The organism is Streptomyces sp. NPDC005551 (assembly GCF_042871785.1).
Classification (GTDB): domain Bacteria; phylum Actinomycetota; class Actinomycetes; order Streptomycetales; family Streptomycetaceae; genus Streptomyces.
Genome location: NZ_JBIAJE010000016.1, coordinates 1 through 96,550 on the forward strand (window position 1 = coordinate 1; position 96,550 = coordinate 96,550).

General features: G+C 72.3%; 96 protein-coding genes and 1 pseudogene. 49 read left to right on the top strand and 48 right to left on the bottom strand.

Annotated features, from left to right (window positions below):
• Positions 1–144: 144 nt before the first annotated feature.
• Positions 145–690: a GNAT family N-acetyltransferase gene (locus ACFYP4_RS32650; RefSeq protein ID WP_388790395.1), complete on the top strand. Its 546-nt coding sequence runs from the start codon at positions 145–147 to the stop codon at positions 688–690.
• Positions 691–727: 37 nt separating this feature from the next.
• Here the strand turns inward: ACFYP4_RS32650 and ACFYP4_RS32655 are convergent, their stop codons facing one another.
• The 9 genes from ACFYP4_RS32655 to ACFYP4_RS32695 form a co-directional block, all read right to left on the bottom strand.
• Complete coding sequence (locus tag ACFYP4_RS32655) at positions 728–2,233, bottom strand: type IV secretory system conjugative DNA transfer family protein (protein ID WP_388790398.1); 1,506 nt, start codon at positions 2,231–2,233, stop codon at positions 728–730.
• 1 nt (position 2,234) lies between these two features.
• Entirely contained in the window at positions 2,235–3,659 is a 1,425-nt protein-coding gene (locus tag ACFYP4_RS32660) for an ATP-binding protein (RefSeq protein WP_358854572.1), read from the bottom strand.
• A 14-nt stretch (positions 3,660–3,673) separates the two neighbouring features.
• Entirely contained in the window at positions 3,674–5,215 is a 1,542-nt protein-coding gene (locus ACFYP4_RS32665; RefSeq protein WP_358854578.1) for an SCO6880 family protein, read from the bottom strand.
• A 14-nt stretch (positions 5,216–5,229) separates the two neighbouring features.
• Positions 5,230–6,555, bottom strand: coding sequence for a hypothetical protein (locus ACFYP4_RS32670; protein ID WP_388790401.1), 1,326 nt, complete (start codon positions 6,553–6,555; stop codon positions 5,230–5,232).
• Positions 6,545–7,393, bottom strand: a complete 849-nt coding sequence (locus tag ACFYP4_RS32675) for a hypothetical protein (RefSeq protein ID WP_388790404.1) — start codon at positions 7,391–7,393, stop codon at positions 6,545–6,547. Before ACFYP4_RS32675 ends, ACFYP4_RS32670 begins: the two co-directional genes overlap by 11 nt.
• A gap of 184 nt (positions 7,394–7,577) precedes the next feature.
• Complete coding sequence (locus ACFYP4_RS32680) at positions 7,578–7,886, bottom strand: hypothetical protein (RefSeq protein WP_099503752.1); 309 nt, start codon at positions 7,884–7,886, stop codon at positions 7,578–7,580.
• A gap of 418 nt (positions 7,887–8,304) precedes the next feature.
• Complete coding sequence (gene bla / locus ACFYP4_RS32685) at positions 8,305–9,207, bottom strand: class A beta-lactamase (RefSeq protein ID WP_388790538.1); 903 nt, start codon at positions 9,205–9,207, stop codon at positions 8,305–8,307.
• Positions 9,201–9,572 (bottom strand): DUF397 domain-containing protein, encoded by a 372-nt coding sequence (locus tag ACFYP4_RS32690; protein ID WP_388790407.1) that lies wholly within the window; start codon positions 9,570–9,572, stop codon positions 9,201–9,203. The genes bla and ACFYP4_RS32690 overlap by 7 nt, the downstream gene beginning before the upstream one ends.
• 10 nt (positions 9,573–9,582) lie before the next feature.
• The gene (locus ACFYP4_RS32695; protein WP_388790410.1) at positions 9,583–10,434 is read right to left on the bottom strand and encodes a helix-turn-helix domain-containing protein; all 852 of its coding nucleotides are present in this window, start codon (positions 10,432–10,434) and stop codon (positions 9,583–9,585) included.
• A gap of 200 nt (positions 10,435–10,634) precedes the next feature.
• Between ACFYP4_RS32695 and ACFYP4_RS32700 the strand changes: the two genes are divergently transcribed.
• The 4 genes from ACFYP4_RS32700 (at position 10,635) to ACFYP4_RS32715 (ending at position 14,090) form a co-directional block, all read left to right on the top strand.
• Complete coding sequence (locus ACFYP4_RS32700; protein WP_388790413.1) at positions 10,635–11,081, top strand: ATP-binding protein; 447 nt, start codon at positions 10,635–10,637, stop codon at positions 11,079–11,081.
• A gap of 90 nt (positions 11,082–11,171) precedes the next feature.
• Positions 11,172–11,936, top strand: a complete 765-nt coding sequence (locus ACFYP4_RS32705; RefSeq protein ID WP_358854566.1) for a trypsin-like peptidase domain-containing protein — start codon at positions 11,172–11,174, stop codon at positions 11,934–11,936.
• Positions 11,937–12,153: 217 nt separating this feature from the next.
• Positions 12,154–13,161 carry a bifunctional lytic transglycosylase/C40 family peptidase gene (locus tag ACFYP4_RS32710; RefSeq protein ID WP_358854565.1) on the top strand — a complete coding sequence of 336 codons (1,008 nt, stop codon included), beginning with the start codon at positions 12,154–12,156 and terminating at the stop codon, positions 13,159–13,161.
• A 224-nt stretch (positions 13,162–13,385) separates the two neighbouring features.
• Entirely contained in the window at positions 13,386–14,090 is a 705-nt protein-coding gene (locus tag ACFYP4_RS32715; RefSeq protein ID WP_358854564.1) for a phosphatase PAP2 family protein, read from the top strand.
• Positions 14,091–14,139: 49 nt separating this feature from the next.
• On the opposite strand, the gene ACFYP4_RS32720 is transcribed toward ACFYP4_RS32715, so the two are convergent.
• Positions 14,140–15,711, bottom strand: coding sequence for an FAD-binding oxidoreductase (locus ACFYP4_RS32720; protein ID WP_388790418.1), 1,572 nt, complete (start codon positions 15,709–15,711; stop codon positions 14,140–14,142).
• Between the two features lie 132 nt (positions 15,712–15,843).
• Complete coding sequence (locus tag ACFYP4_RS32725; protein WP_358854562.1) at positions 15,844–16,011, bottom strand: hypothetical protein; 168 nt, start codon at positions 16,009–16,011, stop codon at positions 15,844–15,846.
• Positions 16,012–16,130: 119 nt separating this feature from the next.
• Here ACFYP4_RS32725 and ACFYP4_RS32730 point away from each other — a divergent pair, with 119 nt between their 5' ends.
• Together ACFYP4_RS32730 and ACFYP4_RS32735 are read left to right on the top strand one after the other, a co-directional pair.
• Entirely contained in the window at positions 16,131–16,973 is an 843-nt protein-coding gene (locus tag ACFYP4_RS32730; RefSeq protein ID WP_358854561.1) for a hypothetical protein, read from the top strand.
• Between the two features lie 118 nt (positions 16,974–17,091).
• Positions 17,092–17,280 (top strand): hypothetical protein, encoded by a 189-nt coding sequence (locus ACFYP4_RS32735; RefSeq protein ID WP_358854560.1) that lies wholly within the window; start codon positions 17,092–17,094, stop codon positions 17,278–17,280.
• A gap of 60 nt (positions 17,281–17,340) precedes the next feature.
• Here the strand turns inward: ACFYP4_RS32735 and ACFYP4_RS32740 are convergent, their stop codons facing one another.
• Complete coding sequence (locus ACFYP4_RS32740) at positions 17,341–17,697, bottom strand: metal-sensitive transcriptional regulator (protein WP_358854559.1); 357 nt, start codon at positions 17,695–17,697, stop codon at positions 17,341–17,343.
• Between the two features lie 237 nt (positions 17,698–17,934).
• On the opposite strand from ACFYP4_RS32740, the gene ACFYP4_RS32745 reads away from it, so the two are divergent.
• Positions 17,935–18,555, top strand: coding sequence for a DUF47 family protein (locus tag ACFYP4_RS32745; protein WP_358854558.1), 621 nt, complete (start codon positions 17,935–17,937; stop codon positions 18,553–18,555).
• A 7-nt stretch (positions 18,556–18,562) separates the two neighbouring features.
• The gene (locus ACFYP4_RS32750) at positions 18,563–19,561 is read left to right on the top strand and encodes an anion permease (RefSeq protein WP_388790423.1); all 999 of its coding nucleotides are present in this window, start codon (positions 18,563–18,565) and stop codon (positions 19,559–19,561) included.
• A 120-nt stretch (positions 19,562–19,681) separates the two neighbouring features.
• On the opposite strand, the gene pstB is transcribed toward ACFYP4_RS32750, so the two are convergent.
• From pstB to ACFYP4_RS32805, 11 genes are all read right to left on the bottom strand, one after another.
• On the bottom strand, positions 19,682–20,458 hold the full coding sequence (gene pstB, locus ACFYP4_RS32755) for a phosphate ABC transporter ATP-binding protein PstB (RefSeq protein WP_358854556.1): 777 nt from the start codon (positions 20,456–20,458) through the stop codon (positions 19,682–19,684).
• 45 nt (positions 20,459–20,503) lie between these two features.
• Entirely contained in the window at positions 20,504–21,568 is a 1,065-nt protein-coding gene (gene pstA / locus ACFYP4_RS32760; protein WP_358854555.1) for a phosphate ABC transporter permease PstA, read from the bottom strand.
• On the bottom strand, positions 21,565–22,572 hold the full coding sequence (pstC, locus tag ACFYP4_RS32765) for a phosphate ABC transporter permease subunit PstC (protein ID WP_358854554.1): 1,008 nt from the start codon (positions 22,570–22,572) through the stop codon (positions 21,565–21,567). Before pstC ends, pstA begins: the two co-directional genes overlap by 4 nt.
• Positions 22,573–22,673: 101 nt before the next feature.
• A complete protein-coding gene (gene pstS, locus ACFYP4_RS32770; protein ID WP_358854553.1) occupies positions 22,674–23,804 on the bottom strand; it encodes a phosphate ABC transporter substrate-binding protein PstS in 1,131 nt (376 codons plus the stop codon).
• Between the two features lie 356 nt (positions 23,805–24,160).
• A complete protein-coding gene (locus tag ACFYP4_RS32775; protein WP_358854552.1) occupies positions 24,161–24,574 on the bottom strand; it encodes an NUDIX hydrolase in 414 nt (137 codons plus the stop codon).
• 62 nt (positions 24,575–24,636) lie between these two features.
• A complete protein-coding gene (locus tag ACFYP4_RS32780; RefSeq protein WP_388790429.1) occupies positions 24,637–25,824 on the bottom strand; it encodes a CHAD domain-containing protein in 1,188 nt (395 codons plus the stop codon).
• The gene (locus ACFYP4_RS32785) at positions 25,805–28,171 is read right to left on the bottom strand and encodes an RNA degradosome polyphosphate kinase (protein ID WP_388790432.1); all 2,367 of its coding nucleotides are present in this window, start codon (positions 28,169–28,171) and stop codon (positions 25,805–25,807) included. The genes ACFYP4_RS32780 and ACFYP4_RS32785 overlap by 20 nt, the downstream gene beginning before the upstream one ends.
• Before the next feature lie 168 nt (positions 28,172–28,339).
• Complete coding sequence (locus ACFYP4_RS32790) at positions 28,340–29,317, bottom strand: hypothetical protein (RefSeq protein WP_358854550.1); 978 nt, start codon at positions 29,315–29,317, stop codon at positions 28,340–28,342.
• Positions 29,314–30,339: an ABC transporter permease gene (locus tag ACFYP4_RS32795; protein WP_388790435.1), complete on the bottom strand. Its 1,026-nt coding sequence runs from the start codon at positions 30,337–30,339 to the stop codon at positions 29,314–29,316. Before ACFYP4_RS32795 ends, ACFYP4_RS32790 begins: the two co-directional genes overlap by 4 nt.
• Complete coding sequence (locus ACFYP4_RS32800; RefSeq protein ID WP_388790438.1) at positions 30,336–31,235, bottom strand: ABC transporter ATP-binding protein; 900 nt, start codon at positions 31,233–31,235, stop codon at positions 30,336–30,338. The genes ACFYP4_RS32795 and ACFYP4_RS32800 overlap by 4 nt, the downstream gene beginning before the upstream one ends.
• Entirely contained in the window at positions 31,232–31,648 is a 417-nt protein-coding gene (locus tag ACFYP4_RS32805) for a GntR family transcriptional regulator (RefSeq protein ID WP_358854547.1), read from the bottom strand. The genes ACFYP4_RS32800 and ACFYP4_RS32805 overlap by 4 nt, the downstream gene beginning before the upstream one ends.
• 335 nt (positions 31,649–31,983) lie before the next feature.
• Between ACFYP4_RS32805 and ACFYP4_RS32810 the strand changes: the two genes are divergently transcribed.
• The 5 genes from ACFYP4_RS32810 to ACFYP4_RS32830 are packed head-to-tail and all read left to right on the top strand — an operon-like array spanning position 31,984 to position 36,452.
• Positions 31,984–32,526 carry an RNA polymerase sigma factor gene (locus ACFYP4_RS32810; RefSeq protein ID WP_388790441.1) on the top strand — a complete coding sequence of 181 codons (543 nt, stop codon included), beginning with the start codon at positions 31,984–31,986 and terminating at the stop codon, positions 32,524–32,526.
• Complete coding sequence (locus ACFYP4_RS32815) at positions 32,523–33,383, top strand: zf-HC2 domain-containing protein (protein WP_388790444.1); 861 nt, start codon at positions 32,523–32,525, stop codon at positions 33,381–33,383. The genes ACFYP4_RS32810 and ACFYP4_RS32815 overlap by 4 nt, the downstream gene beginning before the upstream one ends.
• Positions 33,380–34,261, top strand: a complete 882-nt coding sequence (locus ACFYP4_RS32820) for an ABC transporter ATP-binding protein (protein WP_388790447.1) — start codon at positions 33,380–33,382, stop codon at positions 34,259–34,261. The genes ACFYP4_RS32815 and ACFYP4_RS32820 overlap by 4 nt, the downstream gene beginning before the upstream one ends.
• A complete protein-coding gene (locus ACFYP4_RS32825) occupies positions 34,258–35,802 on the top strand; it encodes an ABC transporter permease (RefSeq protein ID WP_388790450.1) in 1,545 nt (514 codons plus the stop codon). Before ACFYP4_RS32820 ends, ACFYP4_RS32825 begins: the two co-directional genes overlap by 4 nt.
• On the top strand, positions 35,799–36,452 hold the full coding sequence (locus ACFYP4_RS32830; protein ID WP_358854575.1) for an ABC transporter: 654 nt from the start codon (positions 35,799–35,801) through the stop codon (positions 36,450–36,452). Before ACFYP4_RS32825 ends, ACFYP4_RS32830 begins: the two co-directional genes overlap by 4 nt.
• A gap of 43 nt (positions 36,453–36,495) precedes the next feature.
• Here the strand turns inward: ACFYP4_RS32830 and mshD are convergent, their stop codons facing one another.
• Positions 36,496–37,422: a mycothiol synthase gene (mshD, locus tag ACFYP4_RS32835; RefSeq protein ID WP_388790453.1), complete on the bottom strand. Its 927-nt coding sequence runs from the start codon at positions 37,420–37,422 to the stop codon at positions 36,496–36,498.
• Positions 37,423–37,656: 234 nt separating this feature from the next.
• Here mshD and ACFYP4_RS32840 point away from each other — a divergent pair, with 234 nt between their 5' ends.
• Positions 37,657–39,456: a bifunctional metallophosphatase/5'-nucleotidase gene (locus ACFYP4_RS32840; RefSeq protein ID WP_388790456.1), complete on the top strand. Its 1,800-nt coding sequence runs from the start codon at positions 37,657–37,659 to the stop codon at positions 39,454–39,456.
• 459 nt (positions 39,457–39,915) lie between these two features.
• Here the strand turns inward: ACFYP4_RS32840 and ACFYP4_RS32845 are convergent, their stop codons facing one another.
• The 7 genes from ACFYP4_RS32845 to ACFYP4_RS32875 all read right to left on the bottom strand — a co-directional run bounded on the left by ACFYP4_RS32845 (position 39,916) and on the right by ACFYP4_RS32875 (position 47,599).
• Positions 39,916–40,716 carry an immunity 49 family protein gene (locus ACFYP4_RS32845; protein WP_388790460.1) on the bottom strand — a complete coding sequence of 267 codons (801 nt, stop codon included), beginning with the start codon at positions 40,714–40,716 and terminating at the stop codon, positions 39,916–39,918.
• 59 nt (positions 40,717–40,775) lie between these two features.
• The gene (locus tag ACFYP4_RS32850) at positions 40,776–43,373 is read right to left on the bottom strand and encodes a hypothetical protein (RefSeq protein ID WP_388790463.1); all 2,598 of its coding nucleotides are present in this window, start codon (positions 43,371–43,373) and stop codon (positions 40,776–40,778) included.
• Complete coding sequence (locus ACFYP4_RS32855) at positions 43,370–43,792, bottom strand: DUF6507 family protein (RefSeq protein WP_358854186.1); 423 nt, start codon at positions 43,790–43,792, stop codon at positions 43,370–43,372. The genes ACFYP4_RS32850 and ACFYP4_RS32855 overlap by 4 nt, the downstream gene beginning before the upstream one ends.
• A gap of 115 nt (positions 43,793–43,907) precedes the next feature.
• Positions 43,908–45,350 carry a HAMP domain-containing sensor histidine kinase gene (locus ACFYP4_RS32860; RefSeq protein WP_358854185.1) on the bottom strand — a complete coding sequence of 481 codons (1,443 nt, stop codon included), beginning with the start codon at positions 45,348–45,350 and terminating at the stop codon, positions 43,908–43,910.
• The gene (locus tag ACFYP4_RS32865) at positions 45,347–46,078 is read right to left on the bottom strand and encodes a response regulator transcription factor (protein WP_358854184.1); all 732 of its coding nucleotides are present in this window, start codon (positions 46,076–46,078) and stop codon (positions 45,347–45,349) included. Before ACFYP4_RS32865 ends, ACFYP4_RS32860 begins: the two co-directional genes overlap by 4 nt.
• Before the next feature lie 114 nt (positions 46,079–46,192).
• Positions 46,193–46,384 carry a hypothetical protein gene (locus tag ACFYP4_RS32870; RefSeq protein WP_388790468.1) on the bottom strand — a complete coding sequence of 64 codons (192 nt, stop codon included), beginning with the start codon at positions 46,382–46,384 and terminating at the stop codon, positions 46,193–46,195.
• Positions 46,385–46,423: 39 nt separating this feature from the next.
• Complete coding sequence (locus ACFYP4_RS32875; protein WP_358854182.1) at positions 46,424–47,599, bottom strand: trypsin-like peptidase domain-containing protein; 1,176 nt, start codon at positions 47,597–47,599, stop codon at positions 46,424–46,426.
• Positions 47,600–47,972: 373 nt separating this feature from the next.
• Between ACFYP4_RS32875 and ACFYP4_RS32880 the strand changes: the two genes are divergently transcribed.
• On the top strand, positions 47,973–49,730 hold the full coding sequence (locus tag ACFYP4_RS32880) for a trypsin-like serine protease (protein WP_388790471.1): 1,758 nt from the start codon (positions 47,973–47,975) through the stop codon (positions 49,728–49,730).
• A 50-nt stretch (positions 49,731–49,780) separates the two neighbouring features.
• Here ACFYP4_RS32880 and ACFYP4_RS32885 read toward each other — a convergent pair whose 3' ends face one another.
• Positions 49,781–50,803 (bottom strand): LacI family DNA-binding transcriptional regulator, encoded by a 1,023-nt coding sequence (locus tag ACFYP4_RS32885; RefSeq protein ID WP_358854180.1) that lies wholly within the window; start codon positions 50,801–50,803, stop codon positions 49,781–49,783.
• 23 nt (positions 50,804–50,826) lie between these two features.
• Complete coding sequence (locus ACFYP4_RS32890; RefSeq protein WP_358854179.1) at positions 50,827–51,633, bottom strand: response regulator transcription factor; 807 nt, start codon at positions 51,631–51,633, stop codon at positions 50,827–50,829.
• 282 nt (positions 51,634–51,915) lie between these two features.
• Here ACFYP4_RS32890 and ACFYP4_RS32895 point away from each other — a divergent pair, with 282 nt between their 5' ends.
• The 8 genes from ACFYP4_RS32895 (at position 51,916) to ACFYP4_RS32930 (ending at position 57,621) form a co-directional block, all read left to right on the top strand.
• Positions 51,916–52,776: an alpha/beta hydrolase gene (locus tag ACFYP4_RS32895; RefSeq protein ID WP_388790476.1), complete on the top strand. Its 861-nt coding sequence runs from the start codon at positions 51,916–51,918 to the stop codon at positions 52,774–52,776.
• 98 nt (positions 52,777–52,874) lie between these two features.
• On the top strand, positions 52,875–53,129 hold the full coding sequence (locus ACFYP4_RS32900) for a MoaD/ThiS family protein (protein ID WP_358854177.1): 255 nt from the start codon (positions 52,875–52,877) through the stop codon (positions 53,127–53,129).
• Between the two features lie 8 nt (positions 53,130–53,137).
• Positions 53,138–54,748, top strand: coding sequence for a hypothetical protein (locus ACFYP4_RS32905; protein ID WP_388790479.1), 1,611 nt, complete (start codon positions 53,138–53,140; stop codon positions 54,746–54,748).
• Between the two features lie 127 nt (positions 54,749–54,875).
• A complete protein-coding gene (locus ACFYP4_RS32910; RefSeq protein ID WP_358854175.1) occupies positions 54,876–55,619 on the top strand; it encodes a DUF2993 domain-containing protein in 744 nt (247 codons plus the stop codon).
• Between the two features lie 245 nt (positions 55,620–55,864).
• The gene (locus ACFYP4_RS32915; RefSeq protein ID WP_350310325.1) at positions 55,865–55,945 is read left to right on the top strand and encodes a putative leader peptide; all 81 of its coding nucleotides are present in this window, start codon (positions 55,865–55,867) and stop codon (positions 55,943–55,945) included.
• A 152-nt stretch (positions 55,946–56,097) separates the two neighbouring features.
• Complete coding sequence (locus ACFYP4_RS32920; RefSeq protein ID WP_358854174.1) at positions 56,098–56,937, top strand: sulfurtransferase; 840 nt, start codon at positions 56,098–56,100, stop codon at positions 56,935–56,937.
• Positions 56,938–56,980: 43 nt separating this feature from the next.
• Positions 56,981–57,268, top strand: coding sequence for a DUF1416 domain-containing protein (locus ACFYP4_RS32925; protein ID WP_127832476.1), 288 nt, complete (start codon positions 56,981–56,983; stop codon positions 57,266–57,268).
• Positions 57,269–57,357: 89 nt separating this feature from the next.
• Positions 57,358–57,621 carry a DUF3099 domain-containing protein gene (locus ACFYP4_RS32930; RefSeq protein ID WP_358854173.1) on the top strand — a complete coding sequence of 88 codons (264 nt, stop codon included), beginning with the start codon at positions 57,358–57,360 and terminating at the stop codon, positions 57,619–57,621.
• A 14-nt stretch (positions 57,622–57,635) separates the two neighbouring features.
• On the opposite strand, the gene ACFYP4_RS32935 is transcribed toward ACFYP4_RS32930, so the two are convergent.
• On the bottom strand, positions 57,636–57,998 hold the full coding sequence (locus ACFYP4_RS32935) for a DsrE family protein (RefSeq protein WP_358854172.1): 363 nt from the start codon (positions 57,996–57,998) through the stop codon (positions 57,636–57,638).
• A 310-nt stretch (positions 57,999–58,308) separates the two neighbouring features.
• On the opposite strand from ACFYP4_RS32935, the gene ACFYP4_RS32940 reads away from it, so the two are divergent.
• The 3 genes from ACFYP4_RS32940 to ACFYP4_RS32950 are packed head-to-tail and all read left to right on the top strand — an operon-like array spanning position 58,309 to position 60,355.
• Positions 58,309–58,884: an FABP family protein gene (locus ACFYP4_RS32940; protein ID WP_358854171.1), complete on the top strand. Its 576-nt coding sequence runs from the start codon at positions 58,309–58,311 to the stop codon at positions 58,882–58,884.
• 49 nt (positions 58,885–58,933) lie between these two features.
• A complete protein-coding gene (locus tag ACFYP4_RS32945) occupies positions 58,934–59,371 on the top strand; it encodes a transcriptional repressor (RefSeq protein ID WP_358854170.1) in 438 nt (145 codons plus the stop codon).
• A gap of 9 nt (positions 59,372–59,380) precedes the next feature.
• Positions 59,381–60,355 (top strand): YgfZ/GcvT domain-containing protein, encoded by a 975-nt coding sequence (locus ACFYP4_RS32950; RefSeq protein WP_388790484.1) that lies wholly within the window; start codon positions 59,381–59,383, stop codon positions 60,353–60,355.
• A 25-nt stretch (positions 60,356–60,380) separates the two neighbouring features.
• Here ACFYP4_RS32950 and dtd read toward each other — a convergent pair whose 3' ends face one another.
• The gene (gene dtd / locus ACFYP4_RS32955) at positions 60,381–60,818 is read right to left on the bottom strand and encodes a D-aminoacyl-tRNA deacylase (RefSeq protein ID WP_388790487.1); all 438 of its coding nucleotides are present in this window, start codon (positions 60,816–60,818) and stop codon (positions 60,381–60,383) included.
• A gap of 174 nt (positions 60,819–60,992) precedes the next feature.
• On the opposite strand from dtd, the gene ACFYP4_RS32960 reads away from it, so the two are divergent.
• From ACFYP4_RS32960 to ACFYP4_RS32970, 3 genes are all read left to right on the top strand, one after another.
• Complete coding sequence (locus ACFYP4_RS32960; RefSeq protein ID WP_358854167.1) at positions 60,993–61,637, top strand: AmfC protein; 645 nt, start codon at positions 60,993–60,995, stop codon at positions 61,635–61,637.
• Positions 61,638–61,754: 117 nt separating this feature from the next.
• Entirely contained in the window at positions 61,755–62,708 is a 954-nt protein-coding gene (locus ACFYP4_RS32965; RefSeq protein WP_358854166.1) for an asparaginase, read from the top strand.
• Positions 62,709–62,840: 132 nt separating this feature from the next.
• Complete coding sequence (locus ACFYP4_RS32970; protein WP_358854165.1) at positions 62,841–64,097, top strand: GNAT family N-acetyltransferase; 1,257 nt, start codon at positions 62,841–62,843, stop codon at positions 64,095–64,097.
• 76 nt (positions 64,098–64,173) lie between these two features.
• On the opposite strand, the gene ACFYP4_RS32975 is transcribed toward ACFYP4_RS32970, so the two are convergent.
• Positions 64,174–65,145, bottom strand: a complete 972-nt coding sequence (locus ACFYP4_RS32975; protein WP_388790491.1) for a zinc-binding dehydrogenase — start codon at positions 65,143–65,145, stop codon at positions 64,174–64,176.
• Between the two features lie 117 nt (positions 65,146–65,262).
• Between ACFYP4_RS32975 and ACFYP4_RS32980 the strand changes: the two genes are divergently transcribed.
• Together ACFYP4_RS32980 and ACFYP4_RS32985 are read left to right on the top strand one after the other, a co-directional pair.
• Entirely contained in the window at positions 65,263–65,886 is a 624-nt protein-coding gene (locus ACFYP4_RS32980) for a TetR family transcriptional regulator (RefSeq protein WP_388790494.1), read from the top strand.
• A 31-nt stretch (positions 65,887–65,917) separates the two neighbouring features.
• The gene (locus ACFYP4_RS32985) at positions 65,918–67,984 is read left to right on the top strand and encodes a HelD family protein (RefSeq protein ID WP_388790497.1); all 2,067 of its coding nucleotides are present in this window, start codon (positions 65,918–65,920) and stop codon (positions 67,982–67,984) included.
• A gap of 50 nt (positions 67,985–68,034) precedes the next feature.
• Here the strand turns inward: ACFYP4_RS32985 and ACFYP4_RS32990 are convergent, their stop codons facing one another.
• Both ACFYP4_RS32990 and ACFYP4_RS32995 read right to left on the bottom strand, forming a co-directional pair.
• Positions 68,035–68,889 carry a nitroreductase/quinone reductase family protein gene (locus tag ACFYP4_RS32990; RefSeq protein ID WP_388790500.1) on the bottom strand — a complete coding sequence of 285 codons (855 nt, stop codon included), beginning with the start codon at positions 68,887–68,889 and terminating at the stop codon, positions 68,035–68,037.
• Between the two features lie 335 nt (positions 68,890–69,224).
• Positions 69,225–69,917: a TetR/AcrR family transcriptional regulator C-terminal domain-containing protein gene (locus ACFYP4_RS32995; protein ID WP_358854160.1), complete on the bottom strand. Its 693-nt coding sequence runs from the start codon at positions 69,915–69,917 to the stop codon at positions 69,225–69,227.
• Positions 69,918–69,970: 53 nt separating this feature from the next.
• On the opposite strand from ACFYP4_RS32995, the gene ACFYP4_RS33000 reads away from it, so the two are divergent.
• The 4 genes from ACFYP4_RS33000 to ACFYP4_RS33015 all read left to right on the top strand — a co-directional run bounded on the left by ACFYP4_RS33000 (position 69,971) and on the right by ACFYP4_RS33015 (position 72,899).
• The gene (locus ACFYP4_RS33000) at positions 69,971–71,107 is read left to right on the top strand and encodes an FAD-dependent oxidoreductase (RefSeq protein WP_388790504.1); all 1,137 of its coding nucleotides are present in this window, start codon (positions 69,971–69,973) and stop codon (positions 71,105–71,107) included.
• Positions 71,108–71,240: 133 nt separating this feature from the next.
• Complete coding sequence (locus ACFYP4_RS33005; protein ID WP_358854158.1) at positions 71,241–71,765, top strand: helix-turn-helix transcriptional regulator; 525 nt, start codon at positions 71,241–71,243, stop codon at positions 71,763–71,765.
• Positions 71,766–71,839: 74 nt separating this feature from the next.
• Positions 71,840–72,427, top strand: coding sequence for a hypothetical protein (locus ACFYP4_RS33010; protein WP_388790508.1), 588 nt, complete (start codon positions 71,840–71,842; stop codon positions 72,425–72,427).
• A gap of 127 nt (positions 72,428–72,554) precedes the next feature.
• Positions 72,555–72,899 (top strand): DUF2516 family protein, encoded by a 345-nt coding sequence (locus ACFYP4_RS33015; RefSeq protein ID WP_356169599.1) that lies wholly within the window; start codon positions 72,555–72,557, stop codon positions 72,897–72,899.
• A gap of 222 nt (positions 72,900–73,121) precedes the next feature.
• Here ACFYP4_RS33015 and ACFYP4_RS33020 read toward each other — a convergent pair whose 3' ends face one another.
• The 3 genes from ACFYP4_RS33020 to ACFYP4_RS33030 all read right to left on the bottom strand — a co-directional run bounded on the left by ACFYP4_RS33020 (position 73,122) and on the right by ACFYP4_RS33030 (position 76,959).
• Complete coding sequence (locus tag ACFYP4_RS33020; RefSeq protein ID WP_358854156.1) at positions 73,122–74,426, bottom strand: SpoIIE family protein phosphatase; 1,305 nt, start codon at positions 74,424–74,426, stop codon at positions 73,122–73,124.
• A 429-nt stretch (positions 74,427–74,855) separates the two neighbouring features.
• Positions 74,856–75,944, bottom strand: coding sequence for an NlpC/P60 family protein (locus ACFYP4_RS33025; protein WP_358854155.1), 1,089 nt, complete (start codon positions 75,942–75,944; stop codon positions 74,856–74,858).
• Between the two features lie 223 nt (positions 75,945–76,167).
• Positions 76,168–76,959, bottom strand: a complete 792-nt coding sequence (locus tag ACFYP4_RS33030; RefSeq protein ID WP_358854189.1) for a class I SAM-dependent methyltransferase — start codon at positions 76,957–76,959, stop codon at positions 76,168–76,170.
• A 265-nt stretch (positions 76,960–77,224) separates the two neighbouring features.
• On the opposite strand from ACFYP4_RS33030, the gene mshA reads away from it, so the two are divergent.
• Together mshA and ACFYP4_RS33040 are read left to right on the top strand one after the other, a co-directional pair.
• Positions 77,225–78,562 carry a D-inositol-3-phosphate glycosyltransferase gene (gene mshA / locus ACFYP4_RS33035; RefSeq protein ID WP_358854154.1) on the top strand — a complete coding sequence of 446 codons (1,338 nt, stop codon included), beginning with the start codon at positions 77,225–77,227 and terminating at the stop codon, positions 78,560–78,562.
• A gap of 157 nt (positions 78,563–78,719) precedes the next feature.
• Positions 78,720–79,211, top strand: coding sequence for a YbjN domain-containing protein (locus ACFYP4_RS33040; RefSeq protein WP_358854153.1), 492 nt, complete (start codon positions 78,720–78,722; stop codon positions 79,209–79,211).
• 63 nt (positions 79,212–79,274) lie between these two features.
• Here the strand turns inward: ACFYP4_RS33040 and ACFYP4_RS33045 are convergent, their stop codons facing one another.
• A complete protein-coding gene (locus tag ACFYP4_RS33045; protein WP_358854152.1) occupies positions 79,275–80,072 on the bottom strand; it encodes an AraC family transcriptional regulator in 798 nt (265 codons plus the stop codon).
• 49 nt (positions 80,073–80,121) lie between these two features.
• On the opposite strand from ACFYP4_RS33045, the gene ACFYP4_RS33050 reads away from it, so the two are divergent.
• Positions 80,122–80,610, top strand: a complete 489-nt coding sequence (locus tag ACFYP4_RS33050) for a DUF2000 family protein (protein WP_388790513.1) — start codon at positions 80,122–80,124, stop codon at positions 80,608–80,610.
• Positions 80,611–81,004: 394 nt separating this feature from the next.
• On the opposite strand, the pseudogene ACFYP4_RS33055 reads toward ACFYP4_RS33050, so the two are convergent.
• Positions 81,005–82,237 (bottom strand): annotated as a pseudogene (locus tag ACFYP4_RS33055) (MDR family MFS transporter); the annotation flags it as partial.
• 149 nt (positions 82,238–82,386) lie between these two features.
• Between ACFYP4_RS33055 and ACFYP4_RS33060 the strand changes: the two are divergent.
• A complete protein-coding gene (locus ACFYP4_RS33060; RefSeq protein WP_358854149.1) occupies positions 82,387–83,148 on the top strand; it encodes a phosphoglyceromutase in 762 nt (253 codons plus the stop codon).
• A gap of 94 nt (positions 83,149–83,242) precedes the next feature.
• Here the strand turns inward: ACFYP4_RS33060 and ACFYP4_RS33065 are convergent, their stop codons facing one another.
• Positions 83,243–83,959 carry a DUF2637 domain-containing protein gene (locus ACFYP4_RS33065; RefSeq protein WP_358854148.1) on the bottom strand — a complete coding sequence of 239 codons (717 nt, stop codon included), beginning with the start codon at positions 83,957–83,959 and terminating at the stop codon, positions 83,243–83,245.
• Between the two features lie 153 nt (positions 83,960–84,112).
• Positions 84,113–84,301 (bottom strand): hypothetical protein, encoded by a 189-nt coding sequence (locus ACFYP4_RS33070; RefSeq protein ID WP_358854147.1) that lies wholly within the window; start codon positions 84,299–84,301, stop codon positions 84,113–84,115.
• 442 nt (positions 84,302–84,743) lie between these two features.
• On the opposite strand from ACFYP4_RS33070, the gene ACFYP4_RS33075 reads away from it, so the two are divergent.
• Entirely contained in the window at positions 84,744–85,073 is a 330-nt protein-coding gene (locus ACFYP4_RS33075) for a hypothetical protein (RefSeq protein ID WP_358854146.1), read from the top strand.
• 62 nt (positions 85,074–85,135) lie between these two features.
• On the opposite strand, the gene ACFYP4_RS33080 is transcribed toward ACFYP4_RS33075, so the two are convergent.
• Together ACFYP4_RS33080 and phoU are read right to left on the bottom strand one after the other, a co-directional pair.
• Positions 85,136–85,288, bottom strand: coding sequence for a hypothetical protein (locus ACFYP4_RS33080; RefSeq protein ID WP_358855865.1), 153 nt, complete (start codon positions 85,286–85,288; stop codon positions 85,136–85,138).
• 178 nt (positions 85,289–85,466) lie between these two features.
• Positions 85,467–86,156 carry a phosphate signaling complex protein PhoU gene (phoU, locus tag ACFYP4_RS33085; protein ID WP_358855866.1) on the bottom strand — a complete coding sequence of 230 codons (690 nt, stop codon included), beginning with the start codon at positions 86,154–86,156 and terminating at the stop codon, positions 85,467–85,469.
• 224 nt (positions 86,157–86,380) lie between these two features.
• On the opposite strand from phoU, the gene ACFYP4_RS33090 reads away from it, so the two are divergent.
• Together ACFYP4_RS33090 and ACFYP4_RS33095 are read left to right on the top strand one after the other, a co-directional pair.
• On the top strand, positions 86,381–87,661 hold the full coding sequence (locus ACFYP4_RS33090) for an ATP-binding protein (RefSeq protein ID WP_358855867.1): 1,281 nt from the start codon (positions 86,381–86,383) through the stop codon (positions 87,659–87,661).
• Positions 87,658–88,338: a response regulator transcription factor gene (locus ACFYP4_RS33095; RefSeq protein WP_358855868.1), complete on the top strand. Its 681-nt coding sequence runs from the start codon at positions 87,658–87,660 to the stop codon at positions 88,336–88,338. Before ACFYP4_RS33090 ends, ACFYP4_RS33095 begins: the two co-directional genes overlap by 4 nt.
• A 106-nt stretch (positions 88,339–88,444) precedes the next feature.
• Here ACFYP4_RS33095 and ACFYP4_RS33100 read toward each other — a convergent pair whose 3' ends face one another.
• Positions 88,445–89,104 (bottom strand): DUF461 domain-containing protein, encoded by a 660-nt coding sequence (locus ACFYP4_RS33100; protein ID WP_358855869.1) that lies wholly within the window; start codon positions 89,102–89,104, stop codon positions 88,445–88,447.
• A 709-nt stretch (positions 89,105–89,813) separates the two neighbouring features.
• Between ACFYP4_RS33100 and ACFYP4_RS33105 the strand changes: the two genes are divergently transcribed.
• The 6 genes from ACFYP4_RS33105 to ACFYP4_RS33130 all read left to right on the top strand — a co-directional run bounded on the left by ACFYP4_RS33105 (position 89,814) and on the right by ACFYP4_RS33130 (position 96,434).
• The gene (locus ACFYP4_RS33105; protein ID WP_003953493.1) at positions 89,814–90,296 is read left to right on the top strand and encodes a CarD family transcriptional regulator; all 483 of its coding nucleotides are present in this window, start codon (positions 89,814–89,816) and stop codon (positions 90,294–90,296) included.
• Between the two features lie 435 nt (positions 90,297–90,731).
• Positions 90,732–91,481 (top strand): 2-C-methyl-D-erythritol 4-phosphate cytidylyltransferase, encoded by a 750-nt coding sequence (gene ispD, locus ACFYP4_RS33110; RefSeq protein ID WP_358855870.1) that lies wholly within the window; start codon positions 90,732–90,734, stop codon positions 91,479–91,481.
• Positions 91,471–91,989, top strand: a complete 519-nt coding sequence (gene ispF, locus ACFYP4_RS33115) for a 2-C-methyl-D-erythritol 2,4-cyclodiphosphate synthase (RefSeq protein ID WP_358855871.1) — start codon at positions 91,471–91,473, stop codon at positions 91,987–91,989. Before ispD ends, ispF begins: the two co-directional genes overlap by 11 nt.
• A gap of 195 nt (positions 91,990–92,184) precedes the next feature.
• The gene (gene cysS, locus ACFYP4_RS33120) at positions 92,185–93,585 is read left to right on the top strand and encodes a cysteine--tRNA ligase (protein ID WP_358855872.1); all 1,401 of its coding nucleotides are present in this window, start codon (positions 92,185–92,187) and stop codon (positions 93,583–93,585) included.
• A 96-nt stretch (positions 93,586–93,681) separates the two neighbouring features.
• Positions 93,682–94,623, top strand: a complete 942-nt coding sequence (gene rlmB / locus ACFYP4_RS33125) for a 23S rRNA (guanosine(2251)-2'-O)-methyltransferase RlmB (RefSeq protein ID WP_358855873.1) — start codon at positions 93,682–93,684, stop codon at positions 94,621–94,623.
• 116 nt (positions 94,624–94,739) lie between these two features.
• The gene (locus ACFYP4_RS33130) at positions 94,740–96,434 is read left to right on the top strand and encodes a DoxX family membrane protein (protein ID WP_358855874.1); all 1,695 of its coding nucleotides are present in this window, start codon (positions 94,740–94,742) and stop codon (positions 96,432–96,434) included.
• Positions 96,435–96,550 lie beyond the last annotated feature (116 nt).

Consider the following 96,550-nt stretch of genomic DNA (forward strand, 5'->3'; position numbering starts at 1 on the left):
CTGCAGGGGGGACCCTGTGGGAGAGTAGGACGCCGCCGAACAATCTTTGGAGAAAACCCCCGTACCGGGATACCGGTACGGGGGTTTTCTGCGTTGTGCGGAAATCGTTTCCCGTTCCGGGGCGCCAGCATTACGGTGGCCCGCATGAACCACGTGATCCGGCCCATCCGCGCGGACGAGTGGCGTGCCGTGAAGGCTCTCCGGCTGGCCGCCCTCCAGGACCCCGCCGCCCCCATCGCGTTCCTGGAGACGTACGAGGACGCCGTGGCGCGGCCCGACGCGTACTGGCAGGAGCGGACGGCCGGCGCCGCCGAGGGGACGAAGGAACGGCAGCAGTTCGTCGCGGAAGGACCGGTCGGTCAGTGGGCCGGCTCTGTCACCGTGCTCGTCGAACAGGCCGGGACGCGTGATCCCTTCGGGGGGCCGGTCGAGCGGGCCCAGGGGCACGTGGTCGGGGTGTTCGTGCGGACCGGGCAGCGCGGGTACGGGCTGATCGGCGCGCTGCTCGACGCGGCCCTGGAATGGTCCTGGCGACTCGGCCTGGAGCGCGTGCGGCTCTTCGTCCACGAGCGGAACTCCCGTGCCGAGGCCGCCTACCGCAAGGCCGGGTTCGCGCCGACCGGAGTGACCGCGACCATGCCCGGGAGCACCGGTGAGCTGGAGCTGGAGTTCGTCGTCGAGCGTCCCTGACGGCGCGGGCGGCCTCGCCGCTGTCCGGAGGATGCCCTCAGACCGGCAGGTCGTACTGCGGCCAGTGGGCGCGGCTCTGTTCCTGGGAGCGCAGAAGCGCCAGGGTGGGCAGGCCCCGGTCCGCTCCGCCGGTCAGCAGCTCCGGGAGCTGGGGGAGCGGGGCGACCGCGGCCACGTCGTCCAGGACGAGCGAGAATGGTGGGTCGAGGCGACCGGAGGATGACCGTTCGGCCATGCGCCGGCCGCGCTCGACCACGCTCGAGGCGAGGGCCGTCAGGAGCGGCATCGCGCCGGGATTCGCCTTGGGGTCCTCGATGGGTTCACCGACCACATAAAGCGTGCCCCCTTCGTTGACGAAGGAATCCAAGGTGAGCGCATCGGTTCGGTTGGGAGTGCAGGACTCGCGGACGTTGACCGTGAAGAGCGAGGACAGGGCGCGTGCGGTCAACTCCTGCGCGATGTCGCGGCGTTCGGGGTGCGAGGTGAGCGCCGCCTCCAGCTCGCCCGCGGAGCCTCCGGCGGCCTTCGGGTTCGTACGGAGAGTCCGTACGGCGTCCTGGACCTGGCTGCCCTGTGCCCAGCGGTGGACGTGGCGCAGGGCCCTGCCCTCGACCGCGGCGGCGTGCAGATAGCTCCGCAGGAGGATTTCCGCGACGTCCGCCATCGCCTGGTCCACCATCGCGCCCGGGCGTACCGGGGCGAGGAGGGCGGCGGCTCTCGCCGTGGCCGTGGCCCGGTCCTCGCAGCCGGCGACGGGGGACCAGTGGAGACGGGCTGGGGTGTCGCACAGGTGCGCGGGGTCGTAGAGGAGGACGGGGCCGAGTTTGGCGCGGGCGTCCTTGGTCTCCGACCAGACGGCCGGGTTGGAGGTGACGACCAGGGCCGGGCCCTCCGCGTCTCGGACCGCCTGGACGGCGAGGGGGTGGCGGGTGGCCGGGGGGCCCAGGATCACGGGGGCGCGCTGGAGCGGAACCAGCGGGGTCTGGGGGGCCCAGGCCATGGGCTCCGCTGTCTCTTGTGGCTGCGGCTCCGCCCGGGGGACTGCCCGCCCTCCCGCCCGTTCGGTCTGTTCAAGCGGCTGCGCCGCCACCGTTGTGGGGTTCTCCCGCCCGCCCGCCCGTTCGGTCTGTTCAAGCGGCTGCGCCGCTGCCGTCACAGCGGCGTGCTCTGCCCTTCGGGTTGCTCTGCCCGCCCTCCAGCGGGCCACCGTGCTTATGACGAAGACGGTCAGCACCAGCAGGATCATCAGCTGGCCGATGAACAGGCCCCAGACGAGGCCGTAGCCGGAGAGGCCGTCGGCGGGGGTGTCGGGCCAGGCGCCCGGGATGTCGTGGGGCCGCGCGACCAGGCGGCGCATGGCCAGCGGCGTACGGCCGAAGGTGACGCCCTCCGGCCAGCTGCCGTGGGCGAACAGACCTGCGAGGCCCGTGGCCGTCCACACCATCAGCGTCATGCCGAGGAGGAACGCGAGCAGCCCGACCAGCAAACCGTCCGGAATGCCTCCGTCGGGCTCCGGGCGGCGGGCGTTCTGGTCCCGTGCCATGTCAGGCCACCGTGGACTCGGACGAGTCGTCGAGGTCGTTCAGGTGCTGCTCCATGAAGGCCGCCGCCCGTTCCTCCGCCTCCAGTTCCGCGGCGCGCAACGCGTCGTGGGCGAGGTGGTCCTCGGACGACTCGGTCATCGCGCGGTCCGTGAAGACGAGCGGTCGTTCGGTCTCCGTGATCAGGTGCTTGACCACCTGGACGTTGCCGTTCACGTCCCAGACGGCGATGCCGGGTGTCAGGCTCGGGATGATCTCGACCGCCCACCGGGGCAGCCCGAGGACCCGGCCCGTCATCCGTGCCTCGTCCGCCTTCTGGGCGTAGATGGTCCGGGTCGAGGCCATCTTCAGGATCGCCGCGGCCTCCTTGGCCGCCGCACCGTCCACCACGTCGGACAGGTGGTGGACCACCGCCACGAAGGACAGACCCAGCCGGCGGCCGAACTTCAGCAGGCGCTGGAAGAGCTGCGCGACGAACGGGCTGTTGATGATGTGCCACGCCTCCTCCACCAGGAAGATGCGCTTCTTGCGGTCCGGCCGGATCCACGTGTGCTCCAGCCACACACCCACGATGGCCATCAGGATCGGCATCGCGATGGAGTTCCGGTCGATGTGGGACAGGTCGAAGACGATGAGGGGGGCGTCCAGGTCGATGCCGACCGTGGTCGGACCGTCGAACATGCCCCGCAGGTCACCGTCGACCAGCCGGTCCAGGACCAGGGCGACGTCGAGGCCCCAGGCGCGTACGTCGTCTATGGCGACGTTCATCGCCTCGGCCGACTCCGGCTCGGGGTGGCGCAGTTGTTCGACGATGTCGGTGAGCACCGGCTGGCGCTCGACGATCGTCTCGTTCACATAGGCGTGCGCCACCTTCAGCGCGAAGCCGGACCGTTCGTCGAGGCTGTGGCCCATCGCGACTTCGATGATCGTCCGGAGCAGCGCTAGCTGTCCGGTCGTCGTGATCGCCGGGTCGAGCGGGTTGAGCCGGATGCCCATGTCCAGGGCGGCCGTCGGGTCGAGCCGGATGGGGGTTATACCCAGCTCCTCGGCGATGAGATTCCACTCGCCGACGCCGTCCTCACCCTGGGCGTCGAGGACGACGACCTGCCGGTCGCGGAACCGCAACTGGCGCATGACGTACGTCTTCTCGAGCGCCGACTTGCCGTTGCCGGACTCGCCGAGCACCAGCCAGTGCGGGGCCGGGAGCTGCTGGCCGTACAGCTGGAAGGGGTCGTAGATGTAGCCCTTGCCGGAGTACACCTCGCGGCCGATGATCACACCGGAGTCGCCGAGTCCGGGTGCGGCGGTCGGCAGGTAGACCGCCTGGGCCTGGCCCGTCGACGTACGTACCGGGAGGCGGGTCGTCTCGACCTTGCCGAAGAGGAAGGACGTGAAGGCGTCCGTGAGGACGGAGAGCGGATCCCGCATCAGTGCATCAGCCCCTACCTGCGGATTCCGGTGGCGAACGGCAGTGTGTTCACGAAGGCGCGGTGGTGCTCGCGGTCGCACCATTCCAGCTTGAGGTACGACTTGCCGGCCGAGGCGCGGATCGTCCGCTTGTCGCGGGCGAGCGCCTCGGGGTTGCGCGAGGAGACGGTGATGTAGCCGACGAGGTTCACGCCGGCGGCACCGCTCGCGAGGTCCTCGCCGCGCTGGTCGAGCCGGTTGTGGGAGGCGATGTCGCGCGGGTCCACGGTCCGGTTCATCTTGGCGGCGCGGCTGGCGTCGGCCTGGTCGTTCGTCTTCTCGGTCAGCATGCGCTCGATGGCGACCTCGGTGGGTTCGAGGTCCATCGTGACGGCCACGGTCCGGATGACGTCCGGGGTGTGGACCAGCAGCGGGGCGAGGAAGTTGACGCCGACCGGGGTCATCGGCCACTCCTTCACCCAGGCCGTGGCATGGCACCAGGGGGCCCGGGTGGAGGACTCGCGGGTCTTCGCCTGGAGGTACGTCGGCTCCATCGCGTCCAACTCGGCCGGCCAGGCGTTGCGCTTCGTCATCGCCTGGATGTGGTCGATCGGGTGGTCCGGGTCGTACATGGAGTGCAGGAGCGAGGCGAGGCGGCCCTGTCCGAGCGGCTGCCGCACGCGGATGTCGGCCTCCTGGAGCCGGGAGCAGATGTCGGTCAGCTCACGGGCCATGACGACGGCGAGCCCCGCGTCCCGGTCGAGCTTGCGGCCGCCCTGCGGCCGGGCGGCCCGCGCCATGGCCTGGGCCTCGGCGGCGAGCTCGCGGGAGTAGTGCATGCAGGCGACGAGGTACGCGCGGTGCTGCTCGCTGCTGGTGGACACCATCGACTGGAGCTGGTCGTACGACTGCTGGAGCCAGCCGGGGGCCCGGTCGTCACCGCGGGTGGCGACGTCCTTGGCGTGGGCGTCGGGGTCGGCGGGGAGGGTGCGGGCGAGCATCTGGATCCTGGTGACGAAGCCGTCGCCGTTCGCGACGTGCTTGAGCAGGGTCCCGAAGCGGTCGACGAGGGCTTCCTGGTCCTCGCTGTCCCGCAGGCCGACGCCCGGGCCCTCGATCTCGATCGCGGCCGTGACCGTACGGCGGTCGGCGTGCAGGAGTACGGCGATCTCGTCCGGTCCGAAGGGGGCGGCGAGCCAGTTGATCCGGCCGATGCCGGGCGGGGGGCCGACCTCGACCTCGCGCCCGTCGATGTGGGTGCCGGCCTCCATCACGTGGGACCGGTAGGCGGTCCCGCGGCGCAGCGACCGCTTGTAGCTCCGGTTGATCTCGAACCACTTGTAGAACGTCCGCCGCTTGTACGGGACGTACACCGCGGCGAGCGCCAGCAGCGGGAAGCCCATCAGGAGCACGATGCGCAGGGAGAGGACGGGGACGAGGAGCCCGCACATCATGCCCAGGAACGCGCCCACGATGATGAGCGCGATCTCGCCTGACTCGCGGTTCCGGCCGACGATCGCGTTCGGCCGGGCGCGGCCGATCAGATATGTACGGCGGGGCGTGACCGGATGGGACATGTGGGACTCGGTCGTCAACGCCCTTCACCTCCCGTGCGGTTGGTACTGCTGTTGCGGGTGTTGCCGGCGTGCGGGGTGTTGACCGGGCTGGTGCGCGGCGGGGGTGCGGCGGAGGGGACGGATCCGCCGCCGCCCGACGGCGTACGGCTGCTGTGCGCGGCCATACCGCCGCTCGCCTGGTTGGCGGGCCGGGCGGCGGACGACTGGCCGCCGCCTCCGCCGCCGTTGTCGGCGCGTGTGCTGTGGGTCTTGATGCCCTGGGCGACGAGCGTGGCCGGGGAGCTCATCACGGCCGCGGCCTTGCCTTCGGCGCCCTGCATGATGCGGTTGTTGCGGGAGTTCGCGATCTCGTCGCCGAACCCGGGGACGAAGCGGTAGATCATGCCGCTGGCGAAGATGGCGAGCAGGATGATGGCGAGACCGGAGACGATCGCGGCGACCGAGTCGGGGCCGTTGTCGGAGGCGAGGGCGCCGGCGAGGCCGAGGACGATCACGATCACCGGCTTGACGAGGATGACCGCGATCATCACTCCCGCCCAGCGGCGGACGTGTCCCCAGAGGTTCTTGTCGACGAGGCCCGCGTAGACGACGACGCCGAGCAGGGCGCCGACGTACAGCAGGACCGCCCGGAGGTACAGCTCCAGGTAGAGGACTCCGGCGGCGACGATGGAGACCAGGGACACCAGCATCAGCATGATGGGGCCGCCGCCGACGTCGTCGCCCTTGTCCAGGGCCTCGGAGAACGTGCCGAAGAACGCGTCGGTCTGATTACCCGTCGCCTTCGCCAGCACCTCGCTGACGCCGTCCGTCGCCGAGACGACGGTGTAGAGGATCAGCGGGGTGAACGCCGACGCCAGCACCGTCAGCCAGAGGAAGCCGACCGCTTCCGACAGGGCGGTGGTGAGCGGGACACCCCGCACCGCCCGCTTCGCGACCGCGAGCAGCCACAGCAGGAGGGTGAGGATCGTCGACGCCGCGAACACGACGGCGTACTGCTGGAGGAACTTGGGGTTCGTGTAGTCGACGTTCGCCGTTTCCTTCACGGCGTCCGACAGCTTGTCGACGGTCCAGGAAGCGGCGTCGGCGCAGCCCTTGGCCAGGGAGGAGAGGGGGTCGAGGGGCGAGGTGATCCCGGGGGAGTCCCCTACGCTGGGCGCCTGTTTGTTGCTGCCTCGCTCGCAGTAGTCCTTGGCGGGGCCGTGGATCAGGTCACAGGGATCGTTGCTCGGTGACGGTGTTGGCGTGGGAGCAGCCACGGCTCGTGTGGCAAGAAGCAGCACGGCGCCCTGAACTGCGCCGACCGCTGCGGTCAGTTTGAGTACGCGATGGCTAGCGGGCATACGTGAACCCTCCGTACTCCTCGACAGCCTTTGCCATGTCGTCGGCGCTGGAGGCCTTTTCGTCGCCTGGGACAGGCGCGGGACCTTCCTTCTGGGAGTGCGTGATGATCTTCCAGTCGCCACCGGTCCACGTCAGCTTCATGATGATGGTGAACCAGCTGCTGGTGACCGGGTTCGTGGAGTTCTCGCCTGCGAGCCCGAGCAGGCCACCGCACCAGACCTCGACAGTCGCCGTGTCTCTCGAGTGCTCGGTGACCTTGGTGCCGATCGGGTTCGTACGCGAGACGAACGTGTAGCCCGTCGGGGTGGACCCGTCCTCGTTCAGACCGACGTTCTTGTTGAACTGCGGGGTGTACGCCTTGTCCAGCGTGCCCTCGAAATCGCTCACCCGGGACGGAGTGATGATGGTCGTCAGGATCACGTCCCGCCTGGCTTTCTGGAACATGTCCGCTGACCCCAGCGCAACCGCGTAGTTCGCCGCCGCGCTTTGGGCGCCCAGAGCGCTGTGGCTGTACCCCGACGGGATCGCGCCCGTTTTCGACTGGACCGGGCGTTCTCCCGACGGTGCCGTCGGCGCGGACTCCGCCTTGTCGCCGCCGTCCGCCCCCGCAGAGGCATCGTCCTCGCCGCGGTTCGCGAAGGCGATCGCCGCGATCAGCAGGACGACGACACCGACGACGGTGATCAGACTGCGGGACGAGGACCGGCCCCGCCGAGCACCGCCGTAGACGTCACCGCCCCGGTCCGGCAGCCGCGTGCGGGTCTGCCCCGACCCGCCGTACCCGCCGTCGTCACCGCGCGAAGTGTCACCGTAACCATGATCGTCACCGAGACTCATGCCGCGCACGCCCCCTCGACCTCGTACCGAAACGCCTCGTACCGAAACGCGTGACAGTACGACGGTAGCCGTGCTGGTTCCCGCGCGGGCGCGGTGTGGTGACTCGACATCAGGGAAACGCAACCTCAGCCGGTGGGCACGACGGACGGGTGGGTCGGAGGGCACCGGGCGTGCCCGGCCGGGCCTACACAGCCATGCCGTACACGATGGTGAAGAGCGTGCCGAGGGAGCCGATGATGAAGACCCCGGTCAGGCCCGCGATGATGAGGCCCTTGCCCTGTTCGGCGCTGAAGGTGTCGCGCAGCGCCGTCGCGCCGATGCGCTGCTTCGCGGCGCCCCAGATGGCGATGCCGAGGCACAGCAGGATGGCGACCGCCATCACGACCTCGATCATCACCTTCGCCTCGTTGCCCAGGCTGCCGAAGGGCCCCCAGTCCGGAGCGATCCCGCCGATGATCGTGGTGATGTCGCCCTTTTCGGCTGCGAAAAGCATGTAAGTCACCGCCCCTTGTGGGTAGTTCTCCACCCCCTGCCACTGCGCGCAGGGGTCAGCTCATTCTCGCCGACAAAGACGCTGTCGTATGTCGACTTGACGTCATTGGTTGGCGGGTTTCGTGCGAATCCCCTGCCGCCGCCCCGCGGGGCACCCTCTCGGGAGCGCGGGACGGGCAGGCGAGGAGACGTATGGTCACTCTGTGTATCACGGCAGGTCACGCCGGGCAATGAAGGCGAACCGGAACCTGTCGTGTGGTTCTGTCGTTAACCCCTTTTATGCCTCGGTGGCCCTCCCGGGCGGTCCTGGGTGCGGACAGAACCGGTCCGTCCCGTTCCGGGCGGTGTCTGTCCGATACAGAGGTTATCTCCGTACCCGGGTCCGGACGACCCGGGTACGGAACCCGCTTGACGCCGGCTCAGGTGACGGCGTCCGCCAGGACCGACGCCGTCCTCGCGACCAGGGCGTCGTCGGGGACGGCGTCCCGGCCTGGTTTCGTGGTGAGGACGGCGAGGACGACCGGGTCGCCGTCCTCGGTCCAGGCGATGCCCACGTCGTTCGCGGTGCCGTACGAGCCGGTGCCGGTCTTGTCCGCGATCCTCCAGGTGTCGGGCAGGCCCTCGTGGAAGCGCTTGGTGCTGGTGGTGTTGCCGAGCAGCCAGGCCGTCAGCCGCGCGCGGTCCCCGGCGTCCAGGGCTGTGCCCAGCGTGAGACGGGCGTACGTACGGGCGACGGCCGCCGGCGTCGTCGTGTCCTGCCGCTGCCACGGCTCCGCCGAGTTCAGCTCCGGTTCCCAGCGGTCCAGGCGGGTCCGCGGGTCCCCGACCGAGCGGCAGAAGCGGGTGACGGCCGTGGGGCCGCCGAGTTCCCGCAGGAGCAGGTTGGCGGCCAGGTTGTCGCTGTAGCGGATCGCCGCGTCGGACAGCTCGGCGATCGTCATGCCGGCGGCCACGTTCTCCGGCTTGACGGTGATCGCTCCGCCCCCGGCGGCTTTCACGTCCGCCGCCGTGTAGTGCAGGCGCCTGGCCAGCGTCTCGCCGTCGCGGTCCAGGTCCCGCAGCACGGCGGCGACCGCCAGGGTCTTGAACACCGAGCACATGGGGAAGCGCTCCCCGGCCCGGTGGCTCACCGTCCTCCCGGTGCCCAGGTGGTGCGCGTACGCGCCCACTCTCGCGCCGTGCCCGTCCTCCAGCTCCCGCAGGCGGGCACGGGCGTCCCGCGTACGGGTGTCCGCGTGCGCGGGGCCCGCGGTCAGTGCGAGGGCGGCCGTGGACGCGGCCGTGGTGAGCAGTGTGCGGCGGGTCGTCGTCGAACCTAAGATCGCTCTTCCTCCTGTATCTGCGCGAAGTGGTCGAACTCGCCGGCCCGTACGCCCCGTACGAACGCGTCCCACTTCTCCTGAGTGGTGGTGACGACGGTCCCGGGGTCACCGGTTTCACACAGGTGTACGAGGCCGGTGTCCCCGGTGGTCAGGCGGATCCCGGAGTCGGTGCGCACGGCCGGGCCGGGGGACTTGAGGGCCCGGAGGAAGGTGCGGAAGGCGTCGGGGGCGGCGGTGAGTATCGCGCCGGTGGGGTCACCGCTCTCGGTGAGACGGATCGTTCCGGCGGCGGTATCTCGGGCTACGTGGACGCAGGAGTTGCCTTCGGGGCAATAGGACGACTTCTGCCAGGTGAGTGCGGGCATCGGGGCCTCCTCAAAGGTCCTTGGCGATGGCGTGGATGAAGGTCTGCGACTTCTCGGTACTGAGGGCCGCGGACTGCATGCGGTCCAGCAGCACGCGGTACTTGCGCAGCTGGGCCTCGGCGTCCAGGAACACCGGGCCGTGCGACTGATCGAGGTTCACCGTGTCCAGCTGCGGCACGGGTCCCTCCACGTAGTAGATCGACTGGCCGGAGCCCGGAAGGACACCGGTCTCGAACGGGATCACCTGGATCTCCACGTGCTCCCGCTCGTTCATGTCCAACAGGTACTTCAGCTGCGCGCGCGTGACGTCCGCACCGCCGAACCTCATCCGCAGGGCGGCCTCGTGGACGAAGATCTGATGCGGTGTCGGAGGGTCACGGAAGAGGATGGCCTGTCGCTTGAGCCGGAACGAGACCCGGTGCTCGATGTCGGGCTGCGGCAGTTCGGGTACGGCCTGGCGGAAGATCTCGCGGGCGTACTCCGTGGTCTGGACGAGGCCGGGGATGTGGATCGTGACGGCACTGCGCAGTCGGGTGGCGTGGTGCTCCAGCTCGGCGAGGTCCAGCAGCCCGGCGGGCAGGATCTCGCGGTACTCCTCCCACCAGCCCCGCTTCCGCTCGCCCGTCATGCCTGCGATGGCCTCGATGAGGGCCTTGTCCGAGCAGTCGTAGTGACAGGCCAGGGTGCGTACGCGCTCGGCGCTGACCCCGAGGCGACCGGTCTCCATGTTGCTGACCTGCGCCTGCTTCATGCCGAGCAGTTGAGCGGCGCCGGTCGAGGTCAGGCCCGCCTGCTCGCGGAGTTTGCGCAGTTCCGCGCCGAAGCGGAGTTGCCGCCCCGTCGGGTTGGTTCTCACGGGCATCCCTGCCGCTCCTCCGCAGCTTTGTCACCCACACGGGTGATTGCTTTAAGTATCGCCCTGAAACGGGTCAAGAATATATCCAGCACCGCTACTGTGAAGCGCAGGCGCCTCGCCCCAGAAGCACCCCGCTCGACGGAGCGGCATGGTCACTGGGCAACGTAACCAAACCACCCAACTCCCCTCCGAACCGGGAGACTTCCATGGCAACCGTATCCCCGTGCTGGGACTACACCCTGCACCTTCCGCACGATCCCCGTGCCCCCGGCATCGCCCGCGCCACCCTGCGCACCGTGCTGGCCGCCCACGAGTTCACGGAGCTGACGCCCACGGCCGAACTGCTCGCCGCCGAGCTGTTCACCAACGCGCATCTGCACACGCGCGGCCCGTACGCGCTCCGGGTGCGGCCGGCCGGGCCGGACCGGCTGGTGGTGGCGGTCTGGGACACCGACCCGCGGGTCCCGGCCGGGTTCCGGGCGGACGTCCCCGCCGACGTGCCCCCGCAGGACGCGGAGAGCGGCCGGGGCCTGCATCTCGTGCGGGCCTGCGCGGACGCGTGGGGCGTTTCCGTGCTGCGGGAGCTCGGCGCGTCGAAGGGCGGGAAGCTGCTGTGGGCGGAGTGCGCGCGGACGGGCCTGTCAGGGGTGTGAGGGGCCTCAGGGGATTACCCGGGCCGCGCAGGCCTTTGCCTGCCGGGTCCCGGAGATTTTTCCGGGGCCGTGGGCCACAGTGGACGGGTGATGCGGCGTACCACTCGTCCCGGGAGACCACGGCGGCACACGCTGTCCGCCGTGGTCCTGCTGCTGGCCGCTACGACCTCCTCGGTGGCGGCGGCCGACGACGGGACCGGACCGCTCGGAGTCACCGCGGAGGCCCCCGGGGGCCTGCCGGGCGCCCGCGTGGGCGCCCTCTTCGGCGGCTCCGGCGACCTCGTGGGCGGGCACTTCTGCACGGCGTCCGTGGTGCACAGCGCGGGACGGAATCTGATCGTCACCGCCGCGCACTGCCTGGACGGCGGCGGGGCGTTCCGGTTCGTGCCCGGCTACCGGGACGGCAGGGCGCCGTACGGCGTCTGGAGGGTGGCGAGGACGTACGTCTCCGAGGCCTGGCGACGGGACCGGGACGAGGACGGCGACCTCGCCTTCGCCGTCGTCGACGACCTGGCGGCCGGGCCGGCCCTGGAGGACGTCGTCGGCGGCAACTCCCTGGCCACCGGGCAGGCCACCGGGGCGACGGCCGTGACGGTCACCGGCTACCCCAGGTCCCGTGAGGTGCCGATCACGTGCACCAACAGGCCGACCGCGCACAGCGCCACCCAGCAGCGCATCGCGTGCCCCGCCTTCACCGGCGGCACGAGCGGCAGCCCCTGGGTGAACGGGGACGGGCAGGTCGTCGGCGTCATCGGCGGCCACGAGGAGGGCGGCGACACGGCCGACGTCTCCTACAGCGCGGTCCTCGGCGAGGAGGCCGCCGCGCTCCACCGCAGGGCCACCGCCGAGGAGTGACCCCCGGGGGTTCGTCGCGGTGATCCGGCTTCGGCCACCGGCGGCTTCGGGCGGTTTTGGCGTGTAACCGTCTTGCGCGGCACGGGTGTTGCTCTCGGCGGGCTGCTGGCACCGCGCACCGGTCGCCACGTGCGGCTTCTTCTTCCGCGTGATCATCCCGCCGCGGCGGGGCCGCCTCTACACTGACGTCGGCGGACTCCTGTGCGGTGAGGGGCGGTTGACGGTGCGTAAGGCGTTGATCCTGGCGACCGCTGCCGCGGCGGCGGGACTGGGCTTCGTGATGCTGCTCGTCGTCGGCGTCTACATGGTCGCCGGCAACCTCGCCAACGGCGTCGGCGGCGGCTCGGTCGGACTGGCCAAGGGAGCCGTGCCGGCCGCGTACCAGCCGCTCGTCAAGAAGTGGGGCAACCTCTGCGGAGCGATCAACCCCGCGCTGCTGGCCGCCCAGCTGTACCAGGAGAGCGGGTTCAACCCGCGGGCGAAGAGCCCGGCCGCCGCCCAGGGGATAGCGCAGTTCATCCCCGGCACCTGGGCCACGCACGGCATCGACGGTGACGGGGACGGCGACCGGGACGTCTGGGACCCGAACGACGCCATTCCGTCGGCGGCCTCGTACGACTGCCAGCTCGCCTCGTACGTGAAGGACGCTCCGGGGAACCAGACCGAGAACATGCTCGCCGCCTACAACGCGGGCGCGTACGCGGTCATCAAGTACGGAGGCGTGCCGCCGTACAAGGAGACCCAGAACTACGTGAAGACGATCACCACGCTCCAGAAGAGCTTCGCCGCGCCGGTCACCCGGGTGGATCCCTCCAAGCAGGCCGCCGGGGCCATCTACTACGCGCAGAAGAAGCTCGGCACGCCCTATCTGTGGGGTGGCACCGGCACCGCCGACCAGGGCGGACGCTTCGACTGCTCGGGGCTGACGAAGGCCGCGTACGAGAGCGTGGGCGTCACACTGCCCCGCGTCGCCAACGACCAGTACAACGCCGGGCCGCACCCCAGCCGCGACGAGCTGCTGCCGGGGGACCTGGTCTTCTTCTCGGACGACCTGACCAATTCGCGGGCCATCCGGCACGTGGGCATCTACGTCGGCGGCGGCTACATGATCGACGCGCCTAGGACGGGTGCCGTGATCCGCTTCGACCCCGTCGACACCCCGGACTACTTCGGGGCGACACGGGTGACCGAAGATGGCGCGAAAGCACTCCCCACGAAGGTCTGAAGCCCGCCGGAAACCGCCCCCTGAGCTGCGGTGATGGATCTCTCTTCGATAACGTCTGCGTGATCATTCGGTGGAGGGTGGAACGTAGTGAAGGGGAGTGTGCGTTCCTGTTAGACGTAGCCCGGGCCAGACAGCCGGAACGCGGTTCTACGACCACGGGGGTGGCACGAGCGGCGCACGAGCGTGTGCGGTCGCGGTAAAGACGACGAAGGGGCCGCAGCGCAATGGCTGGACTCGCCGATTCCGGTTCAAACCCCGACGTCAGCCTGCTCTACGACATCAATGGCCTGGCCAAGGACGCCCCGCACTGGTTCGACCGCGGCATGGAGTTCGTGGGTGAGTACGGGCTCCTGCTCGCCATGGTGCTGCTCGTGTTGTGGTGCTGGTGGACGGTACGGCGGCGCGGCGGGGAGAACGCGGCGCCGGCGGTGGCCGCGCTCGTCTGGGCGCCCCTCGCGGCGGGCATCGCCGTCCTGGTGAACGTGCCGATACGCGGTTTCGTCGAGCGCCCCCGGCCCTTCGTCGACCACCGGGGCCTGGAGGTCCTGGTCTCCGGCAAGCACGACTTCTCGTTCGTCAGCGACCACGCCACGCTCACGATGGCGATGGGCGTCGGGCTGTTCGTCGCGAACCGCAGGTTCGGGCTCGCCGGCATCGGGCTCGCGCTCCTCGAAGGCTTCTGCCGGGTGTACATGGGCGTGCACTACCCGACGGACGTCGTCGGCGGCTTCGCGCTCGGCACCGCGGTCGTCCTGCTGCTTTCGCCGCTCGCCATGGCCCTGCTGACGCCCGTCGTCCGGGCGGTCGAGCGGTCCCCGCGGGCCGGCCGGCTGGTCCGGGCCCGCGGCGCGCTCCCCGCGGAGCAGGACGCGCTCCTCCCCGGGACGGCCGTCACCGAGCGGCCCGACGACCGGGACCTGGCGGCCTGAGCGCCGGTGGCCCCGGCCGGGGCCGGCCCTCCGTGAGTCGGGGCAGCCCTCAGAGAGCCTGCGGGAAGGTGAAGAAGCGGTCGGGGTCGTACTGCTTCTTGACCGCCGTGAGGCGGGTGGCCGCGTCGCCGTAGTACGCCTTGCGCCAGTTCGTGAGGGTCGGGTCGGTGTAGTTCTGGTAGGCGGCGCCCGAGGCGTGCCGCGCCATCGCCCGGTGAGCGGTGTCCAGCCACGCCTGGGCGGTGGTGCCGGAGGTACCCGCCCGCCACGAGGCGATGTACTGGGCGAGCATCCGGGAGCGGCGGTGGACGAAGGCCGTCGCGGTGGGCGAGACCCGGTTCACGGCTCCGCCGAGCGCGGTGAACGCGATGCTGCCGGCGCCGCCGCGCACGCCCGACACCTGGTTCAGGAGCGCCTGGATCCCCGCCGAGGACACCGAGCGGTCGAAGAAGTCCGAGCGGGCCGCGTAGGTCTCCCGGCCGAGGGCGCCCTGCGGGCTGCGGCCCGGGGTCGAGCCCGGCAGATGGCACATGGCGTCGTCGGCGTACGCCGAGCAGCCCGCGTACACCTCCATCGACTCCTCGTACGAGCGCCTCTTGAGGGACACGCTGCGGGCGGGCGCGCCGATCCTGTCGGCCAGCCGGTCCACGGCGTTCTGCAGCTCGCCGTACGTGCCCAGGGAGAACGCGGAGACGGAGACCGTGGGGGTGCCGCCCGCCGCGCTCGCGAGGTGGCACGAGGACCAGATCTCGTCCGCCTGGGCCGGCCCCCACTCCTGCCAGGCCTTCACCACGGCGGCGGCCCGCGACCACGGCCAGGACATGTACGCCGTCACGGCCCGGGGCGCCGGGTGGGTCTTGAAGCGCAGCTCGGTGACCACGCCGAAGTTGCCGTTGCCCGCGCCGCGCAGGGCCCAGAAGAGATCCTCGTGCTCCGTCGCGTTCACGGTGAGCCGCTTGCCGTCGGCCGTGATCAGGGTCGCCCCGGTGAGGCTGTCGCACGTCAGGCCGTACGCCCGGGAGACCACGCCGTGGCCGCCGCCGAGGGTGAGGCCCGAGACACCGACGGTCGGGCAGGAACCGGCGGGGATCGTGACCCCCTTCGCGGCGAGCGCGCGGTACACGTCGATCAGCTTGGCACCGGCACCGATGACGGCCTCGCCGCCCGAGGCCCGGATCCGGCTCAGCCGGGAGACGTCGAGGACGAGCCGGCCGTTGCCGGAGGACCAGCCCGCGTAGGAGTGGCCGCCGTTGCGGATCGACACCTTGACGGCGTGGGCGCGGGCGTAGGAGAGGGCGGTGCGGATGTCGTCGGTGTGGGCCGCGTACGCGACGGCGGCGGGCTTCAGGGAGTCGAAGCGCGTGTTGTAGAGCTGGTGGGCGGTCGGCCAGGAGCCGTCGCCCGGGCGTATCAGGGGGCCGTCGAGGTCCCGGGCCAGGGCGGTCCAGTCCGCCGCGGTGGCGGCCGCGGCGCGGGTCGCCGTGGTGGGGGAGGCGGCGCCGGCCCGGGGAGTGGCCTCCGCGGTGCCGCCCGCCGGTGTGCCGTCGTCGCCGTTGCAGGCGGTGGTGGCCGTGGCCGTGAGTGCGGCGGTGGCTCCGCCTATGAACGTGCGCCGGTGCATGTGTGCCTCCCGTTGGCTCCCGATGGCTCCCGTGGGACGAGACGGGGTGGCGGATCCGGGGGTTCCCTCCGGGACGGTACGGGTGCCGCCGCACGGTGTTCTCGTACTCCCGGCCGCATACGTCCCGCCGGGCTAGAAGGGGTCTTCCGCGTGCGTCTGCGCGTCGGTTCTCGCCAGGCTGCGGGCTCTTCTCGCCGGGCCGCGCCAGCCGCAGGTGCAACGGGCCAGGCAGAAGGGGCCCTGTTCGATCGTCGTCGTGCGGTGTTCCGAGGGAGTGTCCACCTCGTTCTGCTGCGCCACGCGACAACGTTACCCAAGGCAAGTGAACGGCCGGAGTACGCGTGACGGGGACTGGTACCGGTCGTTAACCGGCACAGGGGGCCCGTGGACGGACGGACCGGCTTGGGGGTAGGCAGGCGATGGTGGAGCGCAGGCACAGGCGGACCCGACCGGCGCTCGTCGCCGCCCTGGCCGCGCTGGGGATCGCGGTCTGCGGTACGGGATGTTCGGGCGGCGGAGCGGCGGCGGAGGACGGGCGCACCGGTGCCGACGCCGTGCGGGTGCTGCACCGGTCGGCCGCCGCGCTGGTGCGGGCGGGCAGCTCCAAGACCCGTACGTCCATGCAGATGGCCACCGGCGGCACCCGCGTCACCATCCGCGGCGAGGGGGTGTACGACTTCGAAGGGCGCCTGGGGCGGCTGAAGGTGATGCTCCCTCAGGACCCGGCCGGGACCGCCCGGCACCGGCCCATCACCGAACTCCTCGCCCCGGGCGCCCTGTTCATGAAGAACCGGGGCGCCGGAGTGCCCGCCGACAAGTGGGTGCGCGTGGACACGGCCACCCTCTCCGACGGGAATCTGGTGACGGGCGGCGCCACCGACCCGTTCGCCGCAGCCGAGTTGCTGCGCGGGACGCGTGAGGCGACGTACGTCGGGGAGACCGAGGTCGCCGGGACCAGGGTCCGGCACTACCGGGGCACCGCCGACCTGGGTGTGGCCGCGAAGGGCGCCTCCGACGGGCACCGGCAGGCGCTGGCGGCGGCGGCGAAGGGGTTCGCCACGGTCGAGGTCCCGTTCGAGGCCTACCTCGACGAGCAGGGCCGCATCCGCAAGGTCCGGCACCGGTTCAGCTTCGTCAACGGGGTGCGCAAGGACGCGGTGGCGGTCGCCTCGACGACCCTGCTGTACGACTTCGGTGTCCCCGTCGACGTACGGCTGCCCGGGCCGGCCGACATCTTCGCCGGCAGGATCGCCGAGCCGTAGGACGCCGCACCTGGGCGGAAAGGCCGGAATGCGCGGGGCCGGAAATGGTCCGTTGGTGCCATGCGCGTTGCGTGGGCCGCTCCCTACTCTAGGAAGCCGGTGACGGCGGGAAGAGGTGGTGTACGTGGCTCCGGTCGGCGGTACGGCGGTTCAGGACCACGTGGCCCTCGCCGAGATCGAGCTGTGCGGTGACCTGATCATCGCCGCGTCGGCCGCCGGGGAGGACCGGCTCAGCCTGGAGAGCATCGACGAGGTGCTGAAAGTGGCGGAGGAACGCGTCCGCGGACGAGAAAAGCGCTCCTCCTAGCCGCGAGGTCCGCTCCCGGGTGCCGGTGTCCGCCGGGGCACCCGCCCGGCGCCCGCGCGCTCAAGTGCGCAGCAGGCGGCCGATGGCCTTCGTGGCCTCCTCGACCTTCGCGTCGATCTCGGAGCCGCCCTTGACGGCCGCGTCCGCGACGCAGTGGCGCAGGTGCTCCTCGAGGAGCTGGAGCGCGAAGGACTGCAGGGCCTTGGTGGAGGCGGAGACCTGGGTGAGTATGTCGATGCAGTAGACGTCCTCGTCGACCATGCGCTGCAGGCCGCGGATCTGGCCCTCGATACGGCGCAGCCGCTTCAGGTGCTCGTCCTTCTGCTTGTGGTACCCGTGCACCCCCCGGTCGTGGTCCGTCACGGTCTCCCGCGGCTGGCCGGAGGGCGCCGTCGCGCCGGCCTCGGTGGTCGTCATCGCGTCCTCCTGCTGCTCCGGCGGCAAACCTGTCTGGTTCGCCGCTTACATATACCCCTGGTGGGTATATGGTATCGAACTTCACCGGGTATGTGGCCCTTGCCCGGCGCCGGGACCGGGACCCCGTGCCGAGCACTGTGCATGATGGGCGACACTGGGGGACGGCCGGTTAGCCGTGGCCGGATGATGCGCCTAGCATCAGCCTGACCGAAACAAAAGGACCCCGAGGACCCCACCGTGCGCTTTCGTCTGACCCCCAGGGAGACGAGCTTCTACGACATGTTCGCCGCGTCCGCGGACAACATCGTCACTGGCTCGAAGCTCCTCATGGAACTGCTCGGGGCGGACTCCTCCGCCAGGGCCGAGATCGCAGAGCGTATGCGGGCCGCGGAACACGCCGGTGACGACGCCACGCATGCGATCTTCCACCAGCTGAACTCCTCGTTCATCACGCCCTTCGACCGCGAGGACATCTACAACCTCGCCTCGTCCCTCGACGACATCATGGACTTCATGGAGGAGGCCGTCGACCTGGTCGTGCTGTACCAGGTCGAGGAACTCCCCAAGGGTGTGGAACAGCAGATCGAGGTGCTGGCCCGCGCGGCGGAGCTGACCGCCGAGGCCATGCCGCACCTGCGGACCATGGACAACCTGACCGAGTACTGGATCGAGGTCAACCGCCTCGAGAACCAGGCCGACCAGATCCACCGCAAGCTGCTCGCCCAGCTCTTCAACGGCAAGTACGAGGCCATCGAGGTGCTGAAGCTGAAGCAGATCGTGGACGTGCTGGAGGAGGCGGCGGACGCGTTCGAGCACGTGGCGAACACGGTCGAGACCATCGCCGTCAAGGAGTCCTGACCCCTTCATGGACACCTTCGCACTGATCGTGACCATCGGGGTCGCGCTCGGATTCACGTACACGAACGGCTTCCACGACTCGGCGAACGCCATCGCCACGTCGGTGTCGACGCGGGCGCTGACCCCGCGGGCGGCGCTCGCCATGGCCGCGGTGATGAACCTCGCCGGCGCGTTCCTCGGCAGCGGGGTCGCCAAGACGGTCAGCAAGGGCCTGATCGAGACGCCCGAGGGCTCGAAGGGGATGGGCATCCTCTTCGCCGCGCTCATCGGCGCCATCGTCTGGAACCTGGTCACCTGGTACTTCGGGCTGCCGTCGTCCTCGTCCCACGCGCTGTTCGGCGGCCTGGTGGGCGCGGCACTGGCCGGCGGCACCGGGGTCATCTGGTCCGGCGTGCTGGACAAGGTCGTCATCCCGATGTTCGTCTCACCGGTCGTCGGCCTCGTCGTCGGCTACCTGGTGATGTGCGCGATCATGTGGATGTTCCGCCGGTCCAATCCGCACAAGGCCAAGCGCGGTTTCCGCATCGCGCAGACGGTGTCGGCGGCCGGGATGGCGCTCGGGCACGGTCTCCAGGACGCCCAGAAGACGATGGGCATCGTGGTGATGGCGCTCGTCATCGGCGGCGTGCAGGGTTCGGACGATCCGATCCCGATATGGGTGAAGATCGCCTGTGCGGTGATGCTGTCGCTCGGTACGTATGCCGGCGGGTGGCGCATCATGCGGACGCTGGGGCGGAAGATCATCGAGCTCGACCCGCCGCAGGGGTTCGCCGCGGAGACGACCGGCGCGTCGATCATGTTCGCGACGGCCTACCTCTTCAAGGCGCCCATCTCCACGACGCACGTCATCACGTCCGCGATCATGGGCGTCGGTGCCACCAAGCGTGTCAACGCGGTGCGGTGGGGTGTCGCCAAGAACATCATCCTGGGGTGGTTCATCACCATGCCGGCGGCCGGGGCCGTGGCCGCGGTCAGCTTCTGGATCGTGAATCTGGCGGTGCTGTAGCCGCCCATCGTTCGCGCTGCACGCAGCAAGCGGGCCCTTCCCTGGATTCAGGGGAGGGCCCGCTTTCTCTGGCCTCGCGGTGGCACCGCCATGCAGCACCGCGAGGGGCTGGGGGGCGGCTCAGCCGAAGCGGCCGGAGATGTAGTCCTCGGTGGCCTGGACGGACGGGTTGGAGAAGATGCGCTCCGTGTCGTCGATCTCGACGAGGTTGCCGGGGCGGCCGACCGCGGCCAGGTTGAAGAAGGCGGTGCGGTCGGAGACGCGGGCGGCCTGCTGCATGTTGTGCGTCACGATGACGATCGTGAAGCGCTCCTTGAGCTCGCCGATCAGGTCCTCGATGGCGAGGGTGGAGATCGGGTCCAGGGCCGAGCAGGGCTCGTCCATCAGCAGGACCTGGGGCTCGACCGCGATGGCGCGGGCGATGCACAGGCGCTGCTGCTGACCGCCGGAGAGGCCGGAGCCGGGCTTGTTCAGGCGGTCCTTGACCTCGTTCCAGAGGTTCGCGCCCTTGAGGGACTTCTCGACGACGTCGTTCAGCTCGGACTTCTTGTACGAGCCGTTCAGGCGCAGGCCCGCCGCCACGTTGTCGAAGATGGACATCGTGGGGAAGGGGTTGGGGCGCTGGAAGACCATGCCGACCGTGCGGCGCACGGCGACCGGGTCGATGCCCTGCCCGTACAGGTCCTCGTCGTCCAGGAGGACCTTGCCCTCGACACGGCCGCCGGGGGTGACCTCGTGCATCCGGTTCAGGGTGCGCAGGAAGGTCGACTTGCCGCAGCCGGAGGGGCCGATGAACGCCGTCACCGAGCGCGGCTCGACCGTCATCGAGATGTCTTCGATCGCCTTGTGGGCGCCGTAGTAAGCGGTCAGCCCGCTCACGTCGATTCGCTTGGCCATGAGGATCACTGCTTCTTTCGAGGGTTCGGGTCGCTGATGGCCGCGTCAGCGGCCCGTCTTCGGGGCCTTCCAGCGGGCGATGCCGCGGGCCGCGAGGTTCAGGATCATGACGAAGGCGATGAGGGCGAGTGCCGCCGCCCAGGCCCGGTCGTAGGCCGCGCCGGAACCGGCGCTGTTCGCGTACTGCTGGTAGATGTACAGCGGCAGCGAGGCCTGCGGGTCCTGGAAGGGGTTGGTGTTGATGAACCCGGTACCCCAGACCAGGAGCAGCACGGGAGCGGTCTCACCGGTGATGCGGGCCACCGCGAGCATCACGCCCGTGATGATGCCGCCGATGGAGGTCGGCAGGACCACCTTGATGATGGTGCGCCACTTCGGGACGCCCAGCGCGAGGGAGGCCTCGCGCAGCTCGTTCGGGACGAGCTTGAGCATCTCCTCCGTGGAGCGGACCACCACGGGCATCATCAGGATGGACAGGGCGAGCGCGCCGGCGAAACCGGAGTAGCCCATGTCCAGGATCAGGATCCAGAAGCTGAGGACGAAGAGGCCGGCGACGATCGACGGGATGCCCGTCATGACGTCGACGAAGAAGGTGACGGCCTTGGCGAGGCCGCCCCGCCCGTACTCGACCAGGTAGATCGCGGTGAGGACACCGACCGGCACGGCGATCAGGGTGGCGATGCCGACCTGCTCCAGGGTGCCGAGGATGGCGTGGTAGATACCGCCGCCGGGCTCGGTGTCGGTGACCACACCCATCGAGTGGGTCAGGAAGTAGAGGTCGAAGACCTTGATGCCGCGCTTGGCGGTCTCCCACATCAGGGAGGCCAGCGGGATGACGGCGATCAGGAAGCAGACCCAGACCAGGCTGGTGGCGACGCGGTCCTTGGCCTGGCGGCGGCCCTCGACGCGGGCGGCGATGACGTACGTGCCGAGGACGAACAGGAGTGCGGCGATCAGGCCCCACTGGACGCGGCTGTCGAGGCCGCCGGCCAGGCCGATGACCGCGGCGAGGGCGACCGAGCCCGCGGCGATCCCCCACGGGGACCACTTCGGCAGCTGCGCGCCGCGCAGGGTGGCCGGGCGCTTGTCGGTGACGGGTGCGTGGCTCATGCGTTGGCCCCCGAGTACTCCTTGCGGCGGTTGATGATCATGCGCGCCGCGCCGTTGACCAGCAGGGTGATGACGAACAGCACCAGACCGGACGCGATCAGCGCGTCCTGTCCGAGTTCGGTGGCCTCGCTGAACTTGCTGGCGATGTTCTGGGCGAAGGTGCCGCCGCCCGGGTCGAGCAGGCTGGCGTCGATGTCGAAGGTCGGCGAGAGGACCGTGGCGACGGCCATCGTCTCGCCGAGCGCGCGGCCGAGACCGAGCATCGAGGCCGAGATCACGCCGGAGCGGCCGAAGGGCAGCACCGACATGCGGATGACCTCCCAGCGCGTGGCGCCGAGGGCCAGCGCGGCCTCCTCGTGCATCTGCGGGACCTGCCGGAAGACCTCACGGCTCACGTTGGTGATGATCGGCAGGATCATGATCGCGAGCAGGATGCCGACGGTGAGCATCGAGCGCGGGGCGCCGCCCTGCCACTCGAAGACGCCGGTCCAGCCGAAGTAGTGGTCGAGCCAGCCGAAGAGGCCGTTCATGTGCGGCACCAGGACGAGGGCGCCCCACAGGCCGTACACGATGGACGGGACGGCGGCGAGCAGGTCGATCACGTACCCGATGGTCCCGCCGAGCTTGCGCGGCGCGTAGTGCGTGATGAACAGCGCGATGCCGACCGCCACCGGGACCGCGAGGGCCATGGCGATGATCGCCGAGACGACCGTGCCGAAGGCCAGCACCGCGATGCCGAAGACCGGCGGCTGGAGGTTGGTGTTCCACTCGAACGTGGTGAAGAAGTTGCCGTGGTCCTCGCTGATCGCGAGGGACGCGCGGTAGGTGAGGAAGGCCGCGATGGCGGCCATGATCACCAGGAGGAAGATGCCGGACCCGCGGGAGAGGCCGAGGAAGATCCGGTCTCCGGGGCGGGTGGCGCCGCGGGCGGCGTTCTTCTGCTCGGCCGCGGAAGGCTGGGGGGCAGGAGGCGGTGCCTCTGCGGTACGTGTCGATATGTCCATCAGGATTCTCCGGTCTGCGGAGCCGGATCGGGTGGCGGCTCCAGGCGGCGGTGCACCGGACGGTGCGGCCCGCCTCGAGGGAGGCGGGCCGCACACTCAGGTCAGCTCAGGCCCGAGATGGTCTCGCGGACCTTCGTGATGATCTCGTCGGGGATCGGCGCGTACTTGGCCTCGGCCAGCTGCTGCTGTCCGGCCTCGCTCGCGACGTAGGTGAGGAAGGACTTGGTGGCGGCCAGGGTGTCGGCCTTGTTGCCCTTCTCGCAGACGATCTCGTACGTGACCAGGGTGAGCGGGTAGGCGCCCTCCTCGGTCGGCTTGTAGTTCAGCTCCAGCGCCAGGTCCTTGCCGGTGCCGGCGACCTTGGCGGTGGCGATGGCCTTGGTGGCGTTCTCCACGGTGGCCTTGACGGGCTCGGCGGCCTCGGTCTTGAGGTCGACGGTGTTGATGCCGTCACCGGCGTAGGAGAGCTCGAAGTACGAGATGGCGCCCTCGGTCTGCTTCACCTGCTGGGCCAGACCGGAGGAGCCCTGCGCGGACTGGCCGCCCTTGGCCTGCCAGGCCTTGCCGCCCGAGTACTTCCAGTCGGAGGGCGCGACGGCCTTCAGGTACTTGGTGAAGTTGTCCGTGGTGCCGGAGTCGTCCGAGCGGTGGAACGTCTGGATCTTGGTGCTCGGCAGCTTGGCGTCGGCGTTCAGCTTCGCGATCGCCTCGTCGTTCCACTTGGTGATCTTGCCGTCGAAGATCTGGGCGAGCGTGGCGGCGTCCAGGGTCAGGCTGTCGACGCCCGGGACGTTGTAGCCGACCGCGATCGGGCCGCCGACCATCGGCAGGTCGATGGCGTTGTTGTTGTCGCACGCCTTCTTGGCGGCCGTGACCTCTTCGGGCTTCAGCGGCGAGTCGGAGCCGGCGAAGGCCGTCTGGCCCTGCGTGAACGCCGTGATGCCGGCGCCCGAGCCCGTCGGGTTGTAGTTGATCTGGACGCCCTTGCAGGAGGCCGAGTACGCCTTGATCCAGGCGTCGATCGCGTTCTTCTGCGCGGAGGACCCGGAGGCCTGCAGCTGTCCCTTGGCGTCGTCGCACTTGATGGCGCTGTTGCCGGCCGTGGCCGAGCTGCCGCCGTCACTGCTCTTGCCGGTGTCGTCCGAGCCGCACGCCGTGAGGGCCAGGGCGCCGGAGACGGCGACAGCACCGAGGGAGAGGGCGCGGAGCCGGTTCTTGCGCTGAAGCTTCACTTTCGGGAGTTCCTTCCAATGGCCGCCCACAGATGGCGGCGCGCGAAGTCGGTGTATGCGGGCGCCACATCCAGAAAGGCGTTCCGCACCGGGTAAGGCCGAAATTAGGCAGAACAGGTGAAGCCGCCGACTGGCGTGAGTGAACGGGGGGTGAACCCCTGAGGGCGGTGTGGTGAGGTCACGGAACGCTTACGTCGAGGACACGGGCCGGTTTCGGACAACTCGGGTGACAACGGTCGCCCTGGTAACAGTAGGCATCCGGACGGCGTCGTCCGGGTTTCCACGCACGCCGACGGCCCCGGCACCTCCGAATGCCCGCGGGCGTGCCGTCCGCGGGGCCGGGCGGGTGGCCCTGCCTAGGGCAGGCGCAGGGCGGCGAGCAGGGCGTCGACCAGGTCGCGGTCGCGCGGCTGGGTGAGGTGCTCGCGGGCGGCGGCCGGGGGGAGCCACAGGATCCGGTCGACCTCGCGGTTCGGCGTGAAACCGCCCCGTGTCGCCTCGGCGGCCCAGTAGCGGACCTCCTTGGGGCGGTCGTCGACCACGTAGTGCTGGACGGGCAGCACGGCGCCCGGCTCGGCGGCGTACCCCGTCTCCTCCCCGACCTCGCGCAACGCGCCGGCCAGCGGGTCCTCGCCCGGCTTCAGCTTGCCCTTCGGGTGGGACCAGTCGTTGTACCTCGGCCGGTGGACCAGGCAGAGCCGTAGTTCGCCGGTGCCGGGCGCGCGGCGCCACAGGACGCAGCCCGCCGCCCGGATCGTGGTGTCCGTCATGGGGTTCGGCCTCCTCCCGCCCGCCGCGGCCGGTGCGGCCGTGCGCGGCTCGCTCCCCGCGGTCAGGCGGTGCCCACCGCGGTCTTCTGCCAGGACTGCTGGAACGCGAACCGGGCCGCCTCCACCTCGTGCCGCTGGTCGGCGTGGAGCACCCCGAGGGCGTACGCCGTCGCCGGGGCGATGCGCGGGGTGCGGGCCGCCGTCGCCGCTGCCGCGGCCGCCTCCGCCGCGTCCCGGTGCTGGTTCAGGGCCCGGCCCGCGTTCAGCAGGCGGACGTCCACCGGGCCCTGCGCGCCGTGCAGGACCTCACGCGCGTAGCGGTGCAGCCGCAGCAGCAGGCGCACCTGGTGCCAGGGGGCGTCCTGCGGCTGGGGCGCGGTGTCGGCGGAGAGGCCGTGCACGAGGGCCTCGGCGTTGTAGGGGTGGCCCGCGGTGATCAGGGGCAGCGCGGTGACCGCGTCGCACAGCCGCTCCTCGGCGGCGGCGGCCGGGCGGCGCAGGTCGGCGGCGGCCGCCCCGGGTGTCAGCGGGACCTCGCTGGCGAGGACGGCGACGTGGTCGGCGACCGCGTGGAAGCGGCTCGAACCGAGCGCCTGGAGGGCCGCCGAGTGGGCCCGCGTCCGGGCGAGGGTCAGCTGGCGTTCCAGCAGTGCGCCCGCTTTCGCTGCGCCCACGGTGAGGTGGCCGCGCTCCGGGCGGCCCGGGCCGGGGACGACCGGGCCTGCGGCACCCTCCGGGCCCCCCGCGGGCCGGCCCGCCACGGCGGCGGTGGCCGGCCTGGCGGAGTGGGCCGGCGGGAAGGCCGCCGAGCCCGAGAGGCGGTGCAGGGCCTGCAGCAGGCGCTCCAGCCGGGCCGCGTACGCGTGCTCGTGGGCCAGGATGCCGGACAGCCAGGCCAGCTCGGGGCGCATGGACTCGGACCACTCGGCGTCGAGCAGCGGCCGGAAGGTGTGCAGGGTGCCGCTGATGCGGCGGGCCGAGCGGCGCAGGGCGCGCGCCGCGTCGACGGAGTCCTGCGAGCCGTTCTCCGTACCCTTCGGCCGCGCCCGCGCCGCGGGGCCGCCGTCGCCGCCGGCCTCCCGGTGCTGGCGCAGCGAGCGCAGGAACTCCGTGGCCTGGGCGCGCAGATAGGCGGCGAGGGCCTCCCCGGTGGGGGCGCCCCGCAACTCGTCGAGGTCCCCGCCCGCGGGGGCCGGGCGTGCGGCGGGCCCGGTGGCGGGCCCTGCGGGGTCAAGGTGTCGCTGTGCCACGCCGGCGCCTCCGGGCGTCTATGAGCATCTCCTGGACGTTGCGCAGGGGCTGGCCGTCCGCGTCGGTCGCGTGCCGGGTCCACTCGCCGTCGGGGCCCAGGTGCCAGGAGGACGTCGTGTCGGACATGCCGGTCTCCAGCAGCCGGTTCAGGGCCGCCCGGTGGGCCGGGTCGGTGACCCGGACCAGTGCCTCGATCCGGCGGTCGAGGTTGCGGTGCATCATGTCGGCGCTGCCGATCCACACCTCGGGTTCGCCGCCGTTGCCGAAGCCGAAGACCCGGGAGTGTTCGAGGAAGCGGCCGAGTATGGAGCGGACCCGGATGTTCTCGGAGAGTCCGGGGACGCCCGGGCGGACGGCGCAGATGCCGCGGACCCACACGTCGACCGGGACTCCGGCCTGCGACGCGCGGTACAGGGCGTCGATGAGCGCCTCGTCCACCATCGAGTTGACCTTGATGCGGATGTGGGCGGGACGTCCGGCGTTGTGGTGCTGGACCTCCTTGTTGATCCGCGAGATCAGGCCGTCGCGCAGGGACTTGGGGGCGACGAGGAGCCGGCGGTAGGTCTCGCGGCGCGAGTAGCCCGAGAGGCGGTTGAAGAGGTCCGAGAGGTCCGCGCCGACCTGCGGGTCCGCGGTCAGCAGCCCGAGGTCCTCGTACAGGCGGGCTGTCTTCGGGTGGTAGTTGCCGGTGCCGACGTGGGAGTAGCGGCGGAGCGTGTCGCCCTCCTGCCGGACCACCAGCGACAGCTTGCAGTGGGTCTTCAGGCCGACGAGCCCGTAGACCACGTGGCAGCCCGACTCCTCCAGCTTGCGGGCCCACTTGATGTTGGCCTGCTCGTCGAAGCGGGCCTTGATCTCCACCAGGACGAGGACCTGCTTGCCGGACTCGGCCGCGTCTATCAGCGCGTCCACGATCGGCGAGTCGCCCGACGTCCGGTACAGGGTCTGCTTGATAGCCAGCACGTCCGGGTCGCCGGCCGCCTGCTCCAGGAAGGCCTGGACGGAGGTGGAGAAGGAGTCGTACGGGTGGTGCAGGAGGACGTCGCGCTCGCGCAGGGCGGCGAAGATGTCGGGCGCGGACGCCGACTCGACCTCCGCGAGGTCGCGGTGGGTGCCCGCGATGAACTTCTGGTACTTCAGCTCGGGCCGGTCCAGGTGGCTGATGCCGAAGAGGCCGGTGAGGTCCAGGGGGCCGGGCAGCGGGTACACCTCCGCCTCGCTGATCTTCAGCTCGCGGAGCAGCAGGTCGAGCACGTACCGGTCGATGGACTCCTCGACCTCCAGGCGCACCGCCGGTCCGAAGCGGCGCCGCATCAGCTCCTTCTCCAGAGCCTGGAGGAGGTTCTCGGTGTCGTCCTCCTCGACCTCCAGGTCCTCGTTGCGGGTGAGGCGGAAGGTGTGGTGCTCCAGGACCTCCATGCCCGGGAAGAGCTCTTCCAGGTGCGCGGCTATGACGTCCTCGATGGGGACGTAGCGGTCCGGGGAGGCCTCGAGGAAGCGGGAGAGCAGCGGCGGGACCTTGACGCGGGCGAAGTGGCGGTGCCCGCTGACCGGGTTGCGCACGATCACCGCGAGGTTCAGGGAGAGGCCCGAGATGTACGGGAAGGGGTGCGCCGGGTCGACCGCGAGGGGGGTGAGGACCGGGAAGATCTGGTGGCGGAACAGCGTGAAGAGGCGGGCCTGCTCCTTCTCGGTCAGCTCGCTCCAGCGGACCAGGTGGATGCCTTCCTCGGCCAGCGCGGGGGCGACGTCCTCCTGGTAGCAGGCCGCGTGCCGGGCCATGAGCTCGCGCGAGCGGGCCCAGATCATCTCCAGCACCTCGCGGGGCTGGAGGCCGGAGGCGGAGCGGGTGGCGACGCCGGTGGCGATCCGGCGCTTGAGGCCGGCCACCCGGACCATGAAGAACTCGTCCAGGTTGCTGGCGAAGATCGCCAGGAAGTTCGCGCGTTCCAGCAGCGGCGTGTTCGGGTCCTCGGCGAGTTCGAGAACCCGCTCGTTGAACGCCAGCCAGCTGCGCTCCCGGTCCAGGAACCGGCCCTGGGGCAGCTGGATGCCGTCCTGCACGGTGTCCTCGTAGACGTCGAGATCCGCGTCGAGGTCCGGTTCGAGGTCCGAGACGTTGGCCGCGACGGTGTGCGGCCGGTGGGCGGCGATGGAGCCGACGGAGGGCTGCGGGTGCTGGACCTGTGCCTTGGCGCTGGGCTGGTTCATGGACCCATTCTTCCGCGCCTGGGGCGGGACCGGCGCGTCGGAGCGGGCGGGCGGGAGCGTGAGCGCGAAACGGCCGCTCCCCCCTGCCTTCCCGTTCTCCGGGGGAGGCGAGGGCTCGGGCACGGAGGGGTTCATTCGGTGAGGGTCGCAAGCTTGTCTGAATCGATGGTTACGGCGACATGACGTGCGGGATATCGGCGGGCGGCTCCCGGACGTCCGTTCGGACGGGAGCAGGTGAGGTGGGGGCCGGCCGTGGGCCCCGGTGCGTCCCGGCCCCGTGCGGGACGTAGGGGCCGGGAATGCTCAGGCCGTCCGGCGCCTGAGCACCGCGTGGGCGGCGGCCACCGCCAGGGCGGCGAGTGCGAGGACGATCCCGGACTCCGCGAGCTGGAGGGGCCAGAAATGGGACGGGGGGTGGTAGGTGACCCAGAAGTCGCTGATCCGGCTGCTCGCCATGCAGCGCTTGATCTCGGCCGGGTCGCCGTACCGCGTGCAGGCGGTGTTGTTGCCGATGCGGGTGCCGTCCGTGGTGATCACGCCGTGTTCGAGTGTCTGGACGCCCGCGGGCGGGTCGAGGGCGCCCCGGCCGGTGAGGGTGTCGGTGGGCCACAGGCCCGGGCGGTACGCGTTGCCGAGGACGTACACGACGAGCAGGGCGGCGAGGGCGGCGGCCAGGGCGGGCAGTGAGCGGCGCAGCAGCAGGCCCGCGAGGGCGCCGAGGGCCAGGCCGCACAGGGCGTGGGCGACCGTCACGGTTCCGTTGGCGTGGAAGGCGTCGGCGTCGTACCAGAGGACGCCGAGCCAGCGCAGTTCCCCGCCGCGGCTCCACATCGTCCGGTGCAGCAGGACCAGGAGCGTGGTTCCCGCGGTGACGAGCAGGGCCGGGAGGGCGAGCTTGGCGGTCAGCCAGCGGGCCGGGGTGACCGACTGGGTCCAGGCGAGCTGCGCGGTGCCGTTCTCCAGTTCCCGGGCGGTCAGCGTGGCGCCGGCCCACGCGGCGACCAGCAGCGGCAGGTAGCCGACCGTGAGGGTGCTGACCGCCATGACGGCGTGGTACGGGTCGAGCCAGGGTCCGGAGACGTCGTCGCACAGGTCCGCCGCGGCGGGACAGGCGGCGCGGTCCCTCGCGAGGGCGCTGTCGAAGCCGGGGCCGCGGGCCCACAGCATCGCCGCGGAGACCACGGTGACCAGCCCCAGCCAGCACCACAGCGCGGGGCGGTGCAGCCGCAGCACGGTCCAGGGCAGGCCCCGGACGGTGCCCCGGACCGTGGACGTGCTCATCCGGCCGCCTCCGTCGTGACGGCGCCGGTGCCCTCGGTGCGCCGCTTCAGCAGCCGGAAGGCGGCGAGAGCCGTGAGTCCGGTGAGGGCGAGGGCGGCGCCGGTCGCCGTGAGCTGGAGGAGCCAGTAGTGCGAGGCGGGCTGGACGTCGCTGTAGTAGCCGGTGACGTGGAGCCGCTCGAAGGTGCCCGCGCAGGCCCGGGCGGGGTCCCAGGCCGAGGTGCAGCGCGGCAGGGGCAGCCGGGCACCGGCGGAGTCGAGGACGCCGCGGCCGGTGGCGAGGCCGCCGTACCAGGGGCCCTGCTCCAGGGAGGTGGTCCGCGTGACGGGCGGCCAGAACCAGCCGCGGTATCCGTTGAGCGCCCACCACAGGGCGCCGGTGGCCGCGGTGGTGACGGCGAGGGAGGCCAGGGAGCGGCGCAGCAGCAGACCGGTGAGGGCGCCCGCGGCCAGGGCGAACAGGGCGAGCGCGACCGTGGTCGGGCCGTTGGCCTGGAAGACCATGAGGTCGTGCCAGGGGAGGCCGTTGCCGCCGCGTCCCGCGTCCCACATCAGGTGGTGCAGCAGGACCAGGAGCGTGCTTCCCGCGGTGACGAGCAGGGCCGGGACGGCGAGCTTGGCGGCCAGCCAGCGGGCCGGGGAGACCGACTGGGTCCAGGCGAGCTGGGCGGTGCCGTTCTCCATGTCCCGGGCGGTCAGCACGGCACCGGCCCAGGCCGCGACGAGCAGCGGCAGGAACGTGACGGTGTAGTGCGCGTACCGGGAGACGTCCTTGAAAGCGAGATACGCGCTCTCGTCGAACGCACAGGTGTAGTCGCAGGCCTGGAGGCGCCGGTACGCGGCGACCGCGGGTCCGGCGAGCGCCGCGTACGCCCACAGCGTCAGCGCGGCGGCGGCGGTGACCAGGGCCGTCCACGCGTACAGGGCGGCCCGGTGCAGGCGCAGTACGGCGCGCGCGGTGCCGAAGCGGAGGGCCGCGGGACGCGGGGCGGCGGGGGTTTTGGCGGTGGTGAGCGCGGTCATGCGGCGGGCTCCCGGTCTGCTGCGTGGTGGAAGGGGCGGAGGAGCAGGTCGGGTGCCTCGGGATTGCGCAGGTGCGCGAGCAGCAGTTCCTCCAGGGAGGGGGCGCTGGTCTCGCCGCCGTCGGTGAGCGGGCCCCGCGGGCGGACGAGGGCGGTCAGCTGCCGTCCGGTGGTGCGGGACTCGATCACGGTGTGCGGGGCGAGATCGCGGTCCGGGCCGGTGGTGAGGACGTGCGCGGCCACGAGGTCGTCGAGGTCGCCCGCCAGCCGTACCCGGCCGCCGCCGAGCAGGACCAGGTGGTCGCAGGAGTTCTCCAGTTCGGCGACCACGTGCGAGGACATGACCACGCCGGTGCCCCGCTCGGCGGACTCCGCCAGCAGTACGCCCATCAGCTCGTGGCGGGCCAGCGGATCGAGGTCGGCCATCGGCTCGTCCAGGAGCAGGAGGTCGGGCCGCTTGCCGAGCGCGAGGGCGAGCGCCACCCGGGTGCGCTGGCCGCCGGACAGGGAGCGGATGCGGGCCTTCGGGGCGAGGTCGCCGGCCGCGGTGATCCGCTCGGCGGCCGAGGCGTCCCAGCGGTCCGGGTTCAGCTCGCGGCCCAGGCGCAGTGTCTCGGCGACCGTGAGCTGCGGGTACAGCGGCTTGTGCTGGGCGACGTACGCGATGCGTCCGCGGGCCGCCGCGGGGCTCGTGCCGAGCACTGTCAGCGTGCCCTCGGTCGGCCCGAGCACGCCGGCCGCGAGGGCGAGCAGGGTCGACTTGCCCGCGCCGTTCGGGCCGACGACGGCGCAGACGCGTCCGGCGGGCAGCCGCAGAGCGCACTCCCGCAGGGCCCACTTTCCCCGGCGCCCGAACCGCTTGCCCAGTCCGGCCGCTTCGATGGCGGTGTCGGTCATCTCGGGTCCCCCTCGGTGCTCATGTGCTGTGGTTCCTCGGTGTTCGTGAACTGCTCGAGTACGGAAGTGAAGAGCGCGGCCACGTCCTCCCGGTCCAGGCCTGCCGCGCGGGCCCGGGCCGCCCAGTCCTCCAGCTCGGCCCGCAGCGGCGAGTCGGCCGGGGCGGCGCCCAACGAGCGCCGGACGAAGGTGCCGAGACCCCGGCGGGCCTCGACCAGACCCTCGCGCTCCAGCTCGCGGTAGGCCTTGAGGACGGTGTTCGGGTTGATCGCCGTGGCCTCGACGACCTCGCGGGCCGTGGGCAGCCGGTCGCCCGGTTCGAGCAGGCCGAGGCGCAGGGCCTGCTTGGTCTGCTGGACGATCTGCATGTAGGTGGCGACGCCGCTGCGCCGGTCGATGCGGTACTCGACCACTGGGAACAACCACCCTTTCACTAATTGAGTAGTGAAAGGGTGGTGCAAGGGTCCCGCCGGTGTCAAGCGCGACCGGGCGGCGGACGGCCTCCCGAGATGCGCGTACCGGCGGGCATAGGGCGTCCCGGCGTGCGCGGGCCGGACGGTGGACGGCCTCCCGGCGTGCGCGGGCCGGACGGTGGACGGCGTCCCGGCGTGCGCGGGCCGGACGGTGGACGGCCTCCCGGCGTGCGGGGACCGGACGGCGGACGGCGTTCCGAGGTGCCCGGGCCGGCCCCGGAGAACTCCTCGTATCCGTCGTGAACCGATCCGGGGGGCTCGTCCGATGATGGGGCGTGAGGGATACGAGAAGCGACGGGGAGCTGCTGCGGGCCATCGCGGCGGACGCGGACCGCCGCGCCTTCGAGGAGCTGTACCGGCGGTTCGCGCCGTGGCTGACCGCGCGGCTGCGCGGCCGCTGCGCCGACGCCGCGGTGGTCGACGACGTCGTGCAGGAGACGTTCCTCGCCGTGTGGCGCGGCACCGCCCGCTACCGCGAGGAGGGGGACCCGGCAGGCTGGCTGTGGCGTATCGGCTCACGCCGGCTGATCGACACCCTGCGCGGCGACGGGGCGCGCGGGCGGCTGCGGCAGGCACTGGCGCGGCTGCGGCACCGGGACGAGGCCTCCGCCGAGGAGCGGGTGCTGGCGGGCGTCGAGCACGGCGACCTGGCCGGCGCGCTGACCCGGCTCTCGCCCGAACTGCGGGCGGTCCTCCAGGCCACCGTCGTCGACGGACTCACCACCCGGGAGGCGGCCGTCCTGCTCGGCATCCCGCCCGGCACGGTCAAGACACGGGCCTCACGCGCCCGCAAGCAGCTGAGGGAGGCGCTGGCATGAGCGGACACGACACCACCTGGCACGTGCCGCAGGAGGACCTGCGGGCCTACGCCCGAGGTGAGCTGACGGCGCCCCGGCTGTGGTCCGCCGACGCCCACCTCGCCGCCTGCCCCCGATGCCGGGAGGCCCTCGGCGAGGCCGTCGGACCGGCCGCGCTGGACGCGGGATGGGCCCGCCTGGACGCCGAACTCGACGCCCCGCGGCCCGGACTCCTGGAATCCCTGCTGGTGCGGGCCGGCGTCGCCGACCACACGGCACGGCTGCTCGCCGCCACCCCCGTGCTGCGGCGCGCCTGGCTCGTCGCCGTCGTCGCCGTCCTGATGACGACCCTCGCGGCGGCGACCGCGCTGCGCACCGCCCAGTCGCCCACCCTGTTCCTCGCCCTCGCGCCGCTGCTCCCGCTCGCCGGGGTCGCGCTGTCGTACGGGCCCGCCCTCGACCCGACGTACGAGATGACCGTCGTCGCCCCGACCCACGGATTCCGGCTGCTGATGATCCGCACCGTCGCCGTGCTGGCCACCGGGACCGCGCTCAACGGCCTGGCCACGCTCGCGCTGCCCTCCTACGGACTGCGCGCGGTCGCCTGGCTGCTGCCCGCGCTCGCCCTCACCGCGCTCGCCCTCTCGCTGACCCCCCGGCTCGGGCCGGTCGCCGCGCCCGTCCTGACCGGCGGGGCGTGGGTGGGGCTGCTGCTGGTGGCCGACCGCAGGACCGAGGGCGTCCTCGCACCGTTCACCGCGGCCGGCCAGGGCGTCGCCGCGGGCGTCGCCCTGCTCGCCGCCGGACTTCTGTACGCCGTCCGCGACCGTTTCGACTCGTCCACCGTCTCCACCCCGACCCACAGGAGCGCCGCATGACCTCCGCCTTCCCGGGGGCCGCCCCCACCGTGTCGGCCGCCGGGCTGACCGTGCGCTACGGCAGCACCCCCGCCCTCGACGACGTGTCGCTGCGGCTCGGGGACGGCGTCACCGGGCTCCTCGGGCCCAACGGCGCCGGCAAGACAACCCTGTTGCGGGTGCTCGCCACCGCCCTGCCCGCCGACCGCGGCTCCTTCACGGTGCTCGGCCACGACCCACGCACGACGGCCGGCCGGCAGGACGCGCGCCGTGCGCTCGGCTATCTGCCGCAGACCCCCGGCTTCCACCCCGACTTCACCGCCTTCGAGTTCGTCGACTACGTGGCGATCCTGAAGGAGCTGACGGACCGCGCCGCCCGGCACGCCGAGGTGCGGCGGGTGCTCGACGCCGTCGACCTGTCCGACGTCCGCGCCCGGCGCATCAAGAAGCTCTCCGGCGGGATGCGGCAGCGGGTCGCCCTGGCCGCCGCGCTCGTCGGCGACCCCGGTTTCCTCGTCCTGGACGAGCCGACCGTCGGCCTCGACCCCGAACAGCGCATGCGCTTCCGGGAGCTGATCGCCGGGGCGGGGGAGGGGCGGACGGTCCTGCTGTCCACCCACCAGACCGAGGACGTGGCGATGCTCTGCCACCGGGTGATCGTCATGGCCCGTGGCCGGATCCTCTTCGAGGGCACCCCCGCCGAACTGGCCGCACGCGCGGCGGGCCGGGTGTGGAGCAGCGCGGAACGCGCCCCGCACGCGAAGGCCGGCTGGCGTACGGGCACCGGCGCCTTCCGCAACGTCGGCGACCCGCCGCCCGGCGCGGACCTGCTCGAACCGACGCTGGAGGACGGCTACTTGCTCACGCTCGACGGCGAGCCGGCGGAGGTCGCGGCATGAGCGCCACGGTCACGGAGACGGCCCCCGCGGGGACCGCGCCCACCACCCGGGACGACCGGCGCCCCCGCGCCGCCGCGGTGCTCGCGCTGGCCCGGTTCGAGGCACGCGAAATGTTCCTCCAGATCCCGGTGTTCGCCATGCTCGTCCTGTACCTCGCCTACACCTGCTGGCAGTTGTGGTCCGGCCGCGAGCCCATGGACGACTTCCCGGCCCTCCAGGACGCCGACCGGGCCACACAGGACCGGCCCGTGCTCCTCGCCGTCGCCGTCCTCGTCTGCGCCAACCGGGCCGTCCTGCGCTCCCGCCGGCGCGGCACCGATCAGTCCTTCGCCGTGCTGCTGATGGAGCCGTGGCGGCGTACGGCGGCCCACGCGCTGTCCGTCGTCCCCGTCGCCGTGGTCACCGCGCTCGTGGTCGCCCTCGACTTCACCTGCACGGCGCTGAAGCCCGGCGCGGTCGGTCACGGCTCGCCCGCCGAGCTGGCCGTGGGCCCGCTGACGGTCCTGCTGGCGGGCGTCCTCGGCGTGCTGCTCGCCCGCCTGGTCCCCTCCGTGTTCGCGGCCCCGCTGTTCGTGGTCGGCGGACTGGTCCTCGCCACCCTCCTGTCCGCCGCTCTGAGCGACGCCCGCTGGCTGCGCTGGCTGTGGCCGGTCGTCACCGACTCCGGCACCGAACCGCTCCCGTCCGACCTGCTGGGCCGCCCGGCCGCCTGGCACGCCCTGTACCTGGCGGGCCTCGCCGCGGCCCTGGCCTGCGCGGCGGTCCTCGCCGCCGGCGGCCGCACCCGGCTGGTCGCCGCGGTGACGGTCGCCGCACTCGCCGCCACCGGCGCCGGGGTGGCCGGACAGTCGTCCGGCGAGCCCGCCGGGCTGATCGCGGCCCGGGAGAAGGCGTCCGTCAGCCCGGAGAAGGTGCAGTCCTGCCGCACCCACGGCCGGGACGCGTACTGCGCCTACCCCGAGTGGACCGGGAGGACGGCCGAGTGGGCCGAGGTCGTGAAGCGCGTGCGCTCCCTCACGGGCGGCGGCGCGGCGGGCACCCGGCTGACCGTACGGCAGCGCCTCGACGCCCGGTACGGCCTGGACGCCGACACCACGCTGGAGCCGTCCCGCACGCCCGGCCGGGTCACCGTCGGCACGCGCTGGGGCGGCACCCGGGTACCCGAGTTCGCCGTCGCCGTCGCCTCGGTCCTGGTGGCGGGCGACGAGAACGCCATGAGCGAGGCCTGCGACGCCCGCGTGGTGACGGTCATGTGGCTCGCGCTGGGCGCCGAGTCCGACCCGATGGCCGCGTTCCGGCGCGTCCGCCTCGACGACCGCACCAGCGGCTCGGGCATCGCGCTCACCCCGACGAACCCGCTCGGCATGACCGCCCAGCAGGCCGACGTGATCCGCGAGCTGCTCGAGAAGCCGCGCTACGGCGTCACCGCCAAGGTGAAGGCGCACTGGGCGGAGCTGGTCTCCCCGAAGACCACCACGGCACGGGCGGCGGAGCTGCTGGACGTGCCGGTGCCCGAGGGAACCGACGCGTGCCGGGCATGATCCGGGCGCTGGTCCGGCCCGTGTCGCGGACCCTGCCGTGGCGGTCACTGGCGGCGGGCGGGGGAGTGGGGCTGCTGCTCGCGGGAGTGCCCCGGATGCTCTCCGGGCCGCCCGACGAGCGGCTGTCCCTGACGCTGCTGCGGGCCGCGATGCTCGCCTGCGCCCTCGGGCTGGTGTTCCTCCTCGACGACCCGGCCCGGCACACCACGGCGGCCGTCCCGGCGCGGCGCCCGCTGCGCACCGGCCTGCGCGTCGTGCTCGTCGCGCCGCTCGCCGCGGCCTGGTGGGCGGCGGCCCTCGCCCTCGTGCCGGAGGCGGGGCGCCCGCCGGTGGGCGCCGTCAGCCTGGAGGCGGCGGCCGTCGCCGTCCTCGCGCTGGCCGCGGCCGCGGCGGGCGTACGCCTCTCGGACGAGGCCGCGCCCGGTACGGCGGCGGCCGTCGCGGTCCTGGTGACGGCGATCGCCGCGCCGCTGCTGGTGCCGCACCGGTGGAGCCCGTTCGTCTCCGTGACCGACGACCGCTGGAGCGCGGCCCACCACCAGTGGGCGCTGCTCCTCGCCGCCGGGGCCGTCGCCTGGGTGACCTGTGTGCGGGAACCCCGCCGCAGGCGGTCCGGGCCGGGCCTCCGGCCGGCCGCCCCGGCCGGGTAATCCTGACCGGCCCGGTGGGGGCGAACCCTTCACCGGGCGGGTGTCAGGACTCCGTGCGGTACATCAGGTCCGTCTCGTAGGTCGTGAAGCCGAGCCGCTCGTACACGGTCACCGCCGCCTTGTTGTCCGCGTCGACGTACAGCATGGCGGTCGGCAGGCCCTGCGCGGCCAGGTGGCGGAGTCCGATCGTCGTCAGGGCCCTGCCGAGGCCGCCGCCCTGCGCGCCGGGGCGCACCCCGACGACGTACACCTCGCCAAGGCGCTCCTCGGCGTGCGCCTTCGTCCAGTGGAAGCCCACGAGTTCACCGTCGCGGAAGGCGAGGAAGAACCCCGCCGGGTCGAACCACGGCTGCGCCGTCCGGTCGTCCAGGTCCCGCTGGGTGAGGGAGCCCTGCTCGGGGTGGTGCGCGAAGGCCTCGGCGTTCGCCGCGAGCCAGGCCGTGTCGTCCCGGCCCGGCACGAAGGTGCGGACGGTGACCCCGTCGGGCAGCACCGGCTCGGGCAGCTCGAGGCCGGTCAACGGCCGCCGCATCTGGCGCAGTTCACGGAAGAGGGACAGTCCGAGCACCTGCGCGAGGTGCCGGGCGGCCGAGTGCGCGCCGTGCGCCCACACCCGCAGCCGCTTGCCGGAGGCGGCCAGCAGCGCCGTACCCAGCGCGCGTCCGTGCCCGCGCCCGCGGTGCGACGGGTGCACGACCAGTTCCGCCGCCGGTGCCTCCACGGGGTCGGTGTCCTCCAACTGCGCGTATCCGACGAGCGTGTCGCCCACCGTCAGCAGCAGATGCCTCACGCCCTCGCGCTCGCCGCCGCTCAGCCGCAGCCGCCCCTGCTCGGACACCGCCTGCTGACCGTCGGCCTGCGCGGCCTCGGCGAGCAGGCCGAGCACGGCCCGGGCCTGGTCGGGGGAGAGCTCCGCGCAGGTCTCGATGGAGCGGGAGAAGGCTGCGGGTGCGGTGTCGTCGCTGGTCATGGATACGAGGGTACGGCGCGAGGACATCCGGACAAGGAGCCGGGCGCGGCTGATCGGTTCGCGGCGCCGCCGGGGCCGCGCACCGGCCCGGGAGGCCCGCCGCGCGGGGGACGGCCGGGCAGCCGGGAAGCGATGGCAACCAGTCCGTAACCCGAACCCCCCTGTTGCGCTACGCGCGTTGATCCTAGGCTGCGGCCAAGCCACAGCCGTACCACGCTCCCACAGGGGGAACCCATGCTGCCGACGCCCCGGCACAGAAGTACTCGCCGCATGCTCGCCGCCGCCGCAGGCCTCGCCACCGTCGGTGCGCTGGCCGCCGCGCTGCCCGCGAGCGCCGGCCAGGACACCGCGACCGCCCGCCACCACCACGGCAGCGGCCGTTACCAGGACGTGCAGCTGCTGTCCTTCAACGACCTGCACGGCAACCTGGAGCCGCCGACCGGCTCCTCCGGCCGGGTCACGCACCTGAACGCGGACGGCACCACCAGGACCATCGACGCGGGCGGTGTCGAGTACCTCGCCACCCACCTGCGGGACGCCCGCAAGGGCAACACGTACTCGATCACGGCCGCCGCGGGCGACATGGTCGGCGCCTCCCCGCTGATCTCCGGTCTCTTCCACGACGAGCCCACGATCGACGCGCTGAACAAGCTCGACCTCGACGTGACGAGCGTCGGCAACCACGAGTTCGACGAGGGCGCCGCGGAACTGGCCCGCCTCCAGAACGGCGGCTGCCACCCGAAGGACGGCTGCTACGACGACAGCCAGGAGTTCGAGGGCGCCGACTTCCCCTACCTGGCGGCGAACGTCACCAAGGAGAAGACCGGCAAGCCGCTCCTCAAGCCCTACTGGGTCTGGAAGAAGAACGGCGTCAAGGTCGGCTTCATCGGCGTGACCCTGGAGGGCACCCCGAACATCGTGTCCGCCGAAGGCGTCAAGGGCCTGAAGTTCGGCGACGAGGTCGAGACGATCAACAAGTACGCCAACGTGCTCAGGAAGCAGGGCGTGAAGTCGATCGTCGCGCTGATCCACGAGGGCGGTGTGCCCGCCTCGACGGCGTACAACTACGACTGCGACAGCCCCGGCGCCGGCGACGGCATCTCCGGGCCGATCGCCGACATCGCGAAGAACGTCACCCCGGCCGTGGACGCGCTGGTCACCGGCCACACCCACCAGGCCTACGCCTGCACGATCCCCGACCCGGCGGGCAACCCGCGCATGGTAACCTCGGCCGCGTCCTTCGGCCGCCTCTACACGGACACCACGCTGACGTACGACCGCTGGACGGGCGACATCGCGCGTACGGCGGTGAAGTCCGCGAACCACGTGGTCACCCGTGACGTGGCCAAGGCAGCCGACCTGACCGGCCTGATCACCAAGTGGAAGACCCTGGCCGCCCCGGTCGCCTCCCGCCCGATCGGCTACATCGCCGGCGAGATCCCCAACTCCGGCACGGAGTCCCCGCTCGGCGACCTCATCGCGGACGCCCAGCTCGCCTACGCCAAGTCCGTCGACCCCGAGGCCGACGTCGCGCTGATGAACCCGGGCGGCATCCGGGCGGGGCTCACCTACGCGTCGAGCGCGGGCGAGGGCGACGGAGTGGTGACGTACGGAGAGGCGTACACGGTCCAGCCGTTCGCCAACACCGTCAACCTGGTCGACCTCACCGGCGCCCAGCTGATCACCGGTCTCCAGCAGCAGGTCAGCGGGGCGAACGAGAGCGCCCCGAAGATCCTCCAGGTCTCCGGGGGCCTGACCTACACCCTGGACCTGACCAAGTCCGGTGCCGCGCGCGTGGTGGCCGACTCGGTCAAGCTCAACGGCGCCCCGGTCGACCCGGCCGCCACCTACCGCGTCGCGATGAACTCCTTCCTCGCGGGCGGCGGCGACGGCTTCACCGAGCTCGGCAAGGGCGGCAACGTGCGGGTCGGCGGCGACGACCTGGCGGCGCTCGAGGCGTACCTGACCGCCAACTCCTCGGCCGCGGCGCCCTACCCGGTGCCGACGGCGGACCGGATCACGGTCGTGAAGTAGGACCGAGGGGTCCGCGGATCACGGTAGTGAAGTAGGACCGAGGGGCCCGCGATGCGCGGGCTCGGGGGCCCGCGCATCGCGGGCCCCCTTTCTCATTTCCTGTCCAATTCCCCGGTAAATTCCAGGTGGGTCCTTCATGAAGTCTGCGTGAGCGGCGAATTGGTTCCGCAGGTCTCCTGAAAGCGCACTCAGCGGCAATTCTGGGAAATCGGCCGGGGCCGCATGTCCCTGGGCGAGCTGCTCGCCTTCGCCGCCTTCCTCGGATACCTCTACCCGCCCGTCCGCAACCTCGGCGGGCTCGGCCTGACACCCGCCCACGCCATGCTCCGCGCGGCGCCCGTCCTCGTCCTCGACGAACCGACCGCCGGCCTCGACCCGGTCGCCGCCCGCCGGGTCGTCCGGCCGCTGCGCCGGCTGATGTCCGGACGCACGACGATCTGTCCCGCCCCGGACGACACCTCAGGTGGGGAACTCCCCGAGCCAGCTGCGCGTCAGCAGATGTTTGGGCAGGTACTCGGACTCGACCTCGACGGGCATGCCGACGTCCAGGGCGAGGCAGGCGACGGCCAGCGGGCCGAGAGCCACCGCGCCGTCGGTGGACAGCCTGCGGTCCTCGTCCTTGGTCCAGTACTCCTTGTGCAGCCGCAGCGCCTGGACGAGCCCGGCGTTGAACTGCTCGGCGTCCCGCTTCAGGAACTGCAGGAACAGGTTGAGCGGAGGGTAGAGGATCTTCAGCATCAGCTCCCGGTCGGCGACCCGGAGGCCGTCCGGATCCGTCCCGCGGAAGGCCGCGGAGAACTTCTCGCCGAGCCCGGGCCGTTCCGCCCAGTACGTCTGGAGTGCGTCGACCCAGTCGTAGATGTAGTCGTCGTAGACCGCGCCGGACGCGCGCAGCACGTCGAGCGGCACGTCGGAGAGCTGTGTCATCCGGTTCTGGTCGCGGCAGACGATCGCCAGCCAGAACGCGGTGATCCAGTTGCCCGCGTCGGTGAAGTGCTTCGGGCCGGTGGCCGGGATCGTCCGCGTCTTGTGCGCGATGACGCACTCGACGGTGTCCGTGCCGGCGGTGGCCGCCGCGAACAGGGCGGAGCCGACCTGCATCGCGGCGACCCAGGCCTCCCAGGTCTCGGAGGTGTTGGCGGTGGGGTCGTGGAGGCAGTGGAGCGCCGCGGTGCTCAGGGTGCTGCTGAAGGTGAGCCCGAACATCTCGGGCGCCTCTTCGAGGTCCTCGATCTGTTCGATCGCGCCCTGGTCGCTCATTTCGAGGATCCGGGTGGGATCCCCACCGGGAAACTCGTGACGAGGCACTCGTGTGGACATCAGTTGCTCCCGGGCTTGCTCATGTCGAACTGCTTCATCTGGTAGCCAGCGTACTTACCGGCTTTGGTGGCGTCGGCCTTGACCAGCACGTAATCCACGTCACCGGATTTGAGTGCCCGGCGGAGATCCTGCGCCAGGGCCATCTCGTCCGCGTTGTTCGAGGCCTGGGCGCGCTTCTCCATCTCGTGCAGGATCGTCTGGAAGTACTCCCGCGTCCCCTGCTGCACCCGGTTGCCCAGGTGGCTCGTCCGCTCGCCGAGGCCGGCCCTCGTCGAGCCCTTGGCCTCGACGACGACGTACCTGCCGTCGGACGTCCGGTAGACCTGGTCGAAGCGGTTGTTGCCGAACGCGCCGTCGTCCACGCGGGTCGCGTTCGGGTAGTGCTCGGGTATCGCGTGCGTCTCCGCGACGTTCTCGCCGAACAGCTCGCTCTGCTTCAGCATGTCGCCGTGCAGCGGCGAGTGCGCGGCCTCGGCCAGGTCCCGGGCGGCCGCCAGCTCCGGTGTGGGATGCGCCTTGTACGCCTTCTCGGCCGACTCCAGGCTCGCCTCTGCGGCGTTGTCGGCCGTGATGGCCTGCTGGCGCGTGTGCGCCCACTCGTCGAGCCGGCGCAGTGTCTCGGGCGGGACGTCGACACGCGAACCGACCGTGGGGTTGGGGTCGAGGTACTTCGCCGGGGTCGCGGGCGGCAGGTCGCTCTTGGAGATCCACGTGCCGGGATTGGCGGGATCGGGCACCAGGGTGGGCAGCCGCTGGCCGAAGACCTCCTGGTCCGCGAACCTGCGGTAGCCGTTGGACCGGTAGTGCTCCTTGAACCAGGCCGGGTCGTTGTTGGCGAGGTCGACGTGGCGCCGCATGATCTCGCGCGGTCCGCTCTCCGCGGGGCGCCCGCCCCCGGGCTCGCCGGGGGTGTGGTCGCCGCCGGTGGGACCGGAGGCGTCGTCCGCGTTCCGGCCGGCGTCCAGGGCGTCGTCGCCGTGGCCGAGGTTGTCGAGATCGTCCAGGCCGCCCGGTCCGCCCGTGCCGCCGGTGTCGTGCCCGCGGGGCGGCAGCGTGTCGGTGGTGTGGCTCCCCGGCAGGTGACCGCCCGTGCCGCCCGTGCCGCCCGTACCGCCGGTGCCGCGGGGACCGCCCGTGCCGCCGACGGGGTCGCCGCCGCGGCCCACGGTGCCCGCGGTGTCCGCGGTGTGCGCGCCGACGCCCGCGAGTTCGCGCCCGCCCGTGCCGGGCGCCGCGTGCTCGGAGGTGACGCGCTCGGCGGCCGTGCCCTCGTGCGCGATGTCCGCGAGGGACTCCCGCACGGTGCCGTCCGCGTTGTGCATGACCAGCGTCTTGGTGTCGAGGTAGACGACCTCGCCCTTCGGGGTCTCCATGCGGACCGTGTTCTCGGGCGTCAGGCCCGCGGGCAGGACGTCGGTCTTCAGCGGCTGGTCGGTGATCTTGAACGTGCTGTCGGCGAGCTTGATGTACGTGCCGTTGGTGACGGCCTTGAGGCTGGCCATCACGTCGCCGAGCCGCGTCACACCGGCGCCGATGCCCTTGGCGACGTACGTCATCGGGTCCACGATGCGGCCGGCCTTGCCCGCGAAGGAGATGGCCTTGGCGATGGCGCCGGTCTTCGCGGCGGTGCCCGCACCGCCGGTGAAGACGGTGGTGAGGACGTTGAAGGTGACGGCGCCCGCCGCGCGCGAGGGATTCTTGCCCCACTCGTCGTAGGCGATCAGGGCCTTGCCGGTCTCCACGACCGCGGTGCGGGAGTCGCGCAGCCACGACGGCAGCTTGTCGTCGGGAGCCAGCCAGTAGGCGGTGCCGACGACGGGCATGCCCGTGATGACGAGGCCGGTGAGCAGCTTGCCCAGACCGGTCCAGGCCTGGCCCGCCGCGTCCCACCCGTCGAAGCCGACGAGCGTGCCGAGGCCCTTGATGGTGCCCCACACGCCGTCGACGAAGAAGCCCTTGGTGAAGTCCCACAGGTGCTCGTGGATCTGGTACCAGGGCGTGGACTCCTCGACCGGGTCGCCCCAGGGCAGGCCCTGCGCGTTGTTGAGGTCCTCGGCCCGGTAGCCGTACATGCCCTCCTTGTTGGACCCGTCGTTCAGGGTGAGCGGGGCGCCGCCGATCAGGGCGACGATCTTGCCGTAGCAGGTGCGCTCGGCGGCCTGGAACGCCGCCCAGGCCGCGTTGACCTCGTTGCGCCGGGCGTTGTTCTCGTCGACGAGGTCGGCGTCCTCGCGCCAGTCGTCGTCGTCCGCGATGCTGCTCGCGAAGGCGGCCGCGTCGTGGCGCAGGCTCTCGAACTTGGCGACGAGGGGACGGATCTCCGTCGCGTAGGCGGAGAGCGCGGAGGCGACCGTGCCCACCTCGGTGCGCAGTTCGTCACCCGCCTTGGCCACCGGCGCGGTGGTGGCGAACAGCTTTTCCGCCTCGGGTGCCTCGTAGTGGGCGGAGAGCCCCTTGAAGCGGGTGTCGATGTGGGATCCGGCCTCCCACAGGTGGGTCGCGTCCTTGCCCAGCGCGGAGACGTCCTTCTCCAACTGCTCAAGGCTGCCGGTGAACTTCGGTATCTCGTCCGGGTTCAGTGCGGTCTGGTCGCTCACTTGGCACCGCCCGCGGGGGCGCCCGGAAGGTCGATCTTCGGTTCCTTGAGCGCCGCCGCCTGGGCGTCGGCGGCCATGTCCAGGTCACCCTTGTTGTAGGCGTTGGTCGCCTCCACCGCGCCGCGCACCGAGTTCGCGGTCCGCTGCGCCATGAACGCCAGCTTCTTCTGCCGCTCCTCCAGGTACTGGCTCAGCGCGGCGGCGACCGGACCCACCGGTACGCGCGGTGTGCCGGCCGGCACCGGGCCGATCATCGGCCCGTGGAACTGCCCTCCGGGCACGGCCGTCCCCGCCGAGGACGCCGCGCTCGCCATGTTCGTCACCAGCGAGGTGGCGGCCTTCTCCAGGTCCCCGCCCGCCTCGCCGGTCGTCGTCAGCGTGGCCTGCACGCCGACGGGATCGATGTCCCAAGCTGTCATTCCAGCCCCCGTAAAGCCTTTGACAGTCACGTTCATCAGACACGTATTCGGCCGATCATTCGTACCAAAGAGACGCATCCGACGGCAACGCAGTTCCGTCTCGGCGTAGTTGGGGCTAGGCCGTGTCCGGCGGGGGCGTGGGCGCGCCGGGCAGCCGGACGGTCGCGACGGTGCCGCCGCCCTCCGCGGGCGTCAGCGAGACCTCGCCGCCGGACCGCTGGACCGTGCGGGCCACGATGGACAGGCCGAGGCCCGAGCCCGGGAGCGCGCGGGCCGACGGCGAGCGCCAGAACCGGTCGAAGACGTACGGGAGTTCGTCGGCGGGGATGCCGGGGCCGTGGTCCCGGACGGTGAGGACACCCCCGTCGAGGACGACCTCGATCGTGCCGCCCTCGGGGCTGAACTTCACCGCGTTGTCGAGCACGTTCACGATCGCCCGCTCCAGCGCGGCCGGCTCCGCCCGGACGAACCAGGGGTGGAGGTCCGCCGAGATCGTCAGCTCCGGTCCGCGCAGCCTGGCGCGGCGCAGTGCCGCGTCCACGGTGTCCCGCAGGGCGATCACCTGGACGCGGTCCCCCGACTGACCCGAGTCCGTCCGCGACAGCGTCTGCAGATCACCGATCAGCGCCGCCAGTTCGGTCATCTGCGCGGTGACGGAGGCGAGCAGCGCCTTGCGGTCCGCCGGGGGGATCGCGCGGCCCGTCTCCTCGCTGCGGGCGAGCAGTTCGATGTTCGTACGGAGCGAGGTGAGCGGTGTGCGCAGCTCGTGGCCGGCGTCCGCGATCAGCTGCCGCTGCACCTCGCGGGAGTTCGCCAGCGACGCGGTCATCGAGTTGAACGAGCGGGACAGCCGCGCGATCTCGTCCTCGCCGTCCTCCTCCACGGGGATGCGGATGCCGAGGTCCTCGGTCCGCGCGACGTGCTCCACGGCCTCGGTGAGCTTGTCGACGGGACGCAGGCCGGCGCGGGCGACGGCCAGTCCGGCGGCCCCGGCACCCACTGCTCCGATGCCGGAGACGAGGAGGAGGACCAGGGCCAGGTCCTTGAGGGTCTTCTGGGTGTCCTCGAGCGAGACACCGACCATCAGCGCGACGCCCGGGTAGGGCTGCGACGCGGGTCCTGGGCCGACCATGACCGGGAGGGTCGCCACCCGCACGGCACGGCCGTCCGCGTCGGTGCTGTCGTGCAGGGTGCGCACGCCCGGGTCGGGGTTCGCGGCCACCGCCTCGTCCTCGCCGGTGGCCTTCACGATGCCCGCGGAGTCGGGGAACACGCAGGTCTTGCCGCTCGCCGTGACCAGCTGCGTGTAGTACGGCGTCCGCAGCTTGCCCGAGGACGTGTCCGTGCAGCTCGCGATCAGGGCCGTCACGTCGGTGCCGCGCAGATTGTTGTCGATGTTGTCGAGCGAGGCGTTCACCTGCTCGTCGAGTTTCCCCCGCACGATGAACCAGCACGTCACCGAAACCGCCGCCACCCCGAACGCCACCGCCGCCGCGACCAGCAGGGCCAGCCGGGACCGGATCGGCAGGGACCGGAAACGGCGCAGGGCTCGGCTCACTCCGCGCCGCCCGAGCGGAGCACGTACCCCACGCCCCGCACCGTGTGGACGAGGCGCGGCTCACCGCCCGCCTCGGTCTTGCGCCGCAGGTACATGACGTACACGTCCAGGGAGTTGGAGCTCGGCTCGAAGTCGAAGCCCCAGACCGCCTTCAGGATCTGCTCGCGGGTGAGGACCTGGCGCGGGTGGGCGAGGAACATCTCCAGGAGCGTGAACTCCGTGCGGGTCAGCTCGACCTGCCGCCCGCCCCGGGTGACCTCCCGGGTCGTCAGGTCCATGCGCAGGTCGCCGAACGTGAGCGCGTCGTCCCCGGGGGCGCCGAGCGCGGTGGCCGCGTACGAGCTGCGCCGCAGCAACGCCCGGATGCGGGCGAAGAGTTCGTCCAGTTCGAAGGGCTTGACCAGGTAGTCGTCGGCGCCCGCGTCGAGCCCGGTGACCCGGTCGCCGACGGTGTCGCGGGCGGTGAGCATCAGGATCGGCGTGGTCGTGCCGGCGCCGCGCATCCGGCGGGCCGCCGTCAGGCCGTCCATCCGGGGCATCTGGATGTCCAGGACGACCAGGTCGGGCTGGTAGGCGGTCGCCTTCTCCAGCGCGTCCGCGCCGTCGACGGCGACCTCGGTGCCGTACCCCTCGAAGGCGAGGCTGCGCTGGAGTGCTTCGCGCACCGCCGGCTCGTCGTCGACGATCAGAATGCGCTGGGGTTCACGGTCGCCTTCGGCGGGGCTCATCGGCGTTCGGTTCCTCGGATGCGGTGGGACGGTTGCGGGGACTTTCAGCCTCGCACGTTTGCGGGCCGCTCAGCGGTGACGGCCTCGTACGAGGCCGCGGTACGGCGGCCGGCGTCAGCCGCGGACGGCGGCGCGACGGCGGCCCCGGGCCCGGCGGGCGGGCCGGGCGGCGGCCGGGGGCACCTCGGGGGCCCGGGCCAGGGGCGGGTGCAGCTCCCCGGCGACCGCGAGGGCGAGGCGGAGCCCGGCCGGGTCGACGGCCGTGACGGTGTGGGTGACCTGCCGGAACGGAACCTGCTGGATCATGTCGACCTCCTGGGTCACTGGTCCCCGGGCGGGGCGGGCTCAGCTGTCCGAGCCGCCGGCGCGCAGGGTGTCCAGGTCGGCCTTGACGGTGTTGACCGGGATGGCGAAGCCGAGGCCGACGCTGCCCGCGCCCGACGAACCGGACGAGGAGTCCGAGGCGGCCGAGTACATCGCGGAGTTGATGCCGATGATGTTGCCGTTCATGTCGATCAGCGCGCCGCCGGAGTTGCCCGGGTTCAGCGAGGCGTCCGTCTGGAGCGCCTTGTACGTCGTCGTGGACGAGCCGGTGTCGCCGTTGAACTGCCGGCCGCCGTACTCGAAGGGCCACTGGCCGCTGCCGCCGCCCTCCTGCCGGCCCTGGCTCTCGTCCGTGGAGACGGTCACGTCGCGGTCGAGCGCGGAGACGATGCCGCTGGTGACGGTGCCGGTCAGGCCCTCGGGGGACCCGATCGCGACGACCTCGTCGCCGACCTGGACGGCGGAGGAGTCGCCGAGGGTGGCGGTCTTCAGGCCGGACGGCGCGTTCTGGAGTCCGATCAGCGCGAGGTCCTTCCCGCTGTCGGTGCCGACGACCTTCGCGGTGTACGTCTTGCCGTCGTGCGTCGTCACCTTGATCGAGGAGGCGCCGGAGATGACGTGGTTGTTGGTGATGATCTCGCCGCCGCCCGTGATGATCACGCCCGAGCCGGTGGACTCGCCGGCGTTCGAGGTGGCGCTGATCTCCACGATGCTCGGGCTGACCGCCGAGGCGACCCCGGCGACGGTCCCCTTCTTCGCGGCGGGCACCACGTTCGTGCTCGTGCCGGTCGCCACGGTGTCCTGACCGGTCAGCTCCTGGAAGGCGTACGCGGTGCCGCCGCCCACGGCCGCCGCCGCGATCGCCACCGCCGCGAGCAGGCCCAGCGGGCCCCGGGCGCGCTTGCGGGGAGCCGCGCCCGCCCCGCCGTGGAAGGGCTCGGCGGCCGGGCCGGCGTGGTCACCCGCGCTGCCGCCGGCACCGTTCCCGCCCGTGCCCGGCCACACCGTGGTGCCCGGCGCGACCGGGACCGGCGTGCCCGGCCCGTACGCCGGCGGGGGCGGCCACTCGGGGTTCACGGGGGAGGAGGCGTGCTGCTGCCGGGGATACGCGGGCTGCTGGTCGCCCTGGACGTACCCGGACTGGTCGCCCTGCCGGTGGTGCTCGTACTCGCCGCTGCGGCGGAAGCTCTCGGTCATGGGACGAGAGTCGCCCCTCATCATGAGAGCTCCCTGAGGGGCCGCTGAGAAGCCCGACAGAACCTCGTATGCCCGATATAAGGACGCTCGGGCCCGGCAAACTCCGGGTTGCGCGGACGTGAGGGCACGGAAGGCGCCGGACGAACACTTGTCTGCGGGCTGTGCGACCCGTGTGCGGGCCGGTGCGCGCGGCCTACGATCACCGCGCCGGAGGGGGGCTCCGCGGTTTCGCCCGACTGCTGCGCGCAGTGCGGGCCGGTGCGTCGTACGCCCTTCTCGGGTTCCGCCACGCTTCCCGGATCCTCCCGGGGCCCGCGCTCCGACCGGTTCGGACGGGCCCCGGGACGACACACCACCACCCCAGGAGCCCTGAGTGATACGTGCCCTGCGCGGCCGTACCCGACGTCTGGTCACGGCGTTGCCCGCGGCCGCCCTCGCGCTGGCGCTGAGCTGCGCCGGCGCCCTCGCCGCCCAGCCCGCCGCCGCGGCCGGCGACCCGTCCGGTCTGCCCGACGCGAACGTCGCCCGTTCCGCCGCCCCGGCGCCGGCCGCCTCCGCCCGGGAGCTGCGCCACCGGGTGGTCGAGGCCGCCGAGGACCGGGCGACCCCTGCGACGGCCGCCGCGAAGAAGACCCCGTTCGTCATCGGCGGCAGCCAGACCACCATCGCGAGCGCCCCCTGGATGGTGCAGCTCGCCTACTACGACGACGCCACCGGCGACGGCTACTTCTGCGGCGGCACCCTCGTCGCCCCGAACAAGGTCCTCACCGCCGCCCACTGCGTCGCGGGCCTCGACTGGGCGAAGAACGGCGCCGTCCTGGCCGGCACCACCGACCTGTACGACGACACCAGCGGCACCGTCGCGGGCGTCTGGCAGCAGTGGAGCCACCCGCGCTACGACGAGGCGACCGTCCGGAACGACATCGCGGTCCTCACCCTCGACCGGCCGCTGGAGCAGCCGTGGATGCGGCTCGCCGCCGCCAACGACACCCCCTGGTACACGCCCGGTCTGACCGGCACGGTCTACGGCTGGGGGCTGACGTCGGGCGCCGACGGTGCCCAGCTGTCCACGAAGCTGCGACGGGCGGCCCTGCCGCTGGTCGACGACGCCACCTGCGACTCCGCGATGCGGTCGGTCCTCGGTGAGGACGCCTTCGCCGAGGGCTCGATGTTCTGCGCGGGCACCCCGGCGAGCGGGACGGACGAGGGCACGAAGAGTCCCTGCAACGGCGACTCCGGCGGCCCGGTGATCGTCAACGGCAAGATCGTCGGCATCGTGTCGTGGGGCGTCGCGGGCTGCACCGCCAAGGGCGCCTACCCGGTCTTCACCAAGGTGTCCTCGTACACCTGGGCGGCCCAGCCGCGCATCGACGACACCGACCAGTCCTTCGACGGCCGCGCCGACCTGCTGGCCCGTACGCCGTCCGGCGGGCTCTTCGAACAGGACAGCAAGGGCACCTCGCTGACCCAGCGGAAGTACGTGGGCGCCGACTGGCAGGGCGTCAGCTGGGGTCTCCAGGCCGACCTGGACCGCGACTGGTTCCAGGACCTCATCGTCCGCGACAAGGCCGACGGCAAGCTCTACCGCAGCTACCTCGACCACGCGTCCGGCGAGTACACCTGGATGCAGATCAGCTCGGTGTGGGGCGGCTACAAGTCCTACGCGGTGCCCGGCGACCTGACCGGCGACGCCCGCCCCGACCTCGTCGCGGTGGACGCCGACGGCTCGGTCTACCTCTACCCGGGCAAGGGCACCGGCCAGTTCTACGGCCGGGTCAAGGTCGTCGACAAGGCCTGGAAGAACGTGCGGATCCTCGGCCACGGCGACCTGTCCGGCGACGGCCGGGCCGACCTGCTGGTCCGCAACAGCTCCGGCGTCCTCTACCTCTACCGGGGCACGCAGCAGGAGAAGACGCCCTGGTCGGCGCGGATCCAGGCCCGTACCGGCTGGAACTTCACCTCGTACGTGGGGAACGGCGACGTGACGGGCGACGGCATCGCGGACGTCGTCACGCGCGACTCGGGCGGCACGCTCTGGCTCTACCCGGGCACCAACAAGGCGTCCAGCGCCCTGTTCGGCTCACGGGTGAGTCTGGGCACCGGCTTCAACCAGTACAACCTGCTGTTCTAGCGGCGGCCCAGGGGATCCGCGCCGGCCGCCGCAGGCCCCGCGGGTCCCCGCTACGCGCAGCCGCAGGAGCGTCGTACGACCAGTCGCGAGGGGAACTGCTTCAGCCGCTCGCGCCGCGACCCGGCGACCCGCAGCCCGTCGTCGAGGACGAGGTCGACGGCGGCGCGGGCCATCGCGGACCGGTCGGACGCGATCGTCGTCAGCGGCGGATCCGTCAGCGCCGCCTCCTTGACGTCGTCGAAGCCGGCCACGGCCAGCTCGCCCGGCACGTCGATGCGCAGCTCGCGCGCCGCGCGCAGCACGCCGATCGCCTGGTCGTCGGTGGAGCAGAAGATGGCCGGCGGGCGGTCCGGCCCGGCCAGCAGCCGAAGGCCGACCTGGTAGGCGTCGTAGCGGTTGTAGGGGGCCTCGAAGAGGCGGCCCTCGGTGGGGATGCCGGCCTCCTGCATCGCCCGCCGCCAGCCCTCGACGTGGTCGGAGACGGGGTCTCCCACGGCGGGCGTCTCGGCGGTGCCGCCCAGACAGGCGACGTACGCGTGGCCGTGCTCCAGCAGGTGGCGGGTGGCGAGCTGGGCGCCGCCGGTGTCGTCCGTGACCACCGCGACGTCGTCGATGGCCTCGGGCCGCTCGTGCAGCAGGACCACGCGGGCGTCCCAGGCCTCGATCTCGGCGGCGGCGTTGTCGTTGAGGGCGTGGCTCACGAGGATCAGCCCGGAGACCCGCATGCCGAGGAAGGCCCGCAGATAGTGGACCTCACGCTCCGCGACGTAGTCCGAGTTGCCGACCAGCACCATCTTCCCGCGCTCGGCGGCGGCCTGTTCGACCGCGTGCGCCATCTCCCCGAAGAAGGGCTGGCGGGCGTCCGGCACGATCAGGCCTATGAGCTCGGTCTTGCGCGAGGCCATGGCCTGGGCGACCCGGTCGGGCCGGTACGCCAGCTCCTTGATCGCGGCGAGGACACGCTCGCGCGTGGCCGGTGCGACCGGCCGGGGTCCGTTGTTGATGACATAGCTCACGACGGCGGTGGAGGTACCCGCCAGTCGCGCCACGTCATCCCGAGTCACCTTGGCCACGCGCGGAGTCTACGCGGATGGACCTACCTCTGGGCAGGCCGTACGGCGGCTTCCTGCGCCTTCGCCGCCGCCTCCTGGGCGTCCGGGGCGTCGGGGTGTGCCGCCTCGTCCGCCTCGTCCGGCTTTGGCCGGACCGCCTTCTCCGCGGCCCGCTCCACCTTCTCCGGCGTAACGAATCGATAACCGACGTTCCGGACGGTCCCGATCAGCGACTCGTGCTCCGGGCCGAGCTTCGCGCGCAGCCGCCGCACGTGGACGTCGACCGTGCGCGTACCGCCGAAGTAGTCGTAGCCCCAGACCTCCTGGAGCAGCTGGGCGCGCGTGAAGACGCGGCCGGGGTGCTGCGCCAGGTACTTCAGGAGTTCGAACTCCTTGAAAGTCAGGTCCAGGACCCGGCCCTTGAGCTTCGCGCTGTACGTCGCCTCGTCCACGGAGAGGTCGCCGTTGCGGATCTCCATGGGGGAGTCGTCGCTGACGATCTGCTGGCGGCCCATGGCCAGCCGCAGCCGCGCCTCGACCTCGGCCGGCCCCGCGGTGTCGAGCAGCACGTCGTCGATGCCCCAGTCGGCGGTGACGGCGGCGAGGCCGCCCTCGGTCACGACGAGGACGAGCGGACAGCCGGGCCCGGTGGAGCGCAGCAGCTGGCACAGGCTGCGGACCTGCGGGAGGTCACGGCGGCCGTCGACGAGGATGACGTCGGCACCGGGGGTGTCGACGAGTGCGGGGCCCTCCGCCGGAGCCACGCGCACGTTGTGCAGCAGCAGGCCGAGAGCGGGGAGCACCTCCGTCGACGGCTGAAGGGCATTGGTCAGGAGCAGCAGAGAACTCATCGCGCCCCACCTGCCCGGGTCGTCGTCCTGCGTTCGTGCACGGTTCGCTCGCCCATAACGTCTGGTTCCTCCTCGGTCCCTGCATGGGGCACCTCCCACGTCCGTGAGGCCGTGGGGGAGTTGCGGCACTGCTTCTTACTGCGGTGCGGATCCCGCGCCCCGGGGTCCACTGCGCCGGCTCCGGACCGCTTCGTATACCGGCTTCGTATACAACGCTCCGGAAAGCGCAAAAGGACCCGGGGGCTTCACTGCCCGAGTCCTCTGCCCAGCAGAATAGCCCACATGAGCGCAGGTCCGGCAGGTCGTGTGACCCGATCTTCCAGAATTCCACCAGGTGAGACAGGCACCCGCACCCCGGTGCGGACCTTCCTGCGCACCGCCGACGGGGTCACCGTCGACGCCGCGTACACCCCCGGAAGGGGTACGTCCGACGGCCCGGTGATCGTCGTCGCGCACGGTTTCACGGGTGACCTGGAACGCCCGCACCTGCGCCGGGCGGCGGACGCCTTCGCCCGCCACGCGGCCGTCGTGACCTTCTCCTTCCGCGGCCACGGCGCCTCCGGCGGCCGGTCCACGGTCGGCGACCGGGAGGTCCTCGACCTCGCGGCCGCGGTGGCGTGGGCACGTGAGCTCGGCCACACCCGGGTGGCCACGGTCGGCTTCTCCATGGGGGGCTCGGTGGTGCTGCGCCATGCCGCGCTCGCGGGCGGCCCGAAGGCCCCGGAGCACGAGGGGCGCACGGAGGCGCGCGTCGATGCCGTGGTGGCCGTGAGCGCCCCGGCCCGCTGGTACTACCGCGGTACGGCCCCCATGCGGCGCCTGCACTGGCTGGTGACCCGTCCGGTGGGCCGTGCCGTCGGCCGCTACGGCCTGCGCACCCGCATCCACCACCGCGACTGGGACCCGGTTCCCCCGTCCCCGGTCGAGTCGGTGCCCCTGATCGCGCCGACCCCGCTGCTGATCGTGCACGGCGACCGGGACGGCTACTTCCCGGTCGACCACCCGAAGATGCTGGCGGAGGCGGCCCGGGGCCACGCCGAACTGTGGCTGGAGCACGGGATGGGCCACGCCGAGAACGCGGCCGGGGACGAACTGCTGGCCCGCATCGGGCGCTGGGCCGCGGCGCACGCGGGCCGGGTCTGACGATCACGAGCGTTGTCGGCACCGGCCGGGGCACTAGCCTGACGGTGTCGGCGCACGGACGGCGCCGGCACCGACTTCAGTACTGATCGAGGGACCAGATGGCAAAGGGCACGGTGCGGTACTGGGCCGCCGCCAAGGCCGCGGCCGGCGTCGCCGAGGAGCCGTACGAGGCGACGACGCTCGCCGAGGCGCTCGACGCGGCGCGCGAGCGGCACCCCGGCGAACTCACCGGGGTCCTGCGGCGATGCTCCTTCCTCATCGACGGTGACCCCGTGGGCACCCGCGGACATGAGACGGTACGGCTGGCCGAGGGCGGCACGGTCGAGGTGCTCCCGCCGTTCGCAGGAGGGTGACCCAGAGCATGAGCAACCAGCCCCACGAGCCGTACGAGCCCCCGCACGAGGGGTACGACCCGTACCGGCAGGACCGGCCGCGGACTCCGGACCGGCCGCAGTCCGGCTGGCCCGGGCAGCAGGGGTACGACGAGGCGCAGCAGCAGTCCCACCAGTACACCCAGCAGTGGGAGGGGCAGACCTGGGAGACCCAGGCACAGCCGCAGGCCTCCGCAGCGGACACGGCGTACCTGCCGCCGCAGGGGTACGCCGAGCCGTCCCCGTACGGCACGGCGGGCGGCCCGCTGCCGCCCGAGGCCCCGGCCGGCGGGTGGAACGGGTCCGCCGACCCCGGCGCCCGGTGGAACGGCGGCTCGGCATCCGATACCGGGTGGCACGGCGGTCCCGCCGCCGGGCAAGGTAACGGCGCCCACGCGCCCGACGCCGGGTGGCACGGCGGCTCCTCCGCCGGCCAAGCGAACGGCGGCTACGCGCCCGACGGCCGGTGGGCCGGTGCCGAGGACTCCGGCGAGGGCCGGTGGAACACGCCGGCCGACCCCGGCCACGGCGCCGGTCACGGCGATTCGGGCTACGGCTCCGTGCCCGGCGGTACCGGTCATGACTCCGTGCCCGCCGGTTCCGGCTACGGTTCCGCGCCGGCCGGTTCCGGCTACGGTTCCGCGCCCGCCGATGCGGGCTACGGTTCCGCGCCCGCCGCGTCCCATTCCGGCTACGGCGTCGCCTCCCCCGGTTCCGGTCACCGTTCCGGCCACCCGGTACCGGCCGGCGCCGCGGCGGCGCCGCTCGTCGGCGGTGCGGTGCCCGGCGGCGGCGGTGACGCCGGTCCCGGCTACGGCCCGCCGACCGTCACCGGCAACCCACGGATCACCGACGCCCAGCGGGCCCGGGCCGAGGGCCGGTCGCCCATCATCGAGCCGGGGATGCAGCCCGCGGCCCTCACGGCCCTGCTCGGGCTGCTGCTCGCCGGGGCCGCGACCGTCGGGCCGTACGCGCTCGTCGTCCCGCTGGTGCTGCTCCAGGCCGTCACCGCGGCCGGCTGGTTCCGGCTGAACGGCATGTGGCCGGCCCGGCAGGGCATCGCGCTGGCCTTCGCCGGGGCGCTGGTCGCGGACACCGCGCTGCTCACCGTGGGGCGGGAGAACGCGCCCGCCGCGATCCTCGGCACCCTCGGGGTGTGGGTGCTGCTCACCCTGGTGCTCCAGCTGCGCAGCCACGCCGATCCGGACACCCGGATGTACGGCCTGACGGCGACCGTGGTCTCGGCGGCGCTGGCGATCGTCGCGGCCGGACACCTCGCCGCCGAGCCGGACGCGGTGACCGTCGGGGCCGCGGCGGTCGCCGTGGCGGTCCTGGCGCGCGCCCTGCCGCTGCCCACGGCGGCGTCCGTGGTGGTGGCGCTGCTGGCGGCCGCGGGTGCGGGCGTCGCGGTGGGCGGACTGACGGACCTCGGTGCCCGGGGCGCCTTCCTGGGGCTCGGCGCGGGTGTCTGCGCGCTGATCGGCCACCGGGTCGCCAGCTACGACTACCCGTCCCGCTTCGTCCACATGACGGCCGGCGTGGCCCTGCCGCTCGCCGCGGCGGCTCCCGCGGTCTACCTGCTGGGCCGGGCGCTCGGCTAGCACGGATGTTCGTCACAGCTGATCGACAACCCCGTGGGGCCCTCCGGTCCCGGGTCCCGCGGGGCTAGGCTCACGGGGGACGGCCGCCCAGGTCGTCGGCCGGCCGCCGAGTGGGGGAACACCGAGCATGCGCGCACTGCGAATACTTCTGATCGTCGTCGTCGTCCTGGGCGGTCTCTTCGTGATCGCGGACCGCGTCGCGGTCGGTTTCGCCGAGGACGAGGCGGCCGACCGGATCAAGAGCAGTGAGGGCCTGGCTGACACCCCCGACGTGTCCATCAAGGGCTTCCCCTTCCTCACCCAGGTCGCCGGCGGCGAGCTCGACGACGTCGAGGTCGGCATCAAGAACTACCAGGCCTCGACGGGCGGTACGGCCGCGGCCACCGACTCGATCCGCATCGACGACCTGAACGCCGAGATGCACGGCGTCGCCTTCAACGGCGACTACAGCTCCGCGACGGCGGACCGTGCCACCGGCACCGCCACCATCTCCTACGACGAGCTGCTCAAGGCCGCCAAGTCCGAGCCCGTGCAGGTCGCCCCCGGCGTCACCGCCCGGGTGGTGGGCCTCTCGGACGGCGGCAACGGCAAGATCAAGGTCAAGGTCGAGGCGACCGTCCTCGGCACCAAGCTGCCCCAGCCGGTCTCCGTGCTCAGCTCGGCCAGCGTGGCGGGCGACACCGTCAAGGTGCACGCCGACAGCCTGCCCAAGCTGGGCGTCGAGCTCGCCGAGGGCAAGATCCGCACGATCACCGACTTCGAGCAGAAGATCGACGAACTCCCCGGCGGCATCGCGCTCGACAAGGTCGAGGCCGCGAAGAACGGCGTCGACATCAAGGTGAAGGGCTCGAACGTCAAGCTGGTCGGCTGAGGGCCGCGGGGCCGCAGCGCGGCGAAGCGGACGGGCCCCGGGGCCGGGACGTCCGGCAGCGGTCGGACAGATGTCCGAAGGGCGAGACGGCCGGTCCGTCCGGCGGGTGCGACGGCGGACGGGACGCCGGGAAACGGGGCCGCGGCGGCCCCGGCGGGCGCCGACTTCTCACATCGTGGACGATCGCGTCTCGAAATGCGACACGGCGGTGACATCCGTGCCCGTCCGTCCCTACGATCGCTGTCATGAAGCGACAGGCGGATCTCACGAAGCGGCGGGCAGTAGACCTGTGCCGCGTCGCCGCCATGCTCTGTCGCACCTTCTGAGCGGAAGCCCGCGTACTTCCGCGTTCCCGGCCCGTGGACCATCCCCGTCAGGGCCACGCGTGCGCCGCGTATGCCACCGCTGTCGTGACCGCGTACCGCGCACCCCTCTACACCGCACAGCCCCGCCGCACCTGCCCCGGAGGAGAACGAGCATGAGCCGCAGCGACGTCCTGGTAGACGCCGACTGGGTCCAGGAGCACCTGGACGACCCGAACGTGGCCGTCGTCGAGGTCGACGAGGACACGTCCGCGTACGAGAAGAACCACATCCGCAACGCGATCCGGATCGACTGGACCAAGGACCTCCAGGACCCGGTCCGCCGTGACTTCGTCGACCAGGAGGGCTTCGAGAAGCTCCTGTCGGAGAAGGGCATCGCCAACGACACGCTGGTGGTCCTCTACGGCGGCAACAACAACTGGTTCGCCTCGTACGCCTACTGGTACTTCAAGCTCTACGGCCACGAGAACGTGAAGCTGCTCGACGGCGGCCGCAAGAAGTGGGAGCTCGACTCCCGCGACCTGGTCGACGAGGTCCCGAGCCGGCCGAAGACCCAGTACACGGCCAAGCCGCAGAACACGGCGATCCGCGCCTTCCGTGACGACGTCGTCGCCGCGATCGGCTCGCAGAACCTGGTCGACGTGCGGTCGCCCGACGAGTTCTCCGGCAAGCTGCTCGCCCCGGCCCACCTCCCGCAGGAGCAGTCGCAGCGCCCGGGCCACGTCCCGAGCGCCCGCAACATCCCGTGGTCGAAGAACGCCAACGACGACGGCACCTTCAAGTCGGACGAGGAGCTCAAGGAGCTCTACGCGGCCGAGCAGGTCGACCTCGCCAAGGACACCATCGCGTACTGCCGCATCGGTGAGCGTTCCGCGCTGACCTGGTTCGTGCTGCACGAGCTGCTCGGTGTCGAGAACGTCAAGAACTACGACGGCTCGTGGACCGAGTACGGCTCCCTCGTCGGTGTGCCGATCGAGCTCGGCGCCAACAAGTAATCCGCGGCCTCCGCGACCCCTCATCACCCGAAGGACAGAACTTATGTGTGGAGCGAAGGCCGGCGGCCCCGACGCGTCGACGATCAAGCCCGGTGAGACCACGATCCAGGGTCAGGTGACCCGCGACGGCGAGCCCGTCACCGGTTACGTCCGTCTGCTGGACTCGACGGGCGAGTTCACCGCCGAGGTTCCGACCTCGGCGACCGGGCAGTTCCGCTTCTACGCGGCCGAGGGCACCTGGACCCTCCGGGCGCTGGTCCCCGGTGGCACCGCGGACCGTACGGTCGTCGCGCAGACGGGCGGCCTCGCCGAGGTCGCGATCGCCGTCTGACGCCGGCACCCGAACGGCCGCAGGGCCGCACCCCAGGGTTGGACGCTCGGGGTGCGGCCCTGCGGCTGTCCGCGGCCTACGCTGGAGGTATGTACGCGCGACGGCGGCACGCCTACTTCGCCCTGATGGCGACGTGCATCGGCCTCTTCGTCCTGGCCTGGGGCGTCGTGCGGCTCTGGTCGGTTCCCGCTGCCGTCGGGATGTGTGTGGTGGCGATGGTGATCCCGCCGGTGGCCGCGATGGTGGCCAACCGGCGCGGGCCCGAGGACCGGTGGTGGGACGACCCCTCGGGGGACCCTAAGTCCGACGAGTGGTGGGACGAGCTGGACGGGAAGAGGCGCCGGCCGCAGTAGCGGCGGCCACCGTCTCAGTAGACGAGCGCCTGCGTCCCGTCGGCCATCGCCTCCTGCACGAACACCTGGGCACCCGCGATGCGGACGCCCTCGAGGACGTCCTTCTCCGTGATGTCCCGGCGGGCCGCGCACTGGGTGCACAGGGTGATGCGGCCGGCCGCCATGATCGAGTGGATCAGCTCGGGCAGCGGTGCCGCGTGCGGAAGCTCGAACTCCGCCGCCCGGCCCGGCAGCGCGAACCACGCGGACTCCCCGGTCAGCCAGAGGGAGACGTCGACACCGCTGGCCACCGCCACCGCCGCGACGGTGAACGCCTGCGAGCAGCGCTCGGGGGCATCGGCCCCCGCGGTCACCTTGATCACGAGCTTCTTCGCCATGGCCGCATGGTAGTCCGCGTCGTGATCGACGCGTCGAGGACATCGGCGGACGGTGACCCCGAGGGCGACCTCACAGAGAGAGCCGGGTCCCCGCCCACTAAGCTGGGACCCGGCGCTTGTACTTCCACCCCGCTCAATCGAGGAGCACCCCGTGCTTGAGGCATTCTTCGAAGCCCTGCTGGTCCTGGTCTGCGTCGGCGTCCTCGCCTTCGCCGGACTGACCGTGAAGAAGCTGTACCAGGGCCAGCGCTGACCCCGCGTCGTCCCTGACCTCCGCGACGTCCCCGACGCCCCCGACGAAAAGCTGCTCATGATCGAGATCCCGTCCGACCTCCACAAGGACCTCGTCCCGCTCGCCTTCCTGCTCGGCAGCTGGGCCGGCGCGGGCGTCCACGACTTCCCCGGTTCCGAGAAGTGCAACTTCGGGCAGGAGGTCACCTTCAGCCACGACGGCCGGGACTTCCTGGAGTACCACTCCCGCACCTGGGTCCTCGACACCGACGGGAACAAGGTCAGGCCGCTGGAGACCGAATCCGGCTTCTGGCGGATCGACGGCGACCGCAAGGTCGAGGTCGTCATGACCCGCGACGACGGCGTCGTCGAGATCTGGTACGGCGAGCTGGCCGCCAAGAAGCCGCAGATCGACCTGGTCACCGACGCCGTGGCCCGCACGGCGGCCTCCGGCCCGTACACCGGCGGCAAGCGTCTGTACGGCTACGTCAAGAGCGACCTGATGTGGGTCGGCGAGAAGCAGACCCCCGAGGTCGAGCTGCGCCCCTACCTGTCGGCGCACCTGAAGAAGGTCGTCACCCCGGAGGACGTCGAGCGCTGGGCCAAGGCCCTGCCGGACGACATGCCGGACGACGGGATCGCCTTCTTCAAGTAGGCCGATCGAGTCCCCGGCGGCTCCGGCCCGGTGGCCATACACTTCCGGTGTGGTGAGCACCGACTGGAAGAGCGACCTGAGGCAGCGCGGCTACCGGCTGACGCCGCAGCGCCAGCTTGTCCTCGAAGCCGTGGACACCCTGGAGCACGCGACCCCCGACGACATCCTCATCGAGGTGAGGAAGACGGCGTCGGGGGTCAACATTTCCACGGTCTACCGCACGCTGGAGCTCCTGGAGGAGCTCGGCCTGGTCAGTCACGCCCACCTCGGGCACGGTGCCCCGACGTACCACCTGGCCGACCGGCACCACCACATCCACCTGGTCTGCCGTGACTGCACGAACGTCATCGAGGCCGACGTCGAGGTGGCCGCCGAGTTCACCGCCAAACTGCGGGACACCTTCGGCTTCGACACGGACCTGAAGCACTTCGCGATCTTCGGGCGCTGCCAGAGCTGCACGCTCAAGACTTCAACTACCGAGTCGTAGGGTTAGCGTATGAAGAGCCCCCTGCTGTCCCTGCCCGGCGCCGTGCCCGCCGAGGGTGTGGACGAAGGCGTCGCAGCCCACTACGGCGACCTGTTCCGCGAGCAGCGGACCCTCGCCGACGGCACCGGCTTCGTCGACCTCTCGCACCGCGGCGTCGTCGCCGTCTCCGGCGCGGACCGGCTGAGCTGGCTGCACCTGCTGCTCACCCAGCACGTCAGCGACCTCCCCGCCGGCCGTGCCACCGAGGCGCTGATCCTCTCCGCCAACGGCCACATCGAACACGCGCTGTACCTCGTCGACGACGGCGAGACGGTGTGGATGCACACCGAGCCCGGCACCCAGGACGCGCTGATCGCGTACCTGGAGTCCATGAAGTTCTTCTACCGCGTCGACGTCACCGACCGGACGGGCGAGATCGCGGTCGTGCACCTGCCGGCCGGTTCCATCGCCGAGGTGCCGGAGGGCGTCGTCGTCCGCGAGACCCCGCACGGACGCGACCTCTTCCTGCCGCGCGCCGGGCTGGAGGCGTTCGCGGCGGACACCGGTGGCCACGGACCGGCGGTCGGGCTGCTGGCGTACGAGGCGCTGCGCGTCGAACACCAGCGCCCGCGGCTCGGCTTCGAGACCGACCACCGCACCATCCCGCACGAACTGGGCTGGATCGGCAGCGCCGTCCACCTCCAGAAGGGCTGCTACCGCGGACAGGAGACGGTCGCCCGGGTCCACAACCTGGGCAAGCCCCCGCGCCGGCTGGTCTTCCTGCACCTGGACGGCAGCGAGGTCCACCTGCCGCCGCACGGCACGGAACTGCGCATCGCGGACGAGGGTCCCGACGGCCGCAAGATCGGCTTCGTGACGACGTCCGTACGCCACTACGAACTGGGCCCCATCGCGCTGGCCCTGGTGAAGCGGAACGTTCCGCCGGGCGCGCGGCTGCTCGCCGACACGACGGCGGCGGCCCAGGAAGTCGTCGTCGAACCGTAGGAGTCCGGGGCGCGGGCCGTGGGCGTCACATCTCCAGCAGGACCGTGAACGGGCCGTCGTTCGTCAGCGAGACCCGCATCGACGCGCCGAACCGGCCCGTCGCGACCGTGGCGCCCAGCGACCGGAGCTGGGCGACCACCTCGTCGACCAGGGGCTCGGCGACCTCACCGGGCGCGGCCGCGTTCCAGGTGGGGCGGCGGCCCTTGCGGGCGTTGCCGTAGAGCGTGAACTGGCTGACGACCAGCAGCGGCGCGTCGATGTCCGAGCAGGAACGCTCCTCGCTGAGCATCCGGACCGACCAGAGCTTGCGGGCCAGTTGGGCCGCCTTCTCCTTGGTGTCGTCGTGGGTGACGCCCACCAGGACGCACAGCCCCTCGCCGCTGATCCCGCCGACCGTCTCCGGGCCGTCCGGCCCGTCCACGACGACGCTCGCGCCGTCCACTCTCTGCACCACCGCACGCATGCGGACCATCATGCCGTGCGGGCCCTTCGCATGATTTACGGGGGGTTCGAACCCCCCATCCGGGGCCGTTCGGGGGCACTCGGTCACATAGCGGGCTCCCGGGGTGGCACCATGCAGGTACCGCGAGGCTCATACGCGGTGTGACCGCACCGGTCGAGGGGACGGCAGAGGCACATGAGCACACCGAGCAGCACCGGGCGTCCGCCCGGGACCGTGTCGACGACCCGCGACAGCCCGCCCGGCGGCGGCGACGGCACGGGCGCCCCTCACCGGCCGCCCGTGCAGCGCACCGACAGCCCGCTGGCCGTGGACCCGCCCGAGCCCGAACTCGCCGTGCTGGGCCTGCCCGAGCTGCGCACCCTGCGCCGGGACGCCCAGCGGGACGAGGCCGACCTCAGCTATGTGCGACGGCTGCTCCAGGGCCGTATCGACATCCTGCGGGCCGAGCTCGCCCGTCGTGGGGGCCTGCCGGCGCCGTGCGGGCTCGTCGCGGTGCCCTCGCTCATGGACCGGCTCCCCGAGATCCTCACGGACGCGCCCGCCCGGCACCGCTCGTCGGCCCGGCACGTGACGGTCGGCACACCGCGCGGCGAGGAGTACCGGCGGCTGGCCGCCGACATGCTGTCCGAGGTCGAGCTGTCGGACCTCGAGGCCCGCACGGACGACGAGCTGAACGACGGGATGGGCCGGCTGGTGCGCTACGAGCAGCAGGTCTCCCGGCGGCGCCAGCGGCTCCAGCGCACCGCCGACGATTGCAGCGCGGAGATCGCCCGCAGGTACCGTGAGGGAGAAGCACAAGTAGACGACCTGCTCATGTGACGCGGTGGCCCCGGTGATCCCGGGCGTCCCGGCCGGAGTGACCCCGGCGCCCCGACCGGGCGTCCGCGGAGCGCCCGCCGTCGCCGGGGCGGGTCCCGCCCCGGAAGGCCCGCGCACATGTCCGTCCCCGCGATACCCCCCGTCCTCGCCGAGATCGTCCGTTCCGGCTTCGTCGAGGGCCGTCACCGGGGCAGCCTGGTGCTGCTGGCCGCGGACGGATCGGTGGACCTGGCTCTGGGAGACGTGAGTGCCCCCGTCTTCCCCCGGTCCTCCAACAAGCCGATGCAGGCGGCCGGTGTCCTGCGGGCGGGCCTCGACCTCGCGGGCGAGCGCCTGGCGCTGGCGGCCGCCAGCCATTCGGGCGAACCCTTCCACCGTGACCTCGTCCAGAAGATGCTGACCGAGCACGGACTCGCCCCGGAGCAGTTGCAGTGCCCCGCGGACCTGCCGCTGGACCCCGTCGAGGCCGAGACGTACCTGGCCGCCGGCGCGGTCCGGGACCGGGTGACCATGAACTGCTCCGGCAAGCACGCCGCCATGCTCGCCGTCTGCCGCCTGCGCGACTGGCCGCTGGACTCCTACCTGGACCCCGGCCATCCCCTCCAGCGGCTGATCCACTCCGTGGTGGAGGACGCGGCCGGCGAGCGGGTGGCCGCGGTCGGCACGGACGGCTGCGGCGCCCCGCTGATGGCGATCACGCTGACCGGTCTGGCCCGCGCCTTCCGCTCCTTCGTGCTGGCCGCGCCCGGCACCGCCGAGCGCCGGGTCGCCGACGCGATGCGCGCCCACCCCGAGTACGTCGCCGGCACCCGCCGTCCCGACACCTGGCTCATGCGGGAGGTGCCCGGCGCGCTGTCCAAGATGGGCGCCGAGGCCGTCCAGGCGGTCGCCCTGCCCGACGGCCGCGCCCTCGCCTTCAAGATCGACGACGGTTCGGTCCGGGCGCTGGGCCCCGTCCTGGCCCGCGCCCTCGCCCTCCTCGGCGTGGACGCCCCGGTGCTGTCCCGCATCGGGCACGCGCCCCTGCTGGGCGCCGGCCGGGAGGTCGGTGAGATCCGCCCGGCGTTCTGAGCGCCGGAGGCACCGGCACGACGCGGGCACGACCGCGTGCGGAGCACCCGCGGGACAGGACGGCCGGGCAGGGGGGCGCAGGGGGGCGAAAACCTGGCGACACCCGCCCCGCCAGGGACCTAGCGTGACCGCATGACCCATCGTGACGGCACCGACGTACGAGCGATCACCGAGGCCGAGATCCCCGACTGGATCCGCGCCCTGAACACCGGCTTCCTCCGGTCGCCCGCCGTGTCGGAGCAGGAGGTCGCCGACCGGGGTTCGTACATCGTCCCGGAGCGGACGCTGGGCGCCTTCGACGGTTCCCGGTGCGTGGCGACGTTCCGGTCGTTCCCGCAGCAGCTCACGGCGGTCGGCGGCGCCCCGGTACCCGCCGACGCCATCTCGAACGTGACGGTGACCGCCACGCACCGACGCCGGGGACTGCTCACCCGCATGATGGCCCGGGACCTCGCGGCGGCGAAGGAGCGCGGCGACGTGGTGGCGACGCTGATCGCCGCCGAGTACCCGATCTACGGGCGGTACGGCTTCGGGGCCGCGACCACCTCCGCCGAGTGGACGGTCGACGTGCCGCGGGCGGGCCTCGACCCCCGGTGGTCGGGCCCGGCCGACGGCGGCCGCATCGACCTGGTGGACGCCGAGGACGTGCGCAAGAGCGGGCCCGAGCTGCACGAACGGCTCCGGCGCGTCCAGCCCGGTGCGGTCAGCCGGGACGAGCGCTGGTGGCAGGTGAACACCGGCGCGCTGGTCCTGGACCGCGCGCCGTGGACCGAGCCGTTCTACGCCCTCTACCGCTCGGCGGCCGGCGAGGTCGAGGGCCTGGTCTCCTACGCGTCGGACGACAACTGGGGCGACGCGAAGCAGCCGCTCAACACGGCGTCGGTGAACTGGCTGATCGCGGTGACCCCGGCCGCGGAGCGGGCCCTGTGGCAGTACCTCTGCTCGATCGACTGGATCGCCCGCGTGAAGTCGGGCCGGCGGGCCCCGGACGACCTGCTGCCGCACCTGCTGCCCGACCCCCGCGCCGCCCGCATCACCACCCAGGCGGACTGGCTGTGGGTGCGGATCCTGGATGTCGTACGGGCCCTGGAGGCGCGTACGTACGACGGGACCGGGTCGCTGGTCCTGGAGGTCACCGACCGGGACGGGCTGTCGGCCGGACGGTACCTGCTCGACGCGGCGCCGGACGGCGCGTCCTGTGTCCCGACCGGGCAGAACCCGGAACTCACCCTCGGTACAGGCGAGTTGGCGTCACTGTGGCTGGGCGACGAGTCGGCGGTGCGGCTCGCGGCGCTCGGCCGGGTGCGGGAGGAACGAGCGGGCGCCGCCGCCGTCGCCGACGCGCTGCTGCGCACCTCCAGACGGCCGTGGTGCCCGGACATCTTCTGAGCGGACCCGAGCCGGTGACCAACGCCGCCGTCGCCGACCCCACTTGGGTCCCGTAGGCCGTGTCCCCCCGGCTCTTTCACACCTTCAGGACGACCTTGCCCACCAGTTCCCGGCTCTCGACGGCCGCGTGGGCGTCGGCCGCCCGGTTCAGGGGGTACGTCCCCCCGATCACGGGGCGCAGGCGGCCCGCCGCAGCCTCGGTGAGGGCGGTGGTCGCGAGGCGGGTCCGGGCGGCGGTGTCGAACTGGAGGTCGCCGATGCCGAGGAGGGTGATGCCGCGGCGGGCCGCCTCCTCCCGGTCGACCCGGGTGAAGCCGCCCGTGGGTGCGCCGTGGGCCGAGAAGCGGCCGCCGTCCGCCGTCACCGGGAAGGCGGCCGAGCCGAGCTGTCCGCCGACGCCGTCGAGGACCACGTCGGCGGCGCGGTCGTCACCGCCGAGGGCCGCGGCGGCTGCCGCCGGCCAGTCGGGGAGCGTGGCGTCGACCGCCGCGTCGGCTCCCAGCTCCCTCACCAGGGCGAGCTTTCCGGCGCCCCGGGCGACCGCCACCACGCGGGCGTCCCGGGCGTGGGCCAGCTGGACGAGGAGCGTGCCCATGCCTCCGGAGGCGCCCAGGACCAGGACGCGGTCGGTGGCCCGGACCTTCGTCAGTTCCATCAGGCCGGCCGCGGTCACGCCGTCGTGGACCAGCGCGGCGGCCGTACGGAGGCCGACGCCGTCCGGGACGGGGACCAGGGCGGGGACCGGAGCGACGGCGCGCTCCGCGTAGCTGCCCGTCACGAAGGCGGTCACCCGTCGGCCCAGCCAGTGCCCGGGCACCCCGGGGCCCCCAGCGCTCACCACCCCGGCCACCCCGCCGCCCGGCACGTACGGCGGGGTCACCGGGAAGAACTCGCGGCCCCAGCCGCCCCTGATCTGGGTCTCCACGAAGATCGTGTCCACGTAGGCGACGTCGATCACCACCTCGCCCGGGCCCGGGACCGGGTCGGGAACCTCCCCGGGCACCAGGACCTCCGGGCCGCCGAACGTCGTCACCTGTGCTGCCAGCATCGTGCTCTCCTCGTGGACCGGCGCTACCGCGGATCGGTGCGGACGCACGGCAGTCTTCGGCCTCAAGCGCACTTGAGGTCAAGGGTGCGGGGCGGCCGGGGTGCGTAGGCTCGGGGCATGGCTGAAACGGGGCTGCGCGAGCGCAAGAAGCAGCGGATGTACCAGGCCGTCTCCGACATCGCGATCGGGCTCTTCCTGGACAGGGGGTTCGACGAGGTGTCCGTCGCCGAGGTGGCCGCCGCCGCGGAGATCTCCAAGCCGACCCTCTTCCGGTACTTCCCGGCCAAGGAGGATCTCGTCCTGCACCGGTTCGCCGACCACGAGGACGAGGCGGCGCGGGTGGTCACCGGGCGTCCGGCGGGGGAGTCCGCCACCGGGGCGCTGCGGAAGCATTTCGTCGCGGGCCTGGAACGGTTCGATCCCGTCACCGGGCTCAACGACGACCCCCGCGTCCTCGCCTTCCACCGGCTGCTCTACGGGACGCCGTCGCTCGCGGGCCGCCTGCACGCGTATCTGGAGCGCTCGGAGTCGGCGCTCGCCGAGGCGCTCGGCGGCGACCTCGACGCCCGGCTCGCCGCCGGGCAGACCATCGCCGTGCAGCGCGTCCTCGCCCTGGAGAACTGGCGGCGGATGGCGGCCGGTGAACCGGCCGCGGAGGTCCGCGGCGAAGCCGTCGCCGCCGCCGAGCGGGCCTTCGGCCGGCTGGAACGGGCTTTGAAAGTAACCGAGGCAAATATGTGACCGAGTAACGTTATCCGTTACGCTCGGTGGAATGACGTCACCCGGCCAGTCCCCCGACCCCGTCCGTGCCCTCACCCGTGAACGCGCCCATCACGACACCTGCCGCGCCGCTCTCGCCGCCATGGTCGAGGGCGCCCGGGAACAGGTCGTCACCGGCGAGGACGTGTCCGCGTCCGGCGCCGACGCCGAAGTCCTCGGACACCGGTTCCGCAGCCGCGCCAAGGAACTGCGCGAGCTTCCCGAGGGCCCGCTGTTCTTCGGCCGGCTCGACTTCGACACGAGCGGGGGCGAGCACGCCGGGGCGAGCTACCACATCGGCCGGCTCCGGATCACCGAGCAGCCCTCCGCCCCACCGCTCGTCGTCGACTGGCGCGCCCCCGTCTCGCGGGCCTTCTACCAGGCGAGCCCCCGCGATCCGCAGGGCGTCGCCGTGCGGAGACGGTTCGGCTGGGCGCCCGGCAGCCGCGGGGACTCCGCCGATCTCACCGGCCTGGAGGACGAACCCCTCACGGGCGGCGGCCCGGACGGTCACGGCGCACCCCGGGCGCCCGGGCAGGGCAGCGCCATCCTCGCCGACGAGATCGAACGTCCCCGTGTCGGGCCCATGCGGGACATCGCCGCGACCATCCAGCCCGAACAGGACGACCTCGTCCGGGGCGATCCGACGGTCTCGGTGTGCGTGCAGGGCGCGCCCGGCACCGGCAAGACGGCGGTCGGGCTGCACCGCGCCGCGTACCTCCTCTACACCTGCCCGCAGCGCGTCCGGCGCGGCGGCCTGCTGATCCTCGGACCCAACCGCACCTTCCTGTCGTACATCTCCGAGGTGCTGCCGGCCCTCGGCGAGACGGGGGTGCGGCAGTCGACCGTCGGTGACGAGATCGCCCGGCATCCCGTCACCGCCGAGGACGACGAACGGGCCGCGGTCGTCAAGCACGACGCCCGCATGGCGCGGGTGCTGCACCGCGCCCTGTACGCGCGGGTGACGCCGGGCGGTGCCGACTCCCTGGCCGTGCCGGACGGCTCCTACCGGTGGCGGATCCCGGCCGCCGCCCTCGAACGGATCGTGGCGGGGGTACGGGCCGAGGAGCCGCCGTACGCGACCGGACGGGAGCGGGTGCGGACGCGGGCCGTGCGGTGTCTCCAGGCACAGGCGGAGCGGCGCGCCGGACCGCGGACCGACGCCTGGGTGCAGAGGATCTCCCGGGCCCGTGCGATGAGTGCGTACGTCGACGCGGTCTGGCCCCGGGTGCGGGCCGAGGAGGTCGTGGCGGAGCTGCTCACCGATGCGCAGACGCTCGCGGCGGCGGCGGACGGGATCCTCGACGCGGACGAGCAGCGGGCGATCCTGTGGGCGAGAGCGCCGAGGTCGTACAGGTCGGCACGGTGGTCGGCTGCGGACCTCATCCTCCTCGACGAGGTCGCCGGCCTCCTCGAACACCCGCGGGGCTACGGCCACGTGGTGGTCGACGAGGCGCAGGACCTGTCACCGATGGAGTGCCGGGCGATCGGGCGGCGGGCGTCCTTCGGGTCGCTGACGGTGCTCGGGGACCTGGCGCAGGGCACGACCCCCTGGGCCGCCCGCACCTGGCCCGAGCTGCTGGCGCAGCTGGGCAAGCCGGACGCCCGGGTGGTGCCGCTGACCACCGGCTTCCGGGTACCGGAGGCGGTGGTCGGGCTCGCCAACCGGCTCCTCGAACGGCTGGAGGTGGACGTGCCGCGGGCGCGGTCGCTGCGCAGGGACGGGGAGCTGACGGTCCGGCCGGCCGCCGACGTGCTCCTGGAGACTGTCGCCGCCGTGCGGGACGCCCTCGCCCACGAGGGGTCCGTCGGCGTCATCGCGGCCGACGCGGAGACCGTACGGGTACGGGAGGCGCTCGACGCCGCGGGCATCCCGTACGCCGGTCCCGGCGAACCGGGCGCCCGGGTCACGGTGCTGGCCGCCTCCCTCGCCAAGGGCCTCGAGTACGACCATGTCGTGGCCGTCGAGCCGGCGGCGATCGCGGAGGCCGAGGCACGCGGCCTGCACCGGCTGTACGTGGTGCTGACCCGGGCGGTCTCGCGGCTGGACGTGCTGCACGCCCGCCCGCTGCCCTGGTGAGCCGGCACTCCGGCGCACCGGGACAGGGGCGGACGGCCGGGCAACCGTGATCAGGAGGCGGACGCCGACGCGGCCTCCAGGACGGGGACCAGTATCTCCTCCTCATGGGCCAGGTGCGCTTCGAGTTCGCCGGTGAGGCGGTCCACCTCGGTGAGCACGGTGCGGGGGTCCGCGTCCTCGGCGGAGACGGCCCGGCGCAGCTCTTCGAGGAGAGCGGCGATCCGCTCGTGCTCGTCGCGCAGGCGGTCCAGGGCCGGCGCGAGTCCGGGGTCGCGGCCGGCGGCGAACGGGAACAGTGCCGTGTCCTCACCGGTGTGGTGCAGGTGCATCCCCTGGCAGAGCGTGAGGCAGTTGATGCGGAGCTGGGCGCCCAGCGCGGTGCCCGAGGCGGCGAACTCCTGCCGGATGAGGGCGAGTTCGCGCCGGAAGGCCCGGTGGACCAGCTTCACGGCCTCGCCGGGGGAACTCGCCGCGAAGCTCGGGGGGCCGGCCACGGGGATCTCGCGGAGGGCGACGACGGGGATGACGCGTTCCGTCTTCGCCTGGTACTCCGCCCAGCCCGGGTCGGCCTCGACGGCGCGCGCGAAGACGTCGTCCCGCTCGGCGCCCTCCAGGACGAGGGCTTCGGCCTCGTACGTGAAGACGCCGTTCTCCACCGTGACGCGGGGGTGGGCGAGCAGGTTGCGGTACCAGTCGGGGTGTTGGGGCGAGCCGCCGGCCGAGGCGATGACCAGGACCCGGTCGGCGCCGTCGGGGTAGTAGGCGACGGGCGTGGTGTGCGGGGTGCCGGTCCGGGCGCCGGTGGTGGTCAGCAGGAGCAGGCGTGCTCCCTCGAAAGGACCGCCGACGCGGCCGCCGTTGGTACGGAACTCTTCGATGATCTGCTGGTTGAAGGGGTTGGGCATGCGCTGCTTTCGTCCGTGGGCCTGGATTCCTTCCTCTTCCGTGGTCCTCCCGACGCCTCTCCCCCGTTTCCGGGCAGGGGAGACCGCCACGGAGTGCGGACGCGCGCACCCGTGGTGAGGCGGAGAGGAGAAGAAAAAAGAGGGGCGGACTCCTGGCCCGCCCGGGCCTCACTCGGAGGCCGGGCACCCAACTCGCTCACGGCACAAGGCCGACCCGGCAGTCATGCGGACAACCGTAGTGCGGGCCGAGGCAGTTGGGCAATGCCCGGTGGAGCCGGCTGCGTCTCTCGGCTACTGGGGCGAGCGACGGGCTCTCGGCCGGAGCCGGGCGTGCGTCACGTCGGAGGCGGGGTGAGTCTGGCGGCCACGGCGTCGAGGACCCAGTCCAGGCCGGTTGCGAAGGATGTCTCGGCGTCCACGTCCGTGCCGTCGTACACGGCCTTGGCGAGCGCCGGGAAGCGGCCGGTGGCCAGTATTTCCGTCAGGTGCGGGCCGTGGGCTCGCTGCCAGTCGTGCTTGGACAGGCCCGTGGCGTGCTCGGCCCGCAGGTTCGCGATCTCGCGCCTGATCGCGCCGATGTAGTAGGCGCTGACAGTCTCCACGGCGCGCATGACGGTGTCCACGTCGGCGAGGCCCTCGAAGGGGGCCAGCGTGGCCTCGGCGACGGCGAGGCCGTTCGGCCCCAGGGCCGGGCGGCCGCCGAGCAGGTCGGCGAGCCAGTCGTGGCGGAGGGCGGCCTGCCTGGTGCGCCGGGCGAGGGTGCGCAGCGCCTCCCGCCAGTCACCGGGCTGTTCCTCGGGGAGGATCTCGGCCTGGACCTCGTCCACCATGAGGTCGAACAGCTCCTCCTTGGTGGAGATGTATCTGTACAGCCGCATCGGGCCGGCGTCCAGGCGGGCCGCGACCTTGCGCACCGACACCGCCTCGAGACCGCCCTCGTCGGCCAGGGCGATCGCGGCGGCGACGATCCGCTCCCGGTCGAGCGGCACGGGTTGAGTCGGCGGCTCCGGCCGGTCCCAGACAGTCATGCTCCCACCGTACCGTTGCGATACACCGTATCCAATCAATACAGTGTATCGCCATGAGACAACGTATCGCAGTCGTCGGGAGCGGTCCTGCCGGCCTCACCCTCGCCCGCGTCCTGCACCGCCATGGCCACCCCGTCACCGTCCTCGAACGCGACCCCGGCACCCACGCCCGCCCCCCGGGCGGCACGCTGGACCTGCACGAAGGGCTGGGCCAGCTCGCGCTGGACAAGGCGGGTCTGCTGGCGGAGTTCCGGGCGTTGTCCCGTCCCGAGGGGCAGGCCATGCGCATCCTGGACACGGACGGGACCGTCCTGCGCGACTGGCGACCCCGTCCGGACGACCGGGCCAATCCCGAGATCGACCGCGGGCAACTCCGTGACCTGCTGCTCGGCCCTCTCGACGTCCAGTGGGGCCGGGGCGTGACGCGGGTGGTGCCAGGGGCCCGGGACGGCGTGCTGGTCCAATTCGCGGACGGTCGGCAGGAGGTGTTCGACCTCGTGGTCGGCGCGGACGGTGCCCGGTCCCGGACCCGTCCGGCGGTCTCGTCGGTGACGCCGCACTACACAGGCGTCACCTATGTGGAGACCTCCCTCGACGACGTCGACACCCGCCACCCCGACCTCGCCCGGCTGATCGGCGACGGTTCCGTGGCCGTGTACGGCGTGAACCGCGGACTCGTCGCCCAGCGCAACAGCGGCGGCCACGTCAAGGTGTACGCCCAGTTCCGCGCCCCGCTGGACTGGCACGCAAACCTCGACCCGGCCGACGTCGAGACCGTGCGATCGAGCCTGCTGGCTCTGTTCGACGGCTGGGCCGCTCCCGTCCTCGACCTCCTCCGCCACGGCGCCGCCTTCGTCCACCGCCCCCTCCACGCCCTGCCCGTGTCCCACACCTGGACCCACGTCCCCGGCGTGACGCTCCTGGGTGACGCCGCCCACCTGATGCCCCCGCTGGGGGCGGGCGCCAACCTCGCGATGCTGGAAGGCGCCGAACTCGCCGAGTCCATCGCCACCGCCACCGCCACCGCCACCGACCCTGGGCATCTGGACGACGCCGTCCGCGCCTTCGAGGGGCGGATGTGGGCGCGGGCCGGCAGGTGGGCGAAGATCACGACGGCCGGTCTGGAACGCCTCGTGAGCCCGGACCCCGCCGAAGCCCTCGCACTCTTCGACCAGGTCCAGCCGTCCTGACCGCCCGGTAGGGCTGCCCGCTGCGCGGACGACGCCGGGTCACGGGGGTGGCCCGTGGTCCGGGCGAGTGGCGTGGCGCACTTTTGCAAGCAGGCGCTTGCAATTGTTAGCAGGGGTGGGGCAAGGTAGCGGCATGGCATCGCTCAACGTCGGCAATCTCGGTGACTACCTGCGCGAGCAGCGGCGCAACGCGCAGCTGTCGCTGCGGCAGCTCGCCGACGCCGCCGGGGTGTCCAATCCGTATCTGAGCCAGATCGAGCGCGGGCTGCGCAAGCCGAGCGCGGAGGTGTTGCAGCAGGTCGCCAAGGCCCTGCGGATCTCCGCCGAGACGCTGTACGTGCGGGCCGGCATCCTCGACGCCGAGCGGGACCGGGACGAGGTGGAGACGCGCGCCGTCATCCTCGCCGATCCCACGTTGACCGAGCGGCAGAAGCAGGTGCTGCTCCAGATCTACGAGTCCTTCCGCAAGGAGAACGGATTCGAGATGGCAGCCGCGGCCGCCGAGGGCGTTCGGGAGACCGCCGTCGGGGAAACCGACGCACAGGCGGCACCCGGCCCACAGCACACCCAAGACATACCTGACGTACCGGACACCACCCGCCGCGGCCCCCGCACGGCCGACGGCAGCGATGCCGGCCCGCAGCAGACGGCCGGTTGAGAAGCCTCACGGGCCTTCTCCGCAGCGGACCACCCACACCCTCAGTCGACAGCCGATCCGGGAGGACCACCCTCATGGCCATCACCGACGACATCCGCAAGGCCGCCACCGACCCGACGCCGCTGTACTTCCTGGCCGGCACCGCCGACCTGGCCGTGCAGCAGGCCAAGAAGGTGCCGGCGCTCGTGGAGCAGCTCCGCGCCGAGGCCCCGGCGCACATCGAGACCGTGCGCAACATCGATCCGGCCGCCGTCCAGGAGAAGGCCGGCGCCCGTGCCAAGGAGGCGCAGGCGACCCTCCAGACCAAGGTGACCGGCCTCATCAGCACCTTCGACACCGACCTGAAGAAGATCGGTGAGTCCGCCCAGGACCTCGCACTGCGCGGTGTCGGCGTAGCCGCCGAGTACGCGGTGAAGGCCCGCGAGGCGTACGAGAAGGTCGCCGAGCACGGCGAGCAGACCGTGAAGACCTGGCGCGGCGAGGCGGCCGACGGCATCGAGGAGCTCGCCGTCGCCGTCGAGCCGAAGGCCGAGCCGGGCGAGATCAAGGTCGAGGACAAGCCCGCCGGGACCGGCCCCGTGGCCGCCGCGCCCGCGCCGACGGCGAAGAAGGCCCCGGCCAGGAAGAGCACCGCCAAGAAGACGACCCCGCCCGTCGAGTAGCAGGGTCGGCGGACCGTCCCCGGGCGGTCGCAGGAGCGGTGAGCCGGGCCGGGCACCCTCGGGGTGCCCGGCCCGTTCTCCGGGTACGGTTGCCGCGTAGATGTCGTAGGAACGGGCGGTGGGCAGCATGTTGATGTTGGGCTTCGCGGGGTTGCTGGGACTGCTGAAGATCGTCCTCATGGCCCTCGCCGCCTTCGGGCTGTTCGACGCGGCCTTCCGTCGCGAGGACGCGTTCCGAGCGGCGGACAAGCAGACGAAGCCGTTCTGGCTGATCATCCTGGGGCTCGCCCTGGTGGTGAGCTACCTCTTCTCGATCCTGTCGTTCCTGCCGATCATCGGCGTCATCGCCAGCATCGTCTACATCGTCGACGTCCGGCCCGCGGTGCGTACGGCTTCCGGCGGTGGCGGCGGCCGCGGTCGCCGTGGTTCCAGCAGCGACGGCCCGTACGGCCCGTACAACGGCGGCCGCTGAACCGCCCGGCACCTGTCTCGTACGGCGCGTCGGCCCCGCTTCGGGACCAAGGCGCGCGGCACTCCGAGCACCGGCCCCCGCCAGGCCCACTCGAACCCCGTCACGGGGAGCCGAGCCGCTTCGAGCGGGGGCTTCGTCATGCGCGCACGGCGCGGCCGGCGGGCCCGGGGCAGCGGGGGTCGTGCGCGCGCCGCCGGGGGCCCGGGGCCCGGCCGGTGTCCGTCAGACGGTGCGGTCGAGCAGGAGGACCGCCACGTCGTCGGTCAGCTCACCGCCGTTGAGGTCCCTGACCTCGTTCACCGTCACGCGCAGCAGCTCCTCGCCCTCCAGGCCCTCGGCGATCCGGCGGCGCACCAGCTCCACCATGCCGTCCTGGCCGAGCCGCTCCTTGCCGTCGCCGACGCGGCCCTCGATCAGACCGTCGGTGTAGAGCATCAGGCTCCAGGCGGCGCCCAGCTCCACCTGCATGCGCGGCCAGCGGGCCTGGGGCAGCAGACCGAGTGCCGGACCGCCGTACTCGTACGGCAGCAGCCGCGCCGGGCGTCCCGGGCGGGCTATCAGCGGGGACGGGTGACCGGCCAGGCACAGGCCGGCCCGGCGGCCGTCCGGCGCGATGTCCACCGTGCAGAGGGTCGCGAAGATCTCGTCGTTGTCGCGTTCGTGCTCCAGCACCTGTTGGAGCGTCGAGAGCAGCTCGTCCCCGCACAGGCCGGCCAGCGTCAGCGCCCGCCACGCGATGCGCAGCTCCACGCCGAGCGCCGCCTCGTCGGGGCCGTGTCCGCAGACGTCGCCGATCATGGCGTGCACCGTGCCGTCGGGGGTGCGGACGGTGTCGTAGAAGTCGCCGCCGAGCAGCGCGCGGGAACGTCCCGGGCGATAGCGGGCCGCGAAGCGCAGCGAGGAGCCGTCCAGGAGTGGTGTCGGCAGGAGCCCTCGCTCCAGCCTGGCGTTCTCCTGGGCGCGCAGCCGGGACTCGGTCAGCCGTCGCTCGGCCGTGTCGGAACGCTTGCGCTCCACCGCGTACCGGATCGCGCGGCTCAGCAGCCGTCCGTCGAGTTCCTCGCGCAGGAGGTAGTCCTGGGCGCCCACGCGGACCGCCTCCGAGCCGCGCTCGGTGTCGCCGGACCCGGTGAGGGCCAGGACCGCGTGCCGGGGCGCCAGCTGAAGGACGTGCTTGAGGGTGGCCAGCTCGTCGCCGCTCCCGGCGGCGCGGCCCGGCGCGGGCAGCGTCAGGTCGAGCAGGATGCACTGGACGTCGTCGGTGAGCAGCCGCTCGGCCTCGGTGAGGTTGCGCGCGGTGCGGACGCGGATGGGCTTGCCCGCCGCGTCCAGCATCCGGGGCACGCTCAGCGCGCCCGCCGGGTCGTCCTCGATCACCAGCAGGGTGAGAGGAGTGGCGCCGTCGGCGGGAGCCGTGGGGCCGGCCGCCGGTGCGCTCGCGAACGGGGCGACGGGTGAGGACGCGGCTTGAGCCTGACCACTCTCCACGGCCGGGATCGCTCTCTGCCGCGGTACGGGTGCGGGCATCGTTGTGGGTTCCTTCCCTCCCCCCGAGGGTGTGGTGGGGCGAAGGGCCGACCCACCGACGGGGACCATAGCGGTAGCCGGCGCCGCAGCGGAATGGTGAGCGGAAAACGGCCTCCGTCATATGCCGCATCCCGTACCGCAATTGGGCACGGGACCGCCCCGCGGGTAATGACGAAGGTCACGTCGCGCGGGTTGCCCGGCCGCACGGACGTGACTCATCCCACGTGCGGTGGGTCACGTCCCGTCCGCCACACCGGCCCGGCACGCCCGTCCGGTCCGCCCACGCCCGTCCGGACCGCCCGCACAGGGCGTCCCCGGAGTCCGTCCGCCCGACGTCCCGCGCGACGTCTCCGAAACGCGCCCCGCCCGCCCCGCCCGTCCCGCTTCTGTCCCGTACGACAGGGGTACCGGCGCTTGCCCGGACCGCCCCTACTTGTCGGGGCGTACGACGCCGAGTATCGGCATCGAGCCGGCGCCCGCGATCGTCACCGAGCGTCCCGGCCGCGGGGCGTGGACGATCGCGCCGTCGCCGATGTACATCCCGACGTGGCTGGCGTCGTCGAAGTAGATGACCAGGTCGCCGGGGCGCATGTCCCGCACGTCGACGCGCGTGAGCTGCCTCCACTGCTCCTGGGAGGTGCGCGGGATGCCCAGCCCGGCGGCGGCCCACGCCTGGGACGTCAGCCCCGAGCAGTCGTACGCCTTCGGCCCCTCGGCACCCCACACGTACGGCTTGCCGACCTGGGCGGTCGCGTACCGCACGGCCTTCCTGCCCTGCGCGGACGCCTTGCCGGCGACCTCCGCGAGGACGCCGGAGCCGAGCCACGCGGTCTGTGCCGCGTGCGCCGCGTCCTCCTCCAGCTTCGCGAGCCGCTTCTTCTCCTCGGCCGCGAGCTGCGACTCGAGCTTCTCGGCCTCGGCGATCCGCTGCCGGATCTTCTTCTTGGCGGCCGCCTTGGCCTTGCGGTTGGCCTCCAGCCGCTGCCACTGCGCGGAAGCGTCCTTCGTGTACTGCGCCAGATCCTTCTGCGTACGCCCCAGTTCGCCGAGCAGGCCCTTGGTCGCGTGCTCACCCTGACGGACCCGGCCCGCGCCGTCGAGATACTCCTGCGGGTCGTCGCTCAGCCACAGCCGGGCGTTCGGCGGCAGTCCGCCGCCGCGGTACTGGGCGCGGGCCGCCGCACCGGCCCGGTCCTGCAACCTGTCCAGCTTCGCCTGGCCCTTGACGATCTCCCGGGCCAGCTCGACGAGCTGCGTCGACTGCTTCTCGGTCTTCTCCTCGGCGGCGTTGTACGCGTCCGTGGCGACCGCCGCCTCGTGGTAGAGCTTCTCCAGCTTCTCGCGGACCTCTTCAAGGTCCCTGCCGCTCCGGGGGGTTGCGGCGGTCGACGGCGCGGGCGCCGGAGTGGGGCCCGGGTCAGCCGGGCTCGCGAACGCCGTGCCCGGTGCGCTCAACACGGTGACCGCGCAGACGAGAGCCACGGCCGCAGTGGTCAGGCTGCGCTTGCCGGATCCCATACTTCGCCCCCAAAGCTGATTTACCGTCAGTAACTTACGGTCGCCTGGGGGATCGTGCCACGCCGACGCGCGGTACGACAGAGGTGGGCAGCAACTCCCTACCCCTCTTCCCCGCTTCGATTCCCCCCGAGGCGATCTCCCCGCCCGTGTGACGAGCGACTCACGGAGTTCGTTCCCCGCGGGCCGGACGCCTCACGGCCGCCGCTCCGCGCCCGCGACCCCGTCACGTCCGCGGCGCCAACGCCTCCCAGAGCACCGTCACTTCGCCCTGCCGCCAGCGCCCCGCGCCGTCCGCCACGGGCCAGCCGGCCGTCAGGGCGCGGACCGCGCGTATCCAGCGCTGCCGGGCGCCGTACGCGGCGTAGGGCGCGGCGGCGGCCCAGGCGCGGTCGAAGTCCCGCAGGAAGGCGTGCACCGGCTCGCCCGGCACATTGCGGTGGATGAGTGCCTTCGGGAGCCGCTCGGCGAGGTCCGACGGACGGTCCAGGGAGCCCAGGCGGGCGGCGAACGTGACCGTGCGCGGGCCCTCGGGGCCGAGGGCGACCCAGACGTGACGGCGGCCGATCTCGTCGCAGGTGCCCTCGACGAGCAGCCCGCCGCGGGAGCCCCTCGCCGGGTCGGCGGGCGTGAGCCGCGCGCACATCAGCTCCCAGGCTGCGGCCACCTCGTCCTCGTCGTACTGGCGCAGGACGTTGGCCGCGCGGATCAGCGACACCCGGCCCGGCACCGGGACCTCGAAGCCGCCCCGCCGGAAGACGAGACCCTCGCGCTCGTACGGCCGGGCGACCGCGACCCGCTCCGGCTCGATCTCCACGCCCACCACGCGGGCCCGCGGCGCGGCGGTGCGCAGCCGCTCCAGCAGCTCGACCGCCGTCCACGGGGCCGCCCCGTACCCGAGGTCCACCGCGACGGGGTCGGCGGCGCGGCGCAGTTCGGCGCCGTGGGCCGCGGCGATCCAGCGGTCCATGCGGCGCAGGCGGTTGGGGTTCGTCGTCCCGCGCGTCACCGCTCCCACGACGGGGGTCCCGGCGCGCGAGCGGGGCCGGGAGTGCGTGAGGGACGCGGCGCGGGCTGTCATGCGTACGAGGGTATGCGTCGGCAGCGGGCACGCGGCATGCCTGTGGACAACGGCCGCGTACGCAGACCGACCTCGAACGGTTGAGCGATCAGCGGTAATGATTCGGCAAAGAGGAAATGAGGCGGACTGCTCCGGCGTTCCCCACGGTGAAGGGCGGCGTGCGCCCTTCACACGGCACGCCCGCAGCGAGGAGGACCGCCACGTGAGCCAGTACGCCGGCAGGCTCGGGCGTCGCTCGGCGACCACCCCCTCGAGGCTCAGGCTGCACCGCAGGCCCCGGCGCGTCGCCATGCTCTCCGTCCACACCTCACCGCTGCACCAGCCCGGCACGGGCGACGCCGGCGGCATGAACGTCTACATCGTGGAGCTCGCCCAGCGGCTGGCCGCGATCAACATCGAGGTGGAGATCTTCACCCGCGCGACGACCGGGGCCCTCCCGCCCGCCGTCGAGCTGGCCCCCGGCGTCCTCGTGCGGCACGTCGACGCGGGCCCCTACGAGGGTCTCTCCAAGGAGGACCTGCCCGCCCAGCTGTGCGCCTTCACGCACGGCGTCATGCAGGCCTGGGCAGGACACCGCCCCGGCTACTACGACCTGGTGCACTCGCACTACTGGCTCTCCGGCCACGTGGGCTGGCTGGCCGCCGAGCGCTGGGGCGCGCCCCTGGTGCACGCGATGCACACCATGGCCAAGGTCAAGAACGCGGCTCTCGCCGAGGGCGACACCCCCGAGCCCGCCGCCCGGGTCATCGGTGAGACCCAGATCGTGCGCGCCGCGTCCCGGCTCATCGCCAACACCGCCGAGGAGGCCGACGAGCTCGTACGCCACTACGACGCCGAGCCCGGCAAGGTCGCCGTCGTCCACCCGGGCGTCAACCTGGAGCGCTTCTGCCCCGCCGACGGCCGTGCCGCCGCCCGCGCCCGCCTCGGCCTGCCGCAGGACGCCCTGATCCCCCTCTTCGCGGGCCGCATACAGCCACTTAAGGCGCCCGACGTGCTGCTGCGCGCGGTGGCCGTGCTGCTGGACCAGCGGCCCGAGCTGCGCTCGAAGATCCTGGTCCCCGTGGTGGGCGGCCCCAGCGGCAGCGGTCTCGCCAGGCCCGAGGGGCTGCAGAAACTGGCGGCCCGGCTCGGCATCGCCGACGTCGTGCGGTTCCGGCCACCCGTCGGCCAGGACGAGCTCGCGGACTGGTTCAGGGCCGCGTCGGTGCTGGTCATGCCGTCGTACAGCGAGTCGTTCGGGCTGGTCGCCATCGAGGCGCAGGCGGCCGGTACGCCGGTGCTCGCGGCGGCGGTCGGCGGGCTCCCGGTGGCCGTGCGCGATCAGCGGACCGGTTTCCTGGTGCGAGGGCACGACCCCGCCGCCTACGCGCGCGTGCTGCGTGATTTCGCCGACGACACCGAGCTGTCCGCCCGCATGGGCGCGGCGGCGGCGCGGCACGCGCAGGGTTTCGGCTGGGACACGGCGGCCGCCGCGACGGCGGACGTGTACACGGCGGCGGCGCAGGCCCACCGCCGCCACCTGCGCGGGCACCACGGCTGATCGCGGGTCCTGCGGCCGGTGTCGGGCCGCTGTCCTGCGCGGGCATCGCTGGTCGCGGCGGCCGGACCGGACGAGTGCGGGGGAGCGCTCCGGGAGCGTCCGGGCAGCGCTGCGGCCTCCCGCGCGGGGCGCCGAGCCGCTGACGTACGCTCGCCTCATGGCTGACGCAGCGTCGATCGTCGAGCAGGCACTCACCGAGGCCGAGCTGGAGTGGGAGAGCCCCCAGCCGGGCTCGTACGTGGTGAAGCTGCCCGGGACGCGCAAGCTGTCGACGACCCTGTCGCTGATCGTCGGCAAGCACTCGCTCTCGCTGAACGCCTTCGTGATCCGCCACCCCGACGAGAACGAGGAAGCGGTCCACCGCTGGCTCCTGGAGCGCAACCTCAAGCTCTACGGCGTCGGCTACGCGGTCGACCGGCTCGGTGACGTGTACCTGGTCGGCAAGCTGCCGCTGGCCGCGGTGACGCCCGACGAGATCGACCGTCTCCTCGGCTCGGTGCTCGAAGCCGCGGACGGGTCGTTCAACACCCTCCTGGAGCTCGGTTTCGCGTCCGCGATCCGCAAGGAGTACGCGTGGCGGGTGTCCCGCGGTGAGTCGACCCGCAATCTGGACGCCTTCACCCACCTGACCCGGCCCTCGTCAGACTGAACGGCCCTCGTCAGACTGACCGGGTCGCGGCCACCGACCGGGTCGCGGCCACCGACCGGGACGTCAGCGGGAGCCGACGCGGTAGCGGCCGGGGGCCACGCCGACCAGCCTCTTGAAGTGACGGGTCAGATGCGACTGGTCGTAGAAACCGGTCGCCGTCGCCACCTCGGCCGGCCGGCCCCCCGCCAGCAGGAGCCGGCGGGCGCGGTCCACCCGGCGGGACATCAGGTACTGGTGCGGGGCGATGCCGTAGGCCGCCCCGAACGCCCGTACGAGGTGGGCGGGGTGGGCGTGCAGCAGCAGCGCCGCCTCGTCGAGGGCGATGCCCCGCACCACGTGCTCGTCGAGAAGTTCGCGCAGCCGGCGGGCGAGCGGACCGTCGGGCCGCCGCACCCCGGTGGCCGCGCCGGGCCGCAGATGCGTGCGCAGCCGCTCGCCGATCAGCGTCAGCCGGCTCTCCGCCTCCAGCTCGTCGCCCGTCCGCGCCAGGGCCGCGTGCATCTGCCCCACGCGGTGACGCAGCACCGGGTCGACCAGGTCGGGCCGGTCGACCGCCGGCCCGATGAGGCTCTCGTCGAGCCGGCTCAGATCCAGGTAGAGGACCCGCTTGCGGAAGCCGTCCGCGGTCGCGGGCGAACCGTTGTGCGGGACGTGCGGCGGGAGCAGCGAGACCGTGTCGTGCGGGGTGCCGTGCTCGTGCCGGTCCAGGTCGTACCGTACGGCGCCGGCGTCGACGATCAGCAGCGTCCACGCGTCGTGCACGTGCATCGGGTACGCGTACTCGGTGTAGTGGGCGTGGAAGACCTCCACGACACCCGGGACGCGCGGGCGCCACGCGGAGATCTCGCGCTGGGCCACCATGCAAGAAACGTACAAGACCGAGGGCGGTTCCGGTCGGCAGTCTCGAGCCATGAGCAGCGACAACACGCAGGGCACCGTCTCCCCGGACACCGTCTTCGGGGACGCGGGCTCCACGGCCGCGGAACCCGTCCGCTTCGACACCAGGATCGCCGTGCTGCTGCGCGACGACCTGGAGCCGTGGCAGCGCCTGAACGTCACCGCGTTCCTGATCAGCGGACTCGGGACGAGCGTCCCGGAGGTGGTCGGTGAGCCGTACGAGGACGCGGGCGGTGTGCCGTACCTGCCGATGTTCCGTCAGCCGGTGCTGATCTTCGAGGGCTCGAAGGAGACCCTGACCGTCGCGCACACCCGCGCCCTCACCAGGGCCCTGCCGCGCGCCGTCTTCACCGCCGACCTCTTCAGCACCGGCAACGACCGGGACAACCGGGCGGCCGTACGGGCCGTACCGACGGCCGACCTGGATCTGGTGGGACTCGCCGTGTACGGCCCGCGGAACGGGGTGGACAAGGTGTTGAAGGGGGCCCGGATGCATCCGTGAGGCGCTGGGACGGGCGTCCGAGGACGGCTCGGACGGCGGCCCGACGCGGGGCGGGCGCGTCCGGGGCAGCTCACACGGCGGCGGCCTCGGGGCGGGCGTCCGGGCCGGTTCGGACGGCGGTGGCCTCGGGGCGGGCGTCCGGGGCGGGACAGGCGGTCGCCGCCACCGTCGTCCTCCCGCCGGTCCCCTCCTGCGGGCCGGCCGTAGGTCCGGCCGCGCCGCCCGCGGCTGCCGTACCTCCGCGCAGTCCCGTGGATGCCGCCGCGGCCGTACCGCCGTGCAGCCCGGCGGACGGTGCCGCGGGCAACTCCGTCGGCAGTCCCGCGGACGGGTCCGTGGGCGGGCCGGACGGCAGGCCCGCGAGGGATTTCGCGGGCGGGCCGGACGGCAGGCCCGCGACCGGTTTCCCGGCCGGCCCCACCGGCGCCCGGGGCGGCAGGCGCCGCATCAGGACGCTGTACCCGGCGGCCGCCACCGTGCCCACGACCGCGCACATCGCCCACAGCCAGGCCGCGCCGAACCGGTCGATCACCACGCCGGACATCACCGGCGCCACGAGGGCGGCGAGCGACCAGGACATGGTGTACATGCCCTGGTAGCGGCCCCGCCCGTGCACCGGGGACAGCCCGACGACCAGCCCCGTCTGTGTGGGCGCGTTGACGATCTCGGCCAGCGTCCACACGCACACCGTCAGCGCGAAGAGGCCGACCGAGCCGGCGAACGCGGTGAGCCCGAAGCCGTACCCCGCGAGCAGCGACGAGATCACCAGCAGCCGCCTCGGGTCCCGGTGCTCGATGAAACGGGTGACCGGGATCTGCAGGACGACGATGAGGACGCCGTTGACGGCGATCGCCAGGCCGTAGTCCGCCGCGCTGAAGCCCGCCTCGCCCATCGCCACCGGCAGCCCCACCGAACCCTGCTGGAAGATCAGGGCGACCAGGAAGGACAGCCCGACGACGCTCATGAAGCGGCCGTCGCGCAGGACGGCGCCGAGCCCGGCCTCCGGTTCCGAGGCGGCCTTGGCCGTGGGCACCGGCCTGGACTCCGGCAGCTTGGCGAACACGACGAACGCGCAGACCAGGGTCATGCCCGCCTCGATCAGGAAGCCGGCCCGGTAACTGAACTCGGCGATGAACCCGGCGGCCGTCGAGGAGACGGCGAAGCCGAGGTTGATGGCCCAGTAGTTCAGGGAGAACGCCCGTACGCGGTCCTCGGGGCGGACGATGTCGGCCATCATCGCCTGCACGGCGGGCCGGGAGGCGTTGCTCGCCATGCCGACGACGAAGGCGACACCGGCGATCGCGACCGGGTCGTGGACGAAGCCGAGCACCGCGACGGACACCGCCGTCGAGGTCTGCGCCACGAGCAGGGTGGGCCGTCGCCCGAGCCGGTCGGTCATGACTCCGGCGCCGAGGGAGGAGATGACCCCGCCGAGGCCGTGCAGGGAGGCGACGAGACCGGCGTACGAGGCGGAGTAGCCGCGGTCCAGCGTCAGGTAGAGCGCCATGAACGTGGCGACGAACGCGCCGAGGCGGTTGACGAGGGTGCTGGTCCACAGCCACCAGAACTCGCGGGGGAGTCCCGAGACGGTTTCTCGGACGGCGCGTCTCATGACGGCGAGCGGCATCGGAATCCCCCACAGGTAAGCGGCTCAGGCGGTGAGCACAACTTACGAGTGGCCGGGGCCGCGGAGCCACTCGATTAACAGATGCCGTCAAGTGTCCGGCTTCCGGGCAGGCGAGCGAGGGGACGAAGGCTTCGATTACGCTCGGAGCCATGGCCGACGCACCGTACAAGCTGATCCTCCTCCGCCACGGCGAGAGCGAGTGGAACGAGAAGAACCTGTTCACCGGCTGGGTGGACGTCAACCTCACCGCGAAGGGCGAGAAGGAGGCGACGCGCGGCGGCGAGCTGCTCAAGGACGCCGGCCTGCTTCCCGACGTGGTCCACACGTCTCTCCAGAAGCGCGCGATCCGCACCGCGCAGCTCGCCCTGGAATCCGCCGACCGCCTCTGGATCCCGGTCCACCGCAGCTGGCGCCTGAACGAGCGCCACTACGGCGCCCTCCAGGGCAAGGACAAGGCGCAGACGCTCGCGGAGTTCGGCGAGGAGCAGTTCATGCTCTGGCGCCGCTCGTACGACACCCCGCCGCCGGCGCTGGACCGCGACGCCGAGTACTCCCAGTTCAACGACGCGCGCTACGCGGCCCTCCCGCCGGAGCTGCGCCCGCAGACGGAGTGCCTGAAGGACGTCGTCGTGCGCATGCTGCCGTACTGGTTCGACGGCATCGTCCCCGACCTGCTGACCGGCCGCACGGTCCTGGTCGCGGCCCACGGCAATTCGCTCCGTGCCCTGGTCAAGCACCTGGACGGCGTCTCGGACGCCGACATCGCGGGCCTCAACATCCCGACGGGCATCCCCCTCTCCTACGAGCTGGACGCCGACCTCAAGCCCCTGAACCCCGGCGGCACGTACCTCGACCCGGACGCGGCGGCAGCGGCCATCGAGGCAGTGAAGAACCAGGGCAAGAAGAAGTAACACCGACACACCTCAGGCCTCCCACCAGGAATTCGTCCCTGGTGGGAGGCCTGACGCGTGTCCGGGCCACGTTGCCGGGGGCCTGGGCCGGGGTTCACGGGGACGCGTGGTGATGCCGGCGGTGGCGCGGGGTTTCCTGGCGTGGTGGCAGCGTCAGGGTGATCTGGCGGACGAGTTGCTGGAAGCAGGCCAGCGACGCGACGGCGGGTAACGCGGCTGCCGCGATTCCGGTGACGGTCCTCTCGGCCTGTACCACGCACAGCATCATCGCGATGGACGAGAACAGCAGAACAATGAACCACGAGTGGAGTGCTCGGCGCCGGTGCAGGGCGCTGCGCAGGATGGAGAGAGAGGCGACCATCCAGGGGCCGTACACGAGAATGGGCCACCAGGGGATCAGCGTGCTCTTCGTGCCGGACGTGATGTTCTGAAGGGGTCTGTGGGCGACCATTCCGCCGAAGACACTCACCATCGCCGCAAGGACGGCGACGAAAGCCACGATCAGGAAGCTGCCGGTCTGCAGCCACTTGATCCGGATCTTCCGTACTCGCCTCTTGCGGTGCCCGGCGGAAGAGCTTCGGGCGGGCGGCACCCGGTAGCTCTCGTCCAAACCCGTGCCCGCGGTCGCAGCCGTGTTCCGCGACAGGCCCTCCGCCGGATCGGTGAAGTCGACGCCCGGTGCGAACTCGCTGCGAGGCGGCGGGACCTTGGCCACCGGCTCCGCCGGAACGGCCTCCTGCAAGAGGTAGGTGAGCTCCTCCACCGGGTCCCAGCCCGAGTCGGGGGGCGCCAGGGGTACCCCCGTGTGCACGGGACCCCCTGAGTGCATGGGACCCGGACCCCCTGTGTGCCCCGCATCGGCAGGACCGCCTCGCCAACCGTTACCCGCCGAGTCGGGGTAGGGGTCGGAGGGCCATTCACTCCGCCCGAAGGAGGGATCCGCGTAGTCGTAATTCACGGACACTCACCTCCGTCGCGCACGATCCGCGTAGAAGTCGGAGATCTCCTGGCCGTTCCAGCGCTGATTGAGTTCCTCCTGGGCCACTCCGAGCAGGGCGAGGAAATCGCGGAGCAGTGAATCGGTGACGCAGAGTTCGACCCGCGCGCCGTCCCGGTGCAGACTGCCACGCATCTGGAGCGTCGAGTCCGCCACGCCGGGCGTATAGATGTATTTACCCGCTGTCACGGCGCGGCCCGCAAGCAGATCACCCTGTCCCGCGGCGCGGTGGGGCGAGTCACTTGCCCTTGCGTTCGTCATATTCCTCTAACGCGACCACCGCTCCCCTGATGCGCGGCAAAGGAGTGAATGTGGCGCAGCGGAAAGTTTAGGAGATCTGCTCTTCATTTAAAGCCCGGACGTCGTCATTCAAGCCCGGACCGCTCCCTCAACCCCGCTTGACGCGGCCGTCGTCCCGGCAGCCGCGTCCCCGCGTCCGGCGGACGTCGAGGACGCGGCGCCTCGCCCCGCGCGGTGCGGGCCCGCACCGCCCGCCGGATGTCATTGGGCTGGATGGGTCTGAGCAGGTTTGCCCGGAACGTCCTCGGTCCATGGGTGTTGACGACCCTTCAACCCCACAAAGGGAGTCTTCATGCGCATGCGCACCATTGTCGCCGCCGTGGTCCTGTCCGCCGGTTGTGTGCTGGGCGGTTCCGCCCAGGCCATGGCCGGCGACTGGGGCGGTCAGAGCGACAACGACGGCAACGTCTCCGGCTGCGGGATCGTCGCCGGCGCCGGTGGCGGTTACGCCTACTACGCCGAGGGATGTCTGAAGATCGACCGCGGCAACCACTACGGCGATGACGAGGGTCAGGACGACGGCCGCAACAACGGTCACGACGACGGCCGCAACAACGGTCACGACAGCCACGACAAGGGTTACGCGGGCATGTCGGACCCGCTGCACCTCGGCGGCGTCCAGCGCTGACGCCCGGACGACGGAAGGGGCCCCGCCTGATCAGGCGGGGCCCCTTCCGTCGGCGAACCCGGTCAGCCGCACTGGCAGGGGTTGCCGGACTGACAGCCGCAGCCGCAGCCGGAGCCGCACCCGCAGGCACCGAACAACGGAAGACTCTTGATCTCGGCGGGCTGCTCGGTCTCGCGGTCCTGCGTGGGATCGGACGTGCTGGGAGATTCGGCCATGGGTCCCTCCTTCGGACACGAAGGTGTGCGGTGCGGTGCGCGGCACACGCCGCACCGCACAGCTTCCGTTCTCCCATTGCACGCCGACCCGGGCGGGCGCATCAACGGCGCACGGAGGCTTCCCGGCGTCCCCGGGAGCCGGGGCGCCAGGACTTCCGGGCGCCCCCGGGAGCCGGGCTCAGGCCCCTTCGGCGCCCGTGACCGGCTGGATGTCCGTCAGGAGGCTGTCCGCGTGCTCGCCCGTGACCAGGTACACCACCCGCTTGGCGACGGACACCGCGTGGTCGGCGAAGCGCTCGTAGTAGCGCCCGAGCAGGGTGACGTCGACCGCCGTCTCGATGCCGTGCTTCCACTTGTCGTCCAGCAGGTGCTGGAAGAGGGTGCGGTGCAGCAGGTCCATCTCGTCGTCGTCCTGCTCCAGCTGGAGGGCGAGGTCGACGTCCTTGGTGATGATGACCTCGGCCGCCTTGGCCATGAGGCGCTGCGCCAGCTGGCCCATCTCCAGGATCGTGGCGTGCAGGTCGTGCGGGATGGCCCGCTCGGGGAAGCGCAGCCGGGCGAGCTTGGCGACGTGCTGCGCCAGGTCGCCGGACCGCTCAAGGTCCGCCGACATCCGCAGCGACGTCACGACGATCCGCAGATCCGTGGCCACCGGCTGCTGGCGGGCGAGCAGTGCTATCGCCCGTGCCTCCAGCTCGTGCTGCAGATCGTCGACCTTCTCGTCGGCCGCGATCACGCTCTCGGCCAGCTTCAGGTCGGAGTCGAGGATGGCCGTCGTGGCGCGCCCGATCGCCGACCCGACAAGCCGGGCCATCTCGACCAGGCCTTCGCCGATCGAGTCCAGTTCCTCGTGGTACGCGTCCCGCATCAGGATGTCCCTCTCTCACGTCTTCTCGGGGGTTCCGGGGGCTGGGCCCAGACCGCCGGACAGGCCCTGTGAACCCCACGCTCCCACGGTCTGCCCCGTACGCGTCCGTTTCCGTCACCCCAAATGAACCATCACTGGCTCCCAGGTGAACTCTGGGCGACGAGTGTTCGAGGTCGCACTCGGATGGCTGTGGCCGGGAGCGACGACATGCCTAACCTGGGGGCATGGACGTGAACGCGGCGGTCGCCGCAGCGGCAGCGATCGCCGGAGTACTCACCGGCGTCATCGCCATGCTGGCGTTCCGCTGGAGCGAGCGCGACCAGAAACGACCCACCAGGACCTCTCTGCACACCGATCCCGTGCTTCCCCCCGGCGTGGACACGGTGCTGTCCGTGCTCCGGTCCTCCGCGGTCGTGCTCGACGAGGCGGACGCCGTGGTGAAGGCCAGCTCCGCCGCGTACGCCCTCGGGCTGGTGCGGGGCGGGAAGCTGGCCGTCGAACCGATGATGCAGATGGCCCGCGACACCCGCCGCGACGGTGAGATACGGCAGGTGGAGCTGGATCTGCCCCGGCGCGGCACCGGCCGGGGAGAGGCGCTCGCCGTGTCCGCACGGGTGGCGCCGCTCGGCTCCCGGCTCGTGCTCCTGCTGGTCGAGGACCTCACCGAGGCACGCCGGATCGAGGCGGTACGCCGCGACTTCGTCGCGAACGTGAGCCATGAGCTCAAGACGCCCGTGGGAGCGCTGTCTCTGCTCTCCGAGGCCGTCATGGGCGCCTCCGACGACCCCGAGGCCGTCGAGCGGTTCGCCGGCCGGATGCAGATCGAGGCCACCCGGCTCACCAACCTCGTGCAGGAACTCATCGACCTGTCGAGGGTGCAGAACGACGATCCCCTCGAGGACTCGGAACCGGTCCGCGTGGACGAACTGGTGGCCGAGGCGATCGACCGCTGCCGCCATCAGGCGGGGGCGAAGCAGATCACGATGGCCTCCGGCGGCACCGCCGAGCTGCGCGTGTGGGGAAACCGCGGCCAGCTGGCCGCCGCCCTCGGCAACCTGGTGGAGAACGCCGTCAACTACTCACCGGCCCGCACCCGGGTCGGCATAGCCGCGCGCCGGGTGACCGCGCCCGGCGGAGACCTCATCGAGGTGGCCGTGACCGATCAGGGCATCGGCATCTCGGACAAGGACAAGGAGCGCGTCTTCGAGCGCTTCTACCGCGTGGACCCGGCTCGTTCCCGTGCCACCGGCGGCACCGGCCTCGGACTCGCGATCGTCAAGCACGTGGCCGCCTCGCACGGCGGGGAGGTCACGGTGTGGAGCTCCGAGGGACAGGGCTCCACCTTCACCCTGCGACTGCCGGAGGCGAGCGCCGCCGCCCGCGACCGCCCGACCGATCACCACATGCCCGGACTCGACGAAGACGACGAGAACGAGCAGCCCCACGGGACGACCACCGTCTCATCCCCGTACGAACCGCTTCCTGCCCCGGAGGTCCTTCCGTGACCCGAGTGCTCGTCGTCGAGGACGAGGAGTCCTTCTCCGACGCCCTGTCGTACATGCTCCGCAAGGAGGGCTTCGAGGTCGCCATCGCGTCCACCGGGCCCGACGGTCTCGACGAGTTCGAGCGCAACGGCGCCGACCTCGTCCTGCTCGACCTGATGCTGCCCGGCCTGCCGGGCACGGAGGTCTGCCGTCAGCTGCGCGGACGTTCCAACGTGCCGGTGATCATGGTCACCGCCAAGGACAGCGAGATCGACAAGGTCGTCGGACTGGAGATAGGGGCGGACGACTACGTCACCAAGCCCTTCTCCTCCCGCGAGCTGGTCGCCCGGATCCGGGCGGTCCTGCGCCGTCGCGGCGAGCCCGAGGAGGTCACGCCCGCCGCGCTGGAGGCCGGACCGGTCCGGATGGACGTCGACCGCCACGTCGTCACCGTCGCCGGCTCCAAGATCGACCTCCCGCTGAAGGAGTTCGACCTCCTGGAGATGCTCCTGCGCAACGCGGGCCGCGTGCTCACCCGCATGCAGCTCATCGACCGGGTATGGGGCGCCGACTACGTCGGTGACACCAAGACCCTCGACGTGCACGTCAAGCGGCTGCGCGCCAAGATCGAGCCCGACCCGGGCGCGCCGCGGTATCTGGTGACGGTACGAGGACTCGGCTACAAGTTCGAGCCGTAAACCGGCACGGCTCCGACGCACGAAGGGCGGCACCCCGCGCAGGGGTGCCGCCCTTCGTCGTGTCCGAGCCGTTCGTCCCGGGCCCGGCGACCCGTGAGCCGCCGGGTCAGTGACCCGCGGCCGAGTGGGAGGCCGACGCGCTCGCCGACGCGGCGTCGGAGGCACCCTCGGACGGCGAGGCCGACGCGCCGGGCGACTTCGATGGCTTGCCGCTCGTGGAGGGGGACGCGGAGGCGCCGGGCGCCGCCGGGACCTCCGTCGGACCCCACTCGGTGAAGTAGCTCTCGGCCGGGACGACGAAGGCCCGCAGACTCACGTCCCCGGTCTTGCTGAAGCTGAAGGTGATCTTCTGCGCGTTGCCGTTCTTGACGGCCTCGGGAGTGCTCTCCAGGGCCGCGGAGGCGTTGCCCTTGCCGCCGATGATGACGGAGCGGCCGGCCGGGATCGTCAGCTTGCCGGAACCCTTGGCGGGCTTGAGCTTGGCGGACTCGCCGGTGCCCGCGACGGTGACCGAGTCCAGGGTCTGCGCGGTGCGGCCGGCGTTGAAGACGGTCGCGGAGATGACGGCCGGGCCGGTCGACTCCTGGTCCGGCTGGGTGATGACGAGGGCGTTCTGCACCTTGATGGCACCGACGCTGGTGGCCGGGTTGTCCGGCTTGACCTGCAGTGTCTCGGCGTTGTTGCCGGCACCGCACGCGGCGAGCGAGGCGATCGAGAACGCGATGGCGGCGGCGGCGAGGGCGCCGCGTCGAAGGCTGCTGCTCACGGCGGCGGCAACTCCTAGAACGTGGGCGTACGAGGGGCGGGCGGCCGTACGGCTGTAAAGCCGCCCCAAGGGTCTGTCAGCGGCCTTAGGTTACCGAGCCGTTCCCGCACCGTCGCACCCGACCCGCCTCTGGGGCCGGTCCGGTCGGTCTTCGCACCGGTGACGCCTGAAGGCCGCCCGGGCGGGGCCGCGGGCACGGCCCGGCCGGCGCACGGGTGCCGCGAGCGGCCGGTGGCGGTCCTCAGGCCGGGCTCCCGCCCGGCGCGGGGGGTAGTTGGACGGTGCACCGGTCCGCCATTCACATAACCGCCACCAGTCGTGACTTGCGGATTTTCGGATCGGCATCGGTAACGGCGGGCAAGGAATGCGGAGGGCGCCGAAATAGTGATCACCGGCCGCGATGATCAATTCGGGAAACGTCTCGTACCCGACTCCGCACACCGAACGGAGTAGCGGAAGTCGACCTTGTGGAGGCGGACAAAAGGGGACGTTCGGACCTCTGGTGGCGACTTGGAGGCCGTGTGACGTACCTGTTTCGCTCGGCCTGGACAGCGGCTCCCACCTGCGAATACCCTCTTCGGCTCGCCCCTCGCAGCACGTTCCTGTTGCGCTTGTCAAGCCCCGAGATATGCCCTGACCTGCGAAAACGCCATTCAGAAGACGCCGTATCCGTGTTACTCTGGATAGCCACGGAAGGGGTACCTGTCACATGACGTTCAAGGTTGGCGACACCGTGGTCTATCCCCATCACGGGGCCGCGCTGATCGAGGCTATCGAAACTCGCCAGATCAAAGGCGTGGACAAGACCTACTTGGTGCTGAAGGTCGCCCAGGGCGACCTGACGGTACGTGTGCCAGCGGACAATGCGGAGTTCGTCGGCGTGCGTGATGTGGTCGGTCAGGACGGGCTGGACCGGGTCTTCGAGGTGCTGCGCGCGCCGTACGCCGAGGAGCCCACGAACTGGTCGCGTCGCTACAAGGCAAATCTGGAGAAGCTCGCCTCGGGCGATGTCATCAAGGTCGCGGAAGTCGTGCGTGACCTGTGGCGTCGTGAGCGTGAGCGCGGACTCTCCGCAGGTGAGAAGCGCATGCTCGCCAAGGCGCGGCAGATCCTGGTGAGCGAGCTGGCCCTCGCGGAGAACACGAACGAGGACAAGGCGGAGGCCCTGCTCGACGAGGTCCTCGCGTCCTGACGACGGCGGTCGTCGAGCGACGGTCGTCCCGACGGCAGTGCTCGTCGAGACGACGGCCTTGACGCAGGCGCAAGCCTGTTCAGCGCAACGAAATGCCGCGGTGCCCGATGACGCAAGTGCTGTCGCCGGGCGCTGCGGCATGTTCGTGCCCCGGGCGTCGCCGCGGTGCGCTGCCGCGCCCCGGATCTTCCCGGTCCCCGGCTGCTCGACGGCGCCGCCGGGTCGCGGATCATTGACCCGGGCCGACAGCGCTGTCTCCTCGACGGTCTTCTGCCCCGATGATCGCCACGCACCTGGGCCTCGGGCAGCCGACTCGACCGGATGTCACGGAAGGGGTCCGGTCAAGACGTCGCGCCCGGCACTCCCCAACCGTCGGCCGGGGGTACGCCCAGCGCATACCCACCTCGGCCGAGCACACAAACCTGACAGGAACCGATGTCTGACGAATCGCGCCCTTCGCCTCCGGAACCCCGCACCGCGGCCGTGATTCCGGCGGCCGGCCGGGGCGTGCGCCTCGGTCCGGGCGCCCCCAAAGCACTCCGCGCGCTGAACGGCACGCCCATGCTCATCCACGCCGTGCGTGCGATGGCCGCCTCCCGCGCGGTCTCCCTCGTCGTCGTCGTGGCCCCGCCCGACGGTGCCGCCGAGGTCAGGACGCTGCTGGACGCGCACCCGCTGCCGGAGCGGACCGACTTCCTGGTCGTCCCCGGCGGGGCCAGCCGCCAGGAGTCCGTGAAGTGCGGACTCGACGCCCTGCCGGACGGCATCGACATCGTCCTCGTGCACGACGCGGCCCGGCCGCTGGTGCCCGTCGACACCGTGGACGCGGTCGTCGAGGCGGTACGGGACGGCGCTCCCGCCGTCGTACCGGCCCTCCCGCTCAGCGACACCGTCAAGCAGGTCGAACCGCGCACCGACGGCTCGCCCGAGCCGGTCGTCGCCACCCCCGAGCGGTCCCGGCTGCGGGCCGTGCAGACCCCGCAGGGGTTCGACCGCGCCACCCTCGTACGCGCCCACGACGGTGTCACCGGCGAGGTCACCGACGACGCGAGCATGGTCGAGCAGCTCGGCACGCCGGTCGTGGTGGTGCCCGGGCACGAGGAGGCGTTCAAGGTGACGCGCCCCCTGGACCTCGTACTCGCCGAGGCGGTCCTCGCGCGCAGGAGGCTCAACGATGGCTTCTGAGGCGTCCGGGGGACTGCCGGCGGCCGGGCCGGTGCTTCCGCGGGTGGGGATCGGCACCGACATCCACGCCTTCGAGGAAGGCCGCGAGCTGTGGTGCGCGGGACTTCTCTGGGAGGGCGAGGGGCCCGGACTGGCCGGGCACTCCGACGCGGACGTCGTCGCGCACGCCGCGTGCAACGCGCTGTTCTCCGCGGCGGGTCTCGGTGACCTCGGGGCGCACTTCGGGACCGGACGGCCCGAGTGGGCCGGCGCGTCCGGGGTCACCCTGCTGACGGAGGCCGCGCGCATCGTCCGGGCGGCCGGGTTCGCCGTCGGGAACGTCGCCGTGCAGGTCGTCGGGGCGCGCCCCAAGATCGGCAAGCGGCGGGACGAGGCGCAGAAGCTGTTGTCCGAGGCGGTGGGGGCGCCCGTCTCCGTGTCCGGGGCCACGACCGACGGGCTCGGCTTCCCCGGCCGGGACGAGGGGCTGATGGCGGTCGCCACCGCGCTGGTCGTGCGGGTGGGCTGACGTAGCGGGGCGGCGGGAGGCCTCGGCTCCTTTGCCCCATCCGCCCCGCCCCGTGCCCGGGGCCGCGTCCCCGGGCCCCTCTCGCGCTGTGCGCCCGTCGTCGAACGCCGGACGGTCCCGGCGGATGTCACGAATACGTGTGGCTCCGGCGGCAGGGGGCCCGGGGCACTGGCCGGGGACCACTACCCTGGAGGGGTGACTATTCGCCTGTACGACACCAGCGCCCGGCAGATCCGTGACTTCACCCCGCTCGTGCCGGGTTGTGTCTCGATCTACCTGTGTGGCGCCACCGTGCAGGCCGCACCGCACATCGGGCACATCCGGTCGGGTCTCAACTTCGACATCATGCGCCGCTGGTTCGAACACCGCGGCTACGACGTCACCTTCATCCGGAACGTGACCGACATCGACGACAAGATCATCGTCAAGTCGGCCGAGCAGAACCGCCCCTGGTGGTCCATCGGGTACGCCAACGAGCGTGCCTTCAACGACGGTTACGACGTGCTCGGCTGCCTGCCGCCCAGCTACGAGCCGCGCGCCACCGGGCACATCCCCGAGATGATCGAGATGATGCGCGCCCTCATCGAGCGCGGTCACGCGTACGAGGCCGACGGCAGCGTCTACTTCGACGTGCGTTCGTACCCGGAGTACCTGGCGCTGTCCAACCAGGACCTCGACGAGCTGCGCCAGCCCGCCGAGGAGGGCATCACCGGCAAGCGCGACCCGCGCGACTTCGCCATGTGGAAGGCCTCCAAGCCGGGCGAGCCCGACTGGGAGACCCCGTGGGGCCGCGGGCGCCCCGGCTGGCACCTGGAGTGCTCGGCGATGGCCCACAAGTACCTGGGCGGCGCCTTCGACATCCACGGCGGCGGGATCGACCTGATCTTCCCGCACCACGAGAACGAGATCGCCCAGGCCAGGGCCTTCGGCGACGAGTTCGCTAAGTACTGGGTGCACAACGCCTGGGTCACCATGAGCGGCGAGAAGATGTCGAAGTCGCTCGGCAACTCGGTCCTGGTGAGCGAGATGGTCAAGCAGTGGCGCCCGATCGTGCTGCGCTACTACCTGGGCACCCCGCACTACCGCTCGATGATCGAGTACAGCGAAGAGGCCCTGCGCGAGGCCGAGTCGGCGTTCGCACGCATCGAGGGCTTCGTGCAGCGCGTCGTCGAGAAGGCCGGGGGAGTCGTCGAGCCCGCCGCCGAGGTGCCGCCGGCCTTCGCCGAGGCGATGGACGACGACCTGGGCGTCCCGCAGGCGCTCGCCGTCGTGCACACCACCGTCCGGCAGGGCAACAGCGCCCTGGCCGCCGACGACAAGGAAGCCGCCGTCGCCCGCCTCGCCGAGGTCCGCGCGATGCTCGGCGTCCTCGGTCTCGACCCGCTCGACCCGCGGTGGGCCGGCGAGAGCGACCGCGGCGAGGACCTGCACGGCGTCGTCGACACCCTGGTCCGCCTCGTGCTCCAGCAGCGCGAGTCGGCGCGGGAGCGCAAGGACTGGGCGACCGCCGACGCCATCAGGGACCAGCTCAACCAGTCGGGTCTGGTCATCGAGGACGGTCCGCAGGGGCCGCGCTGGACGCTCGGACCGCGCTGAGCGGCACCGTCGACCTTGATCGATTGTGCCGCCCGGGCCTCCGGGCGGCACACTTCATGTACGTACGTACGCACGCCTCACACAGACAGGTAGGTCATGGCCGCTAACAACCGCCGCATGTCCGGCAAGAAGGGCGCGCAGGTCGGCAGTGGCGGCCAGCGGCGCCGGGGCCTCGAGGGCAGGGGCCCGACCCCGCCCGCCGAGATGCGCAAGAAGCACAAGAAGAACCGCATCGCCAACGCCAAGGCGAAGCAGGACGTACGCCGGCCCGTGCAGCGCGGCCGTGGCGGCAAGGGCACGTCCGAGATGGTCGTCGGACGCAACCCCGTCGTGGAGGCGCTGCGCGAGGGTGTGCCCGCCGTCACGCTCTACGTCCAGCAGTTCATCGACAACGACGAGCGGGTGCGCGAGGCGCTCCAGCTCGCCGCGGAGCGCGGCGGCATCCACCTCATGGAGGCGCCCCGCCCCGAGCTGGACCGCATGACCAACGGGCTCAACCACCAGGGCCTCGTCCTCCAGGTCCCGCCCTACGAGTACGCGCACCCCGAGGACCTCGCCGCCGCCGCGTACGACGAGGGCGCGGACCCGCTGATCGTCGCCCTCGACGGGGTGACGGACCCGCGCAACCTGGGTGCCGTCGTCCGGTCCGTCTCCGCCTTCGGCGGCCACGGTGTCGTCGTGCCCGAGCGGCGCGCGGCCGGCATGACCGCCGGCGCCTGGAAGACGTCCGCCGGTGCCGCCGCCCGTACGCCCGTCGCCCGTGCCTCGAACCTGACGCGGGCCCTGGAGTCGTACAAGAAGGCGGGACTCGTCGTGGTCGGCCTGGCCGCGGACGGCGAGGTCGAGGTCGGCGAACTGGAGGCCCTCGGCGGGCCGGTCGTCATCGTGGTCGGCAGCGAGGGCAAGGGCCTGTCCCGACTCGTCGGCGAGACCTGCGACTTCCGGGTGCGGATCCCCATGCCGGGCGGCACCGAGTCGCTGAACGCCGGTGTGGCGGCGGGAGTCGTCCTGTACGAGGCCTCCCGACGACGCGCCTGAACAGATGTGCGCGTAACCACCCCCGTGGGCAACCGGGATGTTCCGGATGACCTTGACGCGGTCCGGACAGATCGGCCGGGTCAAAGCAGTGTCCTAACCAGACGTCACTCGGTTAGATGAGTGTGGACACCAGAACACCCCGCACTCCCACGGGGGACCGCTCGTCGGGCTACGACGACGCTCCCGCGCTGAGCATGGTGAAGGTGCCGAGCGACCCGGCGCAGATCATCGTCAATCATGCGAGCTTCCGTGTGCAGCTCGGCGCGGCGACGCGGACCCGATCCCCACGCATCGCGCAGTACCCGGCCTCCGCCCGGGGCACGGCGCGCACCCCCGTCGTCGGTACGGCGGGTGCGGTCACCGGCGGCCAGGCCGCCGGCACGCGCCGCCGCGCCCCCGTCGTCTGGAGCGGGAAGTCCGCTCCCGACGACACCGGCGCCACCCGGCTGCTCCAGGCCGCACGGAGCACGAGCGTGCGCCACGGCGACGACCCGACCGGCGGCGCGGGCGCGACGCGGGTCTTCCCCGCCGTCGGCCGCGGCGAACGGGACGGCTACGGGGCCGACATGACCGTCGAGACGGTCGAGACCCCGCTCGTGGGCAGCCAGCGGGCCCCCGCAGCCGGCGAGACGCGTCTCCTGCCGCACATGCGCCAGGTGGGCAGCGCCTACGACGAACCGGCCTACGCGGACGACCGGTTCGCGGACGCGGACCTCGACGACGAGCCCGGCCAGGACGAGTACGAGTACGAGGACGAGCCCCGCACCAAGCGGCACGGCGCGGACCCGGTGCGGCACGCCTACTACCCCGGCCGCCGGATGAACCTCGGCGTCGTCCTGCTCCCGCTGCGCGTCTTCCTCGGGTTCATCTCCATCTACGCCGGCATGGGCAAGCTCTGCGACCCCGTCTACTTCGACGGCGGCAAGCGCGGCTCGATGGTCAAGTGGCTCAACTCCCTGCACCCGTGGGAAACGGCCGAGCCGCTGCGGCAGTTCGCGCTCCAGCACCCCGTCGGCGCCGGTCTCGTCATCGCCTTCCTCCAGGTCGTCGTGGGCGTCCTCACGGTCCTCGGCCTCTGGCAGCGCGTCGCCGCCGTCGTCGGCGCCGGGCTGTCGGCCGCCCTGCTGCTCACCGTCAGCTGGAAGACGGTGCCGGCCTACGACGCGCCCGACATCATCTACCTCGCCGCCTGGTCCCCGCTCATCACCGCGGGCGCCCCGGTCTACTCCGTCGACGGACGGCTCGCGAGCGAGGCCTGGCGCAGGCTCGGGCCGCGCGCGGACATCTGGGAGCTGCGGCAGCGCGTGCTGCGCCGCGGCGCGCTCGTCACGACCGTCGTCGTCGGGCTCACCCTGCTCGTCGGCTCGCTCCTCGGCAGTGCCGTGCGCGACGCCGACCGTGTCGTCGTACCGGGCCCCGGCGAGGCCCCGCGCAACGAGCTGCCCGGCACCCCGCTGCCGGGCGAGCCCGGCAGGCGTCACCACCGGGCCACCCCGTCCCCGTCGAAGACGCCGACCCGGGAAGCGTCCTCGACGCCCTCGGGGGTGGCGACGACGCCGGGTGCGGCGGCGACTCCCGGTACGACGGGCGGCGTCCCCAGCCAGACGCAGGGCACCAACCAGGCGCCGCCCCAGCGTTCGGCCCCCGCCCAGCAGGCGCCGAGCACCAGCACGGGACCGGCCTCGGGCGGCAGCACCTCCGGCGGGACCACCTCGGGCGGTACGACCGGCGGCGGTTCGGGCGGCAGCGGCTCCGGCGGCTCCGGCGGCTCCGGTGGCTCCGACCGGCTGGTGGGCGGCCTTCTGGGGTGATCCTCCGGCTGGTACGGCGTTGGGGGGCCCCCCCCCGGGGGGGGGGGGGCCCCCCCCCCCCCCCCCGGGGGCGGGGGGGGGGCGCGCGCCCCCCCCCCCCCCCCGGCGCGGGCGGC

Bases quoted from the DNA above. Each gene is read 5' to 3' on its own strand.
- ACFYP4_RS32650 (WP_388790395.1), top strand. From the start codon at position 145: ATGAACCACGTGATCCGGCCCATCCGCGCGGACGAGTGGCGTGCCGTG.
- ACFYP4_RS32655 (WP_388790398.1), bottom strand. From the start codon at position 2,233: ATGGCACGGGACCAGAACGCCCGCCGCCCGGAGCCCGACGGAGGCATT.
- ACFYP4_RS32660 (WP_358854572.1), bottom strand. From the start codon at position 3,659: ATGCGGGATCCGCTCTCCGTCCTCACGGACGCCTTCACGTCCTTCCTC.
- ACFYP4_RS32665 (WP_358854578.1), bottom strand. From the start codon at position 5,215: ATGTCCCATCCGGTCACGCCCCGCCGTACATATCTGATCGGCCGCGCC.
- ACFYP4_RS32670 (WP_388790401.1), bottom strand. From the start codon at position 6,555: ATGCCCGCTAGCCATCGCGTACTCAAACTGACCGCAGCGGTCGGCGCA.
- ACFYP4_RS32675 (WP_388790404.1), bottom strand. From the start codon at position 7,393: ATGAGTCTCGGTGACGATCATGGTTACGGTGACACTTCGCGCGGTGAC.
- ACFYP4_RS32680 (WP_099503752.1), bottom strand. From the start codon at position 7,886: ATGCTTTTCGCAGCCGAAAAGGGCGACATCACCACGATCATCGGCGGG.
- ACFYP4_RS32690 (WP_388790407.1), bottom strand. From the start codon at position 9,572: ATGCCCGCACTCACCTGGCAGAAGTCGTCCTATTGCCCCGAAGGCAAC.
- ACFYP4_RS32695 (WP_388790410.1), bottom strand. From the start codon at position 10,434: ATGCCCGTGAGAACCAACCCGACGGGGCGGCAACTCCGCTTCGGCGCG.
- ACFYP4_RS32700 (WP_388790413.1), top strand. From the start codon at position 10,635: ATGGCAACCGTATCCCCGTGCTGGGACTACACCCTGCACCTTCCGCAC.
- ACFYP4_RS32705 (WP_358854566.1), top strand. From the start codon at position 11,172: ATGCGGCGTACCACTCGTCCCGGGAGACCACGGCGGCACACGCTGTCC.
- ACFYP4_RS32715 (WP_358854564.1), top strand. From the start codon at position 13,386: ATGGCTGGACTCGCCGATTCCGGTTCAAACCCCGACGTCAGCCTGCTC.
- ACFYP4_RS32720 (WP_388790418.1), bottom strand. From the start codon at position 15,711: ATGCACCGGCGCACGTTCATAGGCGGAGCCACCGCCGCACTCACGGCC.
- ACFYP4_RS32730 (WP_358854561.1), top strand. From the start codon at position 16,131: ATGGTGGAGCGCAGGCACAGGCGGACCCGACCGGCGCTCGTCGCCGCC.
- ACFYP4_RS32740 (WP_358854559.1), bottom strand. From the start codon at position 17,697: ATGACGACCACCGAGGCCGGCGCGACGGCGCCCTCCGGCCAGCCGCGG.
- ACFYP4_RS32750 (WP_388790423.1), top strand. From the start codon at position 18,563: ATGGACACCTTCGCACTGATCGTGACCATCGGGGTCGCGCTCGGATTC.
- pstB (WP_358854556.1), bottom strand. From the start codon at position 20,458: ATGGCCAAGCGAATCGACGTGAGCGGGCTGACCGCTTACTACGGCGCC.
- pstA (WP_358854555.1), bottom strand. From the start codon at position 21,568: ATGAGCCACGCACCCGTCACCGACAAGCGCCCGGCCACCCTGCGCGGC.
- pstC (WP_358854554.1), bottom strand. From the start codon at position 22,572: ATGGACATATCGACACGTACCGCAGAGGCACCGCCTCCTGCCCCCCAG.
- ACFYP4_RS32775 (WP_358854552.1), bottom strand. From the start codon at position 24,574: ATGACGGACACCACGATCCGGGCGGCGGGCTGCGTCCTGTGGCGCCGC.
- ACFYP4_RS32785 (WP_388790432.1), bottom strand. From the start codon at position 28,171: ATGAACCCCTCCGTGCCCGAGCCCTCGCCTCCCCCGGAGAACGGGAAG.
- ACFYP4_RS32790 (WP_358854550.1), bottom strand. From the start codon at position 29,317: ATGAGCACGTCCACGGTCCGGGGCACCGTCCGGGGCCTGCCCTGGACC.
- ACFYP4_RS32795 (WP_388790435.1), bottom strand. From the start codon at position 30,339: ATGACCGCGCTCACCACCGCCAAAACCCCCGCCGCCCCGCGTCCCGCG.
- ACFYP4_RS32800 (WP_388790438.1), bottom strand. From the start codon at position 31,235: ATGACCGACACCGCCATCGAAGCGGCCGGACTGGGCAAGCGGTTCGGG.
- ACFYP4_RS32815 (WP_388790444.1), top strand. From the start codon at position 32,523: ATGAGCGGACACGACACCACCTGGCACGTGCCGCAGGAGGACCTGCGG.
- ACFYP4_RS32820 (WP_388790447.1), top strand. From the start codon at position 33,380: ATGACCTCCGCCTTCCCGGGGGCCGCCCCCACCGTGTCGGCCGCCGGG.
- ACFYP4_RS32825 (WP_388790450.1), top strand. From the start codon at position 34,258: ATGAGCGCCACGGTCACGGAGACGGCCCCCGCGGGGACCGCGCCCACC.
- ACFYP4_RS32830 (WP_358854575.1), top strand. From the start codon at position 35,799: ATGATCCGGGCGCTGGTCCGGCCCGTGTCGCGGACCCTGCCGTGGCGG.
- mshD (WP_388790453.1), bottom strand. From the start codon at position 37,422: ATGACCAGCGACGACACCGCACCCGCAGCCTTCTCCCGCTCCATCGAG.
- ACFYP4_RS32840 (WP_388790456.1), top strand. From the start codon at position 37,657: ATGCTGCCGACGCCCCGGCACAGAAGTACTCGCCGCATGCTCGCCGCC.
- ACFYP4_RS32845 (WP_388790460.1), bottom strand. From the start codon at position 40,716: ATGAGCGACCAGGGCGCGATCGAACAGATCGAGGACCTCGAAGAGGCG.
- ACFYP4_RS32855 (WP_358854186.1), bottom strand. From the start codon at position 43,792: ATGACAGCTTGGGACATCGATCCCGTCGGCGTGCAGGCCACGCTGACG.
- ACFYP4_RS32865 (WP_358854184.1), bottom strand. From the start codon at position 46,078: ATGAGCCCCGCCGAAGGCGACCGTGAACCCCAGCGCATTCTGATCGTC.
- ACFYP4_RS32870 (WP_388790468.1), bottom strand. From the start codon at position 46,384: ATGATCCAGCAGGTTCCGTTCCGGCAGGTCACCCACACCGTCACGGCC.
- ACFYP4_RS32875 (WP_358854182.1), bottom strand. From the start codon at position 47,599: ATGACCGAGAGCTTCCGCCGCAGCGGCGAGTACGAGCACCACCGGCAG.
- ACFYP4_RS32890 (WP_358854179.1), bottom strand. From the start codon at position 51,633: ATGAGTTCTCTGCTGCTCCTGACCAATGCCCTTCAGCCGTCGACGGAG.
- ACFYP4_RS32895 (WP_388790476.1), top strand. From the start codon at position 51,916: ATGAGCGCAGGTCCGGCAGGTCGTGTGACCCGATCTTCCAGAATTCCA.
- ACFYP4_RS32900 (WP_358854177.1), top strand. From the start codon at position 52,875: ATGGCAAAGGGCACGGTGCGGTACTGGGCCGCCGCCAAGGCCGCGGCC.
- ACFYP4_RS32905 (WP_388790479.1), top strand. From the start codon at position 53,138: ATGAGCAACCAGCCCCACGAGCCGTACGAGCCCCCGCACGAGGGGTAC.
- ACFYP4_RS32910 (WP_358854175.1), top strand. From the start codon at position 54,876: ATGCGCGCACTGCGAATACTTCTGATCGTCGTCGTCGTCCTGGGCGGT.
- ACFYP4_RS32915 (WP_350310325.1), top strand. From the start codon at position 55,865: ATGAAGCGACAGGCGGATCTCACGAAGCGGCGGGCAGTAGACCTGTGC.
- ACFYP4_RS32920 (WP_358854174.1), top strand. From the start codon at position 56,098: ATGAGCCGCAGCGACGTCCTGGTAGACGCCGACTGGGTCCAGGAGCAC.
- ACFYP4_RS32925 (WP_127832476.1), top strand. From the start codon at position 56,981: ATGTGTGGAGCGAAGGCCGGCGGCCCCGACGCGTCGACGATCAAGCCC.
- ACFYP4_RS32930 (WP_358854173.1), top strand. From the start codon at position 57,358: ATGTACGCGCGACGGCGGCACGCCTACTTCGCCCTGATGGCGACGTGC.
- ACFYP4_RS32935 (WP_358854172.1), bottom strand. From the start codon at position 57,998: ATGGCGAAGAAGCTCGTGATCAAGGTGACCGCGGGGGCCGATGCCCCC.
- ACFYP4_RS32940 (WP_358854171.1), top strand. From the start codon at position 58,309: ATGATCGAGATCCCGTCCGACCTCCACAAGGACCTCGTCCCGCTCGCC.
- ACFYP4_RS32950 (WP_388790484.1), top strand. From the start codon at position 59,381: ATGAAGAGCCCCCTGCTGTCCCTGCCCGGCGCCGTGCCCGCCGAGGGT.
- dtd (WP_388790487.1), bottom strand. From the start codon at position 60,818: ATGCGTGCGGTGGTGCAGAGAGTGGACGGCGCGAGCGTCGTCGTGGAC.
- ACFYP4_RS32960 (WP_358854167.1), top strand. From the start codon at position 60,993: ATGAGCACACCGAGCAGCACCGGGCGTCCGCCCGGGACCGTGTCGACG.
- ACFYP4_RS32965 (WP_358854166.1), top strand. From the start codon at position 61,755: ATGTCCGTCCCCGCGATACCCCCCGTCCTCGCCGAGATCGTCCGTTCC.
- ACFYP4_RS32970 (WP_358854165.1), top strand. From the start codon at position 62,841: ATGACCCATCGTGACGGCACCGACGTACGAGCGATCACCGAGGCCGAG.
- ACFYP4_RS32975 (WP_388790491.1), bottom strand. From the start codon at position 65,145: ATGCTGGCAGCACAGGTGACGACGTTCGGCGGCCCGGAGGTCCTGGTG.
- ACFYP4_RS32980 (WP_388790494.1), top strand. From the start codon at position 65,263: ATGGCTGAAACGGGGCTGCGCGAGCGCAAGAAGCAGCGGATGTACCAG.
- ACFYP4_RS32985 (WP_388790497.1), top strand. From the start codon at position 65,918: ATGACGTCACCCGGCCAGTCCCCCGACCCCGTCCGTGCCCTCACCCGT.
- ACFYP4_RS32990 (WP_388790500.1), bottom strand. From the start codon at position 68,889: ATGCCCAACCCCTTCAACCAGCAGATCATCGAAGAGTTCCGTACCAAC.
- ACFYP4_RS32995 (WP_358854160.1), bottom strand. From the start codon at position 69,917: ATGACTGTCTGGGACCGGCCGGAGCCGCCGACTCAACCCGTGCCGCTC.
- ACFYP4_RS33000 (WP_388790504.1), top strand. From the start codon at position 69,971: ATGAGACAACGTATCGCAGTCGTCGGGAGCGGTCCTGCCGGCCTCACC.
- ACFYP4_RS33005 (WP_358854158.1), top strand. From the start codon at position 71,241: ATGGCATCGCTCAACGTCGGCAATCTCGGTGACTACCTGCGCGAGCAG.
- ACFYP4_RS33010 (WP_388790508.1), top strand. From the start codon at position 71,840: ATGGCCATCACCGACGACATCCGCAAGGCCGCCACCGACCCGACGCCG.
- ACFYP4_RS33015 (WP_356169599.1), top strand. From the start codon at position 72,555: ATGTTGATGTTGGGCTTCGCGGGGTTGCTGGGACTGCTGAAGATCGTC.
- ACFYP4_RS33020 (WP_358854156.1), bottom strand. From the start codon at position 74,426: ATGCCCGCACCCGTACCGCGGCAGAGAGCGATCCCGGCCGTGGAGAGT.
- ACFYP4_RS33025 (WP_358854155.1), bottom strand. From the start codon at position 75,944: ATGGGATCCGGCAAGCGCAGCCTGACCACTGCGGCCGTGGCTCTCGTC.
- ACFYP4_RS33040 (WP_358854153.1), top strand. From the start codon at position 78,720: ATGGCTGACGCAGCGTCGATCGTCGAGCAGGCACTCACCGAGGCCGAG.
- ACFYP4_RS33045 (WP_358854152.1), bottom strand. From the start codon at position 80,072: ATGGTGGCCCAGCGCGAGATCTCCGCGTGGCGCCCGCGCGTCCCGGGT.
- ACFYP4_RS33050 (WP_388790513.1), top strand. From the start codon at position 80,122: ATGAGCAGCGACAACACGCAGGGCACCGTCTCCCCGGACACCGTCTTC.
- ACFYP4_RS33060 (WP_358854149.1), top strand. From the start codon at position 82,387: ATGGCCGACGCACCGTACAAGCTGATCCTCCTCCGCCACGGCGAGAGC.
- ACFYP4_RS33075 (WP_358854146.1), top strand. From the start codon at position 84,744: ATGCGCACCATTGTCGCCGCCGTGGTCCTGTCCGCCGGTTGTGTGCTG.
- ACFYP4_RS33080 (WP_358855865.1), bottom strand. From the start codon at position 85,288: ATGGCCGAATCTCCCAGCACGTCCGATCCCACGCAGGACCGCGAGACC.
- phoU (WP_358855866.1), bottom strand. From the start codon at position 86,156: ATGCGGGACGCGTACCACGAGGAACTGGACTCGATCGGCGAAGGCCTG.
- ACFYP4_RS33090 (WP_358855867.1), top strand. From the start codon at position 86,381: ATGGACGTGAACGCGGCGGTCGCCGCAGCGGCAGCGATCGCCGGAGTA.
- ACFYP4_RS33105 (WP_003953493.1), top strand. From the start codon at position 89,814: ATGACGTTCAAGGTTGGCGACACCGTGGTCTATCCCCATCACGGGGCC.
- ispD (WP_358855870.1), top strand. From the start codon at position 90,732: ATGTCTGACGAATCGCGCCCTTCGCCTCCGGAACCCCGCACCGCGGCC.
- ispF (WP_358855871.1), top strand. From the start codon at position 91,471: ATGGCTTCTGAGGCGTCCGGGGGACTGCCGGCGGCCGGGCCGGTGCTT.
- rlmB (WP_358855873.1), top strand. From the start codon at position 93,682: ATGGCCGCTAACAACCGCCGCATGTCCGGCAAGAAGGGCGCGCAGGTC.
- ACFYP4_RS33130 (WP_358855874.1), top strand. From the start codon at position 94,740: ATGAGTGTGGACACCAGAACACCCCGCACTCCCACGGGGGACCGCTCG.